This is a genomic window from Cohnella lupini (assembly GCF_003386205.1).
In the GTDB taxonomy this organism is placed as follows: Bacteria; Bacillota; Bacilli; order Paenibacillales; family Paenibacillaceae; genus Cohnella; species Cohnella lupini.
In genome coordinates this window covers 57,672-173,014 of sequence record NZ_QRDY01000002.1, presented here as the reverse complement: position 1 = coordinate 173,014, position 115,343 = coordinate 57,672, and the positions used below count along the sequence as shown (strand labels likewise).

The 115,343-nt window shown below is 50.7% G+C and carries 110 protein-coding genes, 2 tRNA genes, 2 pseudogenes and 1 other annotated feature (2 of these 115 cut by a window edge); of the genes and pseudogenes, 28 read left to right on the top strand and 86 right to left on the bottom strand.

Annotated elements, in window-relative coordinates; translation table 11 throughout:
- The 6 genes from DFP95_RS05120 to DFP95_RS05095 all read right to left on the bottom strand — a co-directional run.
- Positions 1–3,005, bottom strand: partial view of a S8 family serine peptidase gene (locus DFP95_RS05120; protein WP_115991512.1) — the 5' portion only. Its footprint begins 517 nt before the window's first position; the window shows 3,005 of its 3,522 coding nt (coding positions 1–3,005); the start codon lies at positions 3,003–3,005; its stop codon lies off the left edge, out of view.
- 812 nt (positions 3,006–3,817) lie between these two features.
- Positions 3,818–5,086 carry an ABC transporter permease gene (locus DFP95_RS05115; protein WP_115991511.1) on the bottom strand — a complete coding sequence of 423 codons (1,269 nt, stop codon included), beginning with the start codon at positions 5,084–5,086 and terminating at the stop codon, positions 3,818–3,820.
- Positions 5,079–5,987: an ABC transporter ATP-binding protein gene (locus DFP95_RS05110; protein ID WP_115991510.1), complete on the bottom strand. Its 909-nt coding sequence runs from the start codon at positions 5,985–5,987 to the stop codon at positions 5,079–5,081. The genes DFP95_RS05115 and DFP95_RS05110 overlap by 8 nt, the downstream gene beginning before the upstream one ends.
- Positions 5,984–6,913 carry an ABC transporter ATP-binding protein gene (locus tag DFP95_RS05105; protein WP_115991509.1) on the bottom strand — a complete coding sequence of 310 codons (930 nt, stop codon included), beginning with the start codon at positions 6,911–6,913 and terminating at the stop codon, positions 5,984–5,986. Before DFP95_RS05105 ends, DFP95_RS05110 begins: the two co-directional genes overlap by 4 nt.
- Positions 6,910–7,317, bottom strand: coding sequence for a GntR family transcriptional regulator (locus DFP95_RS05100; RefSeq protein ID WP_115991508.1), 408 nt, complete (start codon positions 7,315–7,317; stop codon positions 6,910–6,912). The genes DFP95_RS05105 and DFP95_RS05100 overlap by 4 nt, the downstream gene beginning before the upstream one ends.
- A 29-nt stretch (positions 7,318–7,346) precedes the next feature.
- The gene (locus tag DFP95_RS05095) at positions 7,347–8,078 is read right to left on the bottom strand and encodes a hypothetical protein (RefSeq protein WP_115991507.1); all 732 of its coding nucleotides are present in this window, start codon (positions 8,076–8,078) and stop codon (positions 7,347–7,349) included.
- 170 nt (positions 8,079–8,248) lie between these two features.
- Here DFP95_RS05095 and DFP95_RS05090 point away from each other — a divergent pair, with 170 nt between their 5' ends.
- A complete protein-coding gene (locus tag DFP95_RS05090) occupies positions 8,249–9,304 on the top strand; it encodes a CAP domain-containing protein (RefSeq protein WP_115991506.1) in 1,056 nt (351 codons plus the stop codon).
- Between the two features lie 75 nt (positions 9,305–9,379).
- Here the strand turns inward: DFP95_RS05090 and DFP95_RS05085 are convergent, their stop codons facing one another.
- Positions 9,380–10,663 (bottom strand): hypothetical protein, encoded by a 1,284-nt coding sequence (locus DFP95_RS05085; protein ID WP_115991505.1) that lies wholly within the window; start codon positions 10,661–10,663, stop codon positions 9,380–9,382.
- Between the two features lie 160 nt (positions 10,664–10,823).
- On the opposite strand from DFP95_RS05085, the gene DFP95_RS05080 reads away from it, so the two are divergent.
- Entirely contained in the window at positions 10,824–11,765 is a 942-nt protein-coding gene (locus tag DFP95_RS05080) for an RluA family pseudouridine synthase (protein ID WP_115991504.1), read from the top strand.
- 113 nt (positions 11,766–11,878) lie between these two features.
- Here the strand turns inward: DFP95_RS05080 and DFP95_RS05075 are convergent, their stop codons facing one another.
- The 24 genes from DFP95_RS05075 to coxB all read right to left on the bottom strand — a co-directional run bounded on the left by DFP95_RS05075 (position 11,879) and on the right by coxB (position 33,561).
- Positions 11,879–12,307: a DMT family transporter gene (locus tag DFP95_RS05075; RefSeq protein WP_115991503.1), complete on the bottom strand. Its 429-nt coding sequence runs from the start codon at positions 12,305–12,307 to the stop codon at positions 11,879–11,881.
- Positions 12,308–12,325: 18 nt separating this feature from the next.
- Complete coding sequence (locus tag DFP95_RS05070) at positions 12,326–13,024, bottom strand: Crp/Fnr family transcriptional regulator (protein ID WP_181907264.1); 699 nt, start codon at positions 13,022–13,024, stop codon at positions 12,326–12,328.
- Between the two features lie 146 nt (positions 13,025–13,170).
- Positions 13,171–13,326 (bottom strand): hypothetical protein, encoded by a 156-nt coding sequence (locus DFP95_RS28805; RefSeq protein WP_181907263.1) that lies wholly within the window; start codon positions 13,324–13,326, stop codon positions 13,171–13,173.
- 67 nt (positions 13,327–13,393) lie between these two features.
- A complete protein-coding gene (locus DFP95_RS05065; protein ID WP_115991501.1) occupies positions 13,394–14,737 on the bottom strand; it encodes a TcaA 3rd/4th domain-containing protein in 1,344 nt (447 codons plus the stop codon).
- Positions 14,738–14,759: 22 nt separating this feature from the next.
- The gene (locus DFP95_RS05060) at positions 14,760–15,617 is read right to left on the bottom strand and encodes a zinc ribbon domain-containing protein (protein ID WP_115991500.1); all 858 of its coding nucleotides are present in this window, start codon (positions 15,615–15,617) and stop codon (positions 14,760–14,762) included.
- 101 nt (positions 15,618–15,718) lie between these two features.
- Positions 15,719–16,891 carry a PQQ-dependent sugar dehydrogenase gene (locus DFP95_RS05055; protein ID WP_115991499.1) on the bottom strand — a complete coding sequence of 391 codons (1,173 nt, stop codon included), beginning with the start codon at positions 16,889–16,891 and terminating at the stop codon, positions 15,719–15,721.
- A gap of 80 nt (positions 16,892–16,971) precedes the next feature.
- Complete coding sequence (locus tag DFP95_RS28800; RefSeq protein WP_181907262.1) at positions 16,972–17,124, bottom strand: hypothetical protein; 153 nt, start codon at positions 17,122–17,124, stop codon at positions 16,972–16,974.
- Positions 17,125–17,141: 17 nt separating this feature from the next.
- A complete protein-coding gene (locus DFP95_RS05050) occupies positions 17,142–17,474 on the bottom strand; it encodes a ferredoxin family protein (protein WP_425453242.1) in 333 nt (110 codons plus the stop codon).
- Positions 17,456–18,751: an FAD-dependent oxidoreductase gene (locus DFP95_RS05045; RefSeq protein WP_115991497.1), complete on the bottom strand. Its 1,296-nt coding sequence runs from the start codon at positions 18,749–18,751 to the stop codon at positions 17,456–17,458. Before DFP95_RS05045 ends, DFP95_RS05050 begins: the two co-directional genes overlap by 19 nt.
- The gene (locus DFP95_RS05040) at positions 18,735–19,769 is read right to left on the bottom strand and encodes an electron transfer flavoprotein subunit alpha/FixB family protein (protein WP_115991496.1); all 1,035 of its coding nucleotides are present in this window, start codon (positions 19,767–19,769) and stop codon (positions 18,735–18,737) included. The genes DFP95_RS05045 and DFP95_RS05040 overlap by 17 nt, the downstream gene beginning before the upstream one ends.
- On the bottom strand, positions 19,766–20,608 hold the full coding sequence (locus tag DFP95_RS05035; protein WP_115991495.1) for an electron transfer flavoprotein subunit beta/FixA family protein: 843 nt from the start codon (positions 20,606–20,608) through the stop codon (positions 19,766–19,768). The genes DFP95_RS05040 and DFP95_RS05035 overlap by 4 nt, the downstream gene beginning before the upstream one ends.
- A gap of 201 nt (positions 20,609–20,809) precedes the next feature.
- On the bottom strand, positions 20,810–21,652 hold the full coding sequence (locus DFP95_RS05030; RefSeq protein ID WP_115991494.1) for a MurR/RpiR family transcriptional regulator: 843 nt from the start codon (positions 21,650–21,652) through the stop codon (positions 20,810–20,812).
- 50 nt (positions 21,653–21,702) lie between these two features.
- Positions 21,703–22,617 (bottom strand): BadF/BadG/BcrA/BcrD ATPase family protein, encoded by a 915-nt coding sequence (locus tag DFP95_RS05025; protein ID WP_115991493.1) that lies wholly within the window; start codon positions 22,615–22,617, stop codon positions 21,703–21,705.
- A 3-nt stretch (positions 22,618–22,620) separates the two neighbouring features.
- Positions 22,621–23,544 carry an N-acetylmuramic acid 6-phosphate etherase gene (murQ, locus tag DFP95_RS05020; RefSeq protein WP_115991492.1) on the bottom strand — a complete coding sequence of 308 codons (924 nt, stop codon included), beginning with the start codon at positions 23,542–23,544 and terminating at the stop codon, positions 22,621–22,623.
- Positions 23,545–23,579: 35 nt separating this feature from the next.
- Positions 23,580–24,404 carry a carbohydrate ABC transporter permease gene (locus tag DFP95_RS05015; protein WP_115991491.1) on the bottom strand — a complete coding sequence of 275 codons (825 nt, stop codon included), beginning with the start codon at positions 24,402–24,404 and terminating at the stop codon, positions 23,580–23,582.
- Complete coding sequence (locus tag DFP95_RS05010; RefSeq protein WP_115991490.1) at positions 24,401–25,324, bottom strand: carbohydrate ABC transporter permease; 924 nt, start codon at positions 25,322–25,324, stop codon at positions 24,401–24,403. The genes DFP95_RS05015 and DFP95_RS05010 overlap by 4 nt, the downstream gene beginning before the upstream one ends.
- A gap of 139 nt (positions 25,325–25,463) precedes the next feature.
- Positions 25,464–26,783 carry an ABC transporter substrate-binding protein gene (locus DFP95_RS05005; RefSeq protein WP_115991489.1) on the bottom strand — a complete coding sequence of 440 codons (1,320 nt, stop codon included), beginning with the start codon at positions 26,781–26,783 and terminating at the stop codon, positions 25,464–25,466.
- A gap of 36 nt (positions 26,784–26,819) precedes the next feature.
- On the bottom strand, positions 26,820–27,851 hold the full coding sequence (locus DFP95_RS05000; RefSeq protein ID WP_181907261.1) for a serine hydrolase domain-containing protein: 1,032 nt from the start codon (positions 27,849–27,851) through the stop codon (positions 26,820–26,822).
- A gap of 275 nt (positions 27,852–28,126) precedes the next feature.
- Positions 28,127–28,588 (bottom strand): DUF420 domain-containing protein, encoded by a 462-nt coding sequence (locus tag DFP95_RS04995; protein WP_115991487.1) that lies wholly within the window; start codon positions 28,586–28,588, stop codon positions 28,127–28,129.
- A gap of 126 nt (positions 28,589–28,714) precedes the next feature.
- Positions 28,715–29,632, bottom strand: coding sequence for a cytochrome c oxidase assembly factor CtaG (ctaG, locus tag DFP95_RS04990; RefSeq protein ID WP_115991486.1), 918 nt, complete (start codon positions 29,630–29,632; stop codon positions 28,715–28,717).
- Positions 29,633–29,712: 80 nt separating this feature from the next.
- Positions 29,713–30,036 (bottom strand): cytochrome C oxidase subunit IV family protein, encoded by a 324-nt coding sequence (locus DFP95_RS04985; RefSeq protein ID WP_115991485.1) that lies wholly within the window; start codon positions 30,034–30,036, stop codon positions 29,713–29,715.
- Between the two features lie 4 nt (positions 30,037–30,040).
- Positions 30,041–30,661, bottom strand: coding sequence for a cytochrome (ubi)quinol oxidase subunit III (locus tag DFP95_RS04980; RefSeq protein WP_115991484.1), 621 nt, complete (start codon positions 30,659–30,661; stop codon positions 30,041–30,043).
- Complete coding sequence (ctaD, locus tag DFP95_RS04975) at positions 30,658–32,463, bottom strand: cytochrome c oxidase subunit I (protein ID WP_115991848.1); 1,806 nt, start codon at positions 32,461–32,463, stop codon at positions 30,658–30,660. The genes DFP95_RS04980 and ctaD overlap by 4 nt, the downstream gene beginning before the upstream one ends.
- 72 nt (positions 32,464–32,535) lie before the next feature.
- Positions 32,536–33,561, bottom strand: a complete 1,026-nt coding sequence (coxB, locus tag DFP95_RS04970; protein ID WP_245987368.1) for a cytochrome c oxidase subunit II — start codon at positions 33,559–33,561, stop codon at positions 32,536–32,538.
- 408 nt (positions 33,562–33,969) lie between these two features.
- Between coxB and DFP95_RS04965 the strand changes: the two genes are divergently transcribed.
- The gene (locus DFP95_RS04965; protein ID WP_181907260.1) at positions 33,970–34,722 is read left to right on the top strand and encodes a hypothetical protein; all 753 of its coding nucleotides are present in this window, start codon (positions 33,970–33,972) and stop codon (positions 34,720–34,722) included.
- A gap of 687 nt (positions 34,723–35,409) precedes the next feature.
- Here DFP95_RS04965 and map read toward each other — a convergent pair.
- Entirely contained in the window at positions 35,410–36,174 is a 765-nt protein-coding gene (map, locus tag DFP95_RS04960; protein ID WP_281273393.1) for a type I methionyl aminopeptidase, read from the bottom strand.
- Between the two features lie 157 nt (positions 36,175–36,331).
- Between map and DFP95_RS04955 the strand changes: the two genes are divergently transcribed.
- Positions 36,332–37,495: a hypothetical protein gene (locus DFP95_RS04955; RefSeq protein ID WP_115991482.1), complete on the top strand. Its 1,164-nt coding sequence runs from the start codon at positions 36,332–36,334 to the stop codon at positions 37,493–37,495.
- A 77-nt stretch (positions 37,496–37,572) separates the two neighbouring features.
- On the opposite strand, the gene DFP95_RS04950 is transcribed toward DFP95_RS04955, so the two are convergent.
- The 6 genes from DFP95_RS04950 to DFP95_RS04925 all read right to left on the bottom strand — a co-directional run bounded on the left by DFP95_RS04950 (position 37,573) and on the right by DFP95_RS04925 (position 46,181).
- Complete coding sequence (locus DFP95_RS04950) at positions 37,573–37,761, bottom strand: hypothetical protein (protein WP_115991481.1); 189 nt, start codon at positions 37,759–37,761, stop codon at positions 37,573–37,575.
- 231 nt (positions 37,762–37,992) lie between these two features.
- Complete coding sequence (locus tag DFP95_RS04945) at positions 37,993–38,763, bottom strand: FHA domain-containing protein (RefSeq protein WP_181907259.1); 771 nt, start codon at positions 38,761–38,763, stop codon at positions 37,993–37,995.
- Positions 38,764–38,975: 212 nt separating this feature from the next.
- Positions 38,976–40,679: a long-chain-fatty-acid--CoA ligase gene (locus DFP95_RS04940; RefSeq protein ID WP_115991479.1), complete on the bottom strand. Its 1,704-nt coding sequence runs from the start codon at positions 40,677–40,679 to the stop codon at positions 38,976–38,978.
- A 13-nt stretch (positions 40,680–40,692) separates the two neighbouring features.
- Positions 40,693–42,489: an acyl-CoA dehydrogenase family protein gene (locus DFP95_RS04935; protein WP_115991478.1), complete on the bottom strand. Its 1,797-nt coding sequence runs from the start codon at positions 42,487–42,489 to the stop codon at positions 40,693–40,695.
- A gap of 28 nt (positions 42,490–42,517) precedes the next feature.
- Positions 42,518–43,705, bottom strand: coding sequence for a thiolase family protein (locus DFP95_RS04930; protein WP_115991477.1), 1,188 nt, complete (start codon positions 43,703–43,705; stop codon positions 42,518–42,520).
- A 133-nt stretch (positions 43,706–43,838) separates the two neighbouring features.
- On the bottom strand, positions 43,839–46,181 hold the full coding sequence (locus DFP95_RS04925; protein WP_281273392.1) for a 3-hydroxyacyl-CoA dehydrogenase/enoyl-CoA hydratase family protein: 2,343 nt from the start codon (positions 46,179–46,181) through the stop codon (positions 43,839–43,841).
- A 263-nt stretch (positions 46,182–46,444) separates the two neighbouring features.
- Between DFP95_RS04925 and DFP95_RS28795 the strand changes: the two genes are divergently transcribed.
- Positions 46,445–46,618 carry a hypothetical protein gene (locus tag DFP95_RS28795; protein ID WP_181907258.1) on the top strand — a complete coding sequence of 58 codons (174 nt, stop codon included), beginning with the start codon at positions 46,445–46,447 and terminating at the stop codon, positions 46,616–46,618.
- A 190-nt stretch (positions 46,619–46,808) separates the two neighbouring features.
- Here DFP95_RS28795 and DFP95_RS04915 read toward each other — a convergent pair whose 3' ends face one another.
- From DFP95_RS04915 to DFP95_RS04900, 5 genes and pseudogenes are all read right to left on the bottom strand, one after another.
- Positions 46,809–47,996, bottom strand: a complete 1,188-nt coding sequence (locus tag DFP95_RS04915; protein ID WP_245987425.1) for a copper amine oxidase N-terminal domain-containing protein — start codon at positions 47,994–47,996, stop codon at positions 46,809–46,811.
- 190 nt (positions 47,997–48,186) lie between these two features.
- Positions 48,187–48,582 (bottom strand): annotated as a pseudogene (locus DFP95_RS29685) (SRPBCC domain-containing protein); the annotation flags it as partial.
- A 45-nt stretch (positions 48,583–48,627) separates the two neighbouring features.
- Positions 48,628–49,056: pseudogene (locus DFP95_RS29680) on the bottom strand (SRPBCC family protein); the annotation flags it as partial.
- 34 nt (positions 49,057–49,090) lie between these two features.
- Positions 49,091–49,567, bottom strand: a complete 477-nt coding sequence (locus tag DFP95_RS04905) for a MerR family transcriptional regulator (RefSeq protein WP_115991473.1) — start codon at positions 49,565–49,567, stop codon at positions 49,091–49,093.
- A gap of 108 nt (positions 49,568–49,675) precedes the next feature.
- On the bottom strand, positions 49,676–50,239 hold the full coding sequence (locus DFP95_RS04900; protein WP_115991472.1) for a hypothetical protein: 564 nt from the start codon (positions 50,237–50,239) through the stop codon (positions 49,676–49,678).
- A 79-nt stretch (positions 50,240–50,318) separates the two neighbouring features.
- Positions 50,319–50,579, top strand: a binding site (T-box leader).
- An 82-nt stretch (positions 50,580–50,661) separates the two neighbouring features.
- On the opposite strand from DFP95_RS04900, the gene ilvA reads away from it, so the two are divergent.
- The 6 genes from ilvA to DFP95_RS04875 all read left to right on the top strand — a co-directional run bounded on the left by ilvA (position 50,662) and on the right by DFP95_RS04875 (position 55,623).
- A complete protein-coding gene (ilvA, locus tag DFP95_RS04895) occupies positions 50,662–51,930 on the top strand; it encodes a threonine ammonia-lyase IlvA (protein ID WP_115991471.1) in 1,269 nt (422 codons plus the stop codon).
- Positions 51,931–52,034: 104 nt separating this feature from the next.
- A complete protein-coding gene (locus DFP95_RS04890; RefSeq protein WP_115991470.1) occupies positions 52,035–53,183 on the top strand; it encodes an MGDG synthase family glycosyltransferase in 1,149 nt (382 codons plus the stop codon).
- A 65-nt stretch (positions 53,184–53,248) separates the two neighbouring features.
- A complete protein-coding gene (locus DFP95_RS04885; RefSeq protein WP_342768183.1) occupies positions 53,249–54,451 on the top strand; it encodes an MFS transporter in 1,203 nt (400 codons plus the stop codon).
- A 48-nt stretch (positions 54,452–54,499) separates the two neighbouring features.
- Positions 54,500–55,132 (top strand): TVP38/TMEM64 family protein, encoded by a 633-nt coding sequence (locus DFP95_RS04880; RefSeq protein WP_342768182.1) that lies wholly within the window; start codon positions 54,500–54,502, stop codon positions 55,130–55,132.
- Positions 55,133–55,188: 56 nt separating this feature from the next.
- On the top strand, positions 55,189–55,332 hold the full coding sequence (locus DFP95_RS28790; RefSeq protein ID WP_181907256.1) for a hypothetical protein: 144 nt from the start codon (positions 55,189–55,191) through the stop codon (positions 55,330–55,332).
- Positions 55,333–55,344: 12 nt separating this feature from the next.
- Complete coding sequence (locus DFP95_RS04875) at positions 55,345–55,623, top strand: transposase (protein ID WP_115991469.1); 279 nt, start codon at positions 55,345–55,347, stop codon at positions 55,621–55,623.
- Positions 55,624–56,435: 812 nt separating this feature from the next.
- Here DFP95_RS04875 and DFP95_RS04870 read toward each other — a convergent pair.
- Positions 56,436–57,494 carry an FUSC family protein gene (locus DFP95_RS04870; RefSeq protein WP_115991468.1) on the bottom strand — a complete coding sequence of 353 codons (1,059 nt, stop codon included), beginning with the start codon at positions 57,492–57,494 and terminating at the stop codon, positions 56,436–56,438.
- Entirely contained in the window at positions 57,491–58,600 is a 1,110-nt protein-coding gene (locus tag DFP95_RS04865) for a DNA alkylation repair protein (RefSeq protein ID WP_115991467.1), read from the bottom strand. Before DFP95_RS04865 ends, DFP95_RS04870 begins: the two co-directional genes overlap by 4 nt.
- 216 nt (positions 58,601–58,816) lie before the next feature.
- Between DFP95_RS04865 and DFP95_RS04860 the strand changes: the two genes are divergently transcribed.
- Positions 58,817–59,746, top strand: a complete 930-nt coding sequence (locus DFP95_RS04860; protein WP_181907255.1) for a diacylglycerol/lipid kinase family protein — start codon at positions 58,817–58,819, stop codon at positions 59,744–59,746.
- Here the strand turns inward: DFP95_RS04860 and DFP95_RS04855 are convergent.
- A complete protein-coding gene (locus DFP95_RS04855) occupies positions 59,713–61,479 on the bottom strand; it encodes an ATP-binding protein (RefSeq protein ID WP_115991465.1) in 1,767 nt (588 codons plus the stop codon). The two genes, DFP95_RS04860 and DFP95_RS04855, sit on opposite strands and share 34 nt — an antisense overlap.
- Before the next feature lie 106 nt (positions 61,480–61,585).
- On the opposite strand from DFP95_RS04855, the gene mscL reads away from it, so the two are divergent.
- Both mscL and DFP95_RS04845 read left to right on the top strand, forming a co-directional pair.
- On the top strand, positions 61,586–62,098 hold the full coding sequence (gene mscL / locus DFP95_RS04850) for a large conductance mechanosensitive channel protein MscL (protein WP_115991464.1): 513 nt from the start codon (positions 61,586–61,588) through the stop codon (positions 62,096–62,098).
- A 14-nt stretch (positions 62,099–62,112) separates the two neighbouring features.
- A complete protein-coding gene (locus DFP95_RS04845) occupies positions 62,113–62,760 on the top strand; it encodes an NUDIX hydrolase (protein WP_245987421.1) in 648 nt (215 codons plus the stop codon).
- Here DFP95_RS04845 and DFP95_RS04840 read toward each other — a convergent pair.
- From DFP95_RS04840 to DFP95_RS04745, 19 genes are all read right to left on the bottom strand, one after another.
- Complete coding sequence (locus DFP95_RS04840; protein ID WP_115991462.1) at positions 62,726–63,622, bottom strand: tyrosinase family protein; 897 nt, start codon at positions 63,620–63,622, stop codon at positions 62,726–62,728. The genes DFP95_RS04845 and DFP95_RS04840 overlap by 35 nt on opposite strands.
- A gap of 73 nt (positions 63,623–63,695) precedes the next feature.
- On the bottom strand, positions 63,696–64,445 hold the full coding sequence (locus tag DFP95_RS04835; RefSeq protein ID WP_115991461.1) for a DUF1906 domain-containing protein: 750 nt from the start codon (positions 64,443–64,445) through the stop codon (positions 63,696–63,698).
- An 87-nt stretch (positions 64,446–64,532) separates the two neighbouring features.
- A complete protein-coding gene (locus DFP95_RS04830; RefSeq protein WP_147304132.1) occupies positions 64,533–64,775 on the bottom strand; it encodes a hypothetical protein in 243 nt (80 codons plus the stop codon).
- 8 nt (positions 64,776–64,783) lie between these two features.
- Positions 64,784–65,023: a hemolysin XhlA family protein gene (locus tag DFP95_RS04825; RefSeq protein ID WP_115991459.1), complete on the bottom strand. Its 240-nt coding sequence runs from the start codon at positions 65,021–65,023 to the stop codon at positions 64,784–64,786.
- A 313-nt stretch (positions 65,024–65,336) separates the two neighbouring features.
- Positions 65,337–66,851 (bottom strand): GBS Bsp-like repeat-containing protein, encoded by a 1,515-nt coding sequence (locus DFP95_RS04820; protein WP_115991458.1) that lies wholly within the window; start codon positions 66,849–66,851, stop codon positions 65,337–65,339.
- A gap of 29 nt (positions 66,852–66,880) precedes the next feature.
- On the bottom strand, positions 66,881–67,081 hold the full coding sequence (locus DFP95_RS04815; RefSeq protein WP_115991457.1) for a hypothetical protein: 201 nt from the start codon (positions 67,079–67,081) through the stop codon (positions 66,881–66,883).
- An 831-nt stretch (positions 67,082–67,912) separates the two neighbouring features.
- Positions 67,913–68,332 carry a hypothetical protein gene (locus tag DFP95_RS29090; protein WP_220376325.1) on the bottom strand — a complete coding sequence of 140 codons (420 nt, stop codon included), beginning with the start codon at positions 68,330–68,332 and terminating at the stop codon, positions 67,913–67,915.
- A gap of 13 nt (positions 68,333–68,345) precedes the next feature.
- Positions 68,346–68,927, bottom strand: coding sequence for a YmfQ family protein (locus DFP95_RS04795; RefSeq protein ID WP_115991455.1), 582 nt, complete (start codon positions 68,925–68,927; stop codon positions 68,346–68,348).
- On the bottom strand, positions 68,920–69,984 hold the full coding sequence (locus DFP95_RS04790; protein WP_115991454.1) for a baseplate J/gp47 family protein: 1,065 nt from the start codon (positions 69,982–69,984) through the stop codon (positions 68,920–68,922). Before DFP95_RS04790 ends, DFP95_RS04795 begins: the two co-directional genes overlap by 8 nt.
- The gene (locus tag DFP95_RS04785; protein ID WP_115991453.1) at positions 69,984–70,388 is read right to left on the bottom strand and encodes a DUF2634 domain-containing protein; all 405 of its coding nucleotides are present in this window, start codon (positions 70,386–70,388) and stop codon (positions 69,984–69,986) included. The genes DFP95_RS04790 and DFP95_RS04785 overlap by 1 nt, the downstream gene beginning before the upstream one ends.
- Positions 70,385–70,684, bottom strand: a complete 300-nt coding sequence (locus DFP95_RS04780; protein ID WP_115991452.1) for a DUF2577 domain-containing protein — start codon at positions 70,682–70,684, stop codon at positions 70,385–70,387. The genes DFP95_RS04785 and DFP95_RS04780 overlap by 4 nt, the downstream gene beginning before the upstream one ends.
- A complete protein-coding gene (locus DFP95_RS04775) occupies positions 70,681–71,649 on the bottom strand; it encodes an XkdQ/YqbQ family protein (RefSeq protein WP_115991451.1) in 969 nt (322 codons plus the stop codon). The genes DFP95_RS04780 and DFP95_RS04775 overlap by 4 nt, the downstream gene beginning before the upstream one ends.
- 5 nt (positions 71,650–71,654) lie before the next feature.
- Entirely contained in the window at positions 71,655–72,329 is a 675-nt protein-coding gene (locus DFP95_RS04770; RefSeq protein WP_115991450.1) for a LysM peptidoglycan-binding domain-containing protein, read from the bottom strand.
- Entirely contained in the window at positions 72,329–73,753 is a 1,425-nt protein-coding gene (locus DFP95_RS04765) for a phage tail tape measure protein (protein WP_115991449.1), read from the bottom strand. Before DFP95_RS04765 ends, DFP95_RS04770 begins: the two co-directional genes overlap by 1 nt.
- A gap of 171 nt (positions 73,754–73,924) precedes the next feature.
- Positions 73,925–74,347: a phage tail assembly chaperone gene (locus tag DFP95_RS04760; protein ID WP_115991448.1), complete on the bottom strand. Its 423-nt coding sequence runs from the start codon at positions 74,345–74,347 to the stop codon at positions 73,925–73,927.
- A gap of 17 nt (positions 74,348–74,364) precedes the next feature.
- Positions 74,365–74,829: a phage tail tube protein gene (locus tag DFP95_RS04755; protein ID WP_115991447.1), complete on the bottom strand. Its 465-nt coding sequence runs from the start codon at positions 74,827–74,829 to the stop codon at positions 74,365–74,367.
- 1 nt (position 74,830) lies between these two features.
- The gene (locus DFP95_RS04750) at positions 74,831–76,147 is read right to left on the bottom strand and encodes a phage tail sheath family protein (RefSeq protein WP_115991446.1); all 1,317 of its coding nucleotides are present in this window, start codon (positions 76,145–76,147) and stop codon (positions 74,831–74,833) included.
- Positions 76,148–76,149: 2 nt separating this feature from the next.
- Positions 76,150–76,323 (bottom strand): hypothetical protein, encoded by a 174-nt coding sequence (locus tag DFP95_RS28785; RefSeq protein ID WP_181907253.1) that lies wholly within the window; start codon positions 76,321–76,323, stop codon positions 76,150–76,152.
- 100 nt (positions 76,324–76,423) lie between these two features.
- Positions 76,424–76,993: a sigma factor-like helix-turn-helix DNA-binding protein gene (locus tag DFP95_RS04745; RefSeq protein ID WP_115991445.1), complete on the bottom strand. Its 570-nt coding sequence runs from the start codon at positions 76,991–76,993 to the stop codon at positions 76,424–76,426.
- Between the two features lie 271 nt (positions 76,994–77,264).
- Between DFP95_RS04745 and DFP95_RS04740 the strand changes: the two genes are divergently transcribed.
- From DFP95_RS04740 to sda, 3 genes are all read left to right on the top strand, one after another.
- Positions 77,265–77,669 carry a helix-turn-helix domain-containing protein gene (locus DFP95_RS04740; RefSeq protein WP_115991444.1) on the top strand — a complete coding sequence of 135 codons (405 nt, stop codon included), beginning with the start codon at positions 77,265–77,267 and terminating at the stop codon, positions 77,667–77,669.
- A 79-nt stretch (positions 77,670–77,748) separates the two neighbouring features.
- Entirely contained in the window at positions 77,749–78,309 is a 561-nt protein-coding gene (locus tag DFP95_RS04735) for an ImmA/IrrE family metallo-endopeptidase (RefSeq protein ID WP_115991443.1), read from the top strand.
- 190 nt (positions 78,310–78,499) lie between these two features.
- A complete protein-coding gene (sda, locus tag DFP95_RS04730; RefSeq protein WP_115991442.1) occupies positions 78,500–78,673 on the top strand; it encodes a sporulation histidine kinase inhibitor Sda in 174 nt (57 codons plus the stop codon).
- A gap of 136 nt (positions 78,674–78,809) precedes the next feature.
- Here sda and DFP95_RS04725 read toward each other — a convergent pair.
- Positions 78,810–78,885, bottom strand: a tRNA-Thr gene (locus tag DFP95_RS04725).
- Positions 78,886–79,527: 642 nt separating this feature from the next.
- Positions 79,528–79,603 (bottom strand) — tRNA-Thr (locus tag DFP95_RS04720).
- Between the two features lie 153 nt (positions 79,604–79,756).
- Between DFP95_RS04720 and DFP95_RS04715 the strand changes: the two genes are divergently transcribed.
- Positions 79,757–80,365, top strand: a complete 609-nt coding sequence (locus DFP95_RS04715; protein WP_115991843.1) for a DUF3298 and DUF4163 domain-containing protein — start codon at positions 79,757–79,759, stop codon at positions 80,363–80,365.
- A gap of 84 nt (positions 80,366–80,449) precedes the next feature.
- On the opposite strand, the gene DFP95_RS04710 is transcribed toward DFP95_RS04715, so the two are convergent.
- The 6 genes from DFP95_RS04710 to fdhD all read right to left on the bottom strand — a co-directional run bounded on the left by DFP95_RS04710 (position 80,450) and on the right by fdhD (position 87,368).
- On the bottom strand, positions 80,450–81,151 hold the full coding sequence (locus DFP95_RS04710; RefSeq protein WP_115991441.1) for an SDR family oxidoreductase: 702 nt from the start codon (positions 81,149–81,151) through the stop codon (positions 80,450–80,452).
- An 18-nt stretch (positions 81,152–81,169) separates the two neighbouring features.
- A complete protein-coding gene (locus DFP95_RS04705; protein ID WP_115991440.1) occupies positions 81,170–81,622 on the bottom strand; it encodes a VOC family protein in 453 nt (150 codons plus the stop codon).
- Positions 81,623–81,646: 24 nt separating this feature from the next.
- Positions 81,647–82,693 (bottom strand): LacI family DNA-binding transcriptional regulator, encoded by a 1,047-nt coding sequence (locus DFP95_RS04700; protein ID WP_245987365.1) that lies wholly within the window; start codon positions 82,691–82,693, stop codon positions 81,647–81,649.
- A 172-nt stretch (positions 82,694–82,865) separates the two neighbouring features.
- The gene (locus DFP95_RS04695) at positions 82,866–83,966 is read right to left on the bottom strand and encodes a phosphodiester glycosidase family protein (RefSeq protein WP_115991842.1); all 1,101 of its coding nucleotides are present in this window, start codon (positions 83,964–83,966) and stop codon (positions 82,866–82,868) included.
- Positions 83,967–84,222: 256 nt separating this feature from the next.
- Entirely contained in the window at positions 84,223–86,559 is a 2,337-nt protein-coding gene (locus tag DFP95_RS04690; RefSeq protein WP_115991438.1) for an FdhF/YdeP family oxidoreductase, read from the bottom strand.
- A gap of 5 nt (positions 86,560–86,564) precedes the next feature.
- Positions 86,565–87,368: a formate dehydrogenase accessory sulfurtransferase FdhD gene (gene fdhD, locus DFP95_RS04685; RefSeq protein WP_115991437.1), complete on the bottom strand. Its 804-nt coding sequence runs from the start codon at positions 87,366–87,368 to the stop codon at positions 86,565–86,567.
- 115 nt (positions 87,369–87,483) lie between these two features.
- Here fdhD and DFP95_RS04680 point away from each other — a divergent pair, with 115 nt between their 5' ends.
- Positions 87,484–88,356 (top strand): aldose epimerase family protein, encoded by an 873-nt coding sequence (locus tag DFP95_RS04680; protein WP_115991436.1) that lies wholly within the window; start codon positions 87,484–87,486, stop codon positions 88,354–88,356.
- A gap of 24 nt (positions 88,357–88,380) precedes the next feature.
- Positions 88,381–89,373 (top strand): aldo/keto reductase, encoded by a 993-nt coding sequence (locus DFP95_RS04675; RefSeq protein ID WP_115991435.1) that lies wholly within the window; start codon positions 88,381–88,383, stop codon positions 89,371–89,373.
- Positions 89,374–89,413: 40 nt separating this feature from the next.
- On the opposite strand, the gene DFP95_RS04670 is transcribed toward DFP95_RS04675, so the two are convergent.
- The 11 genes from DFP95_RS04670 to DFP95_RS04620 all read right to left on the bottom strand — a co-directional run bounded on the left by DFP95_RS04670 (position 89,414) and on the right by DFP95_RS04620 (position 105,721).
- A complete protein-coding gene (locus tag DFP95_RS04670; protein ID WP_181907252.1) occupies positions 89,414–89,941 on the bottom strand; it encodes a nuclear transport factor 2 family protein in 528 nt (175 codons plus the stop codon).
- Positions 89,942–90,034: 93 nt separating this feature from the next.
- Entirely contained in the window at positions 90,035–90,934 is a 900-nt protein-coding gene (locus tag DFP95_RS04665; RefSeq protein WP_115991433.1) for a TetR/AcrR family transcriptional regulator, read from the bottom strand.
- Positions 90,935–90,973: 39 nt separating this feature from the next.
- Entirely contained in the window at positions 90,974–94,084 is a 3,111-nt protein-coding gene (locus DFP95_RS04660; RefSeq protein ID WP_115991432.1) for an efflux RND transporter permease subunit, read from the bottom strand.
- Positions 94,085–94,691: 607 nt separating this feature from the next.
- Positions 94,692–96,257: a response regulator gene (locus DFP95_RS04655; protein WP_115991431.1), complete on the bottom strand. Its 1,566-nt coding sequence runs from the start codon at positions 96,255–96,257 to the stop codon at positions 94,692–94,694.
- 1 nt (position 96,258) lies between these two features.
- Positions 96,259–98,151: a sensor histidine kinase gene (locus DFP95_RS04650; RefSeq protein ID WP_181907251.1), complete on the bottom strand. Its 1,893-nt coding sequence runs from the start codon at positions 98,149–98,151 to the stop codon at positions 96,259–96,261.
- Positions 98,152–98,294: 143 nt separating this feature from the next.
- Complete coding sequence (locus tag DFP95_RS04645; RefSeq protein ID WP_115991429.1) at positions 98,295–100,013, bottom strand: extracellular solute-binding protein; 1,719 nt, start codon at positions 100,011–100,013, stop codon at positions 98,295–98,297.
- A gap of 70 nt (positions 100,014–100,083) precedes the next feature.
- Positions 100,084–100,971 carry a carbohydrate ABC transporter permease gene (locus DFP95_RS04640; RefSeq protein WP_115991428.1) on the bottom strand — a complete coding sequence of 296 codons (888 nt, stop codon included), beginning with the start codon at positions 100,969–100,971 and terminating at the stop codon, positions 100,084–100,086.
- Positions 100,972–100,997: 26 nt separating this feature from the next.
- Positions 100,998–101,894 (bottom strand): ABC transporter permease, encoded by an 897-nt coding sequence (locus DFP95_RS04635; protein WP_245987420.1) that lies wholly within the window; start codon positions 101,892–101,894, stop codon positions 100,998–101,000.
- Positions 101,895–102,221: 327 nt separating this feature from the next.
- The gene (locus DFP95_RS04630; protein WP_115991426.1) at positions 102,222–102,659 is read right to left on the bottom strand and encodes a hypothetical protein; all 438 of its coding nucleotides are present in this window, start codon (positions 102,657–102,659) and stop codon (positions 102,222–102,224) included.
- A 70-nt stretch (positions 102,660–102,729) separates the two neighbouring features.
- Positions 102,730–103,683 carry a DoxX family membrane protein gene (locus DFP95_RS04625; protein WP_115991425.1) on the bottom strand — a complete coding sequence of 318 codons (954 nt, stop codon included), beginning with the start codon at positions 103,681–103,683 and terminating at the stop codon, positions 102,730–102,732.
- Positions 103,684–104,224: 541 nt separating this feature from the next.
- A complete protein-coding gene (locus DFP95_RS04620; protein WP_115991424.1) occupies positions 104,225–105,721 on the bottom strand; it encodes an MDR family MFS transporter in 1,497 nt (498 codons plus the stop codon).
- Positions 105,722–105,941: 220 nt separating this feature from the next.
- Here DFP95_RS04620 and DFP95_RS04615 point away from each other — a divergent pair, with 220 nt between their 5' ends.
- The gene (locus tag DFP95_RS04615) at positions 105,942–106,544 is read left to right on the top strand and encodes a TetR/AcrR family transcriptional regulator (RefSeq protein WP_115991423.1); all 603 of its coding nucleotides are present in this window, start codon (positions 105,942–105,944) and stop codon (positions 106,542–106,544) included.
- Positions 106,545–106,623: 79 nt separating this feature from the next.
- Here DFP95_RS04615 and DFP95_RS04610 read toward each other — a convergent pair whose 3' ends face one another.
- Together DFP95_RS04610 and DFP95_RS04605 are read right to left on the bottom strand one after the other, a co-directional pair.
- A complete protein-coding gene (locus DFP95_RS04610; RefSeq protein WP_115991422.1) occupies positions 106,624–107,286 on the bottom strand; it encodes a phosphatase PAP2 family protein in 663 nt (220 codons plus the stop codon).
- 38 nt (positions 107,287–107,324) lie between these two features.
- A complete protein-coding gene (locus tag DFP95_RS04605; RefSeq protein WP_115991421.1) occupies positions 107,325–109,175 on the bottom strand; it encodes an LTA synthase family protein in 1,851 nt (616 codons plus the stop codon).
- A 173-nt stretch (positions 109,176–109,348) separates the two neighbouring features.
- Between DFP95_RS04605 and DFP95_RS04600 the strand changes: the two genes are divergently transcribed.
- The 7 genes from DFP95_RS04600 to DFP95_RS04570 form a co-directional block, all read left to right on the top strand.
- Complete coding sequence (locus DFP95_RS04600; RefSeq protein ID WP_115991420.1) at positions 109,349–109,645, top strand: hypothetical protein; 297 nt, start codon at positions 109,349–109,351, stop codon at positions 109,643–109,645.
- A gap of 267 nt (positions 109,646–109,912) precedes the next feature.
- Positions 109,913–110,704: a (2Fe-2S)-binding protein gene (locus tag DFP95_RS04595; protein ID WP_115991419.1), complete on the top strand. Its 792-nt coding sequence runs from the start codon at positions 109,913–109,915 to the stop codon at positions 110,702–110,704.
- Positions 110,705–110,823: 119 nt separating this feature from the next.
- Positions 110,824–112,293, top strand: coding sequence for a spore germination protein (locus tag DFP95_RS04590; RefSeq protein WP_115991418.1), 1,470 nt, complete (start codon positions 110,824–110,826; stop codon positions 112,291–112,293).
- A gap of 25 nt (positions 112,294–112,318) precedes the next feature.
- Complete coding sequence (locus tag DFP95_RS04585) at positions 112,319–113,497, top strand: Ger(x)C family spore germination protein (RefSeq protein ID WP_115991417.1); 1,179 nt, start codon at positions 112,319–112,321, stop codon at positions 113,495–113,497.
- Between the two features lie 9 nt (positions 113,498–113,506).
- Positions 113,507–113,749, top strand: coding sequence for a hypothetical protein (locus tag DFP95_RS04580; RefSeq protein WP_147304131.1), 243 nt, complete (start codon positions 113,507–113,509; stop codon positions 113,747–113,749).
- Positions 113,750–113,765: 16 nt separating this feature from the next.
- On the top strand, positions 113,766–114,857 hold the full coding sequence (locus DFP95_RS04575; protein ID WP_245987418.1) for a GerAB/ArcD/ProY family transporter: 1,092 nt from the start codon (positions 113,766–113,768) through the stop codon (positions 114,855–114,857).
- Between the two features lie 198 nt (positions 114,858–115,055).
- On the top strand, positions 115,056–115,343 hold the 5' portion of the coding sequence (locus tag DFP95_RS04570; protein WP_115991414.1) for an S-layer homology domain-containing protein. It continues 960 nt past the right edge of the window; 288 of the gene's 1,248 nt are visible here — the first part of the coding sequence; its start codon is at positions 115,056–115,058; the stop codon falls past the right edge of the window.

Genomic DNA, 115,343 nt, shown 5'->3' with positions numbered 1-115,343 from the left:
TTATCGGCCGACCACTCTATCGTAATGGTATGGAAACCATAGGGGAGAGTGCTCTTATAGATGGATTGCTTGGCCGTTAACGCATTGCTGACCAAGGACGGAGAAGCGACCTTCACCCCATCGATGTAGACATTCGCCTTTCCTTGGTCCTTGTTCTTGAAGCCGATCCATTCGATTTTCGACCCCGTGAACGAGAAGTTAGCTTTTCCGGAGGAATTAAGCTGCTTCGCCGCCCCCCCCGAGAACTCCGAATTGGAAACCGAGAACCATGCGCCCTCAAAGTCTATCTTGTCGGACGTATCCTCATAGATTCCCGCAGCGTTGTCGCGAGGGATGGAGAACGAATATTTACCGCTACCCTCATACGCGAATACGTCTACGTAATAATATCCGGTTTCCGGTGCCAGGAACGAGATGCTTTCGTTCGAAGTCCCCGAATTCTCGGAACTAGAGATCATCCCTTCTGCTTGGGTTACCGTGACCGCGGATGGACCGTATACATAGAGATCGAAATCCGTGCCCGCATCTCCCGTCAACTTCACATTGAGCTTATCTCCCTTGTTCAAATGCTTGAAATAGACGTCGTCCTTGTCTGCATTCGAATCAAGCACTCCGTCAAGACTCTCTCCGCGGATAGGCATTCCGGAAATATCGTCATCCGTTAAAGCGCGGTTTGCATTGATTAACTTCCCGCTCGCCGTATACCTTTTGAGATCAGGAAGATCCCTTCCGCTCACCATGATTCTTTCTTTAAGAATCGAATTGCTTTCTTCCGGAGTCTGACTCATGATGAGCGCCGCAACTCCGCTTGCATTCGCGGCAGCGAGCTGGGACCCATCCAAATTGACATCCAACCAATTGGGATTCATGCCGTAAGTATAATCGCCCACGGGTACTTCCAAGTTGATCTTCGCGATAGACGGATCGTTCGAACGAATAAAGTCCATTGTAGGGTAAGCATTTTCGTTAAACAGACTGAATCTAAATCCATCGAAAATCGTTCCCGGGGCGCCTTGGAAATGATTCCAATATTCGTTGTACGCAAGATTTTCTCTGACATAATCCAAATGCAGCATATTCTTCAAGAAATAAGAGTTTTCGATTCCATAAATCGTGTCCAGCCCGTTCAGAAACAAGTTTCCGCCTTGATTCAAATAGGCTGTCAGATTCGCTTGATCGTTCTGGGTCAACGTCGTGATCGGCGGCGTGCCTTCAACCCCGTACGCTTCGCTCGTAAACCAAACGACGATAGGATACTCTTTCAAAGTCTTTAACGACGGCCCCTCATTGTCGGTCGGGTTTCCGTATGCGTCTTTGGAATAAACCGTGACCGTATCGAACGTGTAGCCGGCGTCTATAAGGAACTGTTGATAAAGCCCCTTAGCGCTTTTAGGGTCGTCATCCATTTGGTCATCTTGAACGAGAAGAACTTTCGTAGACGGGGATAACGGGTCCAATCCGAAGAATCCCAAAGATTTCTCAAACGCCGTCGATCTTAAAATATCGCTAGCATTGCCGATGTTCTCCAGCCCAAAAGAATTGAAGATAGCTTTATATTTCGGAGTCTCTATTTGAGCCCCTAATCCAATATCTACGCTAGGATAAGTAGACAATTGAAACGAACTCGGAGCAGCGATATCGACGGAATCAAATCCGTATCTCGAATCCCACATGAGGCCCGTTGTATCGGCTGCTACCCCGGCGACGGATAAGATGTTATCGCTGTCATAGGATGCGGGATAGACGGGATCTTCATCGTTGTCTCTGACATTTTCTTCTAAAACGCCAGCCGTTGCCACGAAAAACATCGACGAAGCATCGATTGCATCCTCCAAAGCCTGACTGTGATAAGGGATAGACCAGCTTACGTTAACGATTCTGGCTCCCATGTATTCCGCATACTGAATCCCTTTGATGGCATCGGAAATATATCCGTCTAAGTTATTCGGCCCCAGAACCTTGATCGGCATGATCTTCGCCTTAGGCGCGACACCGGCAATACCGATATTGTTCTGAGCTTCGGCCGCGATTAAGCCCGCCACTTGCGTTCCGTGACTATCAACGTCCGCCATGTCGTACACGGTTTCGTCCTGATTGTAAAAATCCCATCCATGAACGTCATCCACGAATCCGTTTCCGTCATCATCGATACCGTTACCGGGAATTTCTTTCGCATTCGTCCAAATGTTATTCTTCAAATCCGGGTGCGTGATATCGACGCCCGTATCCAGGACGGCCACGACGACATCCTCGCCCATCGTATGCTCCCATGCTTCGGGCACGTCCATATCTTGACCGTCAATTACATTTACGGCTTCTACATATTGACCGACATTATGCAGGCCCCACTGATCGCCGAAACGCGGATCGTTAGGAAGCTCGGCTTCCGCGATTCCCGCAGTCGGTTGTTCCGATGCTTTCGAGGCCTTCGCGTCAATCCCGCCGACTGGCTTAGCTCCGGCCGGGGAAGTACCGATGTTGCCGGCTTTGCCGCCGTTAATCTTATAATCAGGCTCGGCGTATAGGACGCTCGGATCTTTTTGGAGCTTGGCAACAACGTCGTTCACTTTCGCGCCCTTCGGAACTTGAAATACTTCAAGGCCGGATTCGGCGAGCTTAAGCCTCTCTTTTAACGCATATTTCGCTTGGAATTGGGATACGTTCAGTCCGCTCTTATATTTCACGATAATTCGATCCGTTGAAGGATCGGCTATATTCGCTGCGCCGCCTCTGAATAAAGCGTCTTTTGTTCCACCCTCTAAGGCGGGCGGAACTAGACTGGCGCTATCGCTTGCGGATTTGTCCGGAGTCTTCACGCCTTGATTTGAAATCGGCGTTGCCGCTTGCCACTGACTTTTCCTTGGCTTGTTTTTTTCTCCCTGCGTCGAAGACGGGAAAAGACTTGCCGACTCGGCGCGAATTCTGCTAATCGGCGATACGGAAGCGATTATTAGCAATGCAGAGAGCCCGATCGTCAAAGTCAGTTTTGCTGTATTTATTTTCAAAATTATCTCTCCTTATGTTAGAAATGAACTTTTGAATAAATATTAATATATTAGTATAAAATTAGCAGAAAAAACACTGAATTCACCACCTCTCATTCCCTTTACACGATTTTCATATCCACCTTTCTTCTAATTAATTTAATAAAACGTTTTCTATGTTAGATTACATTACACCAACATGACTCATAACCTACAGATGAATCTATCAAACAAAATAATTCGTGTCAATATTTTCCGAATATTGCCTACCTCAATTTAAACTAAAAAGTAAATATTCAAAAAATTACCATTTCAACAACGCTGTTAATGTCATAGTATTTCGCAAGGATGATAATATTTGAACAAAAAAACAAAAAAGAGCTCTAAAAAAAATTGAGAGCTTCACTGCGCCGCCGATATTCAACTGCCTTGTTTCCTACGCTGCTACAATTGTAACAGCGCTTATTATTTATGTCCCTTAATCTGTGGAAGGTACATCAGTTAACAGTTTGGGACCGGCAATTCATTCGATAGAAACCCTTTGCATAATCAACCAATTTCGCAAAGCGTTCCTTGTAAGACACCATTACCGATAATAAATTCTTTTTGGTTCAACTCTACTTTTTTGTTGCCTCTTAAGGCCGCAAATTCTGGTGCGCAATAATTTTACGTCATCCAAGTAAACATTCTTCCACGCAAAAAGCCAATGAGATCAGGAGTTTGATCTCATTGGCTCGATAACTAGTCTTATTTGTAACCAATAAAAGTCTCAAATGATGTTGTACTCAGTCTGAATTATAACCACCATCACTATAACGAGGTTTTCAAAGTACTTAAACCTTATAAGCCCGCATAGCCTTCGCGATTTCTTTCACCGACGGGCGTTTGCCGTACATCAGAACGCCGACGCGGTAGATCTTCGCGGAGAGCCAGCCGATTCCGAGAATCGAGGCCAACAGGATTCCGATGGACAGAACGATCTCCCACCAAGCCGGTTCGGCCAAGCCGATCCTGAGGAACATGAGGAACGGCGAGAAGAACGGGATATATTGGCACACCAGAATCAGAATATGATCCGGATGCGTGAGTCCGAACAAAGCGATGTAGAAGCCGACCAGCGTAAGCATCGTAACCGGGAGCAGCGCTTGGCCGAGATCCTCCGTCCGGCTGACGATCGACCCGATCGCGGCGAACAGCGTCGCGTACAGGAAGAAGCCCGCCAAGTAGAATAATACCGCGTATACGACCAAGGACATATCGAGCACGCTTAAGTCGATTCCGAGTTGATCGAGCGATTCGGAATTGTGAGGCAGCATAAGATTGGCTACCAAAGCGCCGATGAGAATGATGAGCTGAACCATGGCTACGATGAATGTTCCGAGAATTTTGCCCCACATCTGCTTCAACGGGGAAACGCTCGTCACGATAATCTCCATGACGCGGGAGCTCTTCTCGGCCGTGATCTCAGTAGCGATCAATTGACCGCTGATCATTACCGCCATGAACAGCAGAATGATCATCACATAAGTGAGGGCGATAGCCATCCCTTGCTCTTCCTCGGTTTTGCCTTGTTCATTGGAGAAGCTGACCTTCTGCGTCTCCAGCGATACCGGCGTGGACAATTGAGTTTTCTGCTCGTCGCTCATGCCGGCGTCCTTGATGATCATATCCGTCTTGACCTTCTGGAGTGCTCCCGTCAAGGACGAGGACGTACCGCCTTCGAACGCGCTCTTCGCGTTATAGGTCGTTTTCGGGAATCCGGTTGCCGCATCGTCCGCGAAGAGCAGATATCCGCTGACATCGCCCTTCTCTAGAGCATCCTTTAACTGTTGCTCCGAACCGGCAATGGATACGAGCTCGATATCGGGCTCGGGCAATTGTCCGTAATAATCCTTCAGCCCCTGCACGACGGCGGGCTGTTGACCTTCCGCATAGCCGACTTTCGTGGCCTTGTCTCCCCCGCTGAGCTTATCGATTAAGTATGGAAGATTTCCGACAACGACAAGCAATACCGCCAATACTAATGTCATGATTATGAAAGCCTTGCTCCGCATTTTGTTCCGAAGAGTAAATACCAGCACCGTCCATAAGCCGTTATTCATGGTTTTCACCTACCGTCTTAATGAAGATTTCGTTAAGCGTCGGCTCCATCACTTCGAAGCGCGTAATCGGACCTTGCGACATCGCATGCTGCAGAATTCGTTGACCGGCATCCGGCAAGCTCACTTTGAGCTCGTAACCGCCATGCTCGTGACGAATGACTTTCTCGACACCGGCGATCGATTCCAAGCCGGCGATACTGCCTTCCGCGGCCGTCACCATGACCCGCTCCTGCGGAAATTTCTTCTTGATGTCTTTGATCGGTCCTTGCAGTACCGGGTTGGACTTATGCATGATCGTAATATTGCGGCATAACTCTTCCACGTGCTCCATACGGTGAGTGGAGAATACGATACTCGTGCCGCCGTCGCGAAGCTCCTTGACCGTCGATTTCAGCAGCTCTACGTTGACCGGATCCAATCCGCTGAACGCTTCGTCGAGGATAAGAATTTTAGGATTATGGATGACGGCCGCGATAAATTGAATTTTTTGTTGATTTCCCTTGGACAGCTCTTCGACCTTCTTGCCGTAATATTCGGGTACCTGAAACTTATCGAGCCAACGCTTCAGGTTCTGGTCGGCATCCTTGCGGGACATTCCGCGGAGCTGAGCCAGATAAACAATTTGTTCGTTCACCTTGATCTTCGGATACATGCCCCTCTCCTCCGGTAAGTACCCCAGCATGCTAAGCTGCTCTTTGCCGTAGGCTTTGCCCAGATAACGAATGTTGCCCTCGTCCGGTAAAATAAGTCCCAAAACCATGCGCATCGTCGTTGTTTTGCCGGCACCGTTGGCACCAAGCAATCCGTAAATTTCACCCTCCGCCACATTGAAGCTGAGGCCGTTTACCGCCGTTTTGTCGCCATAATTTTTAATGATTCGTTCGACTTGAAGCGAGTTCATCGTTTAGCTTCCTCCTTCCGGATCAAACAGCTTAATATATCTTCCAGTTCCATGCGCTGAACCGCCAGCACCTGAAATCCGTTAGAACGGCAATAGGCTTCCCCTTGCTCGGGCTCGTTCACTTCCAAGCGGTACACGCCGGGTCCGGCTTCCGCCAATCCTTGCAAACCAGGAGTTCGCTGCAGCGCCTCGTTACCGAAGCCTTTGGCTTCATGCTGTTGTACGACTATCGTTCTCCAATCGTCCAGAAGTCGATCTTTCTCGTATAAACCCAAAATCTTTCCCCGATTGAGAAACAGGATATAGTCCGCCAACCGCCTGATTTCTTCCAGGATGTGAGTAGCGAGAATCAAAGTACGATCGCCCGGCTCCAAGTAGCGTTGTAACTCTTCAAGCATCGTCTTCCAAGCAAACGGATCGAGGCCGGACGAAGGTTCATCCAACAACAGCAGCTCGGGATCGTGCGCCAACGTGATAGCAAGCTCGACTTTTCGTCGCATCCCCTTGGACAGCTTAGATAATTTTACGCTACCGTCCACGTCGAAATGCCGCAATAGCTTGCGATACCGCTCCCAATCCCATCCGGGATACCAGTGGGAGGCGAATTGGGCCTTCTCGTCGGCGGTAAAGCTATTCTCGTGAGCATGAGGGTTTTCCGCAAGAAAGCCGATTCGAGCTTTGTATGAATCGTCTTCCCCGAAATCAATCTTCGATCCCAGCACCTCGATCTCGCCCGATTGGAGAGGCTCTAGCCCGAGGATAGCTCGGAATAACGTGCTCTTACCGGAGCCGTTCGGTCCGACGATAGCCGTAACCATCCCGCGGGGAATCTCGCAATGAAGCGGGCCAAGAGTAAACTTATCATGCTGCAGCTTGATTCCTCGCAACGATATCGCCGTATTCGTTCCTAAGCTCATGGCCGTCATCGTATTTCCCCCTTGTGTTCCTCCGTCTTACCGCGAATGATCCTCTCGAAGATCGTTTTCAACTCCTCTGGCGTGCATTGCAGACGTAACGCTTCGTCCACCGCGCGTTCCAGTTCCTCGGCAGCCCGTTCCAACCGATGTTCGTCTTTAGCAACAAGCTCCACTCCCGCAACGAAGGTGCCCGTTCCTTGCCTCGTTCGGATTAAGCCTTCGTTCTCCAAATCCTGATACACTCTTCGAACGGTAATGGCGCTGCATTTCAGCGAGACCGCAAGCTCCCGGATGGAAGGAAGCAGCGTGCCTTCCGCCAATTGCCCGCCGAGGATGAGCCCGCGAAGCTGCACCTCGATCTGGTGGTATAGCGGTTCAGGACGTTGTTCGTCTATGCGTATCGGCAGCCACACAAGCTCACCTCGCTTTCAGTCGATGAGGATTAGAAAGTCATCGATCTCGATTTAATTCGTCGTATCGTTGCCCGATAGCCGCCCCAGGTCGCTAACCCGGCTATGATGGCCAACCCGAGTATCATAACGCCGCCGTAGCCATCGGCGATAAGCCGAAGGATTCCTTGGAACAAATAAATTTTCTGCCATGCGAGCACTATGCTTAGGATGGACGTCAATGCCATGTATCCAAAATAGAGAACGACGTATTTCTTGGCGCTGAATCCGAGCTCAAGCCAAACGTAATAGGCATTTCCGATCAGTGCGTATATCCCCCAGATGAGTCCGTGCACCAACCACTGCGCAGGCGATACCGCATCCCGGAAATGTGGAGCCATCGCATACTGGAGGACAAGGAATATTGTACCGGAGATCGGAATCGTGAGCATGGATTGCAACAACCTCGCTTGAACGATCGCGCGAATGGGAATCGGCATCGTTCTCCAATGGGCAAGCCGTTTGGAATAATAATCGTCGCGCCACATCCCGAAAGCGGATTTATTCATCACCAAGCCGAATATGGGAAACATCGTCAAGTATAACCAATCGGTTATGCCGTTTACGGCTCTAGGTTCTTGATCGTATCCCCCATATAAACCGTCAAGGTTAAGACTGATTATGGCACCCAAATATACCGCGAATATAAGCGTAAAAATAAGTCCGAATCGTTCCCGTTTCCATATATAAGACCCGAGAAACTTCAATGCTTGCCGGTGGCTCATGGGAATTCCTCCCTAATCACTGTTCATGTGTGTATATCCATATACACACTATACACGGTGAATCGCTAATCGTCAAGCTGACAGGAATAACCTTTTTTGCCGAGAATAAATATAGGACGAACATCGCTTATTGTTCATAATCGCATTCTCCCCGAAAGCGAGCTGACAACATGGAACGTAAACCGATTTCCTATGCCTTCAAGATTGCCGTCGTCCTTTCGTTTATGCTATCGCTCCTGACAGGACAAGCTTTCGCGGCATCATCCCTATCGGATAGCAAGCTTCCTGCGAGAACGGCTCAGGAGATCAAAGCACAATGGACCAAGCTCATGAATCCGTCCGCCGACTTCAATATTCCTTTCGTGCGCCAGCCGACCGTCGCATCGCCATATACTCCCGGAATATTAAAGCCGCAATATATTCTCGACGGCGTTAATGCCGTCAACTTCTATCGATTCATCAGCGGACTGCCGCACGACGTCATTTCGACTTCGTCGCTTAACGCGCAAGCCCAATACGGTTCCGTTCTGATGGCAGCCGAAGATAACTTCAGCCACACGCCTCCCAAACCGGCCGACATGCCGCAAAGCTTTTTCGCCAAAGGATTGGCTTCCACTAGCAGCGCCAATATATACGCCTCCTCCGGATTCGACGATCATATCGTCGCCCACTCTGTCGGGGCATACATGGAAGACTCCGACACCGGCAATCTTCCCGTTCTCGGACACCGCAGATGGATTCTGAATCCACCTCTATTGAAGGTAGGCTTCGGTCTTGCCGATAGCGAGGACGATTGGTCCTATTCCGCGATGCAAGTATTCGATAAGAGCCGCCCGAAGACCGTCGACTACGACTACGTCGCATACCCTGCGGCGGGAGCCTTTCCAGTAGAAATATTCGATTCGTATTACGCGTGGTCGATCAGCCTTAACATGATAAAGTTCAAGCTACCCGTCGAGAGCGGCATCAAAGTGTACGTCAAGCGTCTCAGCGACAAAAAAACATGGATGTTGTCCTCGAAAAACGGAAAGGTATCGGAGAAGGGGGCTTACTTTAACTTAGAGACCCACGGATACGGCTCCGGAACGGCGATTATTTTCCGTCCGGACGGCATCGCGAAATTTAAGGCGGGGGATCGATACACGGTTACCGTGACGGGACTTAAAACTCTTAAAGGAACTAGCCGTCCGTTAACATACACCGTCAATTTCATGAGCGTTACATAGTGCATGCTTTAATCGTTTATTCCGGCAGAAGCATGGCACCGCAGCCTAGGGAAAGGAAGGCCTTCACGTCAAAGGCTAAATCTTCTGCTCGGAAGGGGAAGCCGTCTCTTGCGGCTTCCGTTTGGTTGCGGCCAGCAGTTCGCTTAACATCTTGTCCTTATGGGTCTCCGTTTTATGTTTGTTCGATCCTTTGAGGTAGGAAGGCTTCATATTGCCGAATCTTTGCAATTGTTTGGACATGTTATGTTTGTTCCGTATTTCTTGATTGTTTTTATTATCCGAAGGCTTCATATCCGCAACCTGACCATTCTTCAACAGATGGCGTAGCGTTTCGTTTTTCTTGCGGTGTTCTTCGCGCATTTGTTTCTCCGCGTTCTCCGGATTATGCTCACTGTACGCGAGCAGTTCCGATGCGGATGCTTGCATGGGATATCCGTTGTTTATTCCGGATTTCCCGACAAATTCGACGCCCATTTTCTCCATGGGAACGTTATTCTTCTCGAGCTGCTTTACCGTCTGAATCATTTGCTTAGAGCCCGGGCGATAATGTCCGCTCGTATCGGATACCAATTCGACTTGGCCATCGCGGACTTGCATTTCCCCCGCTCCCGCTACATCATCTCCTCCTAAGAAGCTGGAATGATGGAAACGTTGCATTTGGTTTCGATTCGCATCCTTAGCCTCTTGCGAACGTTGCTTGTTTTCTTTGATGGCATCCGCCGAGTAAAACTCCCCCTGCCAGTCCATCGCGAAAATATGCCGATCGGCTTTTGCCCCTTCCGCCCCGGGTCTTTCTGCTCCGATTGAATTCGTATGGCTGTTATCCGATTTGTTGGTTAGTCGGCCCTGTTCGTCGAATTCGCGCTTGTAAGGGGTACGTTTGTCGTCGGTATCCGCATAAAAGGTCGTAGACTCCATATCTGCCGCCATGTGCGGATAAGGTTTCTGGGGAAGAATGTCGTAACGTCTCATCCCGTCTCCCATCGGTTTCATGGAAAAACCATTGATCTCCGCCTCTTCGGATTCCATATCGTCTACCGACTCGTTTCCCCTCCCGTAATTGCCATCGCTCTCATACGGGTTTCTTTCATATGGGTTTCTTTCATATGGGTTTCTTTCATATGGGTTGATCGTATATGGATCAGTCTTGTTTCCGTCCGTCGCCGAGGACGCGAGCAGTTGCTGCGTGGCCTGATTTCCGACAGTTTGTTGCAGTTCCGGTTCGGATTCTTGCTGTCTATGCGCACCTAACATGTGCTGTTGTCGATGTCCGCCAATGGTCGGAGTGCGGGTCGCCGATCTTACAGCGCCGATAAAAGGCGATCGATTATGGGAATTTGCGTTACTGCGCTCTCTCATTATGGAACCCGTCCCCTGTTATCAATGTTATGTCCGTATCCTATATGTTAAGCGCGATCCCATCAAGCAACTAAAGTTGTACGTTCTGCCCGAGCGCGAAATAGGGTATAATTAATCCACCTGCAATAATGCAACGTGCGAAAGGAAAGAATGATTCCCTATGAGAAACGGAAACAAACCGCCCCGCCCCCATGGCGGGGCTTTTAACCGGAGCCAAACGCCTCCGAAAACTTTCAAGGTAACGGAGAGCGGCGAGCTACTATTGTTCCTGTTGGACAAGCTCGCGCCGCAAGGACGGAACTCCGTCAAGTCGTTACTCGCACATGGCCAAGTGTCGGTCGACGATCGTGTAGAGAAGCTATATAATCATCCGCTGCGCGCGGGTCAAATCGTTACGGTGCGCAAAGACCGGACGACGGTCGCTCCTCCGCTCGTCGGACTTCGGATTCTTCACGAGGACGACGCGATCATCGTGGTCAACAAAGACGCCGGACTGCTCTCCATCGCGACGGACAAGGAAACCGAACTGACCGCATACCGGCAGCTAACCGCGCACGTCCGGCTCGACAATCCGACTAACCGTATTTTCGTCCTGCACCGATTGGATCGGGAAACCTCGGGAGTGATGATGTTCGCCAAAAGCGAGAAAGTCCAGCAGAAAATGCAAGAGGGCTGGAAGGATATCGTGAAGGAGCGCATGTACGTGGCGTTGGTAGAAGGCATGGTGAAGAAAACCCAAGGAACGATCACCTCCTGGCTCAAGGAAACCTCGACGCTTAAGATGTACTCCAGCTTTACTCCGAACGACGGACAGCACGCGGTAACCCATTATAAAGTGATCCGGGCAAGCCGAAATTACTCTCTGTTGGAGGTTCATCTGGAAACCGGCCGCAAAAACCAGATCCGCGTTCATATGCAGGACATCGGCCACCCGGTCGCGAACGACAAAAAATACGGCGCCAAGACGAAGCCGTTCTCCCGGTTAGGCTTGCATGCCCGCGTGCTCGCCTTCGAGCATCCGACGACAGGCAAGCTAATGCGCTTCGAGACGGACGTTCCGAAGCAATTCCTCAGCCAGTTCAAGGAAGAACCTACCTCGTAAACGCTAAGAGGCGGCTATGATGCCGTCTCTTTTTCATTGACGCCTTCCGCGCAGAAAAAATCCCGCAACGCTCGTCTGAGCGAAGGGGATTCGAAGGAAGCTATTCGCCTATTCTATTTATACTTAAACACGACGACGCCCGCGATCATAACTCCTATACCGATCAATCTGTTCGCCGAGAGCGCGACCTTGTCGACGCCGAACCAACCGAAGCTTTCCACGGCCAACGCCCCGATAAGCTGGACGATCAGCATAATGGCGATCGCATAAGCCGGATTAAGCGCCGTGACGGACTTCATCGCGCTGAACACGATAATGACGCCCATGCACCCTCCTAGCAGGTAAAGCTTGTTGACGCCTTGCATCTTGGACAGACTTCCGTCTTTGATCAGCAAGAACAGAATCAACGAGACGACGAATCCCGACCCGTGAACGATGACGTTCGTGAGCCAGAAGCCCGCTCTCTCGCTTACACGAACGTTGAATATGCTTTGCATGCTGACCATAATTCCCGCGACGATCGCATAGATCGCTCCTACCATGCCGATAACCCCCATGCTTTAGCTGTACAAATTGCCGTTCGCCAGCTGCTTCAACCGTTGAATGTCTTTCACGAACAGAGAACCCCTTGTGCGCTCCACGATACCCTCCTCGGCGAATTGAGAGATGACCCGATTCAGATGACGGTAACTCGTGCCCAGCATCTCCGCGATCTCGGTCAGCTTCCCCGTCTTGATCTCTTCGATCTGCGCTTGATCGTTATCGTCCATGGTAATGGAAACGAGATAACTGGCGAATCGCGTCTCTACCGGATACAGCAAATTCAAGCTCGAGGCGTTAGAGAAGGTATGGAGCTTATAGGCTAGGTGTTTCATGACGAACCGAAGAAAAGCCGGATCTTGATACGCCGTTTCCTCGAGAGCCTGCCGATGAATTCCTATGAATATCGTATCGTTCACCGACTCCACCGTGCTTCGCGCGGTTAGATCGTTAAGCATTTCTAAATCCCCGATCGTGCTGAGCGGGTTGTAGAAGCGTATGAGAATAGACTTCCCGTTGGGCAGTACGCGGTAGATTTTGATTTTGCCTTTCACGAGCATGAACAAGTGATCGATAGGGTCGTCAACCGAGCAGACGTTTTCGCCTTTATCGAAGGAGTAGAGCTCCATCGCGGCTTCCGTTCCCATGTTGAATAGACCGCTTATCCGATGCTGATCCATTAAGCTCCTTAGCGCCTCCGGATCATTGATTTTCTTCATATTAACCACCCTGAACGGAAATGAACGGACACGGATCCCTGTAATTACCCATTGTATAGGCATTATTCCCCTCGCAAAAGGACATATGTCCCAATACGCAAAAAAAAAGAAGCTCCGTATCCCGAGGATCGGAAGCTTCTCTCTCCTTACTTTCCTTTTCGCAACCATAGCGAGGTCTTCAGGATCTTGCGCTTCGCTCCGCCGACGGAAGGCGCACCCGCAAGCCTCCCCCGATACCTCGGCACGAGTCTTGCCCCCGCTTTGACCCGTCTCCGAACAACGATCATCAACCGAACCACCATCCTCATCCCCGTTAAACCTTTAATCGATATATGAGAATGAAGCCGCGGCGGATTGTGTGCCTGCCTATTACTCGTAAACCTTCGTGTTTACCGCTCCGACGTCGAAGGAGTCAGTCAAGCTCCAATCCGAGACCTCCCATCGGCCATTCGAGTACTGTAATTCGTACTGCGTATAGTTCGTACCGTCCGCGAGCTCCGGCTCCGCGCCGAAGCCGCCGTAGTAGAATACTTCGCTATAATCGAGGCGTGCTTTGACGGATGCCGTATACGTTTCCTCGTCGTATTGGTTAACGTCGAAGCCTTCCAGATCGAAGGACAACTTGCGAAGCTCGCCCTTATAATATTCGTCGGTATCTACCATGTCGGCGAAATACTCCGTCAGATCGGCGATCCGGTCCGGACTCACGCTGCGAATTTTGTCGACGTCGCGCGCCTCGAATCCGTCCATCCAACTGGACGCGAAATCATAAGCCGCGTCCATGATTTCTTCTTTATCGGTTTCGTCCAATTCGTCAATCTTAAAGGTGAGCTGATCCGTATCGATAGCAAGCTCCTCGCTCTTCGTCTTGCCCCAAGGGTACTCCATCTCCACGCGCATTTTGTTGGAGCCGTCTATCGCGATCGGCCCGATCCTCTGCCCGTCCCCCACGACTAAGTCGATGTCATAGTCGTTAATGATAATTCTTGCGTAGCTGTTGCTGGCAGTTACGTTTACGTAATCGCCCTCAAGCTCGATATCCACCGTATCCCGGTAGCTTCCCATCGGGAACAAGGCTACCTTTTCCTTGCTAGCAAGAGTCGTATACTCTCCTTGGTACTGGGCCTCGATCTCATACTGACCGGGAAGGAAAGGTCCGATCTCGACCGTTGACCCGTCCTCGCCGGCAGTCGCGAGCTCTTCGCCGTCAACCCGGATTGCGGCGCCTTCGTAATTCGTTCGTACCGGAATCCTATATCGTTTGATCTTAAATTCGTAGTCATCGTATAAGAACCATCGTTTCTTGTCCTTCTTGCTCAAGTAAACGAACGCCGCGTCTTCGTCATTATCGAACGATTGCGCTTCGCCCGACCTAAGACGCTTCCCCTCGGAACGAAGGCGCTCCATCAACGTATCCAATTCTGCCTTATCTGCCTTCAGATACTCCGCGATGCCTTCGGCCGTCTTCCGTTCGAATGGAATGTCCTCGTTAGATGACGACAGCAGCTTAAGCAGCTTGTCGGCTTCGTCCGCTTGTACCGCATGCTCGAATCTATCCAACAGCCTTTGTTCATCCGTTAAATACTTGCCCAGGCAATACGCCCCGGCAATTAGTAGAAGGATGGCTATTAATCCGCTTGCTATAAATATGGCGGCCTTCTTCGAAAGCTTGATCGCTAGCTTCTTAGGTTGTACGGGTGCGATCTCAATCACCTCGCTCTTGATGTCGTGTCTTCTAGAAAATAGAGTTTCTCATACCCCGGAAGAGGGATGAAGCGATATCGTCTCCCAATAGGGCAATCAGAATAATCGTTACGATAAAAGTAATAATGACGCCATGGAAAGCATCCAAACCGGTCTCGTGTCGTTCCTTGAAGCTATAGATAACGAAACAAACGGCAACGCACCAAGATAATAGCCCCATAACGATACCGAAGCTCGTTAAGGTAGAGCTGTCCAAGAGGGAAAAAAGCAAAGCGAACAGGAAGAAAGCGACGGACGGGACTAGTAAGGTTCCGAAGCGCGCGGTCACTTCCCGAAAGTTCGCACCCGTATTGCCCGGCTTTAGCACGAAGAAGATGACCGAATTCACGAGCAGCTGGATGATGACCAAGTAGAAAAACGGCCTTACGACGACGGTGCTAAAATGCACGGGGATAAGTTCTCCGAATATGCCGAGTCTACCGATTCCCGCCCGAAGCTGGAAATAGACGATCAAAGGTACGATCAGGGACAATAGGATGAATGTAATCAACCCGTTAAACATGTGGTCGCCCGTCGTATTCCTGCCCGTTCGAACAGGGCTTTTCAATGCATCTACGAAAAATGATACATACTGCTTGCTCATTCGCTTCGCCTGCTCGAGCTGCGGGTTAGGCCGAGCTCGCGCTTCGCTCGGGCGGTAGGCTGCCGACCGTTGCGGAAGAGGCTGTTCGTTCTCGCTCTCATTCGATTTCGATAGATCATAAGGCTCTACGTACGGGCGAGAATCGTCATTCGCCGTCTCCGAAGTTGCCGATAAAAGGAGATTCGTTCCGCATTTCACGCAAAATTTCGCTGTTTGATTAAGCTGACCGCAATTTAGGCATAACACGCGTGTCTCATCCTCCGCATAATAGGTGTAATCTGGGAATCATTTTCCAATTAACATTAGTATTATAGTGGGAAATCGGACTTGCGTCTATGTGTAACCCTCTAAATTATTCTAAAGATTTGGCCTCCCTGCGTGCAAACATAGAGCTCGCCCTCCGCATCCCTGCCGAAAGAGGTAATGTTCTCTTCGGGCTGCAGCAACGTCCTGTTTTCTATCGTTCCGTCTTCGCGCTGACGCAACGCCCACAACGTTCCCATTCCGTAATCCGCGTAAACATACCAACCCGCAAGCTCAGGTAACGCCTTCCCCCGGTATACGTATCCCCCCGTAATGGATACGCCTTGATCTCGGCCGTACGTGAATATCGGCTGCTCCAGTCCCGATGAATCGCATCCCGAGGATGGCTTATAGCATTCCGTGCCCTCTTGAATGCGCCAGCCGTAGTTGCCCCCTTTCTCTATCAGATTAATCTCTTCGTAACGATTCTGCCCGACGTCCGCCGCCCAAAGCTTGCCGTCCTCCGGGTCGAAGCTGAACCTCCATGGGTTGCGCATGCCGTATGCGTATATTTCCGGTCTCCCCTTCTCGATGAAGGGGTTGTCCTCCGGAATCGAGTAGCCTTTCCCCTCCGTCTGACGGTCGACGTCTATTCTAAGTATTTTTCCTAGCAGGCTTTCGAGGTTTTGACTATTGTTACGAGGATCTCCTCCCCCGCCGCCGTCCCCGGTCGCGATATACAGGAAGCCGTCCGGCCCGAAAGCCAGCTGTCCTCCGTTATGGTTGGGAAACGGCTGTTCGAAGCTAAGCAGAACATGCTCGCTGCCGGGATCCAGACGTTCCGGGTCGTCGGATAACGTATCGTAACGCGCGATGATCGTATGGGTCTCGGTCGTATAATTCACGTAAGCCCGATCGGAATCATTAGGATGGAACGCAAGCCCGAGCAGCCCCTGTTCCCCTCCCTCGTCATAGACGCGATCGGTAATATCGAGAATGACTTCGGGCTCGTCCGAAGAGCGAGCCAGATTCTTGCTAATAATTCGTCCCGGTTGCTCGATGATGTATAATAAGTCTTCGTAGCCTGCCCGATGCTCCAGCCCTACGGGATTGTCGAAGCTTTCCGTTCCGAACGGATTCTCGAACGTAATTCCCTCAATTTCATCCGCCGTTTCCTTTGAGCCGCCGTCGGTAGCAGCCGGCTCATTCGAGCCCCAGCATGCCGTCAAGCCGAGAAGCAATAAGAGTCCCGCTAGAACCCCTCCGATTTTTCTCATCGTCCATCAGCCTCCTATACCCAAAATCATCTCATAATGCTTGAACGATCACAATAAAAAAGAAGCTTACCCGTCAACGTTCACGGGTAAGCCTCGAGTACGGTTAAACGTTCCGCGTATTCCCAACTGCTGAAGTGATCCTCCCATATGATATGGTACAGATTATCATGGATTTCCAAGATGATACCCTTAGTTCCGTCTTGCGCATATACGACATGATCGCCGATTTTCATCCCGCGCCACACCCCCGTTAACCGAGTCGAAAGACGATTCCGTGCCCGCCCTTCGGATACACCCACTTAATATTCTGGTGAGGGCACCCGATGCGGCAGCTTCCGCACTCATGACAGCCTTCGTAGCCGACATGCATGCGAATCTCTTCCCATTTGTACACTTCCGCCGGACAGAAAATCGTACAGATTTTGTCCGGGCAGCTGGTCATACAGACTTCGGTATCCATCACGTGCAGGTGAGATTGGGTATCGGCGTTGAATCGAAGCAGGTACTGCTTTTCCTCGATGCTGGTCGTCTTGGGACCATTCGACGAATCGCTCGGCTCGCTCATTACTTCATCACCCTCCATGCCCGGAACAGATCGCGGGCAATCTTGAATTTCTGCTTCGCGGGACCGATATCGCGCCATATTTTCTTCTGCTTCTCCCATTTCGAGGATCCGTCCACCGTCAGCATTTGACTTGCCGCGCGGTTCACCATCGGAATATATTTCTCGAAATATTGCGGGAACTTATCGAAGTGATGAGTGGAATCCTTATACTTCTTCATGTCTTGGCCGACGAAGCTTCCCATCAACCGTTTCCTGTAATCATCCAGCGACGCCTCCGAGAAATCTTCCCGCTCCCTCGCGGCAACGATCGTTTCGGCTGCGATTCTCCCCGATGTCATGGCCATGTTGGAGCCTTCGCGGTGAATGGCGTTGACCAGCTGCGCCGCGTCCCCGACGACCAATACCCCCGCTCCCGCAACCTTGGGTATGGAATTGTAGCCGCCTTCCGGAATGAGATGCGCGAGATATTCCTGCGGTTCCGCTCCCTGGATGTACGGGCGGATCATCGGATGCGTTTTCACGTATTCCATCAGCTCGTAAGGCTTTATCTTATGCTTGATCAGCCCCGAAAGTAACGTACCTACTCCGATGCTTAACGTATCTTTATTCGTGTACAGGAATCCGGTTCCGAGAATGCCTTTAGTCGCGTCCCCGAACAGCTCGATCGTACAACCTTGGCCTTCCTCGAGGTTAAATCGGTCTTCGATGATCTTCTTGTCTAGCTTCAATACTTCCATCGTCGCCAGGGCGACCTCGTCCGGCCGGAATTCCTTATGGAATCCTAGCGATTTGGCCAACAGAGAATTTACCCCGTCCGCCAGCACGACGACGTCCGCGCGGATTTCCCCGTCCGGCCGGTCCGTCCTCACTCCGACGACCTTGCCATTCTCCACGATGCATTCCAGCACGACCGTCTCGTTGATCAGCAAGGCGCCTTTCTCCACCGCTTTGGCCGCGAACCACTGATCGAACTTCGCCCGCAGCACCGTAAAATTGTTGAACGGTTCCTGCGCCCACTCCAAGCCTTTGTAAGAAAAGGTAACCGCCGACGTCTTATCCATCATCATGAATCTCTGTTCTACGATAGGCCGCTCCAATGGAGCTTCCTTGTGGAAATCCGGTATGATCTCCTCCATCATCTTGCGATAGAGCACACCGCCCATGACATTCTTGGAGCCGGGATATTCTCCCCGTTCTATGAGCAGCACGTTTACGCCCGCCTTGGCTAACTCGAATGCGCAGGCGATTCCGGCTGGGCCGGCACCAACGACGATGGCATCAAACTTTTCCGGCATCGACCTCTTCCTTTCTTCCAAGCGCGGTTTTGAATGCTTCGGTTAGCATAGGTACGATCGTTAGCGCATCCCCGACGATACCGTAGTGGGAGGACTGGAAGATCGGAGCACCGGGATCCTTGTTAATGGCGATAATGAGCCCCGAATTCTGCATGCCGACCAAGTGCTGAATGGCCCCCGATATCCCGATGGCAAAATAAATTTTGGGCGTCACCGTCGCTCCCGTCTGCCCGACCTGGTGATGATGCTCGATCCATCCCGCCTCGACCACGTCCCGGCTAGCTCCGACGGCAGCTCCGATCGCTTCCGCCAGCTGGTGGATGACTCGGAAGCCGGCCGGCCCTCCGAGTCCCTTGCCTCCCGCCACGATGACGTCGGCTTCGTCTATGCGAACGCGCTGGGTCGTCGTTCGAACGATCTCCAACACCTTGGTGCGAATATCGTCTTCCTTGATCGGAATGCTCTCCTCGATGATCTCCCCGGCGGCTCCTTTGTTGCGGGGTAGCGCTTTCATTACTTTAGGCCGAACGGTCGCCATCTGCGGTCGATATTTCTTGCATAGGATCGTCGCCATGATGTTGCCGCCGAACGCGGGTCTGCTAGCCAGCAGCAGTCCCGTATCCTCTTCCACGTCCAACTGGGTCGTATCCGCCGTCAGTCCCGTCGGAAGATCCGTCGCCACCGCGCTCGCCAAATCTTTTCCCGTCGTCGTTGCGCCATAGAGGAGAATTTCGGGCTTATGCTTCTCAACGCAGGCAAGCATAGCCTTCATAAACGTTTCCGTCCGATAGAATCGGTAGATCGGATCGTCGTATACGAATACCTTGTCGGCACCGTATTCCAGAGTTATTCGGGCGAGCTCATTCACGTTTTCCCCGATTATGACACCCGCCAGCTGCGACTTTCTTTTGTCCGCCAGAAGTCTCCCGGCTCCCAGCAATTCCAGGGATACCGGCGCGACGGCTCCGTCCTTCTCCTCGATGAACACCCATACTCCGCGATAATCCTCGAAGTTCATGAAGCGCCACCTCCCGCTCCGGCTTGCGCTTCGAATAGTTCTTTGCGCGTTAGAACGACGTCTAACAGCTGTCTGATTTGTTCATCGTAGGAGCCTTCGAGCAGCTTGCCGCCTTGCGGCTTCTGCGGAGCCCATACCGAGCTGACGATCGTCGGAGACCCCTTCAAGCCGAGCTGCGTTTTGTCGATCTCTCCCAGATCCGCCACGGACCAGATAATCGGCTGATAACGCGCGGCTCTTAACATGTTGGGAAGAGAGGAATACGGTACTTCGTTGATATCCTTCTCCACCGACAATAGGCATGGCAAAGTCGACCGGATGACCTCGTAACCGTCCTCCAGCTTCCGGTGAACGATGGCATAGCCTTCCTCCCGATTGATCTCGGCCACCTTGTTGACGGAGGTTAACGGCGGCATATCCAGCCTTCTTGCGATGCCGGGTCCTACCTGACCCGTGTCTCCGTCGATAGTCATCTTGCCGCAGACGATCAGATCGATGGGCCGAATATCGGCGATCTTCTGAAGAGCTTTCGTTAACGCATAGCTAGTCGCCAGAGTATCCGCTCCCGCGAACGCCCGATCCGTGATCATATACCCTTCGTCCGCGCCGATCTCGATGCATTTTTTAATCGCTTTGACCGCGGGAGGCGGCCCCATCGTAAGCACCGACACGACGCCCCCGTAACGAGACCGCAGCCGAACCGCTTCTTCCACCGCGTGCGAATCGTACGGATTCAGTATCGCCGGGGCGCTGGAGCGGTCCATCGTATTCGTCTTCGGATTCATCTTGATGATCTTCGTATCCGGCACCTGCTTAATACAGGCGACGATGTGCAGCATGCTCCTCACCCTTTCCATGCTTACCGGATCAACCGGTTCAACCGTTCACTCTTATCTATATTAGGCGAGTGCCGATAACATGACTGGGTTTGTCCAACCTTCGGGTAGCGAACCGCTATATCAAACCGCACCGGATGTCCAGCTTGGTAATTACAGAAAAAACCTTGAAAGGCATCAGCCTCGCAAGGTTTCCATACAGCTTTATTCTTTTTCATGAACCGCTTTCCGGCTTTTCTGCAAGTAGTCGATGGACTCTTCGTAATTCCGGCTGACTACGCCTAAGTAAAGAATATCGATCACGTTTAGCTGGGTAATCCTCGACGATAAAGCCCCGCTGCGGATTTCCTTCTCGGTTGACGTCATCTTGATCGGTATGTCGGCGTATGAACTCAACGTGTTGTCGCTCAACCGCGTGATACTGATCGTCGTGGAGCCGGATTTCCGGGCATGCTTCAGGCATTTGACGACGAAATCCGTCTCGCCTGAATACGAGATGCCGACGACGACGTCATCCTGCTTGAGCGTTGTCGCCGAAGAAATTTGAATATGCGGGTCGGCGAACGAAAAGCTTGTTTTATTGATTCTCATAAATTTATACTGAGCATCTATCGCGATAAGATTGGACGCGCCCATTCCGAAGAAAAATATTCGATTGGCATGAAGCAAGGCTTCAACTGCCTTTTCGATGAGGTTAACGTCGAGAATCTTTACGGTATCCTTAATCGATTGAATATAATTGGAAGAAATGCTGTTTATAATGCTTTGAATAGAATCATGAGGGCGGATCTCATTGTACTCGTAATTCGTATCCGTCCCGTGCAGATCGCCGGCTACCTTCAGTTTAAGCTCCTGAAAGCCGGAAACATCCATGGATTTGCATAGTCGAATGATCGCTGCGGTGCTACCCCCGCTCCATTCCGAAAGTTGCGCGACCGAGGCTTGAACGATTCGTTCCGGATGTTCCAATATATAAAGGGCAATCTTTCGCTCCGAAGGAGTCAGATGATCTACAATCGCCCGAAGCCGAACCAGACCGCCTTCCATTTCCATCCACCTCATGGCATTTAGTATAGACTGTCATTATATCAGTTGTTTCAGAGCGATAACAGCGCAATTTGCGCCGCTCCGAAAGCCGCATCGCGCTTCGGCGTAACGACTCGGATGAGAGGAAACTCATCCGTCACCCGCTTTGCGAATTCCCGATAGACGTAATCGATCCGGCCAAATACGCTGCCATTGCATACAAGCGCGATTTCTTTATTCTCGAATTCAAGGGCCTTAATGATCGTACGAGTCATTTGATAAAGCTCATTTATCGCATCCGTCAATATTCTTGCTGCCGTTTCGTCTCCGGCCATGTATGCTTCGTTCACGAGTTTAGCTAATGCGGCGATATCCTGCTTCCCCGCTTTTTGATACACGAACGGTATCAATTGTTCCACACGATCGAATTCGAGCTCCTTCAGGATGAGCTCAAGCAAAGAAGTAGGTGATTCCCGTCCGTCATGGCTACGAAAGGCAGCTTGGATGGCCCGCATTCCGATATCGTACCCGCTTCCCTCGTCGCCGATCAAGTGTCCCCATCCGCCGACTCTCGTCCGCTTGCCGGTCTTATCCAGGCCGAAGGCCAACGAGCCGGTCCCGGAAATGACCACGATTCCTTCCCTCTTGCCGCTTGCCGCGACGAGCACGGGCTCGGCATCGTTCGTGATCGTTATCGTTCCTGTCACTCCGCATCCTTGGATCATGCCGATTAGAGCTCGATGCTCTTCGGGTCGGTCGGCTCCCGCGCTGCCCAGGCAAATCGCAGCGCAATCCGCTATTGTCTCCCCCGAGGCCTCCATGGCTTGACCTAACAGATTCTTTAGCGCCTGTCCCACGGCCTCATTGCCTTGTGCGTACAGATTCGTAGGTCCTCCCTGAAGCTCAAGTATCAAGTTTCCATTCAGTTTCGCCATGTGTAGCAGACTTTTAGTTCCGCCTCCGTCGATGCCGATGACATACTTCATCTCTTACACCTGCTCTCTCAAGCTCGAACGCGCCGAAACGATCGCTTGGGCAACGAATCCCTTCGTTTCATCCAGCGCCTTTCGTGCCATCAAAACATCTGTCTCAGCTTCTATCATCACGATCGCGGTTTTTACATGATTGTTCGCAAGCGTCAATGCGCGTTCCGCTATTTCATAATCGGCACCCGTGGCCTCCATCACGATGTTACGGGCACGTTCCTTCAGTTTAATATTGCTGACGTTCAGGTCCATCATCAAGTTCTGATATACCTTTCCCAGCTTGATCATGCTTGTCGTCGTCAGCATATTCAGTACCATCTTTTGAGCTGTCGCCGCCTTAAGCCGAGTAGAGCCCGTCAGAACCTCCGGCCCGACTTCAACCTCGATCGCATGATCGGCATATAAGCTGACGATCGAATTTCGGTTGCAGGTAACTGAAATCGACGCAGCTCCCATTTGTTTGGCATACCTGAGCGCGCCTTTCACATAAGGAGTCCTGCCGCTTGCCGTCAATCCGACGACCACGTCAAGCGATGACAATTTCCTGCTCTGCAGATCGATTGAAGCCTGATCCTCGTCATCTTCCGCTCCCTCTACGGCTTTAATGAATGCGCCGGCACCGCCAGCCATAACGGCTTGCACGGTTTGATCGTCCACCCCGAACGTCGGCGGGCATTCGCTGGCATCCAACACTCCTAGCCGACCGCTCGTGCCCGCACCGATGTAAATCAATCTGCCACCTTGATCGATTGCTTTTACGATAACTTCAATAGCTTTGCCGATAATAGGCAATGCCAAATGGACCGATTCGGCTACTTTGCGATCCTCCAAGTTCATGATGCCGGCAATTTCATGTATGCTCAACTCGCTTAAGTCCCGAGTTCTTTCGTTGCGCTGCTCGGTCACGAGATGGTTTAAATCTTCCATTCAATTCCCTCCTGTTGTTCCTCTTAGTTGCCGGTCTATTTGACGGCGCCTGCTGTCATTCCATCCATAAATTGACGAGACGCAAACACGAACATCAAAACCATAGGAAGCGATGCCAACGTCAAGCCGGCGAAAAGCGTGCTCCAATCGGATTCGTACTCTCCGAAAAGGGACATCATTCCTACCTGTATCGTCTTCATAACTTCATCTTGGATAAAGATGAGAGGAAAGAAGAAGTCGTTCCACGCCGTAACGAAATTGATGATCATGACGGTTCCGATCGCCGGACGCATAAGCGGTATTACGATGCGAGACAAAATCTGCATATCGTTGCATCCGTCGATCCTTCCCGCTTCCTCCAATTCCTTAGGCAGCGTTTTGAAGAATCCCGCCATAATCATAATCCCGAGTGGAATACCGATTGCCGTATAAATCAAAATAAGAGACCACAGCGTATTCGATAATCCTAAGTTCTTCATAAGCAAGAATAGAGGTACGATCCCGAGTTTGATAGGGATCATCATGCCAAGGAGAAAAATAAATAATAACGCCGAGTTCCATTTATAATGCGTTCTCGAAATGTAATAAGCCGCAAACGCGCTTGAGATCAGTATCAACGCTACGCTTGCTCCGGATACGAGGACGCTGTTCCACAGATAATGGCCGAAGGGCATCTGGTCTAACAGCTTATCGTATGCAACGAACGATATCTTTTCCGGCAAAGCCAGAGGATGAGTAAAGATGGCGATGGTGGTCTTGAACGACGAGGCAATCATCAGAAACACGGGATACAAGCTTAATACGGCAAAAGCGTAACCGATCAAATGCTGTATCGTTCTATACGTCATGGATGGTCTCATGACCGGTTCACCTTCCTTGTAAGGGCCAAGAAGAATGCCGTTATGACTGCTATTAACGCAAACATGACCACGGCAAGCGCTGAACCGATTCCGATAGAAGCGGAACCGTCCGATGAGCCTCCGAATGCCGTTCTATAGAAGAATACGGCTAACGTATCCGTCGAGTAGTACGGTCCTCCCATTGAGCCCTGCATCGCGTAAACAAGTTCGAACGCTTCGAACGATTGAATAAAGGTAAGTACCGTAATCATAATCAACGGCTGCATAATCAAAGGAAGGATCATCGTTGCGATCATACGGAAACCCTTGACTCCGTCCAAACGCGCGGCTTCAATGATTTCACTCGGAATCGACTGTAATCCTGCCAGGAAAATAAGCAGCGACAGCCCGACTCCAAACCAACAGTTTACTAAAATGATTGATAGCAGTGCCGTATTCGGATCGCCTAACCAAGTCAAGGCAAGAGCGTCCAATCCTAATTTATCAAGCAGGACATTTAACGTCCCATATGTCGGATTCAATATAAGCTTCCACAGAAAACCAACTACGATAACGGAAAGTAACCTCGGGAGAAAATACGCGACTTTCAAAAATCCAGAACCCTTAATTCGCTGGTAAATGAAATACGCCAGCAAAAAAGCGAATCCGTTCTGTACGACCATTTGAACTACGAAGTATATGACATTATGCTCAAGCGCATTTTGAAACATAGTGTTAAAAGGTTCGACGGTCAATAATTTCTTGAAATTGGAAACGCCGACAAAGCTCAGTCGTTTAATTCCCTGCCAGTCGTATAGACTGTACGAAAAAGCTGCAATAATTGGATAAACGATGAAAAGCAAATAAATCGCGAGGGCCGGAATCGGGAATAGATGAATGGACCATTTTCTCTGGTTTAATCTTTTAGGCTGATTGTCCATGGTAGACCTTTCCCCCCGCTTGCTTGATTAGAAAATTTAATCCCGGAAGCCTTCTCAAATCTATGAATTTCTGCTCTCATAGTACGATCGACTTCCGGGGATTTGCCAAAATCCGAATTCTTAGTTCATTAGTCAACCATTAAGGCTTGAACCAAGTATCCGTAATGGATTGTACGGCTTGAGCGACTTCATCAGGCGTTTTCTTACCGAAGTACATCGCCTGCATTTCGTTTTCCAACGTTACTTTAGTCGTCGGGTTACCCCCGTTGAAATTAGTGACCATGACGTAAGGAGTCGAGATAGAGTCGGCGAATCCCGCGTATTTGGCTACGAGCGGATCCGATGCCACTACTCCCGGAATCGGACTTACGCGTTTCATTTCGTTGGCAAATAGATTGCCGAATTCTTTAGTCGTTGTGAATTCCAGAAACTTCTTCGCTTCCTCTTTATGCTTGGAATACGTATTTACGGCGTAGGAGCCGTCTACGTAAGTCGTCACGGTAGGACTGCCTCCCGCCGATTGAGAAGGTACCGGGAACACGTCTACGTTCATTTCCGGATTCATCGATTTTACGACGGAGAGATCGAAATCCCCCATTACGTACATCGCGGCTTGGCCGGTCACGAATAACGTTCTCATATCCTCGGAGCCGATTCCGGTATATTTGTCCGGGAAGAACTCTTGCAAATCTTTCATGGTTTGAAGAGATTTAACATAAGCAGGGTCGGTAAATTTCTTCTGCCCGCTTACGAGTCCTTGTGCGAACTCGGTGCCCCCGTATATGGATGGTCCGATAGCACCTTGCGTAAGGGATAGAATCCAGCTGTCTTTGGTTCCCATGGCGAATGGCGTCACGTCGTTTTCTTTTAACGTTTTGGAAATTTGAATGAGCTCGTCCCAAGTTTTCGGCTCCGCAAGGTTGTATTTCGCAAACAGGTCTTTGTTATACATAATGGCTACTATGTTGAGAGCCATCGGAACTCCATAGGTTTTTCCGTCTTTTCCCGTTGACGCGGCGAGCACATCCTTGGAGAATACGTCTAGCCCTTTCAGGTCATTGATCGGCTCGATATATCCGGCTTCTCCAAGCGCAATACCGGCTGCGTACGGACGAAGATGAATGATATCGGGACCGCTCGCGGTTTGCAATGCGGTACTCAATACCGCGTTGTACTCAGTGGATTTGGTTGGCGCGAATTCAATTTCGATATTCGGGTATTGTTTGTTGAATTCTTTGATAATTTTCTCGTAGACGGCTTTGTCATCCGTTCTCCAGCTGCCCATCGTCAGCTTAACTTTTTCCCCGGTGCTTGCATTAGATGATGATGGCGATGAAGACGATGAAGACGAAGGACTTTCCGAACTGCCGCTAACCTCTTTATTATTGTTGCCTCCGCATGCTGCGAGAACAGCGGACATAAGCAATAGAATGACTGCACTGCTGAATAAACGCTTCATATCCTTTACGCCTCCCTTGTTGTGTTTACAGGTAATTTAGACTTGCAATGCATCATGAAAGATTCTGTCATGTAAGATAGGTCTGAGTTGTCGAATCGGTTTTTCTCTGCCGAAATGTACCGCATTCGTCATGAATACGACGACGAGTTCGCGAACCGGATCGATCCATAAGCTACAGCCGGTGAAACCCGTATGTCCGAAAGTACCGTGCGACCATAGTCTCCCGCAAGCAAGCGTCTCTTCCTGCCCCTGCCATAGCTGCCATCCGAGTCCACGTTCTTCCGGTAAAGCTTGCAAACTTGCTTTCACCCATTCCGGTTTTAATAACGGATACTCCTCAGGATACAGCCAGCTCAGTGCATATCTGGACAGATCATCGGCAGTTGTGAACAATCCTGCGCTGCCGCATACCCCTCCAAGCCGAAATGCCTTCTCGTCATGAACCTCGCCGATAATGTAACGACTGCCGTCCCACTCCGTCGGCGCAATCCGGTCTTGCCAGGCCTTTGGCGGACGAAAGGTAGAATCAAGCATGCCAAGCGGGTCGAAAATATGCTGCTTTGCGAATTTGTCCAACGGTTGTCCCGAGACGCGGGAGATGATATTGCCGATCAGAATCATTCCGATATCGCTGTAGTTAGTTCTCGTTCCCGGATCGTACTCAAGCTCTTGCTCCAATATTTCTTGGAATACACCCCGTTCCGTATACCTTTCAAGACGATTTGCAAGATCGGCTGGCAAACCGCTTGAATGCATTAGGCATTGACGAAGCGTTACCTGTCCATGTCGAAACTCCGGAATGAATTTCTGCACGGAATCGCTCAAGTCGAGCTCGCCGGCTTGTGCCAATAACAGAATCGAAGGAAGCGTGACTACCACTTTAGTCAATGATGCTGAATCAAATACAGTGGAGAGCTCCATAGGCAGAAGCTTATCCGCATTCAAACGGCCATAAGCCCTCTGAAAACGGTTACGCTTATCCAATCGAATATCCAACACGCCGCCGGGAAAGTGCCCTTGATCAACCCACCCGTTAATCCGTTCACTCCATGAATCTAGTTGTCCCAATAACGACGAGTTCCCCACCTCTTTCCTTGATGCGATGCAAGTTGCTAACCGGTGTGCAACTCTTGAACCGATTATAAACTTAAATTTTATATATTTCAATAATAATATGAAATAAAGTTTCATAAATTAACTTTATGTGTTACGTAACATGACATGGTCATCACATATCTAATTCAAAAAAAGCTTTTCAATCTTGCATAATGTTAATGCGCTGGCTTAGCCTACGCAAAAAAAAACAGGCCCTCAAGGGGCCTGAAGAGTAACTCTATCGCTTATTATCCGAAAATCGCATCTATGACCGGCTTCGTATGTCCGCCCGGGTAACAGAGGTACAAGAGAACGTATACCGTTACTCCCGTAATGACGGTAGCGAACCAAATCTTCGCCGTGATCTTACCCCACTTGCGGTGCTTGGCGAATTTCTTGCGGTAAGCGAGCGTTAGCGTCGTTATCCCGAATGCGGCTGCGACGGTCGCAAGCACGATGTGGAATAACAAGAAGACAAGATATACCGTCTTGAGGCTTTCCGGTCCGTTAAACATCGTATTGCCGATGAAGATCGTGCGCGAGACGTAAATAATGAAGAAGCAGCTAGCCGCGATGGCCGCTCCAACCATCACCTTCTCGTGCGCTTCCCGTTTGCCTTTAATAATCAACCGCCAGCCAATGGCCACTAGAATTCCGCTGATGAGAATAAAACTCGTGCTGACAAGTGGAAAAATATCATACCACGACATGTAACATTCACCCGCTCTATCATCGTAACTACAAGGTTTCTTGTACCTATTGTACCTGTCCGCCCGAATTAGTTCAAACGATTCGGCGTACCGTCACACATTGTTAATAAAGATAACTTCGGCCGTTTAACTTTTAGTGAGCAAGCTACCCGTTCCGCCCGAATCCGCGACATCGTCCTCTTGCGCCCGCTCCTTGCGGTACCATTGCATGAAGACGGTGTACAGAGCTGCGGCGTTAACGAATTCCTGTAGCAGCTTCATCACGATGCCGCCTAACTGCTGGTCGTCCTTTCCGCTCATCATATTGAAGAAGGCCGGCCCTTCGAATTTACTCAATAAGACCGATGGATCTCCCGCCATGCAGTAGCCCATCGCTTTGACCCAAACCTCGGGATCGTTATATACCGCGAATAACGGCTGTTCCGCGAAGATGATCATCGCGCACGCTGGCGTCAACAACAGTCCGCTCATGAAAATGTAGCCCAACGTGAGCATATGCGACATTCTTCTCCACTCCGGGATCGGGCAATAGACATGCCACCACATCATCATGGACGAAAGGAACAACAAAGCGTAGTAAATCCGGTGCACCGTGAAATGGGTCATGATCCAATCGTGGTTATCGGGCATGTGATAGAACGAGAAGAGCAAAGTAAACAGCCCTAAGCTAATGATCGGATTCATGATTACACGGAATACGCCTAATCTCCAGAACCGGGCTTGGAATAGGCGGCGCCAGAACCAATCCGGTAAACCGTATATTAATAACGGCGGTACGAGAATGTACGCGAACGCCATATTGGTCATATGGAAAGTAAACATCAAGTGGCCCATCAAGCTAAGCGGACCGCCTTGAGTCAGGTACAGCATAACGATGGCGCTTACGAAAGCCAGTTGACGAGGGACCGATACGGACTTGCTGCCTGCGAACCGATGTCTCCAAGGTCCGACGACGAACGTGTACAGAACGAGTATCGCCATCGTGAAAATGATCCACGCAGGACTCCACAAGTCGCGAAATGAGAAAAACTCCAATCCCAGCATTGCCATCAAACTCCTTCCGTTCAAGTAAAAAGAGAGGTCGGATTTTGGCCCGCCTCTCTGCGATTAAACCCTTGAATTTCTTACCACCATACCCAATACAGAGCCATGATCACCATCGTGAAGACGACGAACACTCCGGCAAGGATTCCGATGATCGGAAATAAATGCCCGCGATCTTTCATGTGCATCCAGAATGCCATCTGAATGAATACTTGAATGACCGCCATCGATACTAAAATGATATACGTGAAGGTTGCGTTGATTTCACCCGCGGATACGGCGGCAAAGGCGATAATCGTAAGCGCCAGCGACATAACGAATCCAACGATATGCTTCTGCGGACCTTCGACCTTGTGCCGTTTCGTCGCTTCTCCGGAAGCCGAATGGTCGTGGTTGCTCGACATGTGATTAACCAGCCACCTTTCCCATCAAGTAAACAACGGTGAAGATGAATACCCAGACAACGTCGATGAAATGCCAGTAAATGGCGGATATATATACTTTCGGCGCGGTCACGACCGTCAAGCCTTTTTTGAAAATTTGACCGATAACGATTCCGATCCATACGACCCCGAAGGCAACGTGGGCTCCGTGGAACCCGACTAACGTATAGAACGAGGAACTAAATGCGCTAGTCGTAAAGCCATGGCCTTCATGTACGTATTCTTTGAACTCGTAAATTTCGAGTCCAAGGAAGCATAACCCGAGCACGATCGTGACGATCAACCAGCCGATCATGCTTTTCTTATTGTGGTGATGCAGCGCTTGAACCGCGAATACGCTCGTCAAGCTTGATGTAAGCAAGATCATCGTCGCCGCGAATACCATCGGCAACTGGAACAATTCGTTGGCCGTAGGACCATCTCCGATATTGTGGCGAAGAGCTAGGAATGCCGAGAACAACGTTCCGAACAATACCGTCTCCGCACCGAGGAAGATCCAGAAACCTAGAATCTTGTTGCGCGCTTCTAAGGTCGCTTTCTCCGGTTCGTGCGGTAATTGTCCTTCCGCGTGATCATGTGCGCTCATGCGTGCACCCCCTTCTCCTGATCTTCCGGTTCGATGTGGAAACCGTGATCGTCATACAAGGAACGGATGAGCATGCAGCCGAATGTGATCAGTAGACCGATGCCGGCAACGATAAGGCGATCGTACATAAATCCGAAACCTGCAACGAACAATCCGATACTCATGATCAATGGCAAGATCGACGGAGATGGCATATGAATCGAACCGATCGGCTCGGCAGGCGTCATTGCCGTCTTCCCTTCCATCTTTTCCTTCCAAAATGCATCGTATCCGCGAACGAGCGGCGTTTGTTGGAAATTGTATTCCGGCGGTGGCGACGGAATCGACCATTCCAATGTACGGCCGTCTTCCCATGCATCGCCTGCCGCGTTGCGCGGCTTAGCCCACGTGGTAAAGATGTTGAGCAAGAACACGATCGTTCCGATACCCATGAAGAACGCGCCGATCGTACTAATAAAGTTCATGTCGTCATAGCCTTGTCCGCCTAAGTATGTATAGACGCGTCTAGGCATGCCGAGCAAGCCCAAGAAATGTTGAATGAAGAACGTCAAGTGGAAACCGAGGAAGAATGTCCAGAACGTAATTTTGCCGAGCGTTTCGTTCAGCATACGACCGAACATTTTCGGCCACCAGTAATGCAAGCCCGAGAAAATACCGAAGATCAATCCGCCGACGATAACGTAGTGAAAGTGAGCGACTACGAAATAAGTATCGTGGTATTGATAATCCGCAGGAGCGGAAGCGAGCATAACGCCGGTAACTCCGCCCATTACGAAGGTCGGAATGAATCCGATCGCGAACAAGTTCGCGGTCGTGAATCGAATCGAACCGCCCCACAGGGTGAACAGCCAGTTAAAGATCTTAACCCCCGTCGGAACCGCGATCAGCATCGTCGCGATGGAGAACAATCCGTTGGCAACCGGTCCCAGACCCGTCGTGAACATGTGATGCGCCCATACCATGAATCCGAGGAAGGCGATCAACACGGTCGCGAATACCATGGAGCTGTAGCCGAACAGACGCTTACGCGAGAACGTGCTGACGACTTCGGAGATAACGCCGAATGCCGGCACGATCAGGATGTATACTTCAGGATGACCGAAAACCCAGAAAATATGCTCCCATAGAACCGAGCTGCCTCCGTTGCCGACCTCGAAGAAGTTGGCGTGGAACAACCTGTCGAACATGAGCGCTACCAGACCGACGGTCAGTACCGGGAACGCGAATACGATTAGAGCCGAAGTAATGAAGATTGTCCATGTGAACATAGGCAATCTCATGAAGGATAGTCCCGGCGCACGCATGTTGATGATCGTCGCCATGAAGTTGATACCGCCGAGCAATGTACCGATACCGGCTATCTGCAAGCCGATGACGTAATAATCGACCCCGTGCCCGGAATTGAACGTCGGCCCGGCCAGCGGAACGTATGACGTCCAGCCCGCGTCCGGAACGGCGCCTGCGAACCAGCTCAAGTTAAGCAGCAATCCGCCGAAGAAGAACGTCCAGAAGCCGAGGGCGTTCAAGAACGGGAACGCTACGTCCCGCGCGCCGATCTGAAGCGGAATAACCGCGTTCATGAGAGCGAACAGGAGCGGCATCGCCGCCAAGAAAATCATGGTCGTACCGTGCATCGTAATCAATTCGTTAAATGTATCTCCGGAAACGACGTCGTTCATCGGCTTCATGAGTTGAACCCGAATGACGATCGCTTCCAAACCGCCTATTAAGAAGAAGAACAAACCTGCAATCATGTACAGTATGCCGATCTTCTTATGGTCGACGGTCGTTAGCCAATCCATCAAGCCGCTATAACGCTTGACCGTGTGTCCATGTGCTGCCAAGGCCACGTACCTCCTTCAATTCCCGCTTAATTAATAGTCGAGCTTGTATGCCGCCAAGTATTCGGCAATGGCGCTTACTTGCTCCGGACTTAGATCGTTATCCACGGCCTTGGGCATCATGGCGCCGGATTTGTATTTCTGAGGATCGGTGATCCAGTCGTGAAGATTCTGCTCAACCGGAACCTCGTCGTTATACAGAATACCGCCGATCGTTTGACGTCCGCCCACGCCGGTCAAGTTCGGAGCGCTGTTGCCTCCGTTTTCGCCGACCGCATGGCAGCTTAAGCATTGCGAAGTGAATTTCTCCGCGATTTCCGCGTCGGCAGGCATAACGGCAGGAGCCTTCATCGCCGAGACCCAACGGGCGAACGATTCGGGGCTTACCGCTTTGGCTTTAAAGTCCATTAAAGCATGAGAAGGTCCGCACAGCTCCGCGCATTTGCCGCGGAACACGCCTTCTTTAGGGAAATCTAAGTACATTCTGTTGGTAACTCCGGGGTTCGTGTCCATTTTACCGCCGATGGACGGGATCCAGAAGGAGTGCTTAACGTCCGCACCCACCAACTCGAACGAAACAGTCTTATCCGTAGGAACGATCAGTTCTTGGGCGGTCGTGATTCCCAAGTCCGTGTATTCGAATTCCCACCAATATTGATGCGCGGTTACTTTAACCTGCACGGCATTCTTGTCTTTACTGTAATCCTTAGCCAAGCCGAATACGTCTTTGATCGTCGGCACGCCTAGAATAAGCAGCAATACGAGAGGGATAACCGTCCAGATGATTTCCAGCGTGTGATTTCCTTCCACTTGCTTAGGAATGCTCTTGTCGCCTTGGCGACGACGAAAGCGAATCAGCACGTAAATACAGATGGCGAACACAATGACAACGACCAAAGCCATGATACCAATGGAAAGTTTCATCAAATCTAATTGTTTCTCAGCTACCGGTCCTTGCGGATTCAGAGTTGAGAGATCTGCTCTTCCACATCCCGACAGTAGCAATACCAAACCTGTCAGCAGCGGAAGCAGCCGCTTCATTACAGGCCACCGATTCATCTTATCAACCCCAATTTGACGTTATCATAGAAAACCTTTGCCCTGAATGGCAAACGCTTTCTATATGTACACGGATGTTGGACCAAGCAACAAACGCTCTTCAAGCACTCTCATAAATATAAAGATTGAGCCGTTGGTTTGTCAATGTTCACAGAACAGTTCACAAATTGTTCTCAAAACTGTCAAAACCGCGTCATTTCAAGGTTTTCGTGCTTTAGTCCCTATCGCGAAAGCGACTTGCGACGGCCCTCGGACAGAACCCCTCATGAGTTAGCCGAAAGCGGCCGACTTTTATTCCCTCCCCTTCTTTTTGCCAATATGGCCGAGTTTTATGTGCGCGATCGAACGCATACTTTTCCGGCCGAAGTAAATCCTATGCTCATATTGATTTTTCAGGAGGGTTGTCCTATGTCGGCTCGACGTTCATGCGCTCTTATCGCGGTCGCTTTAATGCTTGGACTATTGACGGCTTGCAACTACAAATCCTACTTTCAGAAAAGCGGTAACGATTACTCCAGCCGGAACGTGAACGATCCGAAAATGATGCACGTCCGCTCCTACGGCAAATTGACAGCCGACCCGAAACAGCATGAAAATCGTTATTTCGAATATAGCTCGGCACTCTCGAACAAAGTGGCCTCCTTACCCGGTATTAACACCGCGCTCGTTTTTTTAACCGACAAGAATGCTTACGTCGGTATTCTTACGGATTGGACGGCTACCGGAACGGAAGCCAGAGGCGGGCCTCGGACGCACGAGCAAGACAATACCGGCACTACCGAAGGCGTATACGACGTCAGCAGCGGCAGCACGAAATGGGATAATCGGCAGGTCGCCACGCCATACAATTCCTACTTTACTCACAAGGACTACACCGATCTTTCCTCGGAGCTGCGTCAGGTCATCGGCGATAACATTCGCGCATCTTTCCCGAGAGCTCAAGAGGTGCACATCTCCGCTAACCGGGAATACGTCAATCAATCGCTCGAATTCGCCAAAGTCGCGTGGCTCAAAAAGCCGCTCGCACCGTTAACTGAAGACTTCAACACGCTGGTCCAGTACACATTCGGCATGGGGAATAAGGTTCCTTTGCCTTTGTATATGAAGCCTGCTGGGCAGCCTGCGGATGAGCTTCCTGATCGGCTTCCTGGGCAGATGTAGTAATTGCGGAGCCGCCAAGTTAGCGGACGGTTATGTAGAAGCGGAGCTAGGAGTGGATTACACACTTGCTCCGCTTTTCTTTATTTTCCCCACCGAAATGCCTCGCCTCGTTCGTCGAAAAGTGATTCGTTCGTCGATTTAAAGCGGCGGAGACGCTCTAACTTCACTCAAAATGCCTCGTTCGTCGATTTAAAGCGGCGGAGACGCTCTAATTTCACTCAAAGTGCCTCGTTCGTCGATTTAAAGCGGCGGAGACGCTCTAACTTCACTCAAAATGCCTCGTTCGTCGATTTAAAGCGGCGGAGACGCTCTAATTTAACTCTCAGTGCCTCGTTCAACTAAACCCCACGAAATGAGCCGAGTTAGTCCGATTTGGTTACTATCGCGGCTCGATTCCACTGCGGATGGCCGAGTTAGTTCGATTTGGTTACTATCCCGGCTCAATTCCACCACAGATGGCCGAGTTAGTCCGATTTGGTTACTATCGCGGCTCAATTCCACCACAGATGGCCGAGTTAGTCCGATTTAGTTACTATCGCGGCTCGGTTCCACTTCGGAGAGTTTATGGTTGGAGAATTAGCTAAGTTTCTTGGATAACTCAACCCGATCGACTCTCGATGGGCTGAATTAGCAAGGTTTCTTCGTTAACTCCACTCGATCGGCTCATCGTGAGCGGAATTAACTAGGTTACTTCGTTAACACAATGGGGCCGTCAGCGGTAATGGCCACCGTGTGTTCGAATTGAGCGGACAAACCGCCTTCTATAGTCAACACGGTCCATCCGTCTTCCGCAATATATACTTCCGGAGATCCGATCGTGAGCATCGGCTCGATCGTTATGACCATTCCTTCTTTCAGCTTGCGCCCCGTGCCTGCCTTCCCGACATGAGGAACCTCTGGCGGCTCGTGCAGGTTTCTTCCGATTCCATGACCCCCGAATTGGCTTACTATTCCATATGGTCCGCTCTCGGCTACCAAACCGACAGCCGCGGCAATATCGCCGATCGTATTGCCGACCTTGGCTTGCCCGACCCCCTGCCACATCGCTTGATAAGCTGCCTTCCTTAATTTCAATGCTTCCGGTTTAACGTTTCCGACAGCGTAAGTCCAGGCCGTATCGGCCATCCATCCGTCGAGCTCTGCGACGAAATCCAACGTCACGAGATCGCCGTCCTGCAGCAGCCGATCGTTCGGCATGCCGTGGCAAACGCAGTCGTTGACCGCCGCGCATATTGCATACGGATAACCATGAAAGCCTTTCTGCGCCGCGGATGCCCCCCGGTCCGTCATATAACGGTCCGCGTACTCATTCAGTTCCATCGTTGAAATCCCCGGTCTGACTCTCCGGCCGAGTTCCTTCTTCAATTGCGCGGACAACTTTCCGGCCAGCGCCATAAGCGCTATTTCCTGGCGCGTGCGAATTGCCGGGGCCGTTCCCCTCCCGTTAGCCACGCCTACACCTCCCGTTTCTTCCTTAGATAAGATATTCTATGGAACGGGAAAGTGGAATTTGCCGCGAACTTTGCTTTAGGAAAAGGAAAATCGTTTCTATCCGTTGAATATCCTTTCAGCGTACCGACAATCGACTGAAAAGAGGTTCATCATTTATATGTCTAAACTAAAGCACAAAAGAAAATTCAACCGCGCGACTTATGTCGTTCTATACTTAATGATTATCGCCGTACTCATTCCGCCAAGTTCCTTTGCCTACGCTGATAAACAACCATCTATACAGGACAAGGTTCCGATTGCCGATCATCCCTACCTGACTATCCATTATTCAGTAAACGGCAATACCGTCAAGCTGATACCGGGCATGAGCAAAAAAGCTATCGACGACCTTATTGGCGAAGGCATAACCTATCGCTCCGCGGGATTCGACTACGACATGCACGGCGAATTGCTGATCGCTTACGAGAACGATCAAGCCGCGTATTTCTCCGTCGAGAACGATGTACAAGCCTCGCTCAACGGGCTTATCGGCGAATCTTCCTCGCTTGAAGACGTTAGGCAACTGCTGGGAAGGCCAAGCATCGAAGAAACCGGTGAATATTTGTTCATAGAAAGCGACGGCTCGTTCCAACAAGTGAATCCAGGCGAAGACGTTAGCCGCGTACCGGGTTCAGCCACTTATCGCCTTCGTTTTAATTCATCCTATACGGACGAAATTTACTCCTTTGACATCAAACGCGAGGATTTCAGAAGCTTGGCGGAGGAGCGCGTCGCAGCCCTTAATTCCCTCGAAGATCTTCCGGCTAAACCCAAGCCTTATACCATGTGGGATCTTTCCGTCCAGACGGCGGACGACAAAAGGAGAATCGCCATCGGCATGAGCAAAGCGGAGGTGGATAGGCAATTCGGAAAGCCTACTTCATATCGCGGACTCTGGCGTACCCTCTGGTATGATTATCGGGGCGCCGATGTGTTCTACAGGAAGGGTAAGGTAGCCGGAATAAAGATCGCTTTGGGCCAAGATTCAACGGAAATCTTCCGAACGCCCCGCGGATTGGGTTTATTGACCAACGAAGCGAAAATGATCCGGCTTTACGGGAAGCCTGGCCATATTTCAAAAGGCTCGATTGAATACTTCTTCTACAAAAGCCAGTCCGGATTGCGTAAATTGCCTAGTCTTCCTCAGCTTACGATACAAGAGGAAAGGCCGCCTACCGATCAATCCTATGTCATAAGCATCATACTTTCATTGAACCATGACGAGAAGCTGATCGACTATCTATTTATTAGCGACTTTAAGTTCGCCTACGAGCTTCAATAACCTTGATAAAACAAAAAAAACCGACTCGATGAAGGCTTATAAAGCCTATCATCCTGTCGGTTGTACCATGCCACGCATCAAGAAGCGGGGGAATTCAATTTAGTCAGCTCGCGCTCGACGAGACTCGTTAGCTCTTCTTCGTATCCTCCGGTAATTCTGTACTTACGGATGTAATCTTTAACAAACTTGCGCGGATCCTTGGGTCGGAAAATTCTAGTCAGTTCTCTCAAACTTTCTTGAACCTCATTGTGGCTGCGTTTGGCCATGCAATTCCCTCCCAGTGGAATGGATTCCGACCCGGCGCGAATCCCGGAACGGAGGCGGTATTACGCCACCCGGAGAACCGAATATAAGGTTCTTCCTTCAAGCCTCGATGTTCCACCGCAATTTGCCATAAAGGAAAACGTCCCTGCATTTTATTATTATACCATTTCTCAGCTGGAGGATAAAGTAAAAAACGCTAGGCTTCCGTTACCAATGGAGGTTAGCCCTGACTCTTATTCCGTCGGGATCCTGACTTCGAATAGCTGTTCATTGCCCGATAAGGAGAACTTTTCCCCCGCTTGCAATTCATATCTCGTGCCCGGCTTCAAGCGATCTCCGTTCTCGAGAAACGTGCCGTTGGACGAACCTTTGTCCTCTAGAATAAATAAACGGCTTTCTTCAATATATCCTAAAGTGCAATGTACGCGACTGATTTCTCCCGATTCGTATGGAAAAAGGATGGAGCAATGCGCGGGATCCCGACCGAAGGTCAAGCGGCGGTTTACGATACGATAACTGTTGCCCGCATGTTCTCCTCCTAATCCGCAAAGCCTCGGTTCGTTCTCGTCCGCCGCTTCCGCCTGCCCTGAATACGCCAGAATCTGCGTGATCGGAATCGTATAATCCGTTAAGGGATCATCCTCATAACCCGAGTTACGCATCGTGTCCCTATTCTCGGCTTCATCATCTTCTTCCCACTCCTGAATGCCGTTATCGTCGAATAGCTCTTGCTCATCCGACTCCGATTCCGGTTCCGATGAAGACGAATCGTTCGAATTTCTGCCCTTTGCCGTCATCTGCAAGAAAGCGATAACCGCACCAACCGCTACGGCGATTCCGACTGCAAGCGCGGCTAAGAGCGGAAGAGTTCCAACCCTCACTTGAGAAGTGGCAGTATCCCAATCGCCCGCCGCGAACGCGTTCAAAGGCAAGGTTAGCATCCCCATTACGAAAACTGCCGCGCAAGCTGCTCTCTTAGCCTTGCGGGGCGCCTTTCCTTTCAACTTAAAGAACTCCCCCCTTTCTCTAGTCTTGCGTTCTCGCTCCGCCAACACCCTCACCCCCGTCATCGACCGCACATAAGTTCATCAAATTGTAAACGCTTTCCTTCCTGAGTAGAAAGAACAAGCATAATTTTTACGCATGCCATTCATTATACCGAAAAAGATCTTTTCCATCAATTCAACTTAACCATAATTTAGTATAAATTTAGGTGTTATTCCACTTTTTCCTCTAGTTCTTCCTTTAATTTGCGCCTTAAAACTTTGCCGATCAGCGACAACGGAAGCTCGTTCCGGAACTCGTAATGCTTGGGAACTTTATATGCGGCGAGCCTATCCCGGCACCACCGGTCAAGCTGCATTTCCGACACCTGCCAGCCTTCCTTCAACACGATAAAAGCCTTTACGGTCTCTCCCCTGTAGGGATCCGGGACACCCATGACGGAAGCTTCCTTGATCGCGGGATGCTCGAACAGAACCTCCTCGACTTCGCGGGGATATACGTTGTATCCTCCGGCTAAGATTAAATCTTTTTTCCGATCGATGATCGTAAAATATCCGTCCTCGTCCATCGTCCCCAGATCGCCCGTCCGCAACCAGCCATCACGCAGCACGGCCGCCGATTCCTCCGGGCGATCCCAATAACCCGCCATCACTTGAGGTCCGCGGATCGCAATTTCCCCGATCTCTCCGATCGGCAGCGGATCCAAGCTCTCTTCACCCACGATTCGGACATCCGTGTCGGGAAGGGGAATTCCGACCGTCCCGGATTTGCGGAACCCCCAGATCGGATTGCAATGCGAGACCGGCGACGTCTCCGTCAATCCGTATCCTTCGATCAGCCTTCCTCCGGACAGTTGCTCGAACTTCTCTTGCACTTCCCGGGGAAGCGGCGCTGCTCCGCTAACGCAGATCTTCACCGAGCGAAGATCGTCTTTCTGCGCGCTCGGATGGTTAAGCAGTGCAATGTACATCGTAGGCGCCCCGGGAAAAATCGTAGGTCTGCGTCGACGAATCGTCTCTAGCACCAGCTTCGGATCGAAGCGGGGAATAAGAAGCAATGTCCCGGCCTTGTACACCGCTTGATTCATGAGCACCGTCAAACCGAACACATGGAAGAGAGGCAGCGCCGCCAAATAACTTTCCTTGCCCTGCTCCAGACGATAACACCAATTCGAGAGCTGCAAGGTATTGGCGAGTAGATTGGCATGCGTGAGCATCACGCCTTTCGGCCGTCCGGTCGTCCCTCCCGTATACTGAATCATAGCCAGCTCCGTCTCTGCATCGACCTCCTCGCATATCGGGGTCTCTTGGCCTCGTCTCAGAACGGAGGACCACCGTAATACTCCGTCGGAGGCTTTGTACTTCACCTTCAGCTCGGGATACTCCTTGCGACGCTTGATCGGGTACAGCGCGTTTTTGGGAAATGGCAGCCCGTCGGACAACGAGGTTACGATAATTTGCCTTATAGCAGTGCCCTCTCTCGCTTTCAGGACTCTTGGCAGCAGCAGGTCTAGGGTAATAAGTGTTGCAGCCCCGCAATCGGCAAGTTGAAAATGCAACTCTCGTTCGGTATAGATCGGGTTCGTCTGTACGACGATAGCCCCGGCCATCAATCCGGCGTAATACGCGATAACCGCTTGCGGACAATTCGGAAGCATGATCGCGAGCCGGTCTCCCTTTGCGATTCCAATGGCGCGGAGCGCGTTCGCCATCTTGAAGCACAATCGGAGCAACTCTTTGTAGGTGTAGCTTTTCCCGAGAAAATCGATGGCTTCTTTATTCGGAAAATCGCGAGCGGAATCGAGCAATATGCGAGCGACGTTGGTTTGGGGATAATCGAAGGTCTGAGACACCTCGAAAGGGTAATGCTTGAGCCATGGACGATCGTTTTTCCAGTCTTCCAAGTTTTCTTCCATGCGGGATGCCTCCTCAGAATCCGACGTAGCTCTCGGCTGAGATGACTCGGGCGGAGATTCGCTTGCGCAAGGCGAACTGGTCTGCCGGCTCGAATCTCAGTATTCTTTTCAATACGGAAAGCTGCAGGCGCAGACTATCCCCTTTCTCCAACGAGGCTAGAACCGATCTTCCTCTTTGGCCGGCTCTCTCGAACGCTTCCTCGGCGAATAAAGCCGTCATATCCATCGGCTGCTGCAAGAGCTTGGAATCCGTTTGGGACAGCGACATTTTACGCGTTCTAAGCAAGGCGCACTCGAGCGCGTACATATCGATCATTCCGTCGGATAAGGCGGCTACGATTTCTTGTTCCCGCTCCAGCCTCAGACCGTGCTTCTGAACCGCAAGCCCGCCCACCATCAAAAATGCTTTCTTCAGCGCGGCGAGGATCTCCGTCGATCTAGCCAAGGAATCATTCCGTGGCGCGCGGGAGCCGGAAGAAAGCGGAGCCGGATTCAGCAATTCGCGCTGAAGCGCCTGAGCCCTCTCGATTAGAGGCAAATCTCCCTTTAACGCTCGCTTAAGCAAGGTAGCCGGTATGAGCAAGCGATTGATTTCGTTCGTCCCTTCGAAAATTCGGTTGATTCGGGAATCCCGGTATAACCTCTCGATTTTATATTCTTGAATATAGCCGCAGCCGCCATGGATCTGCACCCCTTCGTCGACGACGGCATCCATCGCTTCGGAGGCGAATACTTTGTTGATCGAACATTCCAAGGCATACTCCGCGATCGCATTCGCCACGTTCAAGTCTCCTACTTCATCATTCAACCCCGCCTGTTCCAACGATCGATCGATAAGCCCTGCCGTTCTGTACACCATGCTTTCGGTTATAAAAGCAAGCTTATTCATGTCCGCGAGCTTGGAGGAAACGAGCGGGAAAGAGGATATCGCCTTGCCGAACTGTTTGCGTTGATTAGCGTAGGCAGCCGACAATTGGATGGCTTCCTTCATTCCGCCAAGGCAGGCCGCCGCCAGCTTGAAGCGCCCGATATTCAGAATATTGAAGGCGATCAAATGCCCTTTGCCCGCTTCGCCCAGCAATCGATCAACAGGAATTCGCGCATCCTCGAAAAACAAAGGGCGAGTAGACGTGCCTTTGATGCCCATCTTGTGCTCCTCCGGACCGATCGTGAATCCCGGCGTATCCCGTTCGACGACGAATGCGCTGAATTGGGTGCCGTCTACTTTCGCGTATACGATGAACAAATCGGCGAATCCCGCGTTTGTAATATAGATCTTGGAGCCGTTCAGGATATAATGCTTGCCGTCCTCCGACATAACGGCCGCCGTTCGCGCGCCGAGCGCATCCGACCCCGATCCGGGTTCCGTTAAGCAGTATGCGGCAAGCCGTTCGCCGCTCGCCAAAGCCGGAAGCCATCTTTCCTTCTGTTCTGGGGTGCCGAAAAAAACGATTGGCAGCGTGCCGATACCGGTGTGCGCCCCGACCGATAACGCGAACGATGACGCCGGCGATAAGGTTTCGGCGAGCAAAGCCGTGGTTGTTTTGTCCAGCCCAAGTCCCCCGTAAGCCTCGGGCACATCCGCGCCTAACAATCCTATTTCGCCTGCCTTGCGCATGAGCTCCACCGTTAATTCATAATCCAACTTCTCGATCTCGGCATCGCGGGGCTTGATATCGCGCTCCACGAAAGCGCGGACCGTCTCGGCCAGCTTCAGCTGTTCCTCCGTGAAATCCTCGGGCGTCACGACATTCGACGGTTCGTCGTCGTCGACGATGAATCTGCCTCCGCCCCAAATCCGGTTCGCCATCGTGCGCCACCTCCTTTCCCGAGCAAGGTCATACCACTTCGATGACCCCTGCGGCTCCCATCCCGCCGCCGACGCACATCGTTACAACCCCGTAGCCGCCGCCTAATTTTAACAGCTCATGGATCAAAGTTACCGTCAGCTTGGTCCCCGTGCAGCCTAAAGGATGGCCTAGGGCAATGCCTCCTCCGTTGACGTTGACGAGCTCGGGATCGATCTCCAACCGGTCGATGACGGGCAAGCATTGCGCCGCGAAAGCTTCGTTGATCTCCCATAGGGAAACCTGTTCCGTGGAAAGTCCGGCAAGCTTCAACGCCTTGGGTACCGCCTCGACCGGTCCAAGCCCCATAATCTCCGGTTGGATTCCCGCGGTCGCGAATGCCCGAAACACGGCCAATGGTTGGATGCCCATGCTCTCGGCTTTCTCGCGGCTCATCACGACGACGGCCGCCGCGCCGTCGCTGTAGGGAGAGGAATTACCGGCGGTCACCGTCCCGTTCATGGTAAAAGACGGCTTAAGGGAACCCAGTATTTCGACGGTCGTATCCGGACGCACGCACTCGTCATGGCACATGGCATAGGGATGACTCGTGATATGGCCGGTAACCGGGTCGATCTTCGTAGCGCTCGTGAAAATAGATACGAGCTCGTCGTCGAACCGCCCTGCAGCCATTGCTTGAGCGGCTTTGCGATGACTATTCGCCGCGAATTCGTCCTGCATTTGCCTGGAGACGCCGCATCTCTTCGCGACGAGCTCCGCCGTATGCCCCATGCCCATGTATGCGGAAGGCATCGTATCCCATAGGCCTGGGTGCGGCGAAAGTTTGAAGCCGGTCATCGGAATTCTGCTCATGCTTTCGACGCCCCCGGCGACGACCGTATCGGCCCAACCGTTCTGGATCGTGGCAGCGGCTTGGGCGATAGCCTGCAGTCCCGAGGCGCAGAATCGGTTAACGGTGACAGCCGGAACCTGAACGGGAAACCCCGCGTTAAGCGTCAGCAGCCTCGCTACGTTAAGCCCCTGCTCCCCTTCCGGCATCGCGCAGCCGATGATGACGTCGTCGATCGTCGCCGGGTGCAATCCCGGCACTCGGTTGACCGCTTCGCGCAGCACCGCGGCTCCCAAGTCTTCCGGCCGGGTTTGCGCGAAGCCGCCCTTCTTTCCCCGGCCGACCGCCGTGCGCACCGCCGATACGATAACGGCATCTCTGACCGACATGGCTCTCCCCTCCTTGGAAACGCCAGCCATAGTCGGTTTGGGCGACTATGGGAGGGCGTGGGTGGTTTTGCGCCTTACCATAGTCGGTTATTGCGACTATGGGTGGGCGTTGGGTGGTTTAGTCGCGACTGCCTCAGTTGCGGAGAGGTTTGCCTGTAGCCAACATCTGCCGCATGCGCGCTTGTGTGAGCGGTTCTGCGCACAAGCTCAGGAACGCCTCCCGCTCCAGCTCCAACAAGTAATCTTCCGGAACCTCGGCTCCGGCAGGAAGATCGCCGCCGGTCAGCGCAACGGCCAGTTTTCCCGCGATCCTGACATCATGATCCGTAATGTAACCGCTGCGCCGCATGGAGGACACGGCTAGCTTCAACACGGTCGCCGCTTCCCTCCCGCCAACCTTCACTAGCCGATTCGCATCGGGTACGGCGTACCCTCTACGATCCAGCTCCAACACCGCGGTTTTCGCCTCGGCGATTCTCGACTCTTCGCGAATGACCGCCGCATCGCCCGCACGCCAATAGCCCAGTCGCTTCGCATGGTAGCCGCTATCCGATATTTTAGCCAACGCAATCGTTTCGAAAAGCTGGGTAATCGGCGAGGTCACGTCGTCGATGCCTGCCGCTTCCGCTCGTTCCTGAGCCATGACGGCAGCCGTCATGCATCCCCCTCCCGCCGGAATTAATCCGACTCCCGTTTCCACCAATCCGAAATAAGTCTCGGCGGAGAATAAAACCCGATCCGCAGGCAGACAAGCTTCCACTCCACCTCCTAAGGTCATCCTATGCGGCGCCGCCACGACCGGGCGAGGCATGACCCGAAGCGATTTCATGCTCTGTTGAAACTCTCGAATGATCAGATCGATTTCTTCCCATTCCCCGTTCTCCGCTTCCATCAGCAACAACATCAGATTCGCGCCCACGCAGAAATTCCGACCTTCGTTGGCTAGCACTAATCCGCGCCAGTTGCGATCTACCTCCTCGGATGCCTGGCGTATGGCGGACAGCACTCCCGGACCGATGGCATTATGCGGGGAATGGAATTCCAGACAAGCCACATCGTCGCCAACGTCGATCAATCTAGCACCGTCAGCCGCGAAAATCGTCCTCCCCCGATCGCGCAAAGAACGCAACGATATTTCCTCCGGCCTTTCCTCCACGAACTTGTAGTGACCTTGCGAATAATGAAACAAGCTGCCCGCCTTCCTTACGTAAAACGTCTCGGATTCCTTAGCCAGCATGGCCGCGACGGGAACAGGAACCGCGATTCCCCTCTCCTCGAGCTTAACTGCCGTCGCGGACACGCCTAGCGCATCCCACGTTTCGAACGGTCCTTCCTCCCAATTGAAGCCCCATCTCATCGCTTGGTCGATTTCCATGACGGTGTCCGCGATCTCGCCGAGCTTCTCCGCTGAATAGCAGAGCGTTGCCTCCAGCACGTCTCGTGCGAACCCCGCCAACCGATCGCGATCGGCGGCTTCGAGCAAAGCTTGCGCTTTACCCGAGATGCCGCTTGCCATTTTGGCCGCTTCTAATGCCGGCGAGGAGATTCTCTGCCTTGGGCGGTAGTCCATCGTCGACAAGTCGAGAACTTGAATGCGGTCCTTAGACTTCTCCTCTTTATTTTTGCGGTAAAATCCGCAGCCGCTTTTCTCTCCGAGCCATCCTCTCGACACGAGTTCCTCGATGATCGCCGGAGCGGCAAAAGCCTCCGCTTCCAACGGATCCGTCACGCTCTCCCGCACGTTGCGGCATACATGCAAGAAGGTATCCAGCCCCACCAAGTCCAACGTTCGAAAAGTAGCGCTTTTAGGCCGACCCAGCAAAGGACCCGTTACCGCGTCGACTTCATCTACCGTCAACCCGTGTTTTTCCATCGCCCGAAGCGTCGCTAGAATCGAATAAGTTCCGATTCGGTTGGCGATGAAGTTAGGCGTATCCTTAGCGATAACGACGCCTTTCCCCAGACGATCCCGGCAAAATCGGGCAACGCTAGAGACGGCTTCCGGAACCGTGTCGCGGCAAGGAACGATTTCGAGCAGCTTCATGTACCGTGGCGGGTTGAAAAAATGCGTAACCATCGCATGGCGACGGCATTCCTCTCCGCAGACCGAAGCAATCTCGTTGATAGATAAACCGGACGTATTGCTGCTGACGATCATACCCGGTTTCCAAACGGAATCTATCCTTTTCCATACGCTATGTTTCACGTCCAACTTCTCGGACACCGCTTCGATAACCCAGTCGCACTCGGACAACTCGGCCAAGTCCCTATCCAGATCGCCAGCCTTGATGCGGACCTGAAAAGACGGATCGTATAACGGGGACGGCCTCGTATCCTTGAGCCGTTCCAGCCCCTTGGCCGCCAGCCCTTCGAGATCCAGCAGCAAGCAAGGAATGCCGGCATTGGCCAGGTGGGCGGCAATAGCCGAGCCCATCACCCCCGCTCCGATCACCGCCGCCTTTCTTACATTCCACACGTGGCCTCACTCCCTTCGGGCGAATTTTTCAGATACCGCTATCCCGCCGATCGACCACCACCATCACACCTGTAACGGCACCGCGTGCCTCTAACCCTTCGCTGGATCGCCGAGTCGAACGATGTGTAGGAAGACTCTTCAATTAACTTGATATTCGTAAATTTATTCCTCTACAAGCACCTCATATGCCCACATCGGCAAAAAAGGACACGTCCTACCTTCTGAGAATGTTAATATACGAATCCGTTTACAAAGAAGAATCCATGTACTTCGTGTTTTTGATCAAATCCGTCGTCGTCGCGGATGAACACAACTTCGTGCACGACGGGAATATGGACTTACGCCGGAGCGGAAAAATCAAGCAACGAAAAACGAAAACGATAGAGACGTTAGAACGACACTCTCCATGGGAACCGAACGGAATAGACGCCAAATAGTAGAATGTTCGGGAAACTTGGACGGATGGGAAAAGCACGCAAACGGAAGAGTAAACAGAGTATGAAGCTGCTGTCATTGAGAAAGTGCGTTTAGAGGAGTTGTTCGAATCTTTCGAGGAGGTACGAGCTTGTGCTCGCGGGCCAGTCGCGAAAAAAGAGACGCACCCCAAGGCGCGTCCCCCTAACCAGACTATACTTGCTCGTTCTCCAAAACAGTCGCATCCGCGCTAAGAAGCCATTTGCCGTCGACTTTCTCCGCGGCATTCAAAATGACGCTTTTCACGGTTGACTTCGTACCGTCCACGTCGACTTCGGTAGTAGTGGAAACCAGCAGCGTCGCCTTGTCGGAGCCGTTATATTCCACAATCGTCCATTCGTCGGTCGTTACCGTCATCGCCGTAGAAGCGAAGAACTCCGCGAGCGTCGTCTTCAGATCCTCTTTGCCCGGATAATCGAGCAACGTAGCGATATAACCGTCTTCATTCTTTTCGTTAGCGGCTTTCATCTGATCCGCGAATACTTGTCCGATCGCCGCTTTGTCCGCATCCGGTATTTCGACCGTTTGCTTGAACATCCCCGGAATATCCGTATATTCCATGGCTATCGCTTCGACGTCGTATATTCTCCACGCGCCGTCCTTTTCTTTATGCAGGGTATAGCGGTTCTGGGATCTATTATCCGGGAAAAATTCGCCGCTCACCTTGGTCGTATTTTCTACGAGAATGACAACTGCCTCCGAGCCGGAAAACGATTCGATATACTTGTCCTCGATGATCGTCTTCGTCTTCGTTTTATCCCAATCTTCTTCGACTTCCTTAGCGTTGATCGCCGTGTCTTCCGAAAGAAGTCCCGCGAATCCGGCTTTGTCGTCGGCTGCTTCCACCAGCAGCATTTTGTTGAACAACTCGTATACGGCAGCTCTTTCTTCCTCCGTAGGCCCTTGGAAAACAAGGGAAATCGACTTCGTTTTCCCGCTCCATGAGACTTTATGGTTTGTCAGATCGCCCGCGAAACGAAGTCCGACCCACGTGCGGCCGTTCTCCGCGATCACCTCGCCCGTGCTATACACCGTCTGTCCGTTAACGAATGCGATGTCGCCTCCTACCGAGGCCTCGATGTCATATTCATCGTTAAAAGCATGAATCGTGCGAGTCTCTTGCTCGAACTCCGTCTCGTAACCCAGCAGTTTAAATAACGTTGCGTATTCAACGAAAGTCTTGCCCTTCTTGACCGATAGATTCGTTCCCAAATCCACGGTTTGTCCGTCCAACGCGACTTTAACCGTCGGTACCGCTACGTCGACCGTTGCCGCCGAAGCCGTGCCTGCCAAAGATAATGCCAGAATGCCGGATAACAAAGCAATGGCGAAACGCTTCATGAACACGCACCAACTTCCCTGAGTTTGCCTATCGAACCGCTTATATCTATTAAACAATATTACCATAATCTGCAACGATAAAAAGAGGCAGACCCTAGTAAACGTAAAGAAGCCCTCCCTGTTTAAAAGGATGGGCTTCTCTCTTATCCACGCATAACTATCTTAGCCTGATTTCTCCGCGTTCGCCTTTTTATGTCCGACCCGCTAAGCTGCTTACGACCTCCGACAGGCGATCGAGATTTTCTTCGTTAGCCTTTTTGATCATTTTCTCGATGCTAGCCAACTCTTCAACCGTCTCGAAGCGTTGGGCGAAGGTAACGGAGGTTTTTCCATCCACATCCTCGAAATCAGCCGTTATATAAAACTGATGAACGGTGGCGATATGGTTCAAAACAATGCGTTCGGGGCTGTTGATTTCGACGAAAACGCACTCGTTCGGGTAATCGACGCCGTTCGGACCGTGCATTATGAACTTCCAATGCCCGCCCGGACGAAGATCGAATTCCTGGAAGGTATTCGTGAAGCCGGTCGGTCCCCACCATCGGGCCAGAAGTTCAGGCGTCGTCCAAGCCGAGAACACGACGTCTCGCGGCGCATCGATCACGCGCTTGTGAATCGATTCCTTGCTAAGAAGTATTTCTCCAAGCTTGTCCAGCATCAAGTTCGTTCCGTGCTCCCGTTGCTCCGGCTTATCATGTCCGTCCAGGAAAACCCCTTGTTCCGTATAGACCAACCTCGTGCCGGACTCCACCGCTTGCAGCTCGACGGTGACCACCGATACCGAAATTCGGGTGCTCCCTTGATCCAAGGAATAGCTGTAAACAATGCGCCGTCCTTCTACGATCTCTTGATAATTAGCATCGAAAGTATAGATAGGTCCTCCAGGAGGACCACCGCGACTGAATTCCCGTCCTCCGACCCGGAAATCGAACTCTTCCGCCTTCTGAAACCATTGCGCTTTCCAAGCGGCATTCGCCCATGCGGCGAACACCCGATCCGGCTTTGCGCCGTAAATACGTTCGATAACGAATTGAGCATGCTTTGCGGAACGTTCGTTCAACGTTATTCCTCCTCGAATGATGAATGACATCGTATTAATCGGGTACATCGAGAAATTGTCCGAGTCGGTCTAGACTTCGCTCCATATTCGATTTCTTCTCCGCAAAAAACTTCTCTTCGCTTTTCTTCATAAGCTGAAGAAGCTTAGTGAATTCTTCGACGGAAACCGATTCTCGAGCATTCATAAGACCGAGCACGTACTCCAATTCTCCAAGAAGCTTCTGTTCGATCCGAATATTCTCTTGGATTCGCTTGATTTGCTCGGATACGACCTCGATCGGACTGTAAGACTCTCCGAGCAGCACCGATGCGATTTCTTCCAAAGTCAAATTCAGTTCCTTCAAAGCCAAAATTTGATGCAAACGGGAAATATCGGCCTCGTTGTAAAGTCTGTGTCCGGAATCGGAAAATCCCGACGGGGAGAACAATCGAATCTGATCGTAGTAGCGCAACGTCCGAATCGTTAGTCCGGTAAGCTTGGCGAGTTCCCCGACCTTCCAGGTCTTTTTCATTATCCACTCCTCTATTCGCGCTGGACATTTACCGGTAGCTTCACTATAAAACATGACGTAACGTCACGTGCAAGCCTTATTTAAATACACTTTCGAGTTTTATGTCGATTACCCCAGCAGCTGCTGCAAATCCCTCAGCGTTGGCCTCTGGAACTGAACTTTAACTTCTTGTTCTCCCCACTTTAAATCTTTGATTTTCAGGATGTCGGGGAGGTCTTGGGCGATGGGAATGACCCTGTCCGAGAACATGGAAACCGGCAACGGAATTCCCTTCATCTTAGCCTGCTCCACCGTGGCCACTACGTTCGGGCTTTCCCATTGCAGGCGATATGTAACCTGTATGCCGGCGGAAATCCGGTTTTTCCATACGATGTTCAGGTCGGCAACCAATTTATCTTCGTTTAAGTCGAAATCCGCACCGGTAACCGTCACGTCTTTCTCCACGCGAGGGTTTTCCGCCAACGACTTTTTCGCCAGATTGATAACGTCCTTTTCCGTTAAGGTAAGCTCGGTCGTTAAGTTTTTCAACATGTCGTATGCTCTATCTTTCATTGGAATGTTCTCGTACGCGAGATCTAATTTCTTATCGGGTTTGATGTAATACAAGCCGCCGACTCCGGCGATGATGACAAGGATGGCGACGACGAGCAAACCGATTACGATTTTCTTCATGAGGATCTCCTTAGTTTGAAGTCATAATATTAGGCAAAACAACGATTGACTTCCGGGTCGGGGAAGCGTATAACAGAAATAACATTCGATGACGGGAACACGTTGCCTGCACCTATCGATCTCCAGAGAGTCGGCGATTTGCTGCAAGCCGACGGTCGAAGACAGGACGAACATCCTCCCCGAGAAGCGGCGCCGAATTGTCCTTACGTAGGCGCGGACGGTTTCCCCCGTTACGGGACGTCGTATACACTATACGACACGCGAGCGCCTAACGTTGCATCCGATTCGGAGGCAAGGTTCGGAACGAGGGTGGTACCACGGATAACGATCCGTCCCTTTCACAGGGGCGGTTTTTTGTTTTTCAATTTGTTTTTATTTTGATTGTCATTTCATTTGTTCATATACCGAAAGGATGATTCCGCATGACCGTCCACAATAAAGAGTATACCGTACCGCTTGCCGATATTCTGAATGCCCACCGCGTGCTGCAGGAAGTCGTGACCCCGACTCCGTTGCAGCTTAACCGCGCTTTGTCCGCGAAATTCGGTTGCAACGTCTATTTAAAGAGAGAAGACTTACAAGTCGTTCGATCCTTCAAACTCCGCGGAGCGTATTATCTCATTGCCTCTCTCTCCATGGAGGAGAGAAGCCGGGGGGTTATCTGCGCGAGCGCCGGCAATCATGCGCAGGGCGTCGCCTTCTCCTGTCAGAAGCTGGACATTCGCGGAATTATCTACATGCCGGCAACGACGCCAAGGCAGAAAATCAACCAAGTTAAGCTCTTCGGAGGCGACAAGGTAGACATTCGCTTGATCGGAGACACCTTCGACGATGCTTACGCGGAGGCGATTCGGGTCAGCCGCGAAGAAGGCTTGCCGTTCGTTCACCCGTTCGACGATTCGCGGATCGTTGCGGGAAACGCGACTGTGGGTAAAGAGATCATAGAGGGCGGAGCGCCATCCATCGATCTGCTTCTCGTTACGATCGGAGGCGGCGGATTAGCGGCAGGAGTCTCCACTTATATTAAGGCAATAAGCCCATCGACCCGCATCGTCGGCGTAGAACCGGAAGGGGCCCCTTCCATGCAACGGGCGTTGGAAGCCGACCAAGTCGTGACGCTAAAGGAAATCGACAAGTTCGTAGATGGAGCCGCGGTCAAACGGGTAGGCGAGCTTACCTTCGCCCTCTGCCGGGATTTATTGGACGACGTGGTCGTCGTTCCGGAAGGTCGAGTGTGTACGACGATATTGGAGCTCTATAACGAACATGCCATCGTCGCCGAACCAGCCGGCGCCTTAACCGTTGCCGCTCTATCCGCTTTGGATCCCGAGACCTTGCGAGGAAAGAACGTCGTCTGCATCATCAGCGGAGGAAATAACGACATCGACAGAATGCAGGAAATCAAGGAACGCTCCCTTATCTACGAAGGGTTAAAGCATTATTTCATGATCAATTTCCCGCAGCGGGCCGGCGCTCTTCGCGAGTTTATAGACGACGTGCTAGGTCCGAGCGACGATATCGTGCAATTCGAATATACCAAAAAGCATAACAAAGAGAACGGACCGGCCCTCGTCGGCATCGAACTGAAGAGCCCCGAGGATTACGAAAGCCTGGTCGAACGAATGAACGTCAAAGGCTTCCAGTTCATCGAGTTGAACAAAGACCCGATTTTATTTAACCTTCTCATCTAATTTTGACACGGCCGCGCTTTTCCTTAATCCCCCATTTACATTAGGACGTTACAGTGTAATCAGAACGATTCGTTCTGACTAACGGGGATAAGGCAGGTGCGCGTATGTCCGAAAAGAGGAAAATCTTCATTCTGTATGCCCGCTTTGGAGAAGGTCACTGGCAAGCGGCTTCGGCGCTAAGGGATAGCTTCATCCGACGGGGAAACACGGAGGTTAAGCTCATCGATCTGCTAGCCGAATCTAATCCGGTTCTCAACAGCGTAAGCCGTTACGTCTACAACAAAAGCTACAGCGTGCTTCCTCAGCTTTACGGTTGGGTTTACGACGCGACTAAGAGCATGAAATCCGACTCATTGTTCGCCTCTTGGTTGCATTCCTTCGGCGCCTTAACCTTGCAGAAGCTCGTGGAGAAAGAACGACCCGATGCCATCGTCCATACGTTTCCCATTTTGGTTCTTCCTTTGGTTAATTACAGAACCGGGCGCAAAATCCCGATGTATAACGTCGTTACCGATTTCGATCTTCACCTCAGATGGGTTCACCCCGACGTGGATAAATATTATGTCGCTACGGAAGATATAAGTAAGCAACTTTGCGAATTGGGAGTTCATCCGAAGCGCGTCTCGGCAACCGGCATACCGATTCGCCCGTCCTTCATGTCCGGCTCAAGGGAAGCATCGGTTGCCTATGGGCACCATCTATCCCCGGATAAACCCGTCGTGCTTGTCATGGCCGCAGCGAGTACGGCATGGGCGGACACCGCCGAGCTCTGCCGTAAGCTCGCCGCACGGTGCCATGTCCAAGTTCTGGTCGTCTGCGGAAGAAGCTTGTCGCTGAGAAGTTTCTTGTCGGCAGAATTAAAGACCGAATCTAACGCAACCGTCCTCGGTTATGTCGAGTATATGGACGATTTGATGGCCATTTCCTCCTGTATCGTTACGAAGCCGGGCGGACTGACGTTGTCGGAAGCGATCATCGCGGAGCTGCCGATCGTTCTCTACCGTCCCGTTCCGGGGCAAGAACGAAACAACGCGAGGTACTTGGAAAGCAAAGGTGCCGCCGTCGTCTGTCAAACCACGGAGAGATTGCTGCTGGCCGTATCGGAGCTGCTGCAAGTGCCCGGACGCCGGAAGGAAATGAAAAAAGCCCTCAGAGCGCTAGGCAAAAGAGGGGCATCCGATAGCATTGCCTTGGATATTGACCGTCAATTGCATATAATGGAAGAGGCTTCCTCGGTTTCGGCTTTGGTATGAATATAATCCATGAGTCCATATTTCGGGTTCGATTCTGATTGAAGGTTGATAAAGGAGAGCTGCTTGTGAGCAAGGCTTCTATGAAATCTTTTTTCCGAACGGACATGCTGCTTTACTTAAGTATTCTATTTCTCGTCGAATTCGTGCGCGGGGCCGCGCTTATCAGCTTCCTTCCGATCTACGGCGACAAGGCGCTCGGCTTGGATCTCGACGTCATCGGAGCGGCAATTACCGCCCATTACTTGACGGATACAGGACTGAAGCTGGCTATTGGATATTTGCTTGATCGCTTATCCGTTAGGACGGTTGTAAGCATTGGATTATTATTTTCATTGATCGGCATATTCGCAATGCAATTCGCGGACGCATCATGGGTGTTCATTACGGCAGCGGCTATATACGGAATCGGAATTTCTCCGATATGGATCGTATGCCTCACGAAAGTGAAGGAGGAACAGCGAGCCACGCAGATGGGGTTCCTGTATACGATATGGCTTGTCGGCTTGGGAAGCGGTCCGGTCGTCACGAACCTTCTGCTCGATTTCAACCTCGAATTAACTTACTGGGTGATGGTCGGAGTTGCGCTAGCGGCATGGTTGCTCTCGTTGTTCATTAGCGGCGCGCGCAGCATGCACATCGACATCGTTCCGTTCCGGCAGCAGCTATCCATACTCGGTAGCCGACTTCGGGACATGAAGCTGCTATTGCCAGGCATGGTGCTCCAGACGCTAGGAGCCGGGATGTTGCTTCCGATTCTGCCGAGCTTCGCGGTGAACGGCCTGGGGATGACGGCGACCCATTACTCCATCCTGCTCATTATCGGCGGAGGCTGCACCGTCGTAGGACTGATTCCGATGGGGAAGCTTTCTGACTCGTTCGGCAAGAAGTATTTTCTGATCGTCGGATTCCTCGCCTTCGGTATCGTCCTGTTCGCCCTGACCCAGCAGCCTCCGCTTGCTCTTGCTTTATTCTGGGCATTCGTGCTCGGCGTATCGTACGCCGCGGTTCTGCCCGCATGGAATGCCTTGCTCGCCGCCTACGTGCCGCCTGGACAGCAAGGTCTAGGCTGGGGAGTATTCTCGACGGTGGAAGGAATCGGCGGAATTGTAGGACCGATTATCGGAGGTTTCATCGCTACCCATTACAGCGAATCTTCCGTCGTGGGCTTAGCCGGAATCATGTTTATCGTCATTAGCTTGTTTTACGTCTTCTTCCCTTTCCGGTTATTCAAGGGCGAAACGCTGCCTCCGGCAAACGGAACGAAGTAAACGGACAAAATTATTAAGCCGCTTGGGACGATTGGAGAGCTATAAAGCATGATGAACGCGCATTTGACTTGGACGGCAGCTTGGACTTTGCAGGAATGGATCACTTACGCCAAGGGCATGAACCTCGAGGAGATCAAGAGCTTGCTTCATCGATACTCCGAATTGGGGCCTTTGCCCGGAATCTTGCTTCCTTTCCTGGAAGCGCTGCTGCCGTTCTTGCCCTTGGTCGTGTTCGTCGTCGCCAACGCGTCGGCGTACGGAATGTGGCTTGGTTTCTTTTACTCCTGGATCGGAGTAGGGGCGGGTTCATTGCTCGTATTCGTATTGGCGAGGCGATTCGGACGACGATACGGTGAACGTATTCGCAAGAGATTCCCGAAGTCGGAGAAGCTATTCGGATATATCGAGCGTAGAGGATTTACGCCGATTTTTATTTTGGCTTGTTTTCCGTTCTCTCCCTCCGTTATCGTAAATATTACCTCGGGATTATCCAAGATTCAGTTACATACCTTCTTGATTGCCATGTTACTGGGTAAAGGCGTTATGATTTTTACGCTTTCCTTCATCGGTCACGACCTGCAGGCGCTGGTCGATCATCCGTGGCGAATCTTCCTGGCGATTGCCGTCTTGATCTTGATGTGGATCGGCGGCCGGATGTTGGAAAAACGTTTCGAAGCATAACGCCCGCTTTCCCGTGGAACCCTAAGCGCGTATTCGAACGCTAAGGAGGAATGGTTATGTCCGGCGAATTACCTTCCGCCAAACAGACCGAGGCAAGCAAAGCCCAATCGGAGGCAGACCGTTCGGGAGCGGGCAAGCAAAAGGCGCGCCAACTGCAATCGGATGCCGATAGGGCAGCCGTTCCGAAACACGGATTGTAGGGAGGCATACTCATGAGCGAATCGAAAAGAATGGATCCGTTTACCGGCGAGAAGGTCGAAGTCGACGGGGTATACGAGAACGAAGCGGGACAAGAGGAAGAACTTCACCGGGGCGATGCTTTCCCCGCGGATCTGATCCTTGGCAACACGGAGTGGAAGCTGACCGAGATGAGCTTCGATAATCACCACGAAGGCCGAACGGATGAACGTCTCGTCCCTAAGGAAAAGGATATCGACAAACAGGGCAAGATCGATTCGCCCCGTAGGCAGATGGACAGAGGCAAGAAATAAAGCCGCGAAGAAATCGAATCGAATATTGCAGCAATACAACGCAAGAGTGGCGTCGAACGGAATCGTTTCGACGCCACTCTTGCGTTGTTCTATTTAGGGAGGAACACCCGAAATGTCGTCCATTAGCCATGCCGAACAAATGCGAATTGCCATCTTCGGCGGCGAGAGTTACCCGGTTTGGACGTGTTACTTCGTTCATTCCGCCAGTTGCGGCGAGAGTTACCCGGTTTGGACGTGTTATACTTCGTGCATTTCGCCAGCTGCGGCGAGAGTTACTCGGTTTGGACGTGTTACTTCGTTCATTACGCCAGTTGCGGCGAGAGTTACCCGGTTTGGACGTGTTACTTCGTGCTTTTCGCCGGCTGCGGGGTGAATTACCCGGTTTGGACGTGTTACTTCGTGCATTGCGCCAGCTACGGCGAGAGTTACTCGGTTTGGACGTGTTACTTCGTGCTTTTCGCCGACTGCGTCATGCTCCGCTGTAAGACTTGATCAAAAGTAGAATGGTAATCATCGCTATTGAAGTTATCAAGCGCCTTTTCAATCAAAGTAGGATGAAGAACATCACTATAGATCGGATTTATGAAAGAAATCGAACAAACGGAGACCAATAGGAATATAATACATCTTTATCCAGCTTCATTTTTGAACGAGCTTCAAAAATACATTGATAAGCATCGTAACTAATAGGGATGACTCAACACTCCATCTCAATGGTCGTCTTTATGGTAGACGATTCAGGTCAAATTTCCGAATCGTTAAAAAACGGTCGGGCAGAAGTCGTTCTCTGCCCAACCGTTACGATTTAAGCCTTATTCGATCAACCCTAACGCCTCCGATTCCTCGGAGTCGTCCTTCCGTTGAATCCATTGCTCCATCAGCTTGTCCAGGCGCCGCAACCTCTCCTCGTATGTATATACGGCCGATGTGATGACGTACAATCGGGACCGGGCCGACAGATCCTCGTCCGCGCGCTCCCCGATCATTTGCGCCAGCTGAACGGAGGCTTCAGGCGGTGGCGCGGCGGCCGCGGCACCCGGCTTCATTTTCCCATCCCACTTCCATAACAGCTGCTCGTGATAGCCGCACAACTCTTCGATCTGCCGGTCGACCATTCGATTCCACGTTTTGCTCGTCGATACGGCCCAATAATGGTCTTCCACCGCCTCGATCAGCGAATATCCCCGTTCAAGAGAGACCAGCATTCCCTTATATACGACCAATAGTCTCGCCCTCTTCAGGCGCGAAGCTTTTCTCCACACCCGCTCCTCGGCGAACAACTCGTAAAATTCATCAAGCTTGCGAAGCTTGTTTCTCAGACGAATCTGTTCGTCGCGGTACACGTTTTCCTTCAACTCGTTGGACACGACGGTCCTGAGCAAGCGGGACAACAACGATTGTACCTCTTCTACTTGCTTAAGAAACCGATTCCGATGCCGCGGGGGCGCTATCGTTACGTTCACGACGAACGCGGACACCATCCCCGTCAATATCGCGGCAAGACGGTCGAACGCCAAATTCCACCCTTGGCCCTGCGCTTCCATGATGACGACGACCGTCACTAGGGTCAAGGCGATCGTCTCTTCCGTCTTTAACCGAATACATAACAAGATTACGCAAATACATACGAGACCGACGAAAATAGGCGTATTCCCAAGCAACCATACGGCGCCGATTGCGATAATCGCTCCAAGCACGTTGCTTTGCACTTGCTCCAATACCTGCATCCAAGAGCGGTAGATGGAAGGCTGTATCGTGAAAATTGCCGCAATGGCCGCGATCAGCGGAGAATCCAGCCCGACAAGTCCGCCAACCCATAACGCGATAGCGACGGCGAGCCCCGTCTTAAGAACCCTTGCTCCGATCGTCATGCGTCGACACGGCTCCCATCGGCTTGAAGAAGATCGATTTCAACGGTAGCAAGCTCCTGCCCATTCACGACGAGCGCCATCCGGTGAACGCCCGGATAGTGGCGGCGCGTGGAAAGATCGGCGAAGGAGAAGCCGCGCCCTCCTTGAAGCGTAATGCCGCCGGCGCTAATCTTCTCGCTGAGCTTGAACAGCTTGCGATAGTATTTGCCCGTCGTTCGCGGAAAGAAAACCGCCAGCTCCAATCTCAGCTTAACCGGTTCACCCTCGGGAACTCGCAGGGCGTAACGGAACTCGACCGAACCGCCGATGGCGACGGCCGTCGGCGCAACCGCCCAATCCAACAGTTCGATTCCGGGTTGCGCCACCATTCCGAATAGCGCCATCGTGTCGGAGTCCGCGGCTCGCAGAAGCCCTCTGCAGCCATGGCGGACGATCCAGTCCGTATCTTCGCTGACTCCTATCCAAGTTTGCGCGACGGCCAGCACCTTGTCCGGATGATCCTTCGAAATATCGTTCAGATTGTTCGCGACGCTACGTCTCACGTATTCCGACGGATCCTCCTTCAGCTGCTCCAAGATCGGCCATATTGGACTGGGGTCGCGCTTGAGCGCTGGCAACGCCATTGCCCACGGCAATCTAGGCCGACAGCCTTCGCTGGCAAGTCTGCGCACATGCTCGTCCGGATGATGGCTCCATTCCCGCATTTTCTCCATCATGCGTTGCTGATCCTTGATGATAAACGGCCGCACTGCGAATTCGGACGAGGACATTCTCGTGAACTTCTCCAAGGCCGCGACGGAACGCTCCCAGTGCTCCAAGCCGTACACTTCGACGAAATCGGGGAAAAACAAGTAAGGAAACCCGCGACATTGTCCGGAAATCGCCTCCATGACGTCCAGAGCTTCTTCGTATGCCGAAGGCAGCGTCGCTCCCAGACTTTCCGTGATCCGGCGCATTCTGCCTTTCAGCTCCAGCTCATCCCATCCCGCTGCAAGAGCATGGTTAACAAAAGCTTCGCCGTCGAATGCCGGGTAAGCCCTCCGTATGATATCTGTAAACGCTCTAAGAAAAGGCTCATTGTACATCGCCTTGAGCGGTTCGGCCATCCCGATTCCTCCTATAAATCCTAAACGAGTCCCGTATGAGTTACGCACCCTCTATAAGGCTAGTTTATTATAACATGATCGGATTAGCCAATGGCTTCCTTGGATGAGGTTCTTCCTGCTTCCAAGCCCCGAAGGTTTCTTTATCAGGCGCGACGGGTCTTCCCCAATCTTCGACATCGCCTTATAATAAAACTCATATATAGATTCCTAGGAGGCTTGAACGGCTTGGTCCTGTTCGTCGTCAACGAAAATTCCGGCAACGGTCGCGGCAAGAAAGTATGGGCCAAAGTAGAGTCGCGGCTGCGATTAACGGGCGAAGCCTACGAGAAGGTTATTACCCGTTCGGAAGCGGAGGCGATTGCGTTCCTATCCGAGCGATTGAAGCACGGAAGTATGAAAGCGGTTGCGGTAATCGGAGGCGACGGAACCCTGCATAGTCTCCTGCCTTTGCTTGCATCTTCCGGCATCCCGTACGGGCTTATCCCCTCCGGTTCCGGCAACGACACCTCTAGGGCGCTTGGCATTCCGAGCGATCCGTTCAAAGCTCTGAGCATCGTTCTTGCCGGTCATACCCGTTCCATAGACCTGCTTGAGACGTCAACGGTAAATGGCGTTTCTCAGCTGACATTAACCGCGGTCGCCGTCGGACTCGATGCCACGGTCGCATCCGACGTTAACGGCTCCGGTTATAAAAAGTGGTGCAATAAGCTGGGACTAGGTTCGCTCGCTTACGTAATAGGCTTGCTCAGAGCGCTTGCGAAATTCAAAGCCAGGCCGATTAGCGTCGAGATGGATGGAACGAAGCATGAATTCAAGCGTGGCTGGTTATCCGCCATATCCAACGTATCGACATACGGAGGCGGATTGCAAATATGCCCGAACGCCCTCCCGGACGACGGGCAACTCCACGTCTGCGTCGTGCATAGCTGCAGCATACCGCGTATTCTGATGATTTTTCCGACCGTCTTGGCCGGCAAGCACGTCAACCAGCATCGCTTCGTCACGATATTATCCGGCCGATCCGTTACGGTTCATTCGCCCGACTCCATGCTTGCGTTCGGAGACGGCGAGCCTTCGGGAGCAACCCCGATAACGGCCGTCATCCGCCCCCGTCAGCTGGACTTCTTGATCGCCGTTTCCGGATAACGGAAAGGCAGCATGATCTCGAATAGCGTGCCTTTGCCGATCTCGCTCTTCACGTCGATTTTCCCTTGATGGTTATCTACGATCTTGTAGCTGACCATTAAGCCGAGACCCGTCCCTTTTTCCTTGGTCGTATAGAACGGTTGGCCCATCTTGGCCAACTGGTCTTCGCCGATCCCCGGCCCTTCGTCGCGAATGCGGACGTACACCCCGTCGCTTTCCCTGGAGAGCTTGATTCCGATAGCTCCGCCGTCGATCATCGCTTCGATCGCGTTTTTGATCACGTTTATGAAAACCTGCTTGACTTGATTTTCGACGCCGTATATCCATAACGGATCATTTCCGTATTCCGCTTCGATCGCGATATTATGTAGAATGGCTTGCGTCTCCAGCAATGTCACCGTATCCCTCATCATTACCCGCATATCTTGATACGTAAGCTCGTACACTTGGGGCTTGGACAACATCAACAATTCGCTGACGATATCCTCGATCCGGTCCAGCTCCGCGTTCATGATGTCGTAATAGCTGCTATTGTTCCTTCTCCCCGAAGCGATCAATTGGAGAAACCCCTTAAGGGAGGTTAACGGATTGCGAATTTCGTGGGCGATCCCTGCCGCCAATTGGCCCGCTACGTATAGCTTCTCTGAGTTAATGAGCAGCTCCTCGTTCTTCTTCCGTTCCGAGATATCCCTTATGATGACTTGAATCGCGGGTTCGTTGTCGAGCGTCGTCATCGTCTCCACGATTTCCGTGTGCAGCACCTTTCCTTTTAACGTAAACCATTCCTGTTCGATCGGCTTGCCGTTCCCCGTAAACACCAGATTGTGCAGCCTTTCCCTAACGGCGTTGTGGTCCTTCGCGGGGAGAAAAGTATAGATGGATTTGCCGAGCAGCTCTCCGTCCAGTTCCGCCTCGAACATCCGGATACCCGCCGCGTTGACGAAGCCCCAACGATCCCCTTTCAGAATCGCGATCGTATCGAGAGAGTTTTCTACCAATAGTCGGTAACGCTCGTCCATCTGGTTCAATCTCTTGTCGATATACCAGGTCACTAACGTCGACATCAGGATGAGCAACGCGCCTAAGCCTACAATGAACGTCAGCATATTAATATCTCGAATCAAACGATCCGTCGTGACGTAATTCGCGTTGGCGTATTCAATATACAGCCCCTTGTTCCCGAGGATTTGAATAGCTACGACGGATCCGCCCAACAGCAGGCTTGCTAGGATTTTTCGATAACGATAGGAGCTTTCCGATAATAAGAAGGATAGATAGGTGCCAGTGAACAATAGCAATATCGATAGTACAATATAACCTGCATCGTAATTCATCCCGTCTATTCGAGGACCGAGCTCGCTGAAATAATTCATAATGGCGACTCCGAATGCCAATATCGAGCTCCCGAATAATAGACGATGCTTCAATACCCCATGCAAAGTGAGCATGACGAAGGCCATCAACGAGAAAAAAATGATGAACATCAGCGCGACCGGCATCACCCAAGTGAAATTGATGCTTTGATTGAATTTCAACAGCATGATAAAATGCTTCGCCCACAGCCCCACTCCGAATACGAAAGCTCCGCCGGCTAACCAGAATTGGCGAAAGGTTCCATTCGTCCGTTTAAGATTGCCGATAAAGTTGAACATAGTATATGATGCGAGTATGCTAATTAACAGCGCCAGTATTTGAAAGAAGTTATGCCAGGTGACTATGGTACCGTTCATCATTTTCGATCCCTCGCAGAAGTTGACATCAAAAGCTTTAGTGTATTAGGATTCGACGAATACCAGCAAATTCCTTTTCTTAAATTGTCCAAACTTGGAGGTAATCGGTGTGTTTCGTTCCGTATTGACAGAATTTAAAGCTTTCGCGATGCGCGGGAATGTCGTGGATCTCGCCGTCGGGGTAATCATCGGGGCTGCTTTCGGCAAAATCGTCACCTCGCTCGTCAACGACGTGGTCATGCCTCCTATCGGCAAACTGCTAGGCAACGTGGATTTCAGAGATTTATATTGGAATTTGGATCCGGGGAAGTTATTGGAGGGTGGAGTTAAGCCTGAATCCTTGGAGAAGGCTCGCGAAGCCGGCGCCGCCGTCATCGCTTACGGACAGTTCATCAACGTTCTGATCGATTTCATTCTCGTCGCATTCTGCGTATTCGTGCTCGTTAAGTTTTTGAATCGGTTAAGCCGCAATAAGGAACAAGAAGCTTCGGTAGTCGCAGAGGTAACCACAAGGGAATGTCCTTACTGCTTGTCCGACATTCCGTTAGCGGCGTCTCGTTGCGGACATTGCACGTCGGAAGTAAAGCCCGTGGGACAAGCCTCGGCATTGTCGGAGGGGTGATCGGCGTGGCGGAAATGTTCGACGTCTATGACGAGCGTGGCAATTGGACGGGAACCGCGGAACGCGGCGAGGTACATGCGAAAGGACTGTGGCATCATACCGTTCACTGCTGGCTTGTCCGGTTCGACGAGAATGCAGTCGGCGGCAATGGACGTCGCGCGCGAATCTTAATCCAGCAGCGTTCGGATAACAAAGACACGAACCCCGGTTGCTTCGACATCACGGCCGCGGGCCACTTGGAAGCCGGGGAAACTCCGGAGGCCGTCGTCCGCGAGCTGGAAGAGGAATTGGGCGTTCGCGTCGGCTTCGAAGAGCTTGCCGACTTCGGGATTATCCGCGAGCAAGAATCCGGAATCGTCGGGGGAGTTGAGTACATCGACGCGGAGGTGAGCCACGTATACGGGTTATCGACTTCGATTGATTTGATGGATTTCCGGCTTCAGGAGGAGGAAGTCGCGGGCTTATACGAAGCCGATGCCGACGAGTTGATCGCTTTAATGGAAGGAAACAGGGAACAGGTTAGAGCAACCGGGGTGAGGCTGCAGGACGGGGTCCTCCGCCCGGCGGAAGCTTCCTTAACCTGCAGCTCGTTCGTCTCCCGGGATTACGACTACTATATTTCCGTGTTTAAGTTTTTAAAAGGGATTGCTTCGAGGTCTTAGAGGTGGATTTAACTGCGGGCTTAGCGTCTGGCTTAATGGCGGGTTTCGGGCTAGGTTCCAAGCGTACGGGCTGCCACCGCAGCCTGCCGCCCCTCACTTTGCCTTCGACCCAGTAACCCTTGATCGGGTCGCGAAACAATACTTCAAGTTTGCCGTCACCGTCGGAATCCCAGATGCGGAAAGGTCTGCCGTCGTCCATCGGGCCGAACTCCCAGCTATCTCCGACGACCACCCATTCCACCAAGGTTACTTCGTGTTCTTGTTCATGTTCGCCGACGTTATTCCTATGGAGCTTTCCTAACATCCAAAGCTCCTCATTCGGACTATAGCTGAGTATTTCGTCCCCTTCTCCTTCGAACGGTCCGCACCAGTAACCGCCATCTTCTTCGAACCGGCCTAACCCTTCCCAATTTCTCCACCAGCGGTCTACCATGCCATGGATATTGTAGAAAACCGTATCGTGAGGGGCTACATCGAAATCGTCGATGTCCGGGTCCCCGTATATTCTGGCAGCTTGCTTGTGTATGCAGGAATGAAGATTGGAGGCTTCGATGAACCTCCCCAGCTCGTCGGCGCTCGCGAAGGATTCGGGCTGGTACAATATGCGCGCTTCCGCAGCCCGGTCGTAGCAGGGTGCTTGGCGAATTTGCTCCGGCACGGATGTCCAAGGCTCGACTAGCCTGAGATCGTAGCCGTTCTGCGCATACCAAGCCAGCGCCCGCGCGATAAAATCGCGGTGGAACCGCAGAAATTCCAGGCCGTAGCCGGGCGGCGGATTGGTTATGTCCACGTAATGCCTGGCATGATGCCAGATTTTATGCTCTTCCAGCAGGCTCTGCGGGAAATTCGGAATTTGCGACATAGCGAAAGCCTCCCTCTGGCAGTTCGGTTGCCATCAGGATATGCAGTTTCTTTGGGTATGGAAACCTGCTCGGCTATTTCACCGAGGATTCGAGCGGCAATCCCGCCGCTTTGCGTACTTCGTTGGCTAGCCGGTTGTATTCTTCCTTGTCCGTCTTCGTTGTCGCGACATACCAGCCCGCTGACAAGAAGCGAATGATTTTCTCCGCGTCGTCCTTGCTCATCGTCGGTTCCTCCTCCGCCGTATTCCACCAGCCCTCGCCGTCGTAGGATACGTTCAAGTCCAACGAGACGCCGGCGATTACTACGTTATTTTGATATTGATAGACGTTGGCGTGATCGCTCTTCTTTCCTTGGCTCCATGCGTAGGTTTGCCAGAAGCATGTGCAGGCGTTACGCTTCGCCATCTCTTCCACGACAGCATAAGAACCATAGACTCCGGTTAAATAACCCGGTATTTGTTTAGCTGCGACTATCAAATATTGTTCAATCGCATCGTAGTCCCTCGGCTGGGCATCGTAATCGACCGCGAAATAAATCGCGCTTCCTTCCGGTTGACCGACGAGCTTAGTCTCCTTGAACGCCGCTTTCCCGTCCTCTTCTCCCGCCGCAGCTCCCCCCGCCGGTCTGTTCGCGGTCGTCTCGAACACGGAGATAACTTGCATCCCTGCTTTCGATATCGCATCCGCTTCGCTCGAGGTAAGCCTCTTCCAAGCATAGCTCGACGGGACAAGGTATCTCGCCGCGAAGCGATACCCTTGCTGGGCTAACGCCCTTGCGTTGATATAGGTGAGAGGAGTGGCGCAGTCGATTCCTTTGGTCATAGGGTGATTGGACTCCTTTCTTACGGCAAGCTAATCCTTAGATCCTTCATTAGATGAGATATCCCGATTCGGGGTGTCGGCTTATGGTTATACGTTCTCCCTTTTCTTCGTGTAATGATATAAACCCGACGCCGTCAATCCGATGATCGAAATGGTCGTTAACGATTGCTGCACAGTTGGCGGTGCCAGCACGAAGGATGCCGCGATCAGCAGACTGATTAAGTGGTAATACTGGCTGGGAATGCGGAATTCCTTCGCTATTCCCACGTAAGCCGCCACTATCGGAGCTAGCATGGCCACTTGGCCGGATAGGTCGGCGAGGTTATCCATCGTTCGGTTCATCCTCCTTGTAAGTTAGTTAAAGTAGCTATTGCGGCAGCGAGAATGGCTCCGACCAGCGTGCGCCAGAGCCAGCGCTGATTGTCGGCTATTTCGTCAATCCGTTTATGCGACGTCCTCGCTATCTGCAAGGCTTCAAGCGCAGTCTCCCGAACGTCCGTCATCGCATCGATCTTCGTCTCCAAACGAACAACGCGCTCCCGGATATCCGAGAGCACGCGCGCTTCTTCGCTGGACATGTTATCACCTCCGGGTGTGGATTTAACCAAAATGACACAAAGATTATTTGTTCTCTGATTTTTAAGCTCAACGTATCAGACAAGAATTACAGTATTCCTTAGAGCCCTTATATGAGCGCCTTTTCTATTAGTTACATTGGCGCTAATCGTAGGGGTGGTCCATGCAGGAATGTCGGATGTTGGTTGCCAATTCACCTATCTGGCTTTGAGATTCGTTTCCCGACATGTTTATCGTTCCTCTCCCGATTCAATAATTTATATAAGGATCGAGTTGAAACTATTTACAGCGCATGTCGTCTGACCTCCCTTCGAGTTATAATTGAATTACAGCATTACGTAATTCCTTAATGTGTATTCCCTTACGATTGGTGACATCTGCCGTAATTGTAGGATCAGTATATACCGGCGGGGTAATTCCAAGCGTTGTAAACATTGATGACATAGCCGTACGAAGTTCCGTGATATGCACCGCCCTTACACCAGTTACGTTAGCTGAGATCGTAGTAAATGAAGCTACTTCCAAACCGCGAGCAATACGTACGGTGTTTATCTTACTGCGTAATTCATCGATCCATACCTTACGAATAGCCGTATCAGCGTTACCGATGTTCGCGTCCGTCCAATTGGGATTTGATATTGCCAATGTGAGGGTGTTAGACCACGGCCCATACGCTACTCCGTCATTAGCTCTGACTCTTACATAATACGTTCCATAAGCGAAATTTGCCGCAGGTTGCCATGTAGTTACAGTACCAGTCGCTATCCTACCATTCGGAGTGAAATGATCAGGATTTGCATCTGAAGTCGCTGTATGATAAATAGTTGTGAAAGCCACATCCGTTGCAAATTGTATTTCATAAACTAGTGAATTAGCGTCAGGGTCTGTTGCAGAGAGCCTAACCTTCGGCCTCCTGTTGTACAAAGTACCAGAAACAGGCGTAGATATAATTGGAGCGTTCGGCGAACGACCTATAAAGGTGGAAACGGTACGAACAGCTTGGCTATTTCCGTTGTTATCGAACGCATAAACATGCGTTTGATACTCGCCGTAATAGTTTCCGTGATTTGAAATAGGAATGTCATAGTACCAATGTCCTCCACCTGCATTAACGCCGTTATACCATTGTATGTCATCTTGACCACCAGGAGTTGTCCAAGTCGGGAATTGAACCTTTTGAACGCCAGATCCTGCATCAGACACTCCAGTGACCTCAACGCGAAAGGTTTGTCCTAGTGTCAAGTTTAAGTATTGTGCTGCAGGTGTTCCTCCGGTAGCCGTGGGAGGTATGGCATCAGGCGGAATGTAATCAATCACAAGATAAGGACGATTCGCTTCAGCTTCTGATGTAGGCCACCATACAGCTTGACCGTTACTACCTAAACTTCCCCAGTTACCAATGAACGCGCCATAACCAGTTCCTGCTTTTTGAGCAATCATCTGCATTGTAATATTGATGTTAATCCATTGTGGTCCATGAACATAAGCTGAACCTTCATACTGCGGACCATCCACATAAAGAACAGTCGGAGTATTGTAGTAGTGTATTGTCAATTCGTTCCAATCGGAAGTTATTGTGTTAATTCTGAATGCATAATAATCTCCGGTATTAAGGTTCCTCGATGAAGTATAAAGATAAAGGCGCGCTGAGGTTATTGTGGCACCGGCAGGGACAACTGATAAGTTAGGCTTTATATATGAATAAGCTTGTCCGCTGTCTAATCCTTGCCCTACACTTTGTTCGCTTATTGAACCTTGTTCACCAGCATAAGTTGAATAAGTGTAAGCATCGTGCCAAGTTGAATCCGCGGTGATTGTAACTTGTGCCATATCTTCACTTCCAATCTTGTATTATTTGTCTAAGGTGTGTACGTCCTTGCAATTGCAAAAGCGGTAGCTACAAATACTGTGTTTGCAATCGTCGTATCCGAATCGCCAAAGGTTGCCGTCGGAAAGGTCGGTTTTCCGGTAAAAGCAGGGCTGTCTAGATCTGCAATTTTAACCCATACAGGCTTGAAAACGATATCTTGTGTTGTTGTAACCGTTCCTGTCTCGAACATTTCATTCCTCCGCCTACGGAAAATTAAGCGAATTCCTCTTGCTCCTGAGGACGCATGAGTGTTTCAATATCTCAATGTTTGCCCCGTAAGTGTAACCCTAAGCAATCCACAAATTCGGCTAAAGATATGTGGGATTGTCAACGGACTTTACACCGTGGTCGACGTTTGTGAATGTGGCCTCAGTCACAAATTGCAATTTGAAACTTAATGCATTTCCATCCGGGTCGGACATAGCCATCCTAATTTCAGATCGATTATTGTATAAAGTGCTATTATTTGCCGGGCTAGAAATCACACCGACATTTGGTTTGCGATCTACATACGTATACAAAATACGCATCGCTGAACTGGTTATTATCAGCATTATCGTAATCGTAAACGTGGGTTAGATACTCTCCGTAGGTATTGCCATGGTTGGCTATTGGAATGTCTACATACCAATAACGCCACCAGCATTTGTACCGGCATACCATACGAGATCATCCTGTTCGCCCGCTGTTGTCCATCTAGGGAATTTCCGATATTATACCGTTCGATCTAGTTGAGTAACCGGAGGTTAGTGAAGGTTTTACTTATATGGAACCCCTAGTGGATTCATTAAATATTATTCTGCGCACATTAGGAATTACCCGGCTTAGTCCCTGTCCATATTACATACACTTTACAACGACATTACCGGAGGGTTTTGCCAGTAAGAACCGCTTGTGAGCTTAAAGTCTAAAATGTACCGGTGTTCCTAGAGTTTACCCATGACATGTTTATTCGCCGCTGTCACTGTACTTGCAAGTGATATTTCCAACACAATCAATATCATCTTCACCAAGCCCTGAATTATGGAGCATATGTTCTAGCAAGAGCCACGGCAGCCGTTACGAAAGCTGTAGTTGCCAACTGAGTCGTACTTGTACCGGCAGAAGCGGTAGGTGCTGACGGAATACCACTAAAAGAAGGTGATGACAGAGGGGCTTTCCCATTAATTGCTGCATTAATAGCAACATCCCGTGCTCCCATTGTATCGATGTCGCTTGCAACTGCAGGATCAGCAACCTTTGCACGACCTGCAGAATCACGTTCCATTAAAGTACTTGCAGTAGCTGCGCTGGTAGAGCCGTGAACTCCCGATGTGTCTCCGACATGTTCATTATAAATCTGCAGATTTGCATCAAGCAGGTCATCGTTCCTATTATGGTTTGCTACAGTTGCGTTGTCCGAAACTTCAATTTTTTTAATTCCGCTCCGTAGAATAATCAATTCTTAATCCCCCTTATTCAATATCCCAAGTTTCTAATTGTCCGAAAGTGATACCTATATTCTCAATATCTCCAAACGTCAGGCCACTCTCTTGAAGCGCGCCAAAGGTAGTGTAAGTAAAGGAGTAGTCAACAGATAAATGAGCCGGTTTAATCTCTTCGATAGCTGCTTTAAGGTCATCCAGATTCGGCGGGATACCCAAAGTATCGATAAACTTAACCGTAAATGAGTAAGCTTCTTCTTCCGGAATTACATCAACCTGCCCGCCGTCAAACGCTTCCGCTACTCTCTTAATGAGTCGCGTTGTTACGGTACCGACGCCTCGAATCTTAGAGTAGATAACACTACGCCTCTGCTCTACGGGCTTGGAAGAATTCGTTTCGATACCTAGTTCCCGCTCCCACTGATCCAATCCCCAAGTTGCGGTTTGTACGAATTGCTGATCGAGTTTTTGAGCGACTTCATCGATGATATCGTCCAGCTCTTTGCCTTGCGACGCCAATATGGATTGCATCGATCGAGAAGTAGCATAGAATTCAGGAAGGTAACCCATCATTTCCTTTCCACGAACACTCGTAAGACCTAAGTTACTCATGCAAGCTCACCGTCCCCAAGACGGCAACTTGTCCCATTCCCATTTCGATATTAGCGCCGTTACCGTTTAGGGTTAAAGCGGAGAAATCGACGATGTTCGGATTATCCAAGAAAATGGCGGAAACCCTTATCGTACGAAGTAATGGTTCGTTATAGGCAAGTTGCTTAAAATAGTCCTTCAAGCTCTCCTCGAGCTCCGTCTTGACGGAAGCAAGCATTGCCCCGGATACGAGAGAGACTTGTACGTTAATATGAATGGGAACTTCAATAGCCGGTGCGACCGTTACTCGGGCTCCAATCGGGGCCTTACCTTCCCCCACGCTCGGAATTGGTGCGATATAAACTTGCACCTCATCGACAAGCTCCGTACTTGGAGCTCTTTTCTCGGAATTCAACACGAACACTTTGACCGTACCCGGTCCATTCCAGATCGGTTGTACCTGAACTCCTCCGACTCCCGGTATTTCTTGCGCCCACTGAATGTAATCCGATATATTACCGCTCGTACCGGGTCTGCGAACCTTTTCTAGAAATCGCTCCCTCAATATCCCATCCGATTCCTTATCTTCCCCCGGAATAATAACGTCCGACAAAACCGCGCTCGCGAGATTTTCAATATAATCGATCGGTAGCATACTGCCGAAATGCTGATTTCCGATAATGCCGGCAATCTCAGATTCGAGAATATATTCACCGATATTCTGACGTTCTAACACGATAAAATTTGTCTTCGCAATAGAGAATCTGCTTCCGACGGGTACGTCGGTCGGTAGATTGGAGGAATTAAAGAACTCGCCTTTACGTCTAGCTTTGCTAGCCAAGCTGCGGACGACCCCAAACTCCTCCGTACGCCTATCGAGATATTCTCCGCTTGCCGTATTCGCAAAGGACAAATCCATCGTCCGATCCATTTCGGCATATAATTCCGACAATTCCAGCGCAGCCGGTGCCAAAGCATCATATATGATGCTACCCTCCCGCTTATCTAAATCTTGCTGAACATTGTTCAACATCCGTTGAATAATCGTTTCGAATGTCTGATTCTCATACCTAAGCATCAGATCACCTCCTGCGAAGCCTGAAAGCTTCCTATTGGGGTTACTACCGTGAATCGGGCAAGCACAGCGTTCTCTTGAAAGGACACTTCCATATCTTCAACCGCGTCTATTCGTTCGTCTTGCAAGAGCGCTTCCTCGATCCTTCTCTTTAACTCGGATCTGTAGATTCGCCTATCTTGCCCGAGTAAGGATATCATTTCGATGCCATAATCGGAGTCATACGCTAAATACTGAAACCGTTCCGTTTGCAATATTTTAAAAACGGCTTGCTTGACGGCTTCTATTCCATCGATTTTTCCGGAAATAAGACCTGATTTCGGATCGAATCTATACGTTAGGGAAGTACTTTGGAGATCGAAATCATCGCCTAATTCAGTTCCAATCGAGTTGCCGGTTGGAATCATATCTTCACCACCCGGTCCAAAATAATATATTGTTGTCCGCCTTGTGCCCGCAATAATAACAAGTAATCGTCTTTGGCAAGCGCCTCCCGGATAGTGACTTCCTCCGAGCCAATCAACACCTTACACTCTCTGAGGCTTTCCGGGATAAGCAGCAATTCTTCCGAGAGGATGAACCTTTGATCGATTAGCACGGATAACGGATTCACCTCTACTACTTGTCCATATAGCACGGTAACGGGATTGGTAGCCTCAACAGCTCCTACTCCCGCTTTCTTCATGATCTCCAGTAAGCTCATGCGATCACCTTCACGTTAAGAGACATATAATGATCATTTCCGTTAAAATGGTGGGAACACTCGTCAACGAGAAAATATTGTTTGATATCGAGCGTCTCCAATATCACATAGACGAGAACACCGGCTCGTACTTGAATGTTCCCTATGGAATCCAGCTTTAGCGTTTTCGATTCGCGATTTTTCAAGGTCATCATTTGAATCAACTTTTCGTTGATTTGAGCCGCATTCATTTTTTCGTCGGCTTTCTCGAAGTATTGCAATCTGCCCCACCGTGCGATATTTCCGCTATCCTGAGCGATATAGACGTCTCGCTTCCCGGTTTCTTTATTATCCTGAACGATCTTGATTCGGTTAAAGGTATCGCTATCTATGGAACGATTGAAATCGTAACTGTAGACCAAGCTATCGTCACCAATGACTAAATCCAGTGCTAACTCCGTAATATTTTGAAGCGTCAAAGAACCGAATTTGTCATAAAAAACATAGTTCTGCAAAGTTGCAACCAAAGTACGATCAAGTGCCTTGCATATAATATCCATCAGCTTCACGTTATCTTCCACCATAGCCGGAATGGAATGTTTGGTATTCGCAAGAACGCCTACTTTCAATTGCAAGTCTCCCGCGATTTTTTGAATGATCTGCGTGGCTGTCATACCATTAAGAACATAAGTTTCGTTAGTCATCAGGTACCGTAGTTGATCGTAGGCCAATATTTTTACGTTTTCTTCGATTCCGCTGTCAACCGAAAATACGTAACCATAGAAAAGCCCTACGCCGTCCTTAACAAGCCTGACGACATCTCCTGGATTGCATTTGAACCCATTCGTCTTAGTTAATCCGCCGATTACAGTAAATTCGCAGCTTGACGCTTTGCCAATCCGGCTAGTTTTCCACTCAATATCAGACGAGATCATTGATATATCCCATATGTCGCCATTTTTATTATCGATCAGAAGCTCAATCATCCCGCTCACCTTCGCTTAGGAAGCTTCAGTATGGAACCTATCCGAAGCGTCTTGATTTGAGAATCTGTAATACTGTTTAATTTCTGAATCTCACGCCAGCGGGCATCGTCCCCTAGCATTTTCCTTGCTATTCGAATCAGGGTATCTCCAGCCGCGATTTTATAGGTAGTAGGTTTCACCCGTTCATCCGGCCTTGTAGTATTATTTTTGGCAGCATTAGATTCGGCTGTCGTGCTGCTAATCGTGACCTTCTTTGGTGCGAAATAAACATATTTAAGCAACTTAACGGAATACTCGATGTCTCCGGGCGTGCCTGCTACTTCCTTCCAATCAAAGCTTTCGATGCTCACCGGCAAATTGATCTCCACATCATTCCCCACGTAAATCAAACGGAGAGGTTTTCCGCTATTCATCCAGTCTCGAATCAGGGTTACATATTGCATGGGTTTTAATACTGTTTTAGCGGATGAATGAAAAGGGTCTATATGGAAGTATCCGTTGAACGAAATTTTCGAGAGCGAGCTCGGTTGAATAACGTTTATCGGACCGCTGCCCGAGATTTCATAGATCTTGCCGTTTCCTTGCTCATTGATTTCAATAGAATCGGGCAAAATCGGAAAGAGAAATCCCTCTTCTTGATCATTAGTGCTCAGACTGAGCTTGTATTCCGTTTCGGCCACTAAGCATACACCCCCTGCGCGGAGGACGTAATCTCCTTGGTCATCGCTTCCTCGATTCTTTTCAACATTTCGTTTACGTCGACTTCATTCTGAATATCTCCAGTTTGAACTTGCACCGTAGGCGTTAGCGTGACGAAGTTCTGAATACTTTTGATTTCGGCGAGTTCCCTCATCGTCTTCAAATCCTCGCTAGACACGTCGACGGTGTCGTCTATTTTGCCGATCCGGCCGACTTCCCCTACTCTAGGAATATCGGCGGTGGCGGCACTCCCGGCATCCCACTTTTTCATATCCGGGTTTTCCGGTATTGCGGGCTTTTCGCCTGAGGGCTTACTCAACTTATCTAGGTGAAGCGCTGCTTTATCAACGTTAAAATCTTCAGTCGCATCTGCAATCGTATTAAAAGTGTCTTTGATTCCGTTCTGTAAACCTGCCTTGAATTTACTGCTATCGATTCTCTCTAGTTCAAGGTTAGCCTCGGCTTTAATTCCAAGAAAACTTCCCACGGCATTAACGACCTTATTAATTCCCGAAAGAAAGATATTGACCCCGTCGATAAAACCGTTGATGAATCCTGTCCACATATCGATGTACCATCCAACGGCAGTTGAAATAATATCGCCCATTGTCCGGAACATCTCCGCGAAAAAATCCCTAACCGGTTTAAGTGCAGCGATTATGGCTAACAGTGCGACGATAAGTCCCACGATGAGTCCGATAAAAAACGGAATCGGATTGCTCCACATGGCCATATTCAATGCGATTTGTGCCATACGGACTACGTTGATTACACCTTGATACACCGCCATAATCGCCGAAACGGCAAACAAGATGCCATAATATGTGGCAAACGCCGCTACCAAGCCGAGCACAAGAGGCCCGATTACCGGCAATGCCTGTAAAAACAAGTCCCATAACCCCTGGATGATAGGAGTCAAGAACATGATTCCTTGATTAATGATTTCGAATAGCCAAGTAAAGAAAACTCCGGCTAGACTAATAATATCCGTCACCGATATTCCCAATTGATCCAAAAATAATAAGATTACTCCAATTGCGGCGCCTATTAATAAAATGGGCCAATTCAACGACAACCAAACGGGGATCGTTTTGGTGATAAGATCGCTCATCTTCGATATATTACCTAGAATGTCTGCTTCGACGATGTCATTAATCGAGCTTAGGATCGGTTGGACCATCGTTAACTGTTGAGCGGCAGCACTCGAGGATTGCGAGGAACCTTGTTCATTAGACCCCGAAACGCTTTGGCTCGACCCTCCGCTCGTCATGGTCTCTTCCATCGCCCGCGGCACTTCGCCCAGATTCTGAAATGCATCAGCGGTTTGCTTAATGGATTTCATCAACGAACCGTATGTGCTCTCAACCTCGTTAAACAAGCTCAATGCCGACTCCGCACTTGCCATATCTTCACCTCCCTTTCCTTTTCGAACGTCTTTCCTTCTCTACCCTTAGATCGATCATGGCGAAGATGGCCGCCTTCTCGCGGCGACTCATCTTCATCATGTCATGCGGCAATACGTGAAGCTCATGGAGGGCGTAGTAGGCATAATTAGCCTCCGAATCGCCCTCCTTGATTAGTTTTTTACTTCATCCACCAACTCGGAAGTACTGCGGTCGAATCCGTTCAACTCTTGAACCTTGCCAACAAGCGCCGCATACTCTCCGGGCAACAGCATTTTGCGCAGCAAGTTTTCCGCTCCGAATACCGAGTAAGATTTTTGCAACTCGGCATCTTTTAGATTCGGGTATTCGACGCTTGCCACGACCAATTTGACCATGTATTCGTCAGCGCTCGTCTCCGGGACATACCCGCCGTTTTTCCCTTTCACTCTCTTCGTCGCGGCTTTGCGGCATTCTTCATTCTCCGCCTCGGTCATACTGCGCAGCTTCCATGCAACTTGAATCCCATCGTTACTCTTGAATCTGGAGGATACGATAAATTCTTCGCTAACGTCCGTTGCCGCATTTTCCGAGAAAAAGACCCTAAGATCACTCATTCGATCGTTCCCCCTAGTTATGCCTGAATCGGCTTAACGAATTTGTCTTGAATATCCACGTCTTCGAATGTAAACTCGATTTCTTCGTCGAGTCCTTCGCTTTCCGTGTCTAATTTGGCCATAATGATGCTATTCAAGTTTACTCCGCTTAACGTAATCGTCTGTTTGCCGATCGAAGAAGCCGGATCTTCATTGACGACGACGATACTGAAATAAGTATCCCGACCGCTCTTGATGTAATCCAGCATCATTTGACGGAATAGAGAGGTTACGTAGTAGACAGTCATGCTTCCGCTACCGCTCCAACCAATTGCCTTGTGCTGCGTGACCCGCTTTCCAAGCGTTTTGACCTCCGCTTTTTCTTTTTCCACCTTGGCCTCCAGGGCCTTAATATAGAACATTTCCTCTACTTGCCCGTTAATGGTCGCGTATGCGCGGCCTTCTTGACCCGAAATCGTATCGGTCGCTTGTAAGAATGCCATCTTACTTCACCTTCACTTTCATATATACTTTTTCGATCGCATCGACCGGCTGAATGTTTAGTTCCACGTATACGCTATCCGTTTCTACTCCCGGTAACACTTGGAGATCCGTTTGCGCATTGAAGTTCTGAATGATTCCGTCGTTTACAAGAATGTTCAAATACGAAAGGCATTCAGCCTTTAAGAGATTTCGGCCATCAATGTTGTTGTCCACTTTACCGATATAGAAGTTCTCGAAAATCGATTTAAAGTCGTTGGCTATCCCGTCCATGACCCGAATGACCCGGTTTTTGGAGAACGCTTTGCCCTTAGTCGGCGAATAGTCGCGAAAAGTATTAATATCCAGCTCAACGATAGCTCTACCCCTATTTTGGACAAATACGAAGTGGCCACCCTTCAGCGCTGCTTCGATTTCCGTATGGGTATATCGAATATCGGCATCGACGGCATCATCGTAAGCTTGATACGTCAGCGATTCCGACATCTCGGCACCCGCCGTAGCGCCTGCTACCCAAGCCGTTGCTTTGACCGCATCCAAAATCGTTCCATCGGACAATACAACCCCGTTCTTAACGCTAATAATCCCTTCATGATCCGCAATCGCGTAATCCGCGAGAACGGCTTGGACCTTACGCCCTTCATCTTGACGCAAACGCTTCACGAACGCTCCATATAAAGATTTAAGAGTATTATCCGCTGAAGACAACACTACCGTATTGAAATCATGAACTTCGATTGCGGTTAGAAAATCGGAATAGTCCTGATTAAGGACAGCTCCGTCCGTTCCGCCTGTCAACGGTATTCCAGCGCTCGTGGACAACGTCCCCGTGCCGCCGAAATCGACCCACCCGTTATCCGAAAGCGAAGCGACATTCAATACCGTTTGAATATCTACTATTTCACCTGATACAAGAGTCTTAACATCGAACTTGGTATTATCGTCAACATTATCTTCTATAATGATTGAAATTGCGTTTCCTCGAATGCCGGCATACCGCGCTGTAAAAGTGATCGTTCCTTGCGTTGCCGTAGCCTTAGCTCCTTCGTTCAGTCGATAAAGCAGCAATGTTTTAGCGCGTTTCAAGGCTTCTCTAATTAATAATGCCTCCGGGGCGGATTGATCGTAACCGATTTTGTCCGTCAACGTTTCCCCGGATTGAATGGTCATAATTTGTTTGGATCGGCCCCAACTCAGCGAAAGCGCCAAAGCAACTACGCCTTTCTCTCCAACCTTGCCTAAGGGTTGACCATCCCCCTCGAAATTAATGTACACACCCGGTCTGACTTTATTTTGCGTAACCCATGTTCCTCCTGCCATGCTTATACAACCTCCTTGGTCGCGAATTGATCGAGAATGTGATTTACCTCAGCAACTGCATACTTCGTTTCTTCATCTAGAAGCGCATTAATCGCATCCTTCTGAGAAGGGGTGTACTTCTGCGAAGCTAGAAATTGGCTCTTAGCATAAGTAACTCCAGACGACTTCTTCCCCATAATCCGATCATCCTCCTATAGGTGATATTGATCATACCGTTTCGATTTCTTCAAAACGGGCCTCTCATAACTAAGTGGCAACCGTACGACAAGTTCGACATCAACCGACAAGAACGATCATGCTTCCAATGTTGTCCGTTACCTTGCGTTGAGCCCGTACCATATAAGTGCCAACGCTTGACTTGCTGATGCTTAGCAGTGCCGCGATTTCCGCATGGGAGTAGCTTTCTCCGAGGGCTAGCGTGTAACAGTTGCGTTCGCGTTCGGTTAAACCCCGAAGGGCGGCTTCGAGGCGAAATCGGCTTTCCTTCGGCACCTCTTGGCCCGTCTCCTGCGGCATTGCCGTATGAATGACCATGGGCAGCTTGTCGGGATCCGTCGGAATTTCCCTTTGATATCCGGCACGTCTCTCGATGCCTCTTCGGTTACCCGGCCTCCTCCCGGTTTCTAGCCATTCGATAATATAGGAACAGCTAGCGATCATTTCAATGACCAGCTTCCGATCTTTATCCAGCGTTAAAATGTTCTCCATATCTTCGAGACTTCTCACCGGCTCCAGCTTTCCGATTCGCACCGTAAGCTCGTTCGCCGTGCGCAGAAGCATTCTCCTCGTTTCCGAATAACTCTCAATTGTCGCTGGCCCTAGATCTGTAATCCGATTGAATTCCATTTTAAAACCCCCTCTATTGTTTTGCCAATTTGGCAAATACGGACTATCGGTAATGCTTAGCTGAATCCCTTCATCACTTATGCACAACTCGTTCAGCAATCCCCTTCATGCTGAATCACTCACTTATTGCCAAATCGGTAACATATGCTCATCATAATTTGCCAAAAAGGCAAAGTCAACATCTATTTTGCCAAAATGGCAAATTTAAAGGTTTACCAAAACGGAAAATATGATATACTGAAATTATCCATTACAAAGAAGGAAGATTACCATGTCGTTGGGTTTTCGTTTGCGGGAACGACGCGAGAAATTCGGCAAAACGCAATTAGACGCCGCTAAGCATTTAGGTATCAGCAACGTTCAACTGTCTAGATACGAAACGGATGACCGGAAGCCGGATCCCGATATGCTGATTCGTTTCGCCGAATACTACCATACAACCGCCGATTATTTGCTAGGCCGAACGGATAAAGCACTCGCTGATTTAAGCGATACTCCAGCCACCACAGAATATCCCGTCTTCGAGGAATTCATCAATAATCCGGAGCATGGCGTGTTTTTCAAGGATTACTTGAATGCCCCCGAAGAACGGAAAGAGGAAATGCGCCGTTTCTGGGAATTCATTCAGGAGAAGGAAAAGGGTCGGAAACCAGGTGACCGGCAACACGACAATTGATCATTGCTCACGAAGCCCGCAAGGGCTTTTATTTTCCCCATAAATACGAACATACATTCTCATTATAAGGATGGGCCTAATGTACAGATATTATCAAACGACCCCATTGGAGCAATGGATCGAACAATTGTGGATCAAATCCGGAATCGTCGCTCACTCGCACTTGAACATCGACGAAGTGGCTACGCGTTTGGACGTGTGGGTTCATTATATGAAAAATACGAGCCGCGCCTTGGAGTATATGGGGATGAGGTCTATTATGATCGACAACCGCCAAGTACGCGAAGTCCAGTGGGAAGATTTCTTGCATGAGCTTTGCCATGTGCTTCGGCATGCGGGGAATCAGACGACGATGCCGCGTTTATTCTGCGAGGGTCAAGAAGCGGAAGCGAATCGATTCGTGCTTTATGCGGCCATCCCTTTCTTCATGCTGCGCACGCATAGGCTTCCGGACCGAATAGATGAAGCTGCGGAGTATATCGCCTTCCACTTCGGGGTTACCCACGAATTGGCGCTCAAGAGATTGGAGCAAATCCAACGCAGGATTTTTGCCACCATTTTGTGGGACGAGGCATTGAAACAAGAAGCCCGCAATCTTGTGCTGAGAATCGATCTTCGCGGCAAAAAAGCGGTGTTATAACGCGCAGCTTTACACATTTGAAAACAATAGGATTATTCTAATAGTCATCCAGATGTTTCCACGCAAATCTATGAGGGTAATGGAAATTAAAGTATTTAATAAACTAACATCTAGTTAACAGTTACACTCCCTTTTCTTTAACACTTAGGCGGTATGATGACATTATCAATTTACTTAAGGTGGTGATAACGTGCGGGATATTAGGGACACGGTACACGCTTTGGACAATACCTTCCTCATCAACAAATTCCATTTAGCCTTCGAGCAATCTCCCGATGACGAATTCATCCAGATCCTTCTCGAGGAAATCATAAATCGCCAGCTTACGATCGAAGAAGTTTTGGATACGTCGAACGTTCATTGAAACTCAACGGCAAATGAAATAGCCAACAGAGCCTTCTCAGGCTAAGTTGGCTATTTTATGTTACGAGGTATGGCAGTCGTAAAAACAAAAAATCCCCGCTCAGCCTAAGCTGCGCAAGGATTGTTCATGTAATAAATGGTGCCGACTAGAGGACTTGAACCCCCAACCTACTGATTACAAGTCAGTTGCTCTACCAGTTGAGCTAAGTCGGCGTAATTTATGGCCTACAAGAAAAGATTATACCTCGGTGGAAACCAGTTTGCAAGAGGTTTTTAAAATTAGATTCAACTTTTTGTCGAATGTAGGATTTGATCCGCGATTTTCGTCGTTTAATACGGTACGTTGGTGCGTTATTGTGGCAGGAGTTTCGGTTCTCCGTTGTATTAATGGTAACTACTCACTTATGACAATACGTCACTCGAGGATATTAAGAGGAAATAAGCCGTTCTTGGCACGGTATTTGGCCCACGGGAGACACTCTCGGCAAAATAGCCATTCCTGGCGCGGGTATTCGGTCCACCGGAGACACTCTCGGCAAAATAGCCATTCCTGGCGCGGGTATTCGGTCCACTGGAGACACTTTCGGCAATATAGCCATTCCTGGCACGGGTATTTGGCCCACGGGAGACACTCTCGGCAATATAGCCATTCCTGGCACGGGTATTTCGCCCGCCGGAGACACTCTCGGCAAAATAGCCATTCCTGGCGCGGGTATTCGGTCCACTGGAGACATTTCCTGCGAAATAGCAACTCCTTACACGGGTATTCGCGATCGGTCACACTTGCCCACCAAGCAAACAACTAAAAACGCACCCCCGAAAACCTCGGAAGGCGCGCCGTCATTGGATAAAGAATGGTGCTGATGAAGGGATTCGAACCCCCGGCCTACGCATTACGAATGCGTTGCTCTACCAACTGAGCTACATCAGCAAATTCTTTATTAGAATAGTAATTTCCGCGGCAAAAGTCAAGATTCTAACTATTGGAAATCGCGGATTGTTTACACCTTAACTGAATGAACCGGTCTTCTAAGCCTTGCATAAACTGGGAGGATAATAGCCCAGACGGCAAAGGGGAATGAAGATGAACGGACAGACCGCAATGCTCCCGATCCGGATTCGGACGATGACCGCCAAGAACGTCAAGATTAACGTCCCGTACGTGAATGGCGGAACCACGGCCGCAGCCCAGGAAGCCATGAACAAGAAGATCGCTTCGGCCAATCAGCAGTTGCTGAAGGAACAGGGATTTCCCAGCAATGACATTCAGCAGATGGACGGTACCTTCGAAATCAAGACGAACGAGAGAGGCGTGCTAAGCCTTTCTCTTCTGAACTACTCGTTCACCGGGGGCGCCCACGGCAATACGCTCCAGAAATCGCTCACCTTCGATGCCGATACCGGGCGTAGCTACACGTTGGGAGAGCTGTTCAAGAAGGACAGTCCTTACGAGGCTCGCCTCAACGCGATCATCCAAGCACAGATTAAAGCAAGGCAGCTTCCGCTTCTCGTCGATTACCCGGGCATAACGCCGGATCAGGATTTCTATATCGCCGACAAATCGCTGGTCATCTATTTTCCGCTGTACGCTATCGTTCCCTATGTCTGGGGCTTTCCTTACTTCCCGATTTCGGTGTTCGAGATCCAAGATATTATCGACGAGGATGGTCCGCTGGGCTTTATGATGTATTGAGGTAGCTCAGATGAGAAAAGCTCGCAAAAAATAGGCTTGCTCCGCATAAGACGGGGCATGCCTATACTATGTAGTACGAATACGTTATAAGGACATTTGACGACCCCTATGATCCACGAAAAACGCTTCTTCGCTTACGATCGTTTTGCGCTCCAAGATATCCAGGATCCCGCTCGCGCTTTCCGAAGCTTCCATCGGCGCTTTATCGCCGCCCATATCGGTACGAATCCAACCCGGATGTACGGCTAATACCCGAATCCCTCTTGGCCTTAGCTCTTCGTTAAGCTGCTTGGATAACATGTTCACGGCCGCTTTCGATATCGCGTATGGATAATCGCCGCCGTATGCCCCGGCGAAGCTACCCGCTTCGGAAGAGATGTTAACGACATTCGCGCCTGCATCGTCGGTAAGCAAGGACGTCAAATGCTTAAGAACGATCATGGGACCGAATAAATTCACTTCGAAAGTTAGCAGCAATTGGTCGATCGGAAGAGTTCCGATCTTATGCTCCCGAGCAAGCAGTACTCCGGCATTATTAATGATTCCGTCCAGCTTGACGGATTCGCCGCTTAATTTCTTGGCCAGCTCCGCGACATCGTCCTCGCGGGTCACGTTCATTCTTTCGATCCTTAAGAGTTCGGGAAAACCTTTCGCCAGAGCCGGCAAGTTCTCCGAATGATCGCCTATATCGCGAACGCATGCGATGACTTGATGACCGCGTTCAACTGCCAACTTGGTCAATTGAAATCCCAAGCCTCTTCCGGCACCCGTTATCAGTATGTTCATGTAAGCCTCCTATGAGCTTTAATCGTTCTCCAACAGCTCGACCAATACCTTCAATTCGCTGAACGTATCCATATACGCATACCGGCCGCCCGTGTATTCGCCTTTCTGAAGCAGAGGCATACCTCCGGCTTCCATAAGCGAGATCTTCTCCTTCATTCCCTTGATCTGGAACGCGATATGATGGAATCCTTCACCGTTCTGGTTCAACGAATCGCGCCACGTGCTCGAATGCTGATCGGGCTCGATTAATTCAAGCTGCAACGAACCCATATCGAAGAAGGCGAGTTTCGCCCTGGCCTCGGATCTTACTCCCCGAACTTCCGTCTGCGCGACGTCGACCGCGTCCGTCCAGAACCAATTCGGCTTGTCGACTCCGAAGAAATCGGCGTACGCTTTCGATGTTTTCTCGATATCGTTGACCAGAAGCCCGATTTGCGTGATGACATTGTTACCCAATATGTTGCTGTTCATGGATAGCCTCTCCTTTTTCATCAGCTAGATTTTCTTGCAGGAATCTCGCGCGATCAAATTCAAGTCTACCGTGAAGCGGGTGAACTCCGTACTTCGTTCTTCAATATGCTCGATCAAGGTGGCGGTTAGCTTCCCCATCATCGCGCCGAAATCGATCCCCAAAGTCGTCAACGCAGGCTGAAAGCGGGAGCTTAAGGCATGATCGTCGAAGCCGATGACCGATAGATCGCCCGGAACCTCGATGCCGCCCTCCTGCAAGGCTCGCATCGCTCCGAACGCCACGCTATCGTTCGCCATGACCATCGCCGTCGGAAGCGTCGCTTCCCGTTCCAAGAATAGCGTCATCGCTTCGTATCCAGATTCTTCGCTGAATCCGCCCGGCAGAATCCATTCCTCTCTGATCGGTAAACGATAATGCTCCATTGCCATGCGGAAGCCCTCGAGCTTGGACGGGCCCGAATACCGCCTCATATCCCCGCAAATCAAACCGATCTCCCGGTGGCGCAAGCTCGCAAGATACTCTATCGCTTGCATCATGCCGGAGGAATTATCGAAATTCGCGATGATCCGATTCGGTTCGCTGCGACCGGGCAGTCCCTGATCCACGACGGCTACTTGGTAACCGTTCTCGATCAGCTTCTCTATGAACGGCTCCTCGTTCGCCGCGCCGATGAATATTCCGCCGTCGATGCGTCGCTGGTAGAAAATATCCTTAACGCCCCGAACGCTCTCGACATTATTGGCATCCCGGATAATATGAGTGAGGACGTAATACCCATGGGATGAAGCATTCTCGATTACGCTGGCGATCAGCATGTTCGAAAGAATATCGCTTGAAACATGTCCTGCTTCGATCATGAACAATCCGATCGTTCGCGTCCTCTTCCCCGCCAAAACTTGCGCGGATGCATTCGGAACGTAATGATGCTCCTCGATAATCCGCAGCACCTTGTCGCGGGTTTCCGGCGGTACGTTCGAATAATTGTTGATGACGCGACTGACCGTGCTTCGCGACACGCCTGCCAGCTTGGCAATCTCCGTGGAATTGATTTCCGTTTTCTTCAAGAGCACATCTCTCTTTCGTGAACACGCGTTTACAAGCTTATCGTATCTGATTCGAGTAACGGCGTCAATGCGTGCCCCTAGCGAACCGACTGCCTACCCTCGCAAGTAAAACGGCTTCACCGTCCATATGACGGAGAAGCCGTTTATATCGAATATCAGATACTTCCGCAACTCTGCGTCACCATTTGCCCGCATCGATTTCCGACGGCTTTAATCCCGCCCATATATTCGGTATCTCTACGGCATCCGGATCATCGAACACCAGGAATCCCGTAGGCAGATACCTCTCCCCGGATTTGGAAGAAGGCTTATTCACGATTTCGCCGTTCTCCGTCACGAGCACCGTGGAGGACCCGCCATCCAGATTGGCGGCAATGACCGCGCCATGTTCGAGCAGGATTTCTTGGGCATCGTACAGGGTAGCGCCGATACTATATCCCGGCTGACGTCCGTCGATGAGCAGGAAAAGGATCGCGCCGTCTTCGCGTTGGCCCATGACGGAGCGGGGAGCGATCCCCCATCCTTGGGAGCGGTTAGGAATGAGGCCTTTGCCGTTGACAATGATTCGCGGCGAGAAGCTTACCGCTTCGGATATGCCCAGATCCATTAGTTCGTCGACGGAATATTTGCCGGCCAGCATCTTGCCGTTCTTGTCTATTCCGACGATCTGCACGCTGTTATTGCTGCCCAACCCGTTATAATAGATTTTACCTTGGCTGATGACCAGACCAATCGGCTTGAAGCCGTTGCCTTTCCAATTCGGATCCGAGAATCCGCCGGCGTTGACTCCCGCGATGGCTCCGGTTCTCTTCACCATGCTCGACACCTTTTCTCCGCGTCCTCTTTTGTTCGGGACGACGAGACGAATCTTCTTGGGATCCCTTACCGTAAGCAAGTAGCCATGGTAACCCTCTCCGTCTACTTCCTCGATGGAGGTCAGCTTCTCGGGCTGTTCCGCGGCCGGATCTCCTTGATCGGGACTTGTCGGTATCGTATGGGTGTCCCGCTCCTCGCCCATATCCTCGAACTGCTTCACGTAGAGGGCTACGCGCTCTCTCAGCGCCTTCTCCCCGATAATGTACTTGGCCCACTCCCGATGCTGGGTCGTGATCAAGGAATCCGCGAGCATATAACGATATTCGTTGCCCGACGGGGTTAAGAAAAACCAACCGGCAGCGAGTACCGAAACCGTAAATCCGGTAGCGAACGCCAGCTTTAATAGCTGCCATCCGAAAGGACGCTTCTTCTTACGCGCCGATTTATGTTTACGCGGCGTTATGCCCGAACGGTTCCTTCCGTTCGAAGCCGACGCCGCTGCTGTCGAAGCTCTAGGTGGCAATGGCGCTATGACGTCCACGCTCCTTCATCTTTTTTGACTTCCTTCATTAAATACGAGCGGGACCGCCATCTTGTTGCAACCATCTTGTTCCTTAATCTAATCCGCGTAATTCCGACAGCATTTCCCAGGAAATGACGTAAAAGACCCGAATCCGCCCCCTTAGGCGAACCGGGTCTTTTACGACTATACCTCAAATTCATTCCAAAGTACCTTTCTTACTGTAATTTCTATCCTTGCGAAACAAGAATTGCTCAGTCTTCTCCAATGAGACGGCTATGTTATATTCCGGAATCCCCGCTCTAGACTCGTATACGCCCATCGGGAATAAGACGTTTCCTTCCGGAAAATTCACGGCCAGATTACCTTGGGCGATATCGGCGAATCGGGCCTCCCCATGCAATGTACCATGATCGTTATGAAGAACAATTGCTTCGCCTTCCGTTATCGAATGCAATCGGGCATCCGTCGGATTCACGAGAACCGCCGAGCGATTCGTCCCATTAAACGAATCCCGCTCTCCGTAGATCATCGAATTGAATTGCTTTCCCCTGCGAGTCGTCACGTAGAATTCACCCCTCGACGCCGCTTCTCGCCTTGGAATATCGACCGGAATCAACCGTCCTTTGCCGTCCGGCGTCGGACAAATCCCCCCTTCGCACAACCAAGCGCCTCCGCGTTGAAAGACGTCTCCCTGCTTGCCGAGATATTGAATTCCCTCGTAGTCGGGTGCTGCCTTCGCGATTTCTTCGCGGAGTCTCCGAGCGTCGGATACTGCGATTAATTCCCGCAGCTCCGGCTTTACCCGGGATGCTAAGTCCAAATAGATCTCCCATTCGGCCCTCGCCTCCTCTATTCTCGGTCCCGCGATTTCCGGGCTGAAATAAATCATTCTCTCCGTCGAAGTGGACGTTCCGCCGCCCGGTTGCTCGTATCGGGTCATGGCCGGCAGCACGATAACCGCTTCCTTCGCGTCCAACAAAGTCGACGTATTCAGAATAATATCCTGGTGGACGCGAATATCCAGAGCTTCGAGCGACCGCCGGATGAATGCCGGATCCGGCATCGTCTCGAGAAAATTCCCGCCCGACATATAGTACAGCTTGAGCCTGCGCGGATGATTGTCCGGTAGCAGGGCATTCTCCAGCGATACGCCGACGATATCGCCCCTCCAATTCGGTACGGGGAAGCCCCATAAGCGTTCAAGTCGTAATCGATTGTATTCGTCGAAATCCCCTCCCGGCAGCGAAGCGGGTTCCGCTCCCATTTCCCCAGCGCTCTGAACTCCGGAATGACCCCGTATAGGCATGACGCCGCAATATTCCCGCCCGATAAATCCGCGAAGCAACGCGAGATTCACGACCTGAGAGATATTATCCGTCGCATGCCGATGCTGAGTCAGGCCCATCGACCAGACGAACACCGCGGACTTAGCGCCGGCGAGCAGAACTGCAAGCTCCTTCATCCGTGCCGCCGATAATCCCGACGAAACCTCTAGTTCCGTCCATTGCTGCTCCAATACCTTAGTTCGCAGCTCCTCGAACCCATTGACGTGCTCCCGCACGTAAAGATGATCGATAGCCGATCCCGGCCTTTCCCGCTCCATCTCGAACCACGCTTTCATGACTCCGTGCATGAGCGCGATGTCCCCGCCGATGTTCACCTGGTAGAAGTCATCCGCCAGCTTCGTACCGAAGAGAGCGGATTCGGCGATGGACGGAATCCAATAACCATCCATCGCCGGCTCCCGGTAAGGGTTAATAACGATAATCTTCGTGCCTTTGCGCTTGGCCGCGTACATGTACTTCGTCGAAACCGGCTGGTTATTCGCCGCGACGCTGCCCCAGAACACGAGGACGTCCGTGCCGATCCAGTCGCTGTAGCTGCAGCTTGACGCTCCGATTCCGAGAGAGCGCTTCAGCGCGGTCTTCGAAGGAGAGTGGCAAATTCTCGACGCGTTGTCGATGTGGTTCGTCCCGATCAATCTCGCGACCTTGGCGGCCGCATAGTAGGATTCGTTCGTTATCCCTCGCGCCGTCAAATAGAACGCCGTCTGCTCGGGCGGCAGCTCGCGGAATTTAGCCGCTACGAGATCAAGCGCCTCGTTCCACGACAATCGACTAAAGCTTCGTTCCCCTTTACGCCGGACGAGCGGATACGGAACCCGTCCAAGCTCCCTCAGCTCGGCGCTCGTCAGCTTGCGGAGCTCTTCTATATCGGCGTGCAGCAGCTTCGGCTTGATGGCGGGCATCGTATTCAGTCTCAGCACATTAAGCCTTGTCGTGCAAATATGCGGACCGTTCAACGTTCGGTCGTAGAGCCCGGACACGCCGAGGGCGCAACCGTCGCATACGCCTTGCGTTAAGATTCTGGCCGCATAAGGAAGATTATCGCGATTATGCCACAGCGTCTTCATCGTATCGCGGATATGCTTCGGCTTCAGCTTCCCGAGTCCGAAAGGAACGGTGCTAACCCATAGCTTAGGGTCCGGCCTTACAGGCAGCTTCTGCGGTCCGGGATGTTCGGTCGTTCCCATCGGCGTCACACTCCTTCATATATGCGTTCAGGATGCGAGTACACATTCAGCGAGCGATTCCGGATAAAACCGACGACCGTAATGCCGAGTTGTTCGGCAAGCTCGATAGCCAAATCCGTCGCGGCGGATTTCGAGAGCAGGATCTCGCATCGCATCTTGGCCGCCTTGAGCAACACTTCCGAGGAAACTCTGCCGCTGAACGCCAGCACCGTCTCCTCCGTCTTAACGCCGTTTCTCAAGCTATACCCATAAAGCTTATCCAACGCGTTATGCCTTCCGATATCCATGCGGGTCAACAAGAGCGTACCCTCCCGCGAGAACAGCGCCGCATTGTGCACGCCGCCCGTTTGCCTGAACAAACCCGATTGTTCTTGCATCTCCGTCATCATTCTTATGCATGTATCGTAGGACAGGCTAACGTCCCTACTATCGACCGGTCGGGTCGTTCTCGCATCGCCGTAGAACACGAAGCTTGGCCTGCTCTTGCCGCAACAGGAGGACAAATACCTCTTGGAACCGCTTTCTTTAATCCAAGCGCTAACGCTCCCGATTTCTGCGTAAACCATGCCGGTCCGATCGTCGTAGCCGATATCCGCTAAGTTTCCGACGTCTTCCAGCACCCCTTCCGAAGCTAGATAACCGACGGCCATATCCTCGACATACCCGGGAGTACAGACTAGGGTGGCGAACTCCTCGCCGTTCACTACGATCGTTATCGGCCGTTCCGTCGCCAACTTGTCTGCAACCTTGCGAATACTTCCATCCTCGTACCGGATAAGCACCCGGCTCGCGCTCGCCGAATCATCCATCGCTTCCTCTCCTCCCGAGAGTTCTCTAAGGATAACTATATAGGTTGGCGTATAGCTCTTCAACAAATATTGGTATAATGTAAGGGACAATCACGCGACGCAGGAGGAGAACCCATTGAACTCAAACGATAACTATCACATTAACCGTTCTAACGACGGTTTCCCCGTATACGAATTGGTGGATGCCCGTACGGATTCCAAGGTCGTCCTTTGCCCGGAGCGAGGCGGAATCGTAACAAGCTGCCGTTTACGCGGAATAGAGCTATTGTATCTGGATCGGGACACCTTCCTGAATCCGCAGGCGAACATTCGCGGAGGAATTCCCGTTCTGTTCCCGATCGCGGGACAGCTCGTCAACGGCGAATACGAGTGGAACGGCCAAACCTATCGGATGAAAAATCACGGAGTCGCGCGACTTCTGCCTTGGGAAGTCATCGAGACGAATACCGAGAACGAAGCATCTGTTGCCGTAGCCCTTCACAGCAATTCCGAGACGCTGGCAGCCTACCCGTTCGAGTTCGAACTGCGTTTCACATACAAGCTCCAAGACGGCATTCTCTACATCGACCAGCAATATAAGAACCTGTCCGAGCAAGCGATGCCCATGGTTGCAGGGTTCCACCCGTATTTCGCGACGGAAGGCAAGAACCTTGCTTACGGTACGGACGCGACCCGCATACTGGATTATAACGACAAAAAGGAAAAGCCTTTCGACGGTACCTTGAATCTCGAAACGATGGTAGAATCCGCCGCGCTTCTCGATGCTACCCGACCGCAGGTTACTTTCCCGCTCGCCCAAGGCCGCAAGGTCAAGCTATCGTACAGCGAGCAATTCCGTTACGTCGTACTATGGTCGGTAGAAGGCAAACCGTTCGTCTGCGTCGAGCCCTGGACCGCTCTTAACGAAGCTTTGAACGACAAAGAGGGACTATTGATGGTTTCACCCGGACATACGCAATCGCTAACGCTTAACATATCTTGCGAATAAAGATCCGAGGAGGAAAACGACTTTATGTTGGACGTCCAAGCGACACCCGGTCTGCGAAAGTTCGGTAATACGGACATGCTTCTTTCCCCGCTCGGGCTCGGCTGCTGGCAATTCAGCAAAGCCCGCGGGTTGGTAGGCGGCTTCTGGCCGAAACTGGACAACGCCTTGGTTAACGACATTGTCAGAGTTAGTCTCGAAGGCGGCATTAACTGGTTCGATACGGCCGAAATCTACGGAGGAGGCGAATCGGAGCAAGTGTTGGCCGAGTCTCTCGCGGCTGCGGGGAGTTTAGCCATCGAAGCGCATATCGCAACCAAGTGGTGGCCGGGCTTCCGGACGGCCGGCAATATTCCGCGAACGATCGATGAACGTCTCCGCCGGTTAGGCGGCTATCCGATCGATCTCTACATGATTCACCAGCCATTCTCCTTCTCCTCCGTTGGCGGCGAAATGAGACAGATGGCCAGGCTCGCGGAACAAGGGAAGATCCGCTATGTCGGCGTCAGCAATTTCAATGCCAAGCGCATGAGGGAAGCAGACCGCGTTCTGAGGGAACACGGCCTGCGCCTCGCTTCCAATCAGATGAAATACAGCATGCTGGACCGTCGAATCGAACGAAACGGCGTTCTGGAAACCGCTCAAGAGCTTGGCATTGCCATCATCGCATACTCTCCTCTCGAACAAGGCATTCTTAGCGGCAAGTTCCATGGCAATCCCGAGTTAATCCGCAAAGCCCCCGGACCGCGGCGTCTAATGAAAGGCTTCAAGCCGCAAGGTTTGCAGCAGACGAAGCCGTTGATCGACGTTCTGGAACGGTTCGCTACCCGATATCAAGCTTCGCCGACGCAGATTGCGCTCAATTGGGTCATTCATGCCCACGGGGATTCCGTATTTGCCATACCTGGCGCCTCCAAGCTGCACCACGCCCAAGAGAACGTTCGTGCGATGGGATTCCGGTTGAGCGAATCGGAGATTGACGAGCTTAACGAGATGTCCGCCCGGGTCGCGCTGAAATAAGAGAAAGCCCCGACTCCGTCCGAGGAATCGGGGCTTTCCGTTATCTTTGTCCGAATAAATCGATAAACCATTTATCTTTTACTTTCTTTAACTGATAGGGTTGTTCACCCGACACCTCCTCAGGTCCGGCCTTGACTTTAATAACCACCGTCGCTGCATCATTGACCTCTTGTACGTCCAAAACTTCGAAATCTTGAAGCAATACGATTTCCGGTTCTTCTTTGAACAACTTCTCCCAGTTTTGCACGACGCTCTCCTTGTCCATGCCTTCTATCGCTGCTTCTCCGGAAGCGAAATAAAGAAAAGAAGCCATTGCCTTCGCATCCTTATCGATCGCCGCTTGAAAGAAGCCCTCCGTCGCCTTCTGCGGAGAAGACTGGCTCCCATCTCCCGCCATGAATTTCAAATATAGATACAGAATAGCTCCCGCTGCCAACGCCAGCAAAATAAAAACCTTAGTACGCGTCGATAATGTTAACGTCCTTGCGGGAGGAAATCCGGCGAACGGATCCAATTCCGGCAAATTCGTTGTTTGTTCGGTCGATCGTGACGCCGCTGTCTCGTTCATCCTCTGATAACCTCCAAACTTGTCTTCCATATTTCAACTATACCATAGCAAAAGAAGGCCCGGCAGGAAATTTCTCCCGCTCAAGCCTTCTCTTTAGTTACGATTTGTCAGCTGCTCTAGCCTGAGCAACGGCTCTCGCCAATCCGCGTTTTCTTGTTGCTTGAGTAGCGCGATCATTCCTCTGATGAGAAGCCGATTCTTGATCGCCGGCTTTACGGCCTCTTCCTTCAACGTGGCCAGCGCCCCCAACAAATCGTTCTGAGTACGCTCATCCCGGTCCGAAGCCGAAGCCATTACCAGCTCCCTTATCTCTTCCAGAAGGCTCACTTCTTCTTCGTTATCGATTAACGATGATAAACCCGCCATTACTCGCAATTGCTCTATATCCGGATTAGGCAATATAGGTGCCTCGCCATCTCGTTCCATTCCCGACACCAGATCATCTAACCGATTCACTAGAAACCGGCTTAATCGCAGATCGTCGAATGGCTTCTCTTCGAATAAAATGGCTTCGAAATACTGCGCCACTATTCCGGATAGCATGGCCGACGCGTCCCCGATGCGATGCTCGATCGCACGCCCGTAAATGGCCGATAGATGAGTAGCGTTCCACAATTGGCCGCGAGCCCGAATTCTCAGCATCATGCCTTGAATATGAGGATGCAATCCTGTCAAAGGCTCCTTGATGAGCATCCTCATGAAATCCAAATGCTCACGCACGAATCGGAATTGTCTCTCGAATTGCAAGCCGAGCTTTTCCCGGGGAGGAAGGAGCCCTTCCTCCGGGAGTCCCTCCATCCGGTCGAATAGCATTTCTCCATAATATTCGATGACCGACACGAGCAAATCGTCCTTGGACTTGAAATAGAAGTAAATGGAGCCTTTGGCCATTCCGAGCTCGTCCACGATTTCCTGAATCGACGTCGCGTTGAATCCCTTGCGCGCGAAGCAGCGAATGGCCGCCTCGAGAATTTGCTTTTTTTTATCCTGCATGACTCGTCCTCCCGCTCCCAAGCCAATCGGATGACTCCGTTATGCTGCTGCTTTCTTCGGTTTGCGCTTGATTTTCATCAAAATTTCGTAAATGATCGGAACGATCAGCAACGTAAGCAAGGTCGAGCTGATGAGTCCCCCGATTACGGTTACGCCCAAGCCCTTGGAAATAATGCCCGCGCTCTCGAAGCCGAAAGCAAGCGGCAGAAGCGCGCCGATAGTAGCCAACGCCGTCATCAAGATCGGACGCAAGCGGGTTCCCCCGGCCTCGAGCAAGGCTTCGCGAGTCGATAATCCTTCTTTTTCTTTGTGGATAACGCGGTCGATGAGTACGATCGCGTTCGTGACCACGATCCCGATGAGCATGAGCGCCCCCATTAAAGCCGATACGCTTAACGTCTCGCCCGTCAGATAGAGAGCCGCAAGTCCGCCGATAATCGCGAACGGCAGAGAGAACAGGATAGCGAACGGAGCAAGCCCGCCGCCGAAAGCAAGCACGAGAACCAAGTAAACGATCGCGATTGCCGCCAGAATGGCGAGTCCGAGCTGCGTGAACGTTTCGTTGATTTGCTCGGTAACTCCTCCGAACGTGACTTCCACGGAAGCCGGCTTCTGCAACTTATCCACTTTCGCCTGCATGTCGCTGGAAACCTTGGCAACGTCGGATTTGGTAATTTCCCCCGTAACGTTAACGACCATTTTGCCGTTCTGCCTTGCGATGGAATTCGGAGATGTTCCCTCTTCCACTTGGGCGACGTCGCGGATCGGTACCGCTACGCCTAGAGGAGATTGTATCTTCTCGTCAAGAATATCGTCGACGCTGCTGTATTCGGTCTTATCGACGTCGACGTATACATTGTACGTTTTGCCTTGCTCCTCGACTTGCGTCAATACGGGACGCACGCGTTGCGGGCTTAACGTCATCGCGATTTGACCGGCGGTTAAGCCATATTGGCTTAGCTTCGCTTGATCGGCCACGATCGTGTATTGCTCGTACGTCTTGGACAAGCTCGTATCGACTTTGTCGAACGAATCGTCGGCTTTCATTAAATCTGCGATCTGATCGACTACGGGTTGGATATCCTCCAAGCTTTCGCCGAAGACGCTAATGCTGAAGTTGCTACCTCCGAGACCGCCGCCTTGATTCAACTCCGACCATTGTCCTTCGGGAACGGCCTTATGAAGTCCTTCGATCAAGGCTTCCTTCTTGTCGGCGAATTTCTTGGTATCGTGATCGTATTGCATGAAGAACAATCCGGATTTCGATGGGCCCGGCTGAAGCGGATTGGCTCCCCCGATCGAATATTGCAGGCTCGTGACGTCCGGTTGTTCCATAATATACTTCTCTGCGATCAGGGCGCGTTGCTCGACGTCTTCCACTCGATCGCCCGGTTCCGGAGTATAAGTGACCATCGTGTATTTGTCCTCTTGCTCGGGCAAGAAGCTGGCACCGATCAACGGCACGAGGAACAAGCTACCTACCAATAACGCGAACGCGATGACCAACGTGATGATTTTGTGATTCAACGCGGAGAGTAATACGCGCTTATATCCTTTGGCTAGACGACCCGGCTTCTCGTCGTGGTCATGCTGCTTGCCTGCTTTCAGGCCGTTCTTGAACATTTGGTGCGCAAGCATCGGCACGATCGTTATCGCAACGACCAAGGAAGCCAGCAACGCGAAGACGATCGTAAGAGCGAACGGCAAGAAAATCTGTCCCACCATGCCGCTGACCAATCCAAGCGGCAAGAATACGGCGATCGTTACGATCGTGGAAGACATGATCGGCAGGAACATTTCCCTGGTCGCTTCGCGCACAAGGTCGCTTCCCTTAAGCTTCTCGCCCGACAACGACATCCGACGGTAAATGTTCTCGATGACGACGATGGAATCGTCGACGACCCGTCCGATCGCAACCGTCATTGCGCCAAGCGTCATGATATTAAGCGTAATATCGAATTGCTTCAACAATAATACCGCGATAATAAGGGACAGAGGAATCGATACGATCGAGATGATCGTCGTTCTTATGTTCCTGAGGAACAACAAGATAACGACTACGGCGAACAATGCGCCGAATAAGGCTTTGCTGAGCATCGTTTGGACCGATTCTTCGATCGGCTTGCCTTGGTCAAGCAATACGTCCAGCTTCAGGTCTTTATACTTCTCCTTAAGCTTGTCCGCTTCTTTCTTAACGCCGTTAACGACATCGACCGTATTAGCGTCGTTCGACTTGACGATCTGAATCCCGATGGATTGTTCGCCGTTCGTCCGCGAGATCGACTCCGCTTTACCGGCCCTCTGCACATCCGCGATGTCGCTCAACAGAACCGTCTGAAGTCCGCCCCCGCCTGTAGAGGGAGCCTCTCCTCCGGTTGCGCCCGAGCCCGCATTTGCGCCTCCGGCGGTCGGAACGACGGGAATGACGATTTTCTTCAAATCGTCGATCGTCGTGATTCGTCCGTCGACGACGACGGTTTTCTGTGTATCGTCCAATTGGAACAAGCCGAGCGGAACCTTCAAGGCCGAGCCTTGAACGATACCTTTAACGGTATCTTCGCTTAAGCCCAGCTCCTCGAGCTTGGCTTTATTGAATTTCAGGCTGACTTCTTCTACATATTGGCCCGCGATTTGAACGGAGGCTACTCCGGAAACCCCTTCGAGCACCGGTTGGATTTCTTCCGATACGATCTTGGTCAAGTCCTCCAGGCTCCCCTGCCCAGATGCGCTTAACGAAATTACCGGAAAAGAGTTGATCGAGAATTTGGCGATATCGGGCGCGTTAACCCCTTCCGGAAGCGCTACGTCCGCAGCCGCTTCTCGCAAGTCGGATACAGCCTTGTCCATGTCTTGTCCAAAATCGAACTCCACGAAGATGGAAGAAACGTTTTCCATCGAAGTGGAAGAGATGTTCTTGATTCCTTCCACGTTCTGGAGGCGTTTCTCCAGAGGCTCCGTTATTTGCTTCACGACCGCGTCTGGCGCAGCCCCCGGCGATACCGTCGTCACGCTCAAGAAAGGCAAGCTCAAGTTAGGCAAGCTCTCCTGTTTCATGGTCAATCCGGAATAAAGACCGGCAATGATCACGATGATCGTAATCATCCATAAAGCGAATTTGTTCTTTAAAGAAAATCCGATAATGCTCTTCATCTCCCAATTCCTCCTCTGTTCTCTCTGTAGACAAGCTTATCGAACGATCGTTCGGAAGTCAAATGAACATTATGTTAAATCCTTGATGGAGCGCGTATTAATCGCTGAACGAGCGGTCGAATCGAGTCAACTTAGGATCATCCCCGTCCCGTCCGTTTCGATTCTCCCTTATCCTAACCCGATCGGTTGTTTTTAGTACGAATATTCTCCGCTACCCGACACGCTACCGTTACTGCTCACCCTGTCCCGTTCCGGCGGCAGAAAAAAAGGAACAGCGCCTAAGCATGGCGTTGTTCCCGGAGCAGATTCCGTTCAGTCCAAACATTACCGGCTTCCCGTACTTCACATCAGGAATCGGAGACGAAGCGCAAGGTGAAACGTTAGATGCATAGCGTTACGCCGTAACCTTATCCGTCTTCATCCAGGCCAAACTTATACAATAAGGTGATGCAATCCCTCTATAAACAGTCTTCATTGCGCGATAACTGGCAATGCCGGTTGATAGCGTTATACTATCATCTTATCTAAAGCGAATGGCACAGAATATGCCATTTAGAGGGATGCCATAGCGCTATCTGGCCTGGCATTCGGCTACAGGCTTCGACGACTACGAGGTTCCACCGAGACGATGACTCAGCTTATTGTCCCTAAACTCCATGGCCGAAACCCCCACCATTTCCCGGAACACCCGATTGAATTGTTTCGGATTCTCGAAGCCGACCCGCTTGCTGATCTCGTACACTTTGTCATCCGTCGTCTCCAGAAGCTTCTTCGCCTGATCGATCCTTACTTTTTTCAGAAAATTCACGAAGCTCTCTCCCGTAAACTCCTTGAAGCATTCGCTGAAATAAGAATAATTCAAGGATACGTAATTCGATACGATCGCCATGCTCAGATCCTGATGGTAATGCTCGTGGATATATTGAACCGCTTTGCTCATTTCCTTATGCTCGATATGAATGGCTTTAATACTGCGAATGTAGTCGTTCAAGGATAAGAGCAGATTTTCCACGCTATGGTAATAATCGCGAATGCCGGCGAAGTTATAGACGTTGCCCGCCTTCTTGTACATCTTGAAGATCTCTATCGAAGCTTCGCCGTAGGAATGGAATACTTGATCGAATACGAGCTCGTTCAAGGCTTTCACGATGCCCTCCAAGTAACCGATATGGAACTCGCACAGCTTGGAAGTATCCAGCACCTCCAACAGCAATGCCTTCATTTCCTTCTCCCGGTCGGTCCCCAGCATGTTCGCGAGCTTGCGAATGGTTTCCTTAGGTATGACATAGGCAACCTTGCGTTCCCTGATACCGTCGTAGAGGATGAGTCCCGAATGGCTTTGGTCCAGTAGCATTCGGTATTTCAGCGCTTGCTTGGCTTCCTCGTAACAGGCCTTGATTCTTCCGATCTTCTCCCCCTTGCCGCTAAGCCCGATCCGAATCCCTTCCGTACCGCTAGCGATCGAATACTCCAGCAGCCCTTCGAATATCGCAAGCTGGTCGGATACGATTACGATCTGTCCGTCCCTGTCTTCGAGGCCGAGCCACTTCCAGCCGCGTTCTTCCGACGTGCGTTGCAAATAGGCTTCGCCGTTGAATCGTTCGCGTTTCCCGTGCTCTCCGTACACGATGCCCACGTAGTATACGGGCTCGAATTCGTCTAGACCGACCTCAGAGCATCTCGTCGAGACCTCGTCCTCCTCCATCGCGAATTTGGCCAAGATTCCGTTTAACGTGCTCGTCCGCAATGCTTCCCTGTATTGATTGCTTTCCTCCAACCGATCATGGATTTGCTCCTTGCGCTCGAGTTCCCCCTCGATTCGCCGCAATGCGGCGAACAGCTCCTCGCGCACGATCGGCTTCAGCAAGTATTCCTTCACGTCATGGCGTATTGCTTCCTTGGCATATTGAAAGTCGTCGAAGCCGCTTAAAATAAGAATTGCCGGCTTATTCGGCATATCCGACAACCGCTTAATGAGCGTAACTCCGTCCATGCCCGGCATACGGATGTCCGTTATCAGGATGTCCGCTCCGGTGCTCTTGCAAGCGGCCAGCGCCTCGTCTCCATCCGAAACAAGAACGATTTCGTACGAATCGGCAAATTCCCGTTCGATCATAGCGCGCAGACCTAGCCTGATTTTTTGCTCGTCGTCCGCGATAAGGAGCGTTCTCATACTAAGATATCCCTCCGTTTAGAATGAGATAAGGAATATGAATCCATACGCGGGTATACCGCCCTTCATCGCTTTCCAGGTGCAGGCCGTATTCCCTTCCGTAATTCATCCTGATTCTCCTCTGTACGTTGATCAGACCGATTCCGCTTCCTTGGGTACCCGTCTCCCACGCGTTTCCCGATCCTCCATCGTCGGCAATGCGCGAATCCTCCATGGCTATACGGCGATTAATCTCTACCGTTCGTTCTTCGCTTAAGCCGGAACCGTCGTCCGTGATCTCAATCGCCATCGTCTCTCCGAGCACGCGCGCACGAATCGTGATCGTCATCGGCTTATCTTTCAGTCCGTATTTGATCGCGTTCTCAACGACCGGCTGCAACGACATTTTTAGAATTTCCTGCCCGAGGTAATGGTTCGGAATATCAATTGTCAGATGGATCTTATCGTCGAACCGGACGTTCATGATGGCGATATAATTGCTAATATGGGTTAATTCGTCCTTCAACCGAACGAATTCGCTAGTCCATTTCGTGTTGTAGCGCAGCATCCCGCCCAGCGAGGTTAGCGCGTCCGAAATATCGGGCTGATGGTTGATCTCCGCCATCATCTTGATATTCTCGAGCGTGTTATATAGAAAGTGGGAATCGATCTGATTTCTTAACGTCGTCAATTCGGCTTCCTTATTCGCCGCTTGCTTGTGAACCGCGTCCGCGATCAGCTCGTTGATCTTCTTCAGCATTTTGCGAAAGTGATGAGCCAGCTCTCCCACTTCTCCGCCGCCGCGAATGGAAATATCGAAATGAAAATCCCCTTGCCGAACCTTCTTCATGGAGTCCGTAAGCACGTGCAGCTTCTTTAGAATAATGGAGTTCAATTTATAAGTCGCCGCCGACAGAATGGCGATCAGGATAATATTGGCGATGATGATTTGATTGCGCGTTTTATTGATCTCGCGGTACACGTTCTCAAGCGAAACGATATTCAACATATAAGTATCTACTTGCTTAATATGGCTATAGGTACACAGAAAGGGAATCCCGCCGAAGCTGAACCGAAAGCTGCCCGCGTCCGCTCCGTCCACCCCGTTCAAGTCGAATTGCTCGCGAACGATCGTCTCCGTTAACCCGGAATTCGCCAAAAAGGGATTTCCCGGATATCTGTATATCTCCTTATTCCGATCCATGATCAGCATCTGAGATTGGCCGTCCTGCAAGGGACTGAACGTATTCGGAAAAAAATTGTCGAGCATCATGTCGACTTGAATGATTCCGACGTGATTGGGATTGTTGAGTTCCCTTAACAAAGATATCTTCGGCTTGATGGTTACGGCTTCGTCCTTCGACCAATCGCGGATGGTGCCTTTATCAAAACGGCTGTATTCCCAATAATCCGTGCCGCCGGCTGCCATAACCGGACCGTACCACGGTTCGTTGACGATCCTCTTCTCGCTGAGAATCACCTCCCAATATTCGTAAACCAAGGGATTACTGGCATAGACGCGAATATGCTCGATACTCGGATTATTATATTGCAGCCGAAGCAATGGCTTGATCGTATTGTCGTTGAGATCGATTAGCTCCTCGGCGTTCGGTTCGGACGTTCTCGACAGATAATCCAGAACCTCTCTCCCCATAGGCGCAGTAAACTGATCCGTTCTCTTCATCGTTTCGATGTTGTTCTTAATATGCACCTGCTCGATCTCCAGCGCATTCTCGTTCTTCTTCTCGATATCTTTAATGTAATTGCCGTAGAACTCGTTGAAAATGTACAAAGAAATCATAATGCTGGGGAGCAGAATGATCAGAATATAGGTGATGACGAGCCTCTTCTGCAGGGTGAGCTGTTCCACCCAGAACAATCTTTGCCTCGCGCTCGCCTTGAGCTTTCCGAACATTACCTCACACCCGGATCCGATAGATTTTGATTTTGGGATCATTGTACCACGTAGTCGTTAAGCGCTTCCTTAAAATCCAATAATCCCAGCCTTGAGCGGGCGAACCGCTCGAAGGCTGGGTTATCGGAATATTTTATTGAAGCTTATTTCGAGAATTCCTTCAGCTTGGCCGCGTACTCTTCGTATTTCTGCTGCTTATATGCTTGAATTTCGGTGAATCCGTTTTTATCCCGCAAGGCGATGAAATCGGCATAGATCTTATCGAACTCTTCATCGGACTTCGCCAAGAGCAATTGCGTAAGCGCCTTGCCCCAAGCGTTGGAGATTTTCGTGGAATTAATGCCTTCTTGGGAGGTCGCCGGCGGACTGATCAGATCGAACTCCGAAGTGCTGATCAATTTGCCTTTCGTCCAATCTTCCAGCTGTTTGGCCGGCTCTACGGACGGCGGTGCCCATTGCAGGTTCATGTTCGTATCCATCAGCATCCAGAACGTGTAGGAGGCGCCGTATTTCTTATCGAACGCCGAGCGGTCCGTGTTCATGAGATTAAGGGCATCCGGCAGGAATTGGTCTTTGCCGTCGATCGTATCGTAGGAAACGCCTTTCTCCCCGAGATAGAGATCCTTCTGTCCTTCTTCGCTGATCAGGTAGCTCAGGAATTTGACAGCTCTTGCCTTGTCTTTCACTTTCTTGGAGATCAGAGTAACCGTCCAACCGGAGATGCCGGGGCCGGCAAGCGTCGGGTCTTCAAGCTTCGAATTCGCGGGTCCGTCTACCGCGATATAAACCGAGTTAGGATCGTTCGCGTACAATACGTTCTGTTGCGCCGCGAAGTCCGTACGTTGGTACAGCATCGCGAAGTAACGGCCTTGCGCGATTTTCTCTTCCATCTGCGCGCGTTTGTCGATGAAGATGTCCTTGGCGAGCAATCCTTCTTCATTCGCTTTACGCAACGTTTTCAGCCAGATTTGGAATTCGGGATCGCTTGCGCGGTCGTATAGCTTGCCGTCCTTCTGTCTAGGAAGGGCAAGGAAGTTCGCGAGCATCGAGGAATCTTGAACGTAATCCATGATGGAGGAGTTGCCTCCGTCGCCGAACTCATGGAACGCGAGCGGGATGATCGGTTGACCGTTCACTTCCGGGAATTTCTCCTTCGCCAGCTTCAGCGCGTTCAGGAAGCCTTCGGGCGTTCTCATGTCCGGACTGCCGATCGCTTCGTACATATCCTTGCGGACGACGAAAGTTTGGTTGGACAAGAAGTTGGAGCCGTAGGTCTGGAAGTCCTTCGGTGAGGACGATGCGTTCGGATAGCCGTATATGTTGCCGTCCGGCTGCGTGTACCAAGACAGCTTGGCGGGATCGGCTACCTTGAAGAAGTACGGATCGTATTCTTCGGCCAGCTTGTTAAGGGGCTCGACAAGACCGCCTTCGATCATTTTCTTAACGCCCTCTTCATACCAACCTAGCGTAATGAAATCAGGCAAGTCGCCAGACGCGATCATCGAGTTCAACTTCTCGTTCTCGTTGCCGGCCGGTACGATGAAATTAATGTCTACTCCGGTTTTCTTGGTCACGTATTGGGATGTCGGATCAACGCCCCATTTGTTAGGGAACCAAGCGAAATTCAAATACCAATCGAACTTGATCGGGGATGTGTCGCCTTTCCAGCCTGGTTCGTCGCCGGCAGGCTTATCGCTGGCTGCTGCCGAGGATTCGGCGGGCGAGCTAGGCGCCGGACTGGAAGCATCCGGAGAATTGGACGCCTTATCGTTGTTGTTGGATCCGGAACAGGCTGCAAGCGCGAATACTAAGGAAGTAATAAGTGCCAGAACCATGAATTTCTTCGGAAACCTCTTTTTCATTTCACTACCCCTTTGCTTGTTCTTTTATTTTAATATAAAACGTAAACCCCTGCTTGGCTTGGTATGGCGGTTATCCTTTAAGCGATCCGATCATGAGGCCTTTGACGAAATACTTCTGCAAGAAAGGATAAGCCAGTACGATCGGAAGCGTCGTGACGACCATCGTCGCCATCTTGATCGACTGGGAAGTAACCGACCGGTTTATGGCTCCCCCGGTTTGCGCGACGATCTGGTTGGAGCTGGACTGTGCCACTACCCTGAACAAGAACGTTTGTATGGGTTGCAAATCCATGTTGTTCACGTACAGCACCCCGGTGAAGTAATCGTTCCACTGATATACGCCATGGAAAAGGGCGATCGTAGCGACGGCGGGCATCGATACCGGGATGATGATCTTGACGAATATCGTAAAATCGTTCGCGCCGTCGATCTTGGCCGCTTCCTCCAGCCCTTCGGGAATTTCCCGGAAGAACGCGAGGAATATGATGAGATCGAAGAAGCTGAACATGACGGGAATGATGTAGACGAGAAAATGGTCGAGCATATTCAGATCCTTGATCAGCATGTAAGTCGGGATAAGACCGCCGCCGAAGAACAGAGTAACCGTCCCCATCAGCATGTAAAATTTGCGGCCGATCAATTCCCTTCGAGACAGCGCATAAGCGACCATGGCGGTAAAGAATACGTGGATAACGACTCCGATCAACGTCTTGGCAACCGTGATGCCCATCGCCGTCATGATTCCTTCGTTGGCGAACACCGCTTGATAGTTCTCGATGCTGAACATGCGAGGCAGCCAATAGATGCCGCCTCTCATTCCGTCCTGTCCGTCGTTCAAGGAGTTGACGAGGACGTACCATATCGGATAGATCGTCACGAAACACACGACGATCATGGCGAATACGTTCAACGCGTCGAATATCGTCTCTCCGGGAGTTTTGCGAGCACGTGACAGCATGATTCCGGCGACCCCCTAAGCATGATTTAGAATAAAGATGTTTGGCTAAGTCTCTTGGATACGGAATTCGCGATCAACAACAGGAACAAAGCAATGATCGACTTGATCAATCCCACCGCGGTCGAATAAGAGAACCTTCCTTGCGATATGCCCACCTTGTATACGTAGATGTCGATAACGTTACTGGCGCTATCGTTCAATTGGTTCTTCAAGACGAGAATCTGATCGAAGTTCGAATTGAGCACTCCGCTCACCGCGAGGATGAATAAAATGACGATCGTGCCCTTAATGCAAGGAAGCGTCACGTAGAACATCTTCTGGAACCTTCCGGCCCCGTCGATCGTCGCCGCCTCGTACAATTCCGGCGATACCCCCGCCATTGCCGCGATGTAAATAATCGCCGACCACCCAAGCTCTTTCCAGATATCCGAGGAAATGACGATCGACCAGAAGTAACTCGGTTCGGCCAAGTAAGAGATCGGTTCGTCGATGAAGTTCATCGACAATAACAATTTGTTGATGATTCCGATGTCCGATAACCATGTCGCCAGTATCCCTCCGAGAATGACCCACGAGAGAAAGTGAGGCAGATACGAGATCGTCTGGACCGCTTTCTTGAATCTTAACGACCTCAACTCGTTCAGGAATAACGCGAAAATAATGGGAAGCGGGAAGCCGATAATCAGTTTGATCAAGCTGATGCCAAGCGTATTGCGGATAACGCTGGTTAGTTCGTCATCGTCGAGGAAAGCTTTGAAGTGCTCCAATCCCGCCCACGGCGCATCGGAGATCGAGGTGATCAGGTTGTAATCCTTGAATGCGATAATAATTCCGTACATCGGAATGTAATTGAAGATGATCATCCACGCGACGCCGAGCAGAACCATAACCTGCAAATATCTTTGGTTGTACCATTTGGTCATCAGCTTCGCGGATTTGCTCTTCGGCGCCGCCGGCTTGACTGGGATGTCGTTTAGACTCGCGTTCATGTTCGTTCTCGGACCTCCAAGCTCGGCAAAGGAATGTAAATGCTTTCATAACCGAATTGTATAGGTTTTCTTGAGCTTGCATAAGGCTTCAGATTTCGCTTTAGGTATCAATATTTCGGGAGCTCCACGTCATACATGACTATGAGCGGGCAGGCGTTATTGTATCGAACAAGCCGGATCATCAACAAAAAAGCCGACCTCCTTGCCCGCTGGGCTTGGAGATCGGCTTCTATTCGTTGAATCGCTTCGGTAAACCGCTTCCTAAGCGTTAAGGCTTGTCGTATCGGATTTGCCGATGGAGGTTTGAACGTAACGGAAAACGAAGTATCCGCCAACGGCGTAGATAGCAGCCTGAACGATCGGAAACAAGGTCAAGCTCTCGAAAGGGAACAGCGCCAGGAACGCATAGCCCCATAGACCGTAAGGCAAATATTTTATTCCTCCCCCGATGAGCGTCAGCCATGCTCCGACGTAGAAGCCGTAGAAAGCGATGAGATGCAAAGGGATATCGTAGAATATCGTATACATTGCATTGATGCCATCAAAGGAGTTTACGAACTGGAGCAGCAATTCTTCCAAGAACAATAAACCTAGAGCGCCGAACAGAATATGTAGTTGATACGGCTGCAAAAGCCTTACGATCTTGAACGAGGTCAGAAACGTCCGGATTTCCTTCACCACGACCGCGAACTGCTGCATGTGAAATTCCTCCTTTTTTTACCTATTATACAGCATCCCCGATATCTAAATGCACGAATTATAACCATATTTATGCAAATCGGTAGTATAGCAGCAAGAAGGTCGCTAGAACCAGCAAGAAGTTAAGCGCCACGAAAACGATCCGGTCCAGCTTGGTTTTGTGCATGTCCACGGGAGGCTTGTAGAAGCTAACTCCTTCTATGACGAATAGCGCCAAGATGACATGGATCATAAAATGTCCCACGATCTCCACGTACCCGAAAAGCATGGTCGTCATAATAAAAATAAGCGTCAGCACGATCGATAGGAGCCTGTTAAGTATGCCTACGACAAGTAAATATCCGACCACGAATTCGATAAACGCGGCCAGCACGATGAAGACGGCGGGATCGAATCCGAAGGTCGGCACGTGATGATGCTCGATAATGTCCAAGCTCATCGCGGGATATATCCATTTCTCTACCGCGACCCAACAGAGGGATAGACCCGTGCCTAAGTAGAGGAGCGGGAACGACCAACGTTCGAACGCGGTACGATAGAAAGCAAGCGCGGCCGCGATCGCCAGGAAGAAGCCGTAGTCCAGCATGTGGAACAGACCGTATTCCCCAACGTAATACACATATAATGCAATTAAGATAAGCGAAGCAAGCTTCACTGGAAAGTGATGCGGAACAAGCAACAGCGCGATCGTGCAACCGACCGCGATCGTAATGAAGCCATCCGGCGAATTGAATTCGGGTGCGAACAGGTTACCTTCCAATATCGACCATAGGAGCGAGATGGCTGTGCCGTACTGGAGGATAAGGAAGGATCGAGGACGCAGCCGTTCGACTTGACGATCCAATTGACCTAATGCCTTAATCTTCATGATGGCGGGAAGCGCTTGGGTGAGTACGGCCAGCAGTAAAGCGACGATCAATGCAGTACTCATGAATACCGGAGACAATACGTTGTTCAACGTTTCCTTGATCGGTGCTACGTCCGTGAACCATTTTACGTGCGCGTAAAGTACCATCCGTTGCATCCTTTCCCATCCGTATTCTTATCAGCTTATGTAATGCTTCGAGTATACCATTGTTATCCATTTCGGTGGGCAGCCTTTAAAATTGGACGACCCCCGTCGGACGAGTCCGACGAGGGTCTTAATATTGAAGCGCAACCGCGCGATTCATCCTGATTTCACTTTCACGAAAACAACGATAGCCCTACCTCTCCATCGTTCTTGCGGCTCCAAGGCCGCGCCAGTGAGAATTCGTGTTCCTTCCAGCAGCCAATCTGAGATTTTAATAAGGAATGTGTGGGAAAACGGAGGAATATTACCCTTTTATTGAGGAGAAATCCGTGGGTTACTACTTCTACAATATATGATTATACCCCGAACGAACTGTCTTGTCAAGGGATTCGTTCGAAAATACCGACTTTAGCGCGGCACACCCGAGGTTAGCTCCACTTACGCACCTCGGAATAGAGTGAGCATTATGCTGCCATCAATTATACTTCAGACTGAACAAGAAAACCTCCCGCCGTATTTCGCGGGAGGTCTCCGAGTTCGAAACGATTTTCGATTAGTGACCGACCATAATCGGCATTTCGGCGCCTTCGAGACCTTCCTGGCGTTTAGGTTTTTGAAGTAAAAAGCCAAGTATGCCGCCTAATAACGCAATACCTAGGAGGATAAGGAACGTGTAACCGAAGGAGGAAGCGAACAAATGAACGTCCGGCTGTTGCTTTCCGGATTCGATCATCAGATCCTGCATTTTAGTCGAAGAGATCGTCATAAGAATGGCGACCGCGAACGACATCATAACTTGTTGAGCGGCGTTAGTAAGAGAAGTTACGCGTCCAACCAAATTTTGCGGAGCGGATTGAATCAAATGGTTGTTGAGCGGCATCATGAACAATCCCATGCCCGCGCCCAGCAAAGCAAGCGGCAGCATAACCGCGCTGACTCCGGAGTCTCCCGATATATTCGAGAGCAGCAAAGTAGCAATTACCGTTAAGGCCATCCCGCCGATAACAAGCGGACGAGCTCCGAAACGGTCGGACAGCTTGCCGCCGATCGGCATGAACAATCCGGAAGCCACTGCTTGAGGAAGCATGATCAACCCGGTCTCAAGCGGGCTGTAACCATGAGCCTGCTGCAAGAATAACGGAACAAGGAACATGGTTCCGAACATCGCGATCTGCGATATCCATTGCACGATAATCCCCTTGGTGAAGTTACCCGAGCGGAATACGCGAAGCTCCAGCAACGGGTTCTTACGGTTTAATTCAACGATGATGAACAAGACCAGCGCTACGATACCGACTCCCGAACCGATCAGCGTATCCGCGTCCATCCAAGTGGACTCACCGGTAATCGGGTCGATTCCCCCGCTGGATACTCCGAATACGAGAGCGGCAAATGCCAAAGGACCTAGAATCATTCCGAGTAAATCCAAGGAAGCTACGCTCTGGCGTTGAATATTAGGAAGGGAACGAATGCCTAGAATAATCCCGATAACTCCGATAGGCAGGTTAATCAAGAAAATCCATTGCCAGCTGTGATACTCAACGAACCAACCCGCAACTACGGGACCAAGCGCAGGGCCTAAAAGAATTGGAATCCCCAACATGCCCATAACGGCGCCGACTTTGCCCGGAGGCGATAACCGGTAAATAAACGCCATTGCGATCGGTAGAACCACGCCGCCGCCCAAGCCTTGAATAATCCGGAACGTGATGAGCATCTCGACCGAGTTAGCCAATGCGCATAATCCCGAACCGATGGTAAACAACCCGACGGAGATCAGGAATACTTTCTTGGCGCCGAAGCGATCGGACAACCAACCGGCAAGCGGTATTACCGCGGCTTGCGCCAAGGCGTATCCGATGACGGTCCATTGAACCAACGAGAGGTTCAATAATTCAAATTCCTCCTGCAGTTTGGGAAGCGCGACGTTAACGGCCGTTCCGTCCAAGATAACCATGAAAATACCGACGACGATCGCGATCAACGGTCCAAGAATACTGCGCATCGAGAAAGGCGCCTCCGCTGACGCGGGTATTTCTTTCGAAGACATGTAATCAATCCCTCCTATCCTAATTAGAGCTTCCCCGTGCAGTCTCTCTCGTCCATTGACCGCCTGTTGCTTTGGCGTTACAATATGGACATATGGACGCTACGAAGGAATACCCGTAAGCATACCGGACAATTGTCCGTTTAGATTTGATGTTAACGGACAATTGTCCGGATGTCAATGACAACAATGTTAACTTTCCGTAAAGCGAGGTGACCATTCCGTGTCGACTATTCGAAGGGAACGCAAAGACTCCTTAGAGCACCGCCAATTAATTCTCCAAACCGCGCATGCCTTGTTTAGCGAGCATGGAGTTAAACCAGTCAGCATGCACCAGATCGCCAAAACGGCGGGAATCGGCCAAGGAACCCTATATCGCAGATATGCCCACAAAGGCGATCTCTGCCTAGATATGCTTCATGAATTCGGGCATCAGTTGATTCAACAACTCACGGGATACTTGGAAGAAAACAAAGAGTCGTCGGCGGCCAATCTTTTTGGCGGATTACTCGATCGTTGGATCGATGCGATCGAAGAGAAGGCCGATCTTATTATTGCCATGGAATCGAAGATGAATTGCGAAGATGACCGAGGTAGTTTCTTCCGATCTCCGATGTATCTATTTTTCAGGGATAAAATTTCGGAGCTGATCGCGCAAATGTCCGTTGACTCTAATCCTACGATACCGATTAACGCAGACTTGGCGGCTCATGCCATTATTTGTTCTATGGCACCCGTCGGTTATTTTCACTTCAAGGAAGAGAAAGGCTTCACCAAAGAGGAAATGAAGCAAAGCTACTGTCGTATCTATCAATTTAGCTGTTAATAACGCAATCTCCAACAATAAAAGGCTGATCCGCCGGCAGAATTAACCTAGCCGTTAGGATCAGCCTTTTTTCTTCGGTTTAAGCTCCAAGTGAGCCCTTCCGACGTTCGTGACGGATGATTCTTATCCTTTGCTCTAACAAGATCAAAACGGCGGTAACGACTTCCACTAGCAAAATTCCCGCCAAAGCGTCCATAATCACGTGTTGTTTCACGAATAATGTGGACATAATAATCGTACTAGACATTGCCGTTATAATAGTCAGATTCCATTTGTTTCGGAACGAACTGGTCCAGATCGTTCTCATCACCAGGTAGCTCGAGAAGCAATGAATGCTCGGAAAACAGTTAAACGGTTGGTCGCGATGATAAATATAGCGCATAAGTTCGGAAAACGGATCGCTACCCGTGATAACCGGACGGGGAACCGTCGTTTGAAAAACCGAATAAATTAAATAACATAACAATGCGCATAAGATGTAAGTCGAGATTGCCCGATAATATACGTTAGCATCCTTCTTGAAGAAGTAAAAGATACAAACGTAAATGTAGAAAATCCAAATGGAGTAGGGTACCGAAAAATATTTAATAAAAGGTATCGATTCGTCTACGGTCGTAACGAGTCTATAGACTCCCTGATTCGCCGTGTTATCGGTCCAAGCATACATTAACCCTAGAACGGGAAACACCAGCATCAGCAGAAGCGGAGCGTATTTTTTCCATTCGAAATTTCCGTATAGCACTTTCCGACCCCCTTATCTCTCTTTAATGAGCTCAGGTCTTATTCATGCTTAGGCAAGTGGCTTACGTAGCTATCCGATAATCTCAGAAGCTCCAAGGCGCGTTTATATTCATCTTCCGTCGAATCGGTTCCTTTCGGTGTTCCACCGTCGAACGGGAAGCTAACGCCGTCTTTATATTGAAGTCCGGGCACGAAGATTCCTTGATTGTTCACGAATGAGCCGGATGGCAAATAGTAACGCTGCGGGAGAACATTATCCGTCCTATTCAAGATATCCTGTCCGAAGTGGATATGGTCCGCGAGCGATATACCGAGCAAATTGGCTACCGTCGGGAAAATATCTACTTGTCCGCCCGTCTGGGTCGGTCTCATCGGCTCGGTCATGCCTGGCGCGACGACAATAAGCGGAATATTCATCATTTCGGCAAATTGATATTTCCGACCGTAAATCTCCTTCATAAGATCCTTCTCGTGATCGCTCAAGGAATAGATCGGCAGCCCTAAATGATCCCCGTAAATTAGGAGCACGGAGTTGTCCCACAACCCGTTTTGCTTAAGCTTCTCGATGAAGGTACCCAGCGCGTAATCGGTATAATTCTGTGCCTGAATGTAATCGCCGACTAGAGTGTCTTCGTATCTTTCGGGAAGCTTGAACTTGATCTTGCGATCCGGAATATTGAACGGATGATGGGAAGACATCGATATTATCTGCGCATAGAACGGTTTACCCGTTTCGCTCATCTTCAGCAATTCATCCGCCGTTTTATCGTAGAGCACTTCGTCCGACGCGCCGAAGAACACCGTATCCTCGTCGCCGAAGAACTTGGCATCGTAATAACGATCGAAGCCTAACGCCGCGTACAGCTCCTTGCGATTCCAGAATTGTACGTCATTCGTATGAAAGGTAGCCGTTTGATAACCGTTTTCTTTCAGCACCTTAGGCATGCTGGGAAGCGCCAGGTCCCCGTAATCTTGAGCCGCAGCGCCATGTTGAGGAATGTAAAAGGAAGTGTTGACGACGAACTCCGCATCCGAAGTATTGCCTTGCCCTACCTGCTGGTAGAAATGAGGGAAGTAGATATTTTCCTTCATGAGCTGATTCATCACCGGCGTCAATTCCTGACCGTCGATCTTGCGGTCCAGAAGAAAATTCTGAGTCGCCTCCAACTGCAGGATAATGACGTTCTTGCCTTTTTCCGCGCCCCAGAATTGGGGAACTGCCGGAGCTTGCCCGCCTTTCAGCGCGGCTATCGCTTCCGGCGTGACATGGCTTGGATCCTCGAAGCTTTCGTTCACGCTGGCGATGACCGCGTACGCCTCGTAATTCAGGATTCCCATGTTCTCGGCCTGCTTCAACTCGTTAATGCTGTCCCGGTGCAACCATACGTTCGTAACGCTGCCGGCAAGCGATAAGAAAAACAGAGCCGACAGAATGACATTGGACTCGCGTACCGCAAGCGATTTTCCCCATTTACGGAATCGGCGGCTTATGAACAGAAGCAGGATCGCGACAATATCGGTATAGATGAACAGGAAGTACGGGTGCAGCAAAGAGAATACGCTCCCGCTCACCTCCGTCACTTGATTCACTTGTTGCAAAGCATGGTAGGTGACGATGACGCCGAAATACTTGTAATACATGATGACCGCGAAGAAAATAGTGGTCAGCAATAAGTTGACCGCAACGTAGACTCCTAATTTCCTGCGCGGAGCAATCCATTCGATCAGGCAGAAAAGAACCCATATCGAGGGAATACCCGTCGCTAATTGAAGCCATATCGACGAATCGTCGAATACGACGAATCTTGCCAGATAGATCTTAATCACCATCAATACGGTGAAAAAGATAAAGGGCTTGGACAACCAAACGTCGAGCTTTAATGATTTCATGCCATTCACCCCCGAGAACCTTATCTATTATAACTAATGTTAACTCTGTGTTAAAGTACAACGTGCAGGAAGAATGCCTAAAGGTTGGCTAAAGAAAACGGCTCGCTTATAATGCAAGTACAACGGTTTCGCCGTCCGATAAGGCGAATAAACAATTCGAAAGGGGTATCCCCATGGCGATTACCTATAGTAGAGAATATGATCATATATTGGACGACTTGTCCCGCGCTTTGATTTCGGTTCCGCTTTTTTTCGAAGTATTCGAGATGGAAGCCGAAGATTGGGACAGTCTGAGCACAGAAGAACGCGATGTATGCATCCGGACGCTAGCGGACGACTTATTCTACGTTCTGGGAACCGAATCCCCCGCCGAGATCGGCCGCGGTAGCGCGGAGTACGATTCGAACCGCTCCGTCATTAAGGTGACGGCCAACGAGCAGCTCGTTCACGTCATTTCCTTGCGGGAATAACCCGCTCATGCGTCGCCGTTCTTTACGGGGCGGCGGCGCCTTTCCTTTTATACTCAGACGGGAACGGTCGCGACGGCAACCGAACTCCTCCGACGAGCTTCCTTATTATACTCCTCGAGATAGGCTAAGTCCTTAACTTGTGTCTCTTTTTACATATAAATTAACCGTTTTCACGAGATTGACAAAAACATCCCCCAAGCACTATCATAAAGAGATAGAGCATATGATAATGATTATCATAATCATTTTAATGAGGTGGGGATTTCATTGGATTTACGCTTGTTCGAAGAACATTTCCACATTTCCGTTAAAGGGTCGGATAACCCGCTTATCTCCGTGCCCGTCGCGGATATACTAGTGCACGAAACCATGAAAGACCTTTTGCAAAGAGGCTCCGCCTTAGTAAAGGGAATCGGATTGGAAATCGGGGTTTCTTTTATCGGACTCGCCTTTTTCGGTTTGGCCGCCACCAAGCAATTAATTATGACGCAATATGACCGGATATTGGACCTATCGATGGAAAACTTGACCATACAGCTTGAATCCCATGGCGATCACGCCCATGTCGTATTCAAGATCGGCGAACTGAAGTGGACGGACCTACCTGCGGAAGGCCGAGCCGAGGCCGTCCAATCGGAATGGGCCCGTTACTTCGCGGATACGATGAACCCGTTAATCGAGGCAGCGGCTGCCGCCGCGGGACTGAAATCCCCCCTCATTTGGAATCAATATGGCGCCCGCGCCGCTTACCTCATGGATTACGTAAGGAAAATGATCCCGGAAGGTCCGCTTAGAGACCGCGTTAACGAAGATTTCTCTTTGCTTGAGAACATGCCGGGAGAAACCTTCAACCGAAGGAAAAATCCATACGTACATACTCCCTGCTATCTCGACAGTCCCTATGAGCCCGGCGGGCAAATCATACTCCGATCGGCATGCTGCATGTACTATAAACGAGAGAGCGGAACGAAATGTTATACCTGTCCGATTCTTAAAGACGACGAACGGACGGAGCTAAAGCAACAAATCGAGGAAGCACGCAAAGAGAAAAGCGCATAACGGCGCTTCGCGAAACCGGTCCCGATTGGGACCGGTTTTTTTGCGCTATCTGCATAAAATCGCGTCGGTATTGGGAAACTTTACATACGCCTTAATCCGTCCGACCGGAGGTGACTTCGATGACCGCCGACCATCTATCCAAGCATTTAAAAACGAATATCGTCAGGCTGCAGCAAACCTTCAGCTTAAGCAACGACTTCGAGTTCATTCGGTGGCAATACGGCCCCGAACTGAAAAGCACGTCGGTGACCGTCTATCTCAAATCGATCATCCACAATAAGAAAATCAATTACATGCGGCGCTCTCTGCAGGATCTAGTCGAACACGACGTAGGTCCCGGAACGGAAGTAAAGCCGGAGATGCTGATCCGGTTTTTCGAAGGCCGGGGCGCTTCCACGGAATCGGCCAGCATCGAAAGCAAATGGTCCGTCATCGACCAGCGCATTCTTCAAGGCAACGTCGTCATTTTCTTGGAAGGCTGGGACAAGGCGGTCTGCTACGAAGCCAAGGATATGGAAACCCGGCAGGTTACGGAGCCCGAGACGGAGCCCGTCGTTCAAGGGCCCCGCGAAGGCACCGTCGAAAATCTGCTGAAGAACATCGGAATGATTCGCACGCGAATCCAAAGTCCGGCCTTGAAGATCGAGGCATTTAAGTCAGGCGGATATTCGAATACGACCATTAATTATATGTACATTCAAGGCGTCGTCGATCCTGAGTTGCTGAAAGAATTCAAGCTTCGCATAAATAAGATCGGCCCGGGAGAAATCCTTGACCCTTCGTATATCGAGGAACTAATAGAGGATTACCCCTTATCCCCGTTCCCTCAATTTCGTTACACGGAGAGAACCGATGTCGCGGCTGCCGCTTTGCTTAACGGTAAAATTCTCGTTTTGTCCCAAGGCTCGGGTTCCATTCTCGTTTGTCCAGGGCTATTCTTTGAATTTCTGCAATCCAGCGAAGACTATTATCAAAGGGTGCTAGTATCGAACTTCATTCGTTGGCTGAGGCTAGTCGCGTTGTTGATCGCCATTTCCCTTCCAAGCATCTACATCGCCATGTCCACGTTTCATACGGAGCTGATTCCGACCGTCCTCTTGCTCGCGATCATCGATTCTCGCGAAGGGATCCCTTTCGGCGCCTTTATGGAAGCCGTCATCATGGTGTTCTTTTTCGAGCTTCTCAAGGAGGCGGGGATACGGTTGCCCCGACCGGTCGGATCGGCGGTGAGCATCGTCGGCGCGCTCGTCATAGGAGAAGCCGCCATCAATGCCGGTATCGCTTCTCCCATTATGGTCGTCGTCGTGTCTTTAACCGGTATCGCATCGTTTTCCTTGCCGCAATATAACCTTTCCATTGCATTACGTTTAATTCAATTCCCGTTAATGGCGTTATCGGCCATGCTCGGGGGATTCGGCATCCTGTTGGGCTACTTGTTCATCTGGCTCCATCTCGTCAATCTAACTTCCTTGAACGTCCCTTACTTGACGACGATAGCCCCGTGGAAGCCACGCCAATTCCGCGACACTTTAATCCGCACCAAACTTCCCGCGCTCATCCGTCGGACCAAGCCTCCTAGCACCGACTGAAATCCGGCAAGAGAGGGAGCTCGCCATGAGATCACGATCGCTTAAAATAGTCGGTTCCGCTTTTATCCTTTGCGCTTTGCTATTGACCGCTTGCGGGGACCAGGCCGAGCTGCCGCAAAAAGGATTCGTGATGGGAGTCGCGATAGACGAGTTCGAGAACGGAGAGCTCAGTCTTACGGTGCAGCTCTTCAAACCCTCCCAAGCCATAACGGGCAAGGGGAAGACGACCAAAGCTTTTATTAACATTCAAGCCCACGACCAATCTCTCATCGAAGCCGTGCGCGATATCACGATCCATCTGGGCCGCAGAGCCCAGTGGAGCCATATGCGCGTTCTCTTGGTCAGCGAGGCGTTAGCCCGGAAGCTTCCGTTGCTTAGCTTGCTCGACTTCTTCTACAGGGATCACGAGCCGCGTTTGACTTCCCATTTGCTCGTCACGAAAGGCAGAGCTTCCGATTATTTGAATACGACCCCTTATATCGAGAACTCGGTCAGCCAGCAATATTTCCTAAGCGAAAAGGAGTCCAACGAGCTGGCCGGCAAAACCTCGACTTTAAGCCTGCTGGATCTGGCCAAGCAAGCCCAGAGCCAAACCGCCGTCGCATTGATCCCTTATTTGTACGAACAGAAAATTCGGAACGTGACCACTCCTAACGTAGCGGGGTCTGCCGTCCTTGCCGACGGTCTTGTGAAGGAGCTTATCCCCGCGTCCCTAATGGAAGGGCTGCTGATGTTAAGGGACACATACCGATCCGGAGTGATCGAAGTCCCCTGCGAGGAACAACGTGGTACCGACACCCTCATGCTTCAAGAAGATTCGGTCGAAGTGATTCGAATTCACAACGATATGGAGGTTAAGTTAAACGGAGACAAGCCCCATCTTATTTTCAAAACCAAAGCTTACGTAGCCATATCCGAGTTAGTATGCGGGCAAAACCTCACCATCATGGACGAAATGAAATTTCAAGCCCGAGTGCAGGATGCGATCGAGCAAAGCATGAGCGACAGCATGGAGTGGATGCTGGAAAAGCGATTCGATTTGGTCGGAGCGGGAAACGTTCTGTTTCAGAAAAAGCCGCGTTTATGGAAGCAGTGGAAGCCCGATTGGCCATCTAGATTCTCGCGCGCCAGCTACGAGGTGCATGCTAACGTCACGATCTTGACCACGGGCACGAACATCGGCAAACCCATCAATCGGAACTAGGTGAAGTTAATGATGTACTTCATGCTCGGCGTTGTATTCATCGCTTTTCTGACTTACGATTTGTACTCGGAAAAACTAGGAGGAGCATCCAAAAGGGTTAAATTCGTCTACGTAGTCTTATTACTGCTCTCTGCCTATCACCTATCCATATTTAAAGGTTGGCTTTACTCCTATTCCTATTACGACATGGCCAACCTTATTTTCGGCGGCGCCGCGGAATCCATACTCGCTTACCTGAATCCGAAAGGGTGAACTCTTAGTGAAAAACATGCTCACCCCTAACCAGCTAGCCGTATTATTATTCGTTTTCCTGACGGGTTCATCGATTATCAACATTCCGGCGCCCCTTATTTTTTTCAGTCACAACGCGGCTTGGATCAGCATTATCTGCGCGGCCATGCTAGGATTGCTGGTCCTCCTTCTGATTATGCGTCTAGCCCGCCGCTATCCCGGATTGAACTTTATTCAATACAGCTCCAAGCTCATCGGCAAACCTATCGCCCTCTTGCTCGGAATGCTAATCCTCACCTACCTGATCCACATGGCTGCCGCCATCGTGATGGATATTGCCATGTTCCTCAATAGCTCCATGATGCGGGATACCGACTATACTATTTTCGTTATCCTGATCTTCTTGGCGGTCTCCATGACCATTCGAGTCGGGGTCGGCAAGTTCGCCGGCATGTTCGGCTTATTGATTCTCAGCGTCATGATATTCGTCGTCTTCAATATATCGCTTGCCATTCCCGGCTACGATTGGCACTATCTGCTCCCCGTCTTCGACGAAGGGATCAAGCCCCTGCTGCACGGTACTTATTTCATATACGGCTTTCCATACGGGGAGATCGTCCTATTCGCCATGATCATTCCTTACGTTCGTTTGAAGGCGGGCGATCGAACGGGACGCAAGTTGGCTTTCGCGATTTTATTGAATGCCGTATTCTTGATTCTTGTGACCTTAGCTACGATACTTACCTTCGGCCCTATCGCGGGCGAACGTAAATATTCCATGTTCGAAGTGGCGCGCACCATTGAAATCACGGAAATTTTTCAGCGACTCGAAGCTCTGATGGGTTATTCCATGATCGTCGCTTCGTTCATGAAGGCTTCTATCGTTCTCTTTTTGGCGAACATTACGTTGACTCAAATACTCGGGTTGCCCAAGGAAAACCGCCAGTTGATCTTTCCGCTTGCGTTATTTTGCACGATCATCTCTATCTCGGTCGGCATACGCGGCGAAGCCAATTGGAACTTCATCGTTACAAGCATCCACCCGTTATGGGGGCTCATCTGCGCAACGATTCCTTTGCTTCTGGTCTCCTTCGTGTCGCTGTTCCGGAAGAAACCGAAGCAGGTCTGAACATTTCGCGTTCCTCTCGTTACTGCCATCAACATCAAGCCCTATGCGGGTTGCATGCCTCAAGACCCATTCTAAACACAACTTAAGCCGCTCAAAACCGATTGCCACAATAGTCGTCCCGACTGTGTCCAAGGTTATCCCATGTATGTTTAGCTTATAAAGCCGATCATATGGCAATCGATAATCAGGAGGATCCTCATGCGTCGCGGGACAATATTCGGCATCATCATCGCATTAATGTGCATAGCTAGCCCTATCCATGCGCAAGAGCGGCAAGCATTACCCTTTAACGATATTAAAGGTCATTGGGCTGAAAAAACGATAACGGAAATGGTGGCCAAAGGTATTCTCGACGGATACCCGAACGGCTCCTTCCAGCCGGATCAACCGGTAACGGTAGATCAGTTCATCAAGATGCTCGTTCTCTCCTACACGGAGATGCATCAGAACGGCGAACGTAGCTGGAATGCCGCCTTCCCGCCCTCA

What these genes read in the sequence shown, in the direction of transcription:
- DFP95_RS05115 (WP_115991511.1), bottom strand. Translation starts at nt 5,086, where the DNA reads ATGAATAACGGCTTATGGACGGTGCTGGTATTTACTCTTCGGAACAAA.
- DFP95_RS05110 (WP_115991510.1), bottom strand. Translation starts at nt 5,987, where the DNA reads ATGAACTCGCTTCAAGTCGAACGAATCATTAAAAATTATGGCGACAAA.
- DFP95_RS05105 (WP_115991509.1), bottom strand. Translation starts at nt 6,913, where the DNA reads ATGACGGCCATGAGCTTAGGAACGAATACGGCGATATCGTTGCGAGGA.
- DFP95_RS05095 (WP_115991507.1), bottom strand. Translation starts at nt 8,078, where the DNA reads ATGAGCCACCGGCAAGCATTGAAGTTTCTCGGGTCTTATATATGGAAA.
- DFP95_RS05090 (WP_115991506.1), top strand. Translation starts at nt 8,249, where the DNA reads ATGGAACGTAAACCGATTTCCTATGCCTTCAAGATTGCCGTCGTCCTT.
- DFP95_RS05085 (WP_115991505.1), bottom strand. Translation starts at nt 10,663, where the DNA reads ATGAGAGAGCGCAGTAACGCAAATTCCCATAATCGATCGCCTTTTATC.
- DFP95_RS05080 (WP_115991504.1), top strand. Translation starts at nt 10,824, where the DNA reads ATGAGAAACGGAAACAAACCGCCCCGCCCCCATGGCGGGGCTTTTAAC.
- DFP95_RS05075 (WP_115991503.1), bottom strand. Translation starts at nt 12,307, where the DNA reads ATGGTAGGAGCGATCTATGCGATCGTCGCGGGAATTATGGTCAGCATG.
- DFP95_RS05070 (WP_181907264.1), bottom strand. Translation starts at nt 13,024, where the DNA reads ATGAAGAAAATCAATGATCCGGAGGCGCTAAGGAGCTTAATGGATCAG.
- DFP95_RS28805 (WP_181907263.1), bottom strand. Translation starts at nt 13,326, where the DNA reads ATGGTGGTTCGGTTGATGATCGTTGTTCGGAGACGGGTCAAAGCGGGG.
- DFP95_RS05055 (WP_115991499.1), bottom strand. Translation starts at nt 16,891, where the DNA reads ATGAGAAAAATCGGAGGGGTTCTAGCGGGACTCTTATTGCTTCTCGGC.
- DFP95_RS28800 (WP_181907262.1), bottom strand. Translation starts at nt 17,124, where the DNA reads ATGAAAATCGGCGATCATGTCGTATATGCGCAAGACGGAACTAAGGGT.
- DFP95_RS05050 (WP_425453242.1), bottom strand. Translation starts at nt 17,474, where the DNA reads ATGGAGGGTGATGAAGTAATGAGCGAGCCGAGCGATTCGTCGAATGGT.
- DFP95_RS05045 (WP_115991497.1), bottom strand. Translation starts at nt 18,751, where the DNA reads ATGCCGGAAAAGTTTGATGCCATCGTCGTTGGTGCCGGCCCAGCCGGA.
- DFP95_RS05040 (WP_115991496.1), bottom strand. Translation starts at nt 19,769, where the DNA reads ATGAACTTCGAGGATTATCGCGGAGTATGGGTGTTCATCGAGGAGAAG.
- DFP95_RS05035 (WP_115991495.1), bottom strand. Translation starts at nt 20,608, where the DNA reads ATGCTGCACATCGTCGCCTGTATTAAGCAGGTGCCGGATACGAAGATC.
- DFP95_RS05030 (WP_115991494.1), bottom strand. Translation starts at nt 21,652, where the DNA reads ATGGAAGGCGGTCTGGTTCGGCTTCGGGCGATTGTAGATCATCTGACT.
- DFP95_RS05025 (WP_115991493.1), bottom strand. Translation starts at nt 22,617, where the DNA reads ATGAAGTATGTCATCGGCATCGACGGAGGCGGAACTAAAAGTCTGCTA.
- murQ (WP_115991492.1), bottom strand. Translation starts at nt 23,544, where the DNA reads ATGGAAGATTTAAACCATCTCGTGACCGAGCAGCGCAACGAAAGAACT.
- DFP95_RS05015 (WP_115991491.1), bottom strand. Translation starts at nt 24,404, where the DNA reads ATGAGACCATCCATGACGTATAGAACGATACAGCATTTGATCGGTTAC.
- DFP95_RS05010 (WP_115991490.1), bottom strand. Translation starts at nt 25,324, where the DNA reads ATGGACAATCAGCCTAAAAGATTAAACCAGAGAAAATGGTCCATTCAT.
- DFP95_RS05005 (WP_115991489.1), bottom strand. Translation starts at nt 26,783, where the DNA reads ATGAAGCGTTTATTCAGCAGTGCAGTCATTCTATTGCTTATGTCCGCT.
- DFP95_RS04995 (WP_115991487.1), bottom strand. Translation starts at nt 28,588, where the DNA reads ATGTCGTGGTATGATATTTTTCCACTTGTCAGCACGAGTTTTATTCTC.
- ctaG (WP_115991486.1), bottom strand. Translation starts at nt 29,632, where the DNA reads ATGCTGGGATTGGAGTTTTTCTCATTTCGCGACTTGTGGAGTCCTGCG.
- DFP95_RS04985 (WP_115991485.1), bottom strand. Translation starts at nt 30,036, where the DNA reads ATGTCGAGCAACCACGACCATTCGGCTTCCGGAGAAGCGACGAAACGG.
- DFP95_RS04980 (WP_115991484.1), bottom strand. Translation starts at nt 30,661, where the DNA reads ATGAGCGCACATGATCACGCGGAAGGACAATTACCGCACGAACCGGAG.
- ctaD (WP_115991848.1), bottom strand. Translation starts at nt 32,463, where the DNA reads ATGGATTGGCTAACGACCGTCGACCATAAGAAGATCGGCATACTGTAC.
- coxB (WP_245987368.1), bottom strand. Translation starts at nt 33,561, where the DNA reads ATGAATCGGTGGCCTGTAATGAAGCGGCTGCTTCCGCTGCTGACAGGT.
- DFP95_RS04965 (WP_181907260.1), top strand. Translation starts at nt 33,970, where the DNA reads ATGTCGGCTCGACGTTCATGCGCTCTTATCGCGGTCGCTTTAATGCTT.
- DFP95_RS04955 (WP_115991482.1), top strand. Translation starts at nt 36,332, where the DNA reads ATGTCTAAACTAAAGCACAAAAGAAAATTCAACCGCGCGACTTATGTC.
- DFP95_RS04950 (WP_115991481.1), bottom strand. Translation starts at nt 37,761, where the DNA reads ATGGCCAAACGCAGCCACAATGAGGTTCAAGAAAGTTTGAGAGAACTG.
- DFP95_RS04940 (WP_115991479.1), bottom strand. Translation starts at nt 40,679, where the DNA reads ATGGAAGAAAACTTGGAAGACTGGAAAAACGATCGTCCATGGCTCAAG.
- DFP95_RS04935 (WP_115991478.1), bottom strand. Translation starts at nt 42,489, where the DNA reads ATGGCGAACCGGATTTGGGGCGGAGGCAGATTCATCGTCGACGACGAC.
- DFP95_RS04930 (WP_115991477.1), bottom strand. Translation starts at nt 43,705, where the DNA reads ATGTCGGTCAGAGATGCCGTTATCGTATCGGCGGTGCGCACGGCGGTC.
- DFP95_RS28795 (WP_181907258.1), top strand. Translation starts at nt 46,445, where the DNA reads ATGTACTTCGTGTTTTTGATCAAATCCGTCGTCGTCGCGGATGAACAC.
- DFP95_RS04915 (WP_245987425.1), bottom strand. Translation starts at nt 47,996, where the DNA reads ATGAAGCGTTTCGCCATTGCTTTGTTATCCGGCATTCTGGCATTATCT.
- DFP95_RS04905 (WP_115991473.1), bottom strand. Translation starts at nt 49,567, where the DNA reads ATGAAAAAGACCTGGAAGGTCGGGGAACTCGCCAAGCTTACCGGACTA.
- DFP95_RS04900 (WP_115991472.1), bottom strand. Translation starts at nt 50,239, where the DNA reads ATGAAGAAAATCGTAATCGGTTTGCTCGTCGTCGCCATCCTTGTCATC.
- ilvA (WP_115991471.1), top strand. Translation starts at nt 50,662, where the DNA reads ATGACCGTCCACAATAAAGAGTATACCGTACCGCTTGCCGATATTCTG.
- DFP95_RS04890 (WP_115991470.1), top strand. Translation starts at nt 52,035, where the DNA reads ATGTCCGAAAAGAGGAAAATCTTCATTCTGTATGCCCGCTTTGGAGAA.
- DFP95_RS04880 (WP_342768182.1), top strand. Translation starts at nt 54,500, where the DNA reads ATGATGAACGCGCATTTGACTTGGACGGCAGCTTGGACTTTGCAGGAA.
- DFP95_RS28790 (WP_181907256.1), top strand. Translation starts at nt 55,189, where the DNA reads ATGTCCGGCGAATTACCTTCCGCCAAACAGACCGAGGCAAGCAAAGCC.
- DFP95_RS04875 (WP_115991469.1), top strand. Translation starts at nt 55,345, where the DNA reads ATGAGCGAATCGAAAAGAATGGATCCGTTTACCGGCGAGAAGGTCGAA.
- DFP95_RS04870 (WP_115991468.1), bottom strand. Translation starts at nt 57,494, where the DNA reads ATGACGATCGGAGCAAGGGTTCTTAAGACGGGGCTCGCCGTCGCTATC.
- DFP95_RS04865 (WP_115991467.1), bottom strand. Translation starts at nt 58,600, where the DNA reads ATGGCCGAACCGCTCAAGGCGATGTACAATGAGCCTTTTCTTAGAGCG.
- DFP95_RS04855 (WP_115991465.1), bottom strand. Translation starts at nt 61,479, where the DNA reads ATGATGAACGGTACCATAGTCACCTGGCATAACTTCTTTCAAATACTG.
- DFP95_RS04845 (WP_245987421.1), top strand. Translation starts at nt 62,113, where the DNA reads ATGTTCGACGTCTATGACGAGCGTGGCAATTGGACGGGAACCGCGGAA.
- DFP95_RS04840 (WP_115991462.1), bottom strand. Translation starts at nt 63,622, where the DNA reads ATGTCGCAAATTCCGAATTTCCCGCAGAGCCTGCTGGAAGAGCATAAA.
- DFP95_RS04835 (WP_115991461.1), bottom strand. Translation starts at nt 64,445, where the DNA reads ATGACCAAAGGAATCGACTGCGCCACTCCTCTCACCTATATCAACGCA.
- DFP95_RS04830 (WP_147304132.1), bottom strand. Translation starts at nt 64,775, where the DNA reads ATGGATAACCTCGCCGACCTATCCGGCCAAGTGGCCATGCTAGCTCCG.
- DFP95_RS04825 (WP_115991459.1), bottom strand. Translation starts at nt 65,023, where the DNA reads ATGTCCAGCGAAGAAGCGCGCGTGCTCTCGGATATCCGGGAGCGCGTT.
- DFP95_RS04820 (WP_115991458.1), bottom strand. Translation starts at nt 66,851, where the DNA reads ATGGCACAAGTTACAATCACCGCGGATTCAACTTGGCACGATGCTTAC.
- DFP95_RS04815 (WP_115991457.1), bottom strand. Translation starts at nt 67,081, where the DNA reads ATGTTCGAGACAGGAACGGTTACAACAACACAAGATATCGTTTTCAAG.
- DFP95_RS04795 (WP_115991455.1), bottom strand. Translation starts at nt 68,927, where the DNA reads ATGAGTAACTTAGGTCTTACGAGTGTTCGTGGAAAGGAAATGATGGGT.
- DFP95_RS04790 (WP_115991454.1), bottom strand. Translation starts at nt 69,984, where the DNA reads ATGCTTAGGTATGAGAATCAGACATTCGAAACGATTATTCAACGGATG.
- DFP95_RS04785 (WP_115991453.1), bottom strand. Translation starts at nt 70,388, where the DNA reads ATGATTCCAACCGGCAACTCGATTGGAACTGAATTAGGCGATGATTTC.
- DFP95_RS04780 (WP_115991452.1), bottom strand. Translation starts at nt 70,684, where the DNA reads ATGAGCTTACTGGAGATCATGAAGAAAGCGGGAGTAGGAGCTGTTGAG.
- DFP95_RS04775 (WP_115991451.1), bottom strand. Translation starts at nt 71,649, where the DNA reads ATGATTGAGCTTCTGATCGATAATAAAAATGGCGACATATGGGATATA.
- DFP95_RS04765 (WP_115991449.1), bottom strand. Translation starts at nt 73,753, where the DNA reads ATGGCAAGTGCGGAGTCGGCATTGAGCTTGTTTAACGAGGTTGAGAGC.
- DFP95_RS04760 (WP_115991448.1), bottom strand. Translation starts at nt 74,347, where the DNA reads ATGAGTGATCTTAGGGTCTTTTTCTCGGAAAATGCGGCAACGGACGTT.
- DFP95_RS04755 (WP_115991447.1), bottom strand. Translation starts at nt 74,829, where the DNA reads ATGGCATTCTTACAAGCGACCGATACGATTTCGGGTCAAGAAGGCCGC.
- DFP95_RS04750 (WP_115991446.1), bottom strand. Translation starts at nt 76,147, where the DNA reads ATGGCAGGAGGAACATGGGTTACGCAAAATAAAGTCAGACCGGGTGTG.
- DFP95_RS28785 (WP_181907253.1), bottom strand. Translation starts at nt 76,323, where the DNA reads ATGGGGAAGAAGTCGTCTGGAGTTACTTATGCTAAGAGCCAATTTCTA.
- DFP95_RS04745 (WP_115991445.1), bottom strand. Translation starts at nt 76,993, where the DNA reads ATGGAATTCAATCGGATTACAGATCTAGGGCCAGCGACAATTGAGAGT.
- DFP95_RS04740 (WP_115991444.1), top strand. Translation starts at nt 77,265, where the DNA reads ATGTCGTTGGGTTTTCGTTTGCGGGAACGACGCGAGAAATTCGGCAAA.
- DFP95_RS04735 (WP_115991443.1), top strand. Translation starts at nt 77,749, where the DNA reads ATGTACAGATATTATCAAACGACCCCATTGGAGCAATGGATCGAACAA.
- DFP95_RS04715 (WP_115991843.1), top strand. Translation starts at nt 79,757, where the DNA reads ATGAACGGACAGACCGCAATGCTCCCGATCCGGATTCGGACGATGACC.
- DFP95_RS04710 (WP_115991441.1), bottom strand. Translation starts at nt 81,151, where the DNA reads ATGAACATACTGATAACGGGTGCCGGAAGAGGCTTGGGATTTCAATTG.
- DFP95_RS04705 (WP_115991440.1), bottom strand. Translation starts at nt 81,622, where the DNA reads ATGAACAGCAACATATTGGGTAACAATGTCATCACGCAAATCGGGCTT.
- DFP95_RS04690 (WP_115991438.1), bottom strand. Translation starts at nt 86,559, where the DNA reads ATGGGAACGACCGAACATCCCGGACCGCAGAAGCTGCCTGTAAGGCCG.
- fdhD (WP_115991437.1), bottom strand. Translation starts at nt 87,368, where the DNA reads ATGGATGATTCGGCGAGCGCGAGCCGGGTGCTTATCCGGTACGAGGAT.
- DFP95_RS04675 (WP_115991435.1), top strand. Translation starts at nt 88,381, where the DNA reads ATGTTGGACGTCCAAGCGACACCCGGTCTGCGAAAGTTCGGTAATACG.
- DFP95_RS04670 (WP_181907252.1), bottom strand. Translation starts at nt 89,941, where the DNA reads ATGAACGAGACAGCGGCGTCACGATCGACCGAACAAACAACGAATTTG.
- DFP95_RS04665 (WP_115991433.1), bottom strand. Translation starts at nt 90,934, where the DNA reads ATGCAGGATAAAAAAAAGCAAATTCTCGAGGCGGCCATTCGCTGCTTC.
- DFP95_RS04660 (WP_115991432.1), bottom strand. Translation starts at nt 94,084, where the DNA reads ATGAAGAGCATTATCGGATTTTCTTTAAAGAACAAATTCGCTTTATGG.
- DFP95_RS04655 (WP_115991431.1), bottom strand. Translation starts at nt 96,257, where the DNA reads ATGAGAACGCTCCTTATCGCGGACGACGAGCAAAAAATCAGGCTAGGT.
- DFP95_RS04650 (WP_181907251.1), bottom strand. Translation starts at nt 98,151, where the DNA reads ATGTTCGGAAAGCTCAAGGCGAGCGCGAGGCAAAGATTGTTCTGGGTG.
- DFP95_RS04645 (WP_115991429.1), bottom strand. Translation starts at nt 100,013, where the DNA reads ATGAAAAAGAGGTTTCCGAAGAAATTCATGGTTCTGGCACTTATTACT.
- DFP95_RS04640 (WP_115991428.1), bottom strand. Translation starts at nt 100,971, where the DNA reads ATGCTGTCACGTGCTCGCAAAACTCCCGGAGAGACGATATTCGACGCG.
- DFP95_RS04635 (WP_245987420.1), bottom strand. Translation starts at nt 101,894, where the DNA reads ATGACCAAATGGTACAACCAAAGATATTTGCAGGTTATGGTTCTGCTC.
- DFP95_RS04630 (WP_115991426.1), bottom strand. Translation starts at nt 102,659, where the DNA reads ATGCAGCAGTTCGCGGTCGTGGTGAAGGAAATCCGGACGTTTCTGACC.
- DFP95_RS04625 (WP_115991425.1), bottom strand. Translation starts at nt 103,683, where the DNA reads ATGCAACGGATGGTACTTTACGCGCACGTAAAATGGTTCACGGACGTA.
- DFP95_RS04620 (WP_115991424.1), bottom strand. Translation starts at nt 105,721, where the DNA reads ATGTCTTCGAAAGAAATACCCGCGTCAGCGGAGGCGCCTTTCTCGATG.
- DFP95_RS04605 (WP_115991421.1), bottom strand. Translation starts at nt 109,175, where the DNA reads ATGAAATCATTAAAGCTCGACGTTTGGTTGTCCAAGCCCTTTATCTTT.
- DFP95_RS04600 (WP_115991420.1), top strand. Translation starts at nt 109,349, where the DNA reads ATGGCGATTACCTATAGTAGAGAATATGATCATATATTGGACGACTTG.
- DFP95_RS04590 (WP_115991418.1), top strand. Translation starts at nt 110,824, where the DNA reads ATGACCGCCGACCATCTATCCAAGCATTTAAAAACGAATATCGTCAGG.
- DFP95_RS04585 (WP_115991417.1), top strand. Translation starts at nt 112,319, where the DNA reads ATGAGATCACGATCGCTTAAAATAGTCGGTTCCGCTTTTATCCTTTGC.
- DFP95_RS04580 (WP_147304131.1), top strand. Translation starts at nt 113,507, where the DNA reads ATGATGTACTTCATGCTCGGCGTTGTATTCATCGCTTTTCTGACTTAC.
- DFP95_RS04575 (WP_245987418.1), top strand. Translation starts at nt 113,766, where the DNA reads ATGCTCACCCCTAACCAGCTAGCCGTATTATTATTCGTTTTCCTGACG.